Source organism: Micromonospora tulbaghiae (assembly GCF_900091605.1).
GTDB lineage: Bacteria > Actinomycetota > Actinomycetes > Mycobacteriales > Micromonosporaceae > Micromonospora > Micromonospora tulbaghiae.
The window spans coordinates 404283-516458 of sequence record NZ_FMCQ01000003.1; the positions used below are offsets into that span (position 1 = coordinate 404283).

The 112176-nt window shown below is 73.4% G+C and carries 113 protein-coding genes, 3 tRNA genes and 1 pseudogene (2 of these 117 running past the window's edge); 80 read left to right on the forward strand and 37 right to left on the reverse strand.

Annotated elements, in window-relative coordinates:
* The 5 genes from GA0070562_RS10800 to serA form a co-directional block, all read left to right on the forward strand.
* Positions 1-684: the end of a putative bifunctional diguanylate cyclase/phosphodiesterase gene (locus tag GA0070562_RS10800; protein ID WP_091419351.1), read on the forward strand. The gene continues 1764 nt to the left of window position 1, outside the view; the window shows 684 of its 2448 coding nt (coding positions 1765-2448); its start codon lies off the left edge, out of view; its stop codon occupies positions 682-684.
* Between the two features lie 180 nt (positions 685-864).
* Complete coding sequence (locus tag GA0070562_RS10805; protein WP_091419353.1) at positions 865-2760, forward strand: acetolactate synthase large subunit; 1896 nt, start codon at positions 865-867, stop codon at positions 2758-2760.
* A complete protein-coding gene (gene ilvN, locus GA0070562_RS10810) occupies positions 2760-3275 on the forward strand; it encodes an acetolactate synthase small subunit (RefSeq protein WP_013284504.1) in 516 nt (171 codons plus the stop codon). The genes GA0070562_RS10805 and ilvN overlap by 1 nt, the downstream gene beginning before the upstream one ends.
* Before the next feature lie 58 nt (positions 3276-3333).
* Positions 3334-4347 carry a ketol-acid reductoisomerase gene (ilvC, locus tag GA0070562_RS10815; RefSeq protein WP_091419355.1) on the forward strand — a complete coding sequence of 338 codons (1014 nt, stop codon included), beginning with the start codon at positions 3334-3336 and terminating at the stop codon, positions 4345-4347.
* A gap of 315 nt (positions 4348-4662) precedes the next feature.
* Positions 4663-6261, forward strand: a complete 1599-nt coding sequence (gene serA / locus GA0070562_RS10820) for a phosphoglycerate dehydrogenase (RefSeq protein WP_091419358.1) — start codon at positions 4663-4665, stop codon at positions 6259-6261.
* Positions 6262-6322: 61 nt separating this feature from the next.
* Here serA and GA0070562_RS10825 read toward each other — a convergent pair whose 3' ends face one another.
* Both GA0070562_RS10825 and GA0070562_RS10830 read right to left on the reverse strand, forming a co-directional pair.
* The gene (locus GA0070562_RS10825) at positions 6323-6679 is read right to left on the reverse strand and encodes a hypothetical protein (protein WP_175438698.1); all 357 of its coding nucleotides are present in this window, start codon (positions 6677-6679) and stop codon (positions 6323-6325) included.
* Between the two features lie 310 nt (positions 6680-6989).
* Positions 6990-7862 carry an FAD:protein FMN transferase gene (locus tag GA0070562_RS10830; protein WP_091419363.1) on the reverse strand — a complete coding sequence of 291 codons (873 nt, stop codon included), beginning with the start codon at positions 7860-7862 and terminating at the stop codon, positions 6990-6992.
* Between the two features lie 218 nt (positions 7863-8080).
* On the opposite strand from GA0070562_RS10830, the gene GA0070562_RS10835 reads away from it, so the two are divergent.
* Both GA0070562_RS10835 and GA0070562_RS10840 read left to right on the forward strand, forming a co-directional pair.
* Positions 8081-9112: a 3-isopropylmalate dehydrogenase gene (locus GA0070562_RS10835; protein WP_091419366.1), complete on the forward strand. Its 1032-nt coding sequence runs from the start codon at positions 8081-8083 to the stop codon at positions 9110-9112.
* A 188-nt stretch (positions 9113-9300) separates the two neighbouring features.
* Positions 9301-10395 carry a branched-chain amino acid aminotransferase gene (locus GA0070562_RS10840; RefSeq protein ID WP_091419369.1) on the forward strand — a complete coding sequence of 365 codons (1095 nt, stop codon included), beginning with the start codon at positions 9301-9303 and terminating at the stop codon, positions 10393-10395.
* A 37-nt stretch (positions 10396-10432) separates the two neighbouring features.
* Here the strand turns inward: GA0070562_RS10840 and GA0070562_RS10845 are convergent, their stop codons facing one another.
* From GA0070562_RS10845 to GA0070562_RS10860, 4 genes are all read right to left on the reverse strand, one after another.
* Complete coding sequence (locus GA0070562_RS10845) at positions 10433-11188, reverse strand: tyrosine-protein phosphatase (protein ID WP_091419372.1); 756 nt, start codon at positions 11186-11188, stop codon at positions 10433-10435.
* A gap of 51 nt (positions 11189-11239) precedes the next feature.
* Positions 11240-11704: a hypothetical protein gene (locus GA0070562_RS10850; RefSeq protein ID WP_091419374.1), complete on the reverse strand. Its 465-nt coding sequence runs from the start codon at positions 11702-11704 to the stop codon at positions 11240-11242.
* Between the two features lie 195 nt (positions 11705-11899).
* Entirely contained in the window at positions 11900-12430 is a 531-nt protein-coding gene (gene ahpD, locus GA0070562_RS10855; RefSeq protein WP_091419376.1) for an alkylhydroperoxidase, AhpD family, read from the reverse strand.
* Position 12431: 1 nt separating this feature from the next.
* A complete protein-coding gene (locus tag GA0070562_RS10860) occupies positions 12432-12992 on the reverse strand; it encodes a peroxiredoxin (RefSeq protein WP_091419379.1) in 561 nt (186 codons plus the stop codon).
* Positions 12993-13306: 314 nt separating this feature from the next.
* Here GA0070562_RS10860 and cimA point away from each other — a divergent pair, with 314 nt between their 5' ends.
* Positions 13307-14905, forward strand: a complete 1599-nt coding sequence (gene cimA, locus GA0070562_RS10865; protein ID WP_091419382.1) for a citramalate synthase — start codon at positions 13307-13309, stop codon at positions 14903-14905.
* A 1-nt stretch (position 14906) separates the two neighbouring features.
* Here the strand turns inward: cimA and GA0070562_RS10870 are convergent, their stop codons facing one another.
* Complete coding sequence (locus tag GA0070562_RS10870) at positions 14907-15899, reverse strand: endonuclease/exonuclease/phosphatase family protein (protein WP_175438699.1); 993 nt, start codon at positions 15897-15899, stop codon at positions 14907-14909.
* Positions 15900-16177: 278 nt separating this feature from the next.
* Between GA0070562_RS10870 and GA0070562_RS10875 the strand changes: the two genes are divergently transcribed.
* The 9 genes from GA0070562_RS10875 to GA0070562_RS10915 all read left to right on the forward strand — a co-directional run bounded on the left by GA0070562_RS10875 (position 16178) and on the right by GA0070562_RS10915 (position 23555).
* Positions 16178-16699 carry a hypothetical protein gene (locus tag GA0070562_RS10875; RefSeq protein ID WP_091419385.1) on the forward strand — a complete coding sequence of 174 codons (522 nt, stop codon included), beginning with the start codon at positions 16178-16180 and terminating at the stop codon, positions 16697-16699.
* 192 nt (positions 16700-16891) lie between these two features.
* A complete protein-coding gene (locus tag GA0070562_RS10880; protein WP_091419387.1) occupies positions 16892-17941 on the forward strand; it encodes an AAA family ATPase in 1050 nt (349 codons plus the stop codon).
* Positions 17938-18939: a DUF58 domain-containing protein gene (locus GA0070562_RS10885; RefSeq protein ID WP_091419390.1), complete on the forward strand. Its 1002-nt coding sequence runs from the start codon at positions 17938-17940 to the stop codon at positions 18937-18939. Before GA0070562_RS10880 ends, GA0070562_RS10885 begins: the two co-directional genes overlap by 4 nt.
* On the forward strand, positions 18936-19895 hold the full coding sequence (locus GA0070562_RS10890) for a VWA domain-containing protein (RefSeq protein ID WP_091419392.1): 960 nt from the start codon (positions 18936-18938) through the stop codon (positions 19893-19895). The genes GA0070562_RS10885 and GA0070562_RS10890 overlap by 4 nt, the downstream gene beginning before the upstream one ends.
* Before the next feature lie 48 nt (positions 19896-19943).
* Positions 19944-20804: a S1C family serine protease gene (locus GA0070562_RS10895; protein WP_091419395.1), complete on the forward strand. Its 861-nt coding sequence runs from the start codon at positions 19944-19946 to the stop codon at positions 20802-20804.
* Positions 20805-20956: 152 nt separating this feature from the next.
* Entirely contained in the window at positions 20957-21253 is a 297-nt protein-coding gene (locus GA0070562_RS10900) for a hypothetical protein (RefSeq protein WP_091419397.1), read from the forward strand.
* 9 nt (positions 21254-21262) lie between these two features.
* Positions 21263-21688, forward strand: coding sequence for an alternative ribosome rescue aminoacyl-tRNA hydrolase ArfB (gene arfB / locus GA0070562_RS10905; protein WP_091419400.1), 426 nt, complete (start codon positions 21263-21265; stop codon positions 21686-21688).
* Between the two features lie 49 nt (positions 21689-21737).
* Positions 21738-22310 (forward strand): GNAT family N-acetyltransferase, encoded by a 573-nt coding sequence (locus GA0070562_RS10910; RefSeq protein WP_091419402.1) that lies wholly within the window; start codon positions 21738-21740, stop codon positions 22308-22310.
* An 87-nt stretch (positions 22311-22397) separates the two neighbouring features.
* A complete protein-coding gene (locus tag GA0070562_RS10915; protein ID WP_091419406.1) occupies positions 22398-23555 on the forward strand; it encodes a cellulose binding domain-containing protein in 1158 nt (385 codons plus the stop codon).
* 24 nt (positions 23556-23579) lie between these two features.
* On the opposite strand, the gene GA0070562_RS10920 is transcribed toward GA0070562_RS10915, so the two are convergent.
* Positions 23580-24464 carry a 3-methyladenine DNA glycosylase gene (locus GA0070562_RS10920; RefSeq protein WP_091419409.1) on the reverse strand — a complete coding sequence of 295 codons (885 nt, stop codon included), beginning with the start codon at positions 24462-24464 and terminating at the stop codon, positions 23580-23582.
* 34 nt (positions 24465-24498) lie between these two features.
* Positions 24499-25983: a hypothetical protein gene (locus GA0070562_RS10925; protein ID WP_091419412.1), complete on the reverse strand. Its 1485-nt coding sequence runs from the start codon at positions 25981-25983 to the stop codon at positions 24499-24501.
* A 215-nt stretch (positions 25984-26198) separates the two neighbouring features.
* On the opposite strand from GA0070562_RS10925, the gene GA0070562_RS10930 reads away from it, so the two are divergent.
* The 4 genes from GA0070562_RS10930 to GA0070562_RS10945 all read left to right on the forward strand — a co-directional run bounded on the left by GA0070562_RS10930 (position 26199) and on the right by GA0070562_RS10945 (position 27554).
* The gene (locus GA0070562_RS10930; protein ID WP_013284528.1) at positions 26199-27002 is read left to right on the forward strand and encodes a fumarylacetoacetate hydrolase family protein; all 804 of its coding nucleotides are present in this window, start codon (positions 26199-26201) and stop codon (positions 27000-27002) included.
* 107 nt (positions 27003-27109) lie between these two features.
* Positions 27110-27181: transfer RNA gene (locus tag GA0070562_RS10935), tRNA-Gln, on the forward strand.
* Between the two features lie 76 nt (positions 27182-27257).
* A tRNA-Glu gene (locus GA0070562_RS10940) sits at positions 27258-27330 on the forward strand.
* A 151-nt stretch (positions 27331-27481) separates the two neighbouring features.
* Positions 27482-27554, forward strand: a tRNA-Glu gene (locus tag GA0070562_RS10945).
* A 149-nt stretch (positions 27555-27703) separates the two neighbouring features.
* Here GA0070562_RS10945 and GA0070562_RS10950 read toward each other — a convergent pair.
* The gene (locus GA0070562_RS10950) at positions 27704-28390 is read right to left on the reverse strand and encodes an IclR family transcriptional regulator (protein WP_013284529.1); all 687 of its coding nucleotides are present in this window, start codon (positions 28388-28390) and stop codon (positions 27704-27706) included.
* 49 nt (positions 28391-28439) lie between these two features.
* Between GA0070562_RS10950 and leuC the strand changes: the two genes are divergently transcribed.
* The 3 genes from leuC to GA0070562_RS10965 all read left to right on the forward strand — a co-directional run bounded on the left by leuC (position 28440) and on the right by GA0070562_RS10965 (position 31250).
* A complete protein-coding gene (gene leuC, locus GA0070562_RS10955) occupies positions 28440-29882 on the forward strand; it encodes a 3-isopropylmalate dehydratase large subunit (protein WP_091419414.1) in 1443 nt (480 codons plus the stop codon).
* Between the two features lie 15 nt (positions 29883-29897).
* Positions 29898-30485, forward strand: a complete 588-nt coding sequence (gene leuD, locus GA0070562_RS10960) for a 3-isopropylmalate dehydratase small subunit (RefSeq protein ID WP_091419416.1) — start codon at positions 29898-29900, stop codon at positions 30483-30485.
* 159 nt (positions 30486-30644) lie between these two features.
* On the forward strand, positions 30645-31250 hold the full coding sequence (locus tag GA0070562_RS10965; RefSeq protein ID WP_091419419.1) for an HU family DNA-binding protein: 606 nt from the start codon (positions 30645-30647) through the stop codon (positions 31248-31250).
* 115 nt (positions 31251-31365) lie between these two features.
* On the opposite strand, the gene GA0070562_RS30630 is transcribed toward GA0070562_RS10965, so the two are convergent.
* The gene (locus tag GA0070562_RS30630) at positions 31366-31785 is read right to left on the reverse strand and encodes a hypothetical protein (protein WP_254663775.1); all 420 of its coding nucleotides are present in this window, start codon (positions 31783-31785) and stop codon (positions 31366-31368) included.
* Between the two features lie 1024 nt (positions 31786-32809).
* Here GA0070562_RS30630 and GA0070562_RS30635 point away from each other — a divergent pair.
* Entirely contained in the window at positions 32810-33466 is a 657-nt protein-coding gene (locus GA0070562_RS30635; protein WP_244255361.1) for an endonuclease/exonuclease/phosphatase family protein, read from the forward strand.
* A 44-nt stretch (positions 33467-33510) separates the two neighbouring features.
* Here the strand turns inward: GA0070562_RS30635 and GA0070562_RS10975 are convergent, their stop codons facing one another.
* The 3 genes and pseudogenes from GA0070562_RS10975 to cofC all read right to left on the reverse strand — a co-directional run.
* Positions 33511-34428, reverse strand: a complete 918-nt coding sequence (locus GA0070562_RS10975) for an NUDIX hydrolase (protein ID WP_091419422.1) — start codon at positions 34426-34428, stop codon at positions 33511-33513.
* Between the two features lie 7 nt (positions 34429-34435).
* Complete coding sequence (locus GA0070562_RS10980) at positions 34436-36742, reverse strand: RNA degradosome polyphosphate kinase (protein WP_393353063.1); 2307 nt, start codon at positions 36740-36742, stop codon at positions 34436-34438.
* A 276-nt stretch (positions 36743-37018) separates the two neighbouring features.
* Positions 37019-37642 (reverse strand): annotated as a pseudogene (cofC, locus tag GA0070562_RS30645) (2-phospho-L-lactate guanylyltransferase); the annotation flags it as partial.
* A gap of 95 nt (positions 37643-37737) precedes the next feature.
* On the opposite strand from cofC, the gene GA0070562_RS10990 reads away from it, so the two are divergent.
* From GA0070562_RS10990 to GA0070562_RS11010, 5 genes are all read left to right on the forward strand, one after another.
* On the forward strand, positions 37738-38463 hold the full coding sequence (locus GA0070562_RS10990) for a lysophospholipid acyltransferase family protein (RefSeq protein WP_091419428.1): 726 nt from the start codon (positions 37738-37740) through the stop codon (positions 38461-38463).
* Positions 38460-39467 carry an NAD(P)H-dependent glycerol-3-phosphate dehydrogenase gene (locus GA0070562_RS10995; RefSeq protein WP_091419430.1) on the forward strand — a complete coding sequence of 336 codons (1008 nt, stop codon included), beginning with the start codon at positions 38460-38462 and terminating at the stop codon, positions 39465-39467. Before GA0070562_RS10990 ends, GA0070562_RS10995 begins: the two co-directional genes overlap by 4 nt.
* 11 nt (positions 39468-39478) lie before the next feature.
* Positions 39479-40597, forward strand: a complete 1119-nt coding sequence (locus GA0070562_RS11000) for a cystathionine gamma-lyase (RefSeq protein WP_091419432.1) — start codon at positions 39479-39481, stop codon at positions 40595-40597.
* A 172-nt stretch (positions 40598-40769) separates the two neighbouring features.
* Positions 40770-41561 carry a putative protein N(5)-glutamine methyltransferase gene (locus tag GA0070562_RS11005; protein WP_091419435.1) on the forward strand — a complete coding sequence of 264 codons (792 nt, stop codon included), beginning with the start codon at positions 40770-40772 and terminating at the stop codon, positions 41559-41561.
* Between the two features lie 85 nt (positions 41562-41646).
* A complete protein-coding gene (locus GA0070562_RS11010; RefSeq protein ID WP_091420218.1) occupies positions 41647-42696 on the forward strand; it encodes an ROK family protein in 1050 nt (349 codons plus the stop codon).
* A gap of 22 nt (positions 42697-42718) precedes the next feature.
* On the opposite strand, the gene GA0070562_RS11015 is transcribed toward GA0070562_RS11010, so the two are convergent.
* The gene (locus tag GA0070562_RS11015; RefSeq protein WP_091419438.1) at positions 42719-42919 is read right to left on the reverse strand and encodes a DUF397 domain-containing protein; all 201 of its coding nucleotides are present in this window, start codon (positions 42917-42919) and stop codon (positions 42719-42721) included.
* A gap of 4 nt (positions 42920-42923) precedes the next feature.
* Positions 42924-43769, reverse strand: coding sequence for a helix-turn-helix domain-containing protein (locus GA0070562_RS11020; protein WP_091419440.1), 846 nt, complete (start codon positions 43767-43769; stop codon positions 42924-42926).
* 232 nt (positions 43770-44001) lie between these two features.
* Between GA0070562_RS11020 and GA0070562_RS11025 the strand changes: the two genes are divergently transcribed.
* Together GA0070562_RS11025 and GA0070562_RS11030 are read left to right on the forward strand one after the other, a co-directional pair.
* Complete coding sequence (locus tag GA0070562_RS11025) at positions 44002-44226, forward strand: hypothetical protein (RefSeq protein WP_091419443.1); 225 nt, start codon at positions 44002-44004, stop codon at positions 44224-44226.
* Between the two features lie 166 nt (positions 44227-44392).
* Entirely contained in the window at positions 44393-45496 is a 1104-nt protein-coding gene (locus tag GA0070562_RS11030) for a D-alanine--D-alanine ligase family protein (RefSeq protein WP_091420221.1), read from the forward strand.
* An 11-nt stretch (positions 45497-45507) separates the two neighbouring features.
* Here the strand turns inward: GA0070562_RS11030 and GA0070562_RS11035 are convergent, their stop codons facing one another.
* Both GA0070562_RS11035 and GA0070562_RS11040 read right to left on the reverse strand, forming a co-directional pair.
* Positions 45508-46095 carry a DUF3515 domain-containing protein gene (locus GA0070562_RS11035; protein WP_091419446.1) on the reverse strand — a complete coding sequence of 196 codons (588 nt, stop codon included), beginning with the start codon at positions 46093-46095 and terminating at the stop codon, positions 45508-45510.
* Complete coding sequence (locus GA0070562_RS11040; protein WP_088646044.1) at positions 46096-46329, reverse strand: Lrp/AsnC ligand binding domain-containing protein; 234 nt, start codon at positions 46327-46329, stop codon at positions 46096-46098.
* Between the two features lie 163 nt (positions 46330-46492).
* Between GA0070562_RS11040 and GA0070562_RS11045 the strand changes: the two genes are divergently transcribed.
* Together GA0070562_RS11045 and GA0070562_RS11050 are read left to right on the forward strand one after the other, a co-directional pair.
* The gene (locus tag GA0070562_RS11045) at positions 46493-47443 is read left to right on the forward strand and encodes a thiamine-phosphate kinase (RefSeq protein ID WP_091419448.1); all 951 of its coding nucleotides are present in this window, start codon (positions 46493-46495) and stop codon (positions 47441-47443) included.
* 75 nt (positions 47444-47518) lie between these two features.
* Positions 47519-47986: a GNAT family N-acetyltransferase gene (locus tag GA0070562_RS11050; RefSeq protein ID WP_091419451.1), complete on the forward strand. Its 468-nt coding sequence runs from the start codon at positions 47519-47521 to the stop codon at positions 47984-47986.
* On the opposite strand, the gene GA0070562_RS11055 is transcribed toward GA0070562_RS11050, so the two are convergent.
* Together GA0070562_RS11055 and rpmB are read right to left on the reverse strand one after the other, a co-directional pair.
* A complete protein-coding gene (locus GA0070562_RS11055) occupies positions 47983-49239 on the reverse strand; it encodes an ATP-grasp domain-containing protein (RefSeq protein WP_091419453.1) in 1257 nt (418 codons plus the stop codon). The two genes, GA0070562_RS11050 and GA0070562_RS11055, sit on opposite strands and share 4 nt — an antisense overlap.
* A 207-nt stretch (positions 49240-49446) precedes the next feature.
* On the reverse strand, positions 49447-49638 hold the full coding sequence (gene rpmB / locus GA0070562_RS11060) for a 50S ribosomal protein L28 (RefSeq protein ID WP_011905179.1): 192 nt from the start codon (positions 49636-49638) through the stop codon (positions 49447-49449).
* Between the two features lie 210 nt (positions 49639-49848).
* Between rpmB and GA0070562_RS11065 the strand changes: the two genes are divergently transcribed.
* The 3 genes from GA0070562_RS11065 to GA0070562_RS11075 all read left to right on the forward strand — a co-directional run bounded on the left by GA0070562_RS11065 (position 49849) and on the right by GA0070562_RS11075 (position 54688).
* A complete protein-coding gene (locus GA0070562_RS11065) occupies positions 49849-51462 on the forward strand; it encodes a DAK2 domain-containing protein (RefSeq protein WP_091419456.1) in 1614 nt (537 codons plus the stop codon).
* Positions 51459-53660 carry an ATP-dependent DNA helicase RecG gene (gene recG / locus GA0070562_RS11070; RefSeq protein ID WP_091419459.1) on the forward strand — a complete coding sequence of 734 codons (2202 nt, stop codon included), beginning with the start codon at positions 51459-51461 and terminating at the stop codon, positions 53658-53660. The genes GA0070562_RS11065 and recG overlap by 4 nt, the downstream gene beginning before the upstream one ends.
* Before the next feature lie 92 nt (positions 53661-53752).
* Entirely contained in the window at positions 53753-54688 is a 936-nt protein-coding gene (locus tag GA0070562_RS11075) for a serine hydrolase domain-containing protein (RefSeq protein WP_091419461.1), read from the forward strand.
* Positions 54689-54753: 65 nt separating this feature from the next.
* Here GA0070562_RS11075 and GA0070562_RS11080 read toward each other — a convergent pair whose 3' ends face one another.
* Positions 54754-55710, reverse strand: a complete 957-nt coding sequence (locus tag GA0070562_RS11080) for a hypothetical protein (RefSeq protein WP_091419464.1) — start codon at positions 55708-55710, stop codon at positions 54754-54756.
* 246 nt (positions 55711-55956) lie between these two features.
* Here GA0070562_RS11080 and rsmD point away from each other — a divergent pair, with 246 nt between their 5' ends.
* The 10 genes from rsmD to GA0070562_RS11130 all read left to right on the forward strand — a co-directional run bounded on the left by rsmD (position 55957) and on the right by GA0070562_RS11130 (position 65520).
* Positions 55957-56520 carry a 16S rRNA (guanine(966)-N(2))-methyltransferase RsmD gene (gene rsmD / locus GA0070562_RS11085; RefSeq protein WP_091419466.1) on the forward strand — a complete coding sequence of 188 codons (564 nt, stop codon included), beginning with the start codon at positions 55957-55959 and terminating at the stop codon, positions 56518-56520.
* Positions 56517-56993, forward strand: a complete 477-nt coding sequence (coaD, locus tag GA0070562_RS11090) for a pantetheine-phosphate adenylyltransferase (RefSeq protein ID WP_091419469.1) — start codon at positions 56517-56519, stop codon at positions 56991-56993. Before rsmD ends, coaD begins: the two co-directional genes overlap by 4 nt.
* 258 nt (positions 56994-57251) lie before the next feature.
* Entirely contained in the window at positions 57252-57749 is a 498-nt protein-coding gene (locus GA0070562_RS11095; RefSeq protein ID WP_091419472.1) for an SPFH domain-containing protein, read from the forward strand.
* A 123-nt stretch (positions 57750-57872) separates the two neighbouring features.
* Complete coding sequence (locus GA0070562_RS11100; RefSeq protein WP_091419475.1) at positions 57873-58436, forward strand: YceD family protein; 564 nt, start codon at positions 57873-57875, stop codon at positions 58434-58436.
* Between the two features lie 5 nt (positions 58437-58441).
* Positions 58442-58615 carry a 50S ribosomal protein L32 gene (rpmF, locus tag GA0070562_RS11105; protein ID WP_013284559.1) on the forward strand — a complete coding sequence of 58 codons (174 nt, stop codon included), beginning with the start codon at positions 58442-58444 and terminating at the stop codon, positions 58613-58615.
* Positions 58616-58747: 132 nt separating this feature from the next.
* Entirely contained in the window at positions 58748-59707 is a 960-nt protein-coding gene (locus tag GA0070562_RS11110; protein WP_175438719.1) for a phosphate acyltransferase PlsX, read from the forward strand.
* Complete coding sequence (gene rnc, locus GA0070562_RS11115; protein ID WP_091419480.1) at positions 59704-60513, forward strand: ribonuclease III; 810 nt, start codon at positions 59704-59706, stop codon at positions 60511-60513. The genes GA0070562_RS11110 and rnc overlap by 4 nt, the downstream gene beginning before the upstream one ends.
* Positions 60506-61363: a bifunctional DNA-formamidopyrimidine glycosylase/DNA-(apurinic or apyrimidinic site) lyase gene (gene mutM / locus GA0070562_RS11120; protein ID WP_091419483.1), complete on the forward strand. Its 858-nt coding sequence runs from the start codon at positions 60506-60508 to the stop codon at positions 61361-61363. Before rnc ends, mutM begins: the two co-directional genes overlap by 8 nt.
* Positions 61364-61602: 239 nt before the next feature.
* Positions 61603-63825, forward strand: coding sequence for an MMPL family transporter (locus GA0070562_RS11125; protein ID WP_091419486.1), 2223 nt, complete (start codon positions 61603-61605; stop codon positions 63823-63825).
* Positions 63826-64014: 189 nt separating this feature from the next.
* The gene (locus tag GA0070562_RS11130) at positions 64015-65520 is read left to right on the forward strand and encodes an MFS transporter (protein ID WP_254663776.1); all 1506 of its coding nucleotides are present in this window, start codon (positions 64015-64017) and stop codon (positions 65518-65520) included.
* Positions 65521-65569: 49 nt separating this feature from the next.
* Here the strand turns inward: GA0070562_RS11130 and GA0070562_RS11135 are convergent, their stop codons facing one another.
* Both GA0070562_RS11135 and GA0070562_RS11140 read right to left on the reverse strand, forming a co-directional pair.
* Positions 65570-66439 (reverse strand): endo alpha-1,4 polygalactosaminidase, encoded by an 870-nt coding sequence (locus tag GA0070562_RS11135; RefSeq protein ID WP_091419526.1) that lies wholly within the window; start codon positions 66437-66439, stop codon positions 65570-65572.
* Between the two features lie 77 nt (positions 66440-66516).
* Positions 66517-67716, reverse strand: coding sequence for a CAP domain-containing protein (locus GA0070562_RS11140; RefSeq protein ID WP_091419529.1), 1200 nt, complete (start codon positions 67714-67716; stop codon positions 66517-66519).
* 371 nt (positions 67717-68087) lie between these two features.
* On the opposite strand from GA0070562_RS11140, the gene GA0070562_RS11145 reads away from it, so the two are divergent.
* The 3 genes from GA0070562_RS11145 (at position 68088) to GA0070562_RS11155 (ending at position 72811) form a co-directional block, all read left to right on the forward strand.
* On the forward strand, positions 68088-68282 hold the full coding sequence (locus tag GA0070562_RS11145; RefSeq protein ID WP_013284566.1) for a hypothetical protein: 195 nt from the start codon (positions 68088-68090) through the stop codon (positions 68280-68282).
* 315 nt (positions 68283-68597) lie between these two features.
* A complete protein-coding gene (gene smc / locus GA0070562_RS11150; protein ID WP_091419532.1) occupies positions 68598-72197 on the forward strand; it encodes a chromosome segregation protein SMC in 3600 nt (1199 codons plus the stop codon).
* Entirely contained in the window at positions 72194-72811 is a 618-nt protein-coding gene (locus tag GA0070562_RS11155) for an HAD family hydrolase (RefSeq protein WP_091419534.1), read from the forward strand. The genes smc and GA0070562_RS11155 overlap by 4 nt, the downstream gene beginning before the upstream one ends.
* A 6-nt stretch (positions 72812-72817) precedes the next feature.
* On the opposite strand, the gene GA0070562_RS11160 is transcribed toward GA0070562_RS11155, so the two are convergent.
* From GA0070562_RS11160 to GA0070562_RS11180, 5 genes are all read right to left on the reverse strand, one after another.
* Entirely contained in the window at positions 72818-73345 is a 528-nt protein-coding gene (locus GA0070562_RS11160; RefSeq protein WP_091419537.1) for a DinB family protein, read from the reverse strand.
* 52 nt (positions 73346-73397) lie between these two features.
* Positions 73398-73886, reverse strand: a complete 489-nt coding sequence (locus GA0070562_RS11165; RefSeq protein ID WP_091419539.1) for a universal stress protein — start codon at positions 73884-73886, stop codon at positions 73398-73400.
* Positions 73887-73888: 2 nt separating this feature from the next.
* Positions 73889-75481 carry an MDR family MFS transporter gene (locus GA0070562_RS11170; protein ID WP_091419541.1) on the reverse strand — a complete coding sequence of 531 codons (1593 nt, stop codon included), beginning with the start codon at positions 75479-75481 and terminating at the stop codon, positions 73889-73891.
* A 110-nt stretch (positions 75482-75591) separates the two neighbouring features.
* Positions 75592-76017 carry a MarR family winged helix-turn-helix transcriptional regulator gene (locus GA0070562_RS11175; protein WP_091419544.1) on the reverse strand — a complete coding sequence of 142 codons (426 nt, stop codon included), beginning with the start codon at positions 76015-76017 and terminating at the stop codon, positions 75592-75594.
* Between the two features lie 13 nt (positions 76018-76030).
* Entirely contained in the window at positions 76031-77743 is a 1713-nt protein-coding gene (locus GA0070562_RS11180) for an alkaline phosphatase D family protein (protein ID WP_091419546.1), read from the reverse strand.
* A gap of 148 nt (positions 77744-77891) precedes the next feature.
* On the opposite strand from GA0070562_RS11180, the gene ftsY reads away from it, so the two are divergent.
* The 8 genes from ftsY to GA0070562_RS11220 all read left to right on the forward strand — a co-directional run bounded on the left by ftsY (position 77892) and on the right by GA0070562_RS11220 (position 87536).
* Positions 77892-79082: a signal recognition particle-docking protein FtsY gene (gene ftsY / locus GA0070562_RS11185; protein WP_091419549.1), complete on the forward strand. Its 1191-nt coding sequence runs from the start codon at positions 77892-77894 to the stop codon at positions 79080-79082.
* An 8-nt stretch (positions 79083-79090) separates the two neighbouring features.
* A complete protein-coding gene (locus GA0070562_RS11190; RefSeq protein ID WP_175438700.1) occupies positions 79091-79954 on the forward strand; it encodes a phosphotransferase in 864 nt (287 codons plus the stop codon).
* 166 nt (positions 79955-80120) lie between these two features.
* Positions 80121-81476: an ammonium transporter gene (locus GA0070562_RS11195; RefSeq protein ID WP_091419554.1), complete on the forward strand. Its 1356-nt coding sequence runs from the start codon at positions 80121-80123 to the stop codon at positions 81474-81476.
* Between the two features lie 25 nt (positions 81477-81501).
* A complete protein-coding gene (locus GA0070562_RS11200) occupies positions 81502-81840 on the forward strand; it encodes a P-II family nitrogen regulator (protein ID WP_013284578.1) in 339 nt (112 codons plus the stop codon).
* A 17-nt stretch (positions 81841-81857) separates the two neighbouring features.
* Positions 81858-84122, forward strand: a complete 2265-nt coding sequence (locus GA0070562_RS11205; RefSeq protein WP_091419556.1) for a [protein-PII] uridylyltransferase — start codon at positions 81858-81860, stop codon at positions 84120-84122.
* Between the two features lie 114 nt (positions 84123-84236).
* Positions 84237-85790 (forward strand): signal recognition particle protein, encoded by a 1554-nt coding sequence (gene ffh / locus GA0070562_RS11210; protein ID WP_091419559.1) that lies wholly within the window; start codon positions 84237-84239, stop codon positions 85788-85790.
* Between the two features lie 66 nt (positions 85791-85856).
* Positions 85857-86438 (forward strand): Uma2 family endonuclease, encoded by a 582-nt coding sequence (locus tag GA0070562_RS11215; RefSeq protein WP_091419562.1) that lies wholly within the window; start codon positions 85857-85859, stop codon positions 86436-86438.
* Positions 86439-86456: 18 nt separating this feature from the next.
* Complete coding sequence (locus GA0070562_RS11220) at positions 86457-87536, forward strand: amidohydrolase family protein (RefSeq protein ID WP_091419565.1); 1080 nt, start codon at positions 86457-86459, stop codon at positions 87534-87536.
* Between the two features lie 22 nt (positions 87537-87558).
* Here GA0070562_RS11220 and GA0070562_RS11225 read toward each other — a convergent pair whose 3' ends face one another.
* Positions 87559-88152 (reverse strand): TetR/AcrR family transcriptional regulator, encoded by a 594-nt coding sequence (locus tag GA0070562_RS11225; RefSeq protein ID WP_091419567.1) that lies wholly within the window; start codon positions 88150-88152, stop codon positions 87559-87561.
* Between the two features lie 25 nt (positions 88153-88177).
* Positions 88178-88708 carry a hypothetical protein gene (locus GA0070562_RS11230; RefSeq protein ID WP_091419570.1) on the reverse strand — a complete coding sequence of 177 codons (531 nt, stop codon included), beginning with the start codon at positions 88706-88708 and terminating at the stop codon, positions 88178-88180.
* Positions 88709-88777: 69 nt separating this feature from the next.
* Between GA0070562_RS11230 and proS the strand changes: the two genes are divergently transcribed.
* The 12 genes from proS (at position 88778) to GA0070562_RS11290 (ending at position 97083) form a co-directional block, all read left to right on the forward strand.
* On the forward strand, positions 88778-90184 hold the full coding sequence (gene proS, locus GA0070562_RS11235; protein ID WP_091419573.1) for a proline--tRNA ligase: 1407 nt from the start codon (positions 88778-88780) through the stop codon (positions 90182-90184).
* Between the two features lies 1 nt (position 90185).
* Positions 90186-90854 carry a ribonuclease FAU-1 family protein gene (locus tag GA0070562_RS11240; protein WP_091419575.1) on the forward strand — a complete coding sequence of 223 codons (669 nt, stop codon included), beginning with the start codon at positions 90186-90188 and terminating at the stop codon, positions 90852-90854.
* 242 nt (positions 90855-91096) lie between these two features.
* Positions 91097-91558 carry a 30S ribosomal protein S16 gene (gene rpsP, locus GA0070562_RS11245; protein WP_091419578.1) on the forward strand — a complete coding sequence of 154 codons (462 nt, stop codon included), beginning with the start codon at positions 91097-91099 and terminating at the stop codon, positions 91556-91558.
* On the forward strand, positions 91533-91793 hold the full coding sequence (locus GA0070562_RS11250) for an RNA-binding protein (RefSeq protein WP_030500803.1): 261 nt from the start codon (positions 91533-91535) through the stop codon (positions 91791-91793). Before rpsP ends, GA0070562_RS11250 begins: the two co-directional genes overlap by 26 nt.
* On the forward strand, positions 91793-92332 hold the full coding sequence (gene rimM, locus GA0070562_RS11255; RefSeq protein WP_091419580.1) for a ribosome maturation factor RimM: 540 nt from the start codon (positions 91793-91795) through the stop codon (positions 92330-92332). The genes GA0070562_RS11250 and rimM overlap by 1 nt, the downstream gene beginning before the upstream one ends.
* Before the next feature lie 27 nt (positions 92333-92359).
* Positions 92360-93148 (forward strand): tRNA (guanosine(37)-N1)-methyltransferase TrmD, encoded by a 789-nt coding sequence (gene trmD / locus GA0070562_RS11260; protein WP_091419583.1) that lies wholly within the window; start codon positions 92360-92362, stop codon positions 93146-93148.
* 143 nt (positions 93149-93291) lie between these two features.
* Positions 93292-93651: a 50S ribosomal protein L19 gene (gene rplS / locus GA0070562_RS11265; RefSeq protein WP_091419585.1), complete on the forward strand. Its 360-nt coding sequence runs from the start codon at positions 93292-93294 to the stop codon at positions 93649-93651.
* 168 nt (positions 93652-93819) lie between these two features.
* Positions 93820-94701 carry a signal peptidase I gene (gene lepB / locus GA0070562_RS11270; RefSeq protein ID WP_091419588.1) on the forward strand — a complete coding sequence of 294 codons (882 nt, stop codon included), beginning with the start codon at positions 93820-93822 and terminating at the stop codon, positions 94699-94701.
* Positions 94698-95330 (forward strand): signal peptidase I, encoded by a 633-nt coding sequence (gene lepB / locus GA0070562_RS11275; protein ID WP_091419591.1) that lies wholly within the window; start codon positions 94698-94700, stop codon positions 95328-95330. The genes lepB (GA0070562_RS11270) and lepB (GA0070562_RS11275) overlap by 4 nt, the downstream gene beginning before the upstream one ends.
* Positions 95331-95420: 90 nt before the next feature.
* A complete protein-coding gene (locus GA0070562_RS11280) occupies positions 95421-95888 on the forward strand; it encodes an NUDIX hydrolase (protein WP_091419594.1) in 468 nt (155 codons plus the stop codon).
* Positions 95882-96763, forward strand: coding sequence for a ribonuclease HII (locus GA0070562_RS11285; protein ID WP_091419597.1), 882 nt, complete (start codon positions 95882-95884; stop codon positions 96761-96763). Before GA0070562_RS11280 ends, GA0070562_RS11285 begins: the two co-directional genes overlap by 7 nt.
* Positions 96760-97083: a DUF2469 domain-containing protein gene (locus GA0070562_RS11290; protein ID WP_011905215.1), complete on the forward strand. Its 324-nt coding sequence runs from the start codon at positions 96760-96762 to the stop codon at positions 97081-97083. The genes GA0070562_RS11285 and GA0070562_RS11290 overlap by 4 nt, the downstream gene beginning before the upstream one ends.
* A gap of 25 nt (positions 97084-97108) precedes the next feature.
* On the opposite strand, the gene GA0070562_RS11295 is transcribed toward GA0070562_RS11290, so the two are convergent.
* Positions 97109-98215: a sulfite oxidase gene (locus tag GA0070562_RS11295; protein WP_091419599.1), complete on the reverse strand. Its 1107-nt coding sequence runs from the start codon at positions 98213-98215 to the stop codon at positions 97109-97111.
* A complete protein-coding gene (locus GA0070562_RS11300; protein ID WP_091419602.1) occupies positions 98212-98871 on the reverse strand; it encodes a methyltransferase in 660 nt (219 codons plus the stop codon). The genes GA0070562_RS11295 and GA0070562_RS11300 overlap by 4 nt, the downstream gene beginning before the upstream one ends.
* Positions 98872-99002: 131 nt before the next feature.
* Between GA0070562_RS11300 and GA0070562_RS11305 the strand changes: the two genes are divergently transcribed.
* On the forward strand, positions 99003-99680 hold the full coding sequence (locus GA0070562_RS11305; RefSeq protein WP_372443360.1) for a murein hydrolase activator EnvC family protein: 678 nt from the start codon (positions 99003-99005) through the stop codon (positions 99678-99680).
* A 36-nt stretch (positions 99681-99716) separates the two neighbouring features.
* Here the strand turns inward: GA0070562_RS11305 and GA0070562_RS11310 are convergent, their stop codons facing one another.
* Together GA0070562_RS11310 and GA0070562_RS11315 are read right to left on the reverse strand one after the other, a co-directional pair.
* On the reverse strand, positions 99717-100898 hold the full coding sequence (locus GA0070562_RS11310) for an aminotransferase class V-fold PLP-dependent enzyme (RefSeq protein WP_091419603.1): 1182 nt from the start codon (positions 100896-100898) through the stop codon (positions 99717-99719).
* Between the two features lie 88 nt (positions 100899-100986).
* Entirely contained in the window at positions 100987-101967 is a 981-nt protein-coding gene (locus GA0070562_RS11315; RefSeq protein WP_175438721.1) for a tyrosine recombinase XerC, read from the reverse strand.
* Positions 101968-102393: 426 nt separating this feature from the next.
* Here GA0070562_RS11315 and GA0070562_RS11320 point away from each other — a divergent pair, with 426 nt between their 5' ends.
* Positions 102394-102735, forward strand: a complete 342-nt coding sequence (locus GA0070562_RS11320) for a hypothetical protein (RefSeq protein WP_091419607.1) — start codon at positions 102394-102396, stop codon at positions 102733-102735.
* 5 nt (positions 102736-102740) lie between these two features.
* Here GA0070562_RS11320 and GA0070562_RS11325 read toward each other — a convergent pair whose 3' ends face one another.
* The 3 genes from GA0070562_RS11325 to GA0070562_RS11335 are packed head-to-tail and all read right to left on the reverse strand — an operon-like array spanning position 102741 to position 105797.
* Positions 102741-104006, reverse strand: a complete 1266-nt coding sequence (locus GA0070562_RS11325; RefSeq protein ID WP_393353188.1) for a DNA-processing protein DprA — start codon at positions 104004-104006, stop codon at positions 102741-102743.
* A complete protein-coding gene (locus GA0070562_RS11330) occupies positions 103916-105436 on the reverse strand; it encodes a YifB family Mg chelatase-like AAA ATPase (RefSeq protein ID WP_091419610.1) in 1521 nt (506 codons plus the stop codon). Before GA0070562_RS11330 ends, GA0070562_RS11325 begins: the two co-directional genes overlap by 91 nt.
* A 1-nt stretch (position 105437) precedes the next feature.
* Positions 105438-105797 carry a YraN family protein gene (locus tag GA0070562_RS11335; protein ID WP_091420226.1) on the reverse strand — a complete coding sequence of 120 codons (360 nt, stop codon included), beginning with the start codon at positions 105795-105797 and terminating at the stop codon, positions 105438-105440.
* 131 nt (positions 105798-105928) lie between these two features.
* Between GA0070562_RS11335 and GA0070562_RS11340 the strand changes: the two genes are divergently transcribed.
* From GA0070562_RS11340 to GA0070562_RS11375, 8 genes are all read left to right on the forward strand, one after another.
* Positions 105929-106264: a hypothetical protein gene (locus GA0070562_RS11340; RefSeq protein WP_208577178.1), complete on the forward strand. Its 336-nt coding sequence runs from the start codon at positions 105929-105931 to the stop codon at positions 106262-106264.
* The gene (locus GA0070562_RS11345) at positions 106261-106794 is read left to right on the forward strand and encodes a hypothetical protein (protein WP_091419612.1); all 534 of its coding nucleotides are present in this window, start codon (positions 106261-106263) and stop codon (positions 106792-106794) included. The genes GA0070562_RS11340 and GA0070562_RS11345 overlap by 4 nt, the downstream gene beginning before the upstream one ends.
* 100 nt (positions 106795-106894) lie before the next feature.
* Positions 106895-107962: a hypothetical protein gene (locus GA0070562_RS11350; protein ID WP_225853211.1), complete on the forward strand. Its 1068-nt coding sequence runs from the start codon at positions 106895-106897 to the stop codon at positions 107960-107962.
* Positions 107963-108218: 256 nt separating this feature from the next.
* On the forward strand, positions 108219-109136 hold the full coding sequence (gene rpsB / locus GA0070562_RS11355) for a 30S ribosomal protein S2 (protein WP_091419615.1): 918 nt from the start codon (positions 108219-108221) through the stop codon (positions 109134-109136).
* A gap of 127 nt (positions 109137-109263) precedes the next feature.
* Positions 109264-110121: a translation elongation factor Ts gene (gene tsf / locus GA0070562_RS11360; RefSeq protein WP_091419617.1), complete on the forward strand. Its 858-nt coding sequence runs from the start codon at positions 109264-109266 to the stop codon at positions 110119-110121.
* A gap of 157 nt (positions 110122-110278) precedes the next feature.
* Positions 110279-111046, forward strand: a complete 768-nt coding sequence (gene pyrH, locus GA0070562_RS11365; protein ID WP_013284607.1) for a UMP kinase — start codon at positions 110279-110281, stop codon at positions 111044-111046.
* Between the two features lie 86 nt (positions 111047-111132).
* Positions 111133-111690: a ribosome recycling factor gene (gene frr / locus GA0070562_RS11370; protein WP_091419619.1), complete on the forward strand. Its 558-nt coding sequence runs from the start codon at positions 111133-111135 to the stop codon at positions 111688-111690.
* 255 nt (positions 111691-111945) lie between these two features.
* Positions 111946-112176, forward strand: partial view of a phosphatidate cytidylyltransferase gene (locus tag GA0070562_RS11375; protein WP_091419620.1) — the start only. 1095 nt of this gene lie beyond the right edge of the window; 231 of the gene's 1326 nt are visible here — the first part of the coding sequence; the start codon lies at positions 111946-111948; its stop codon lies beyond the right edge, outside the window.

The window sequence follows — 112176 nt, forward strand, 5'->3', positions numbered from 1 at the left end:
CACCACGTGCCGCCGCAGCGGCTGGTGCTGGAGGTGACCGAGCACGCGGTCGCCACCGACCTGGACGAGCTGATCCGGCGGCTCACCGCGCTGCGGCTGACCGGCGTCCGGATCGCGCTTGACGACTTCGGCGCCGGCTACTCGTCCCTCGGCCAGCTCCGGCGGCTGCCGATCGACATTCTCAAGATCGACCACAGTCTGGTCGCCGAGCACGAGCCGGTGCGGCCGGTCGGTCGGGACGGCCCGGCGTTCGCCCCGATGGTCGACATCGTCATGCGCCTGGGTCACCAGCTCGGGCTGGAGGTGATCGCCGAGGGCGTCACCAACCCGACCGAGCTGGCCGCCGTGGTGGCCGCCGGGTGCCGGTTCGGCCAGGGCGCGCTGTTCGGCTGGGGCGTACCGGCCGAGCACCTGGAGGCGATGCTGGAGGCGGCGACGGCGCCCGGCAACCGGCACACCGCGATGCCGCCGGCGCCCCCGCCCGCGCCGACGCGCGCCCCGTCGCCGCTGCTGCCCCGGCTGCGCAACAATCCGCCCGCCGCGGTGCCCGCCCAGCGTCCCCCGATGGAGGGATCTTCGCAGGTGGCGCCGGGTGTGGAGGGGTTGCCGGTGACCGACACGCCCACGTCCGTGAACCAAAATGTGGGATCAGTTGACTCATCGCGTGAGATGCGTCAGGCTTAGCCGCATGTCGTCGAACCGGTCGCCGCGAGTACTTACCTGAGCGCACTCTCCCACCGAGAGTGCGCTGGCCCCGTGCATCCTGCACGTGGGCTTTTTTGTTGCCGTCGGACCATCGCCGGGACCTCCCCGTCCCATCCTGAGAAGCGCGTCACCCACTCACTTCCGAAGGCTTGAACCGCCATGACGAGACCCACGCCAGAGACCCTCGCCCACTCCGCCCGCCGTGCCCGTTCCGGCACCGGCGCGGCCGGTGACTCCGACCCCGCCGCCCGCCCCGGCCGTACCGCCGCGGCGGCCACCACCACCGAGACGCCCGTACGGGAGCCCGCCACCGCGCAGGTCTCGGGCGCCGGTTCGCTCGTGCGGTCGCTCGAGGCGCTCGGCGTCGACGTGGTCTTCGGCATTCCGGGCGGCGCGATCCTGCCCGCCTACGACCCGCTCTACGACTCCACCGTCCGGCACATCCTGGTCCGGCACGAGCAGGGCGCCGGGCACGCGGCCACCGGTTACGCGCAGGCGACCGGCCGGGTCGGCGTCTGCATCGCCACCTCCGGGCCGGGCGCGACGAACCTGGTGACCCCGATCGCGGACGCGTACATGGACTCGGTCCCGATGGTGGCGATCACCGGGCAGGTGGCCCGGCCGTCGATCGGCACCGACGCCTTCCAAGAGGCGGACATCCAGGGCATCACGCTGCCCATCACGAAGCACAACTTCCTGGTGCAGACCGCCGACGAGATCCCGCGCGTGCTGGCCGAGGCGTTCCACCTGGCGGCGACCGGTCGGCCCGGCCCGGTGCTGGTCGACATCCCGAAGGACGTGCTCCAGGCGCCGGCCACCTTCTCCTGGCCGCCCACGCTCGACCTGCCCGGCTACCGGCCCACGCTGCACCCGCACGGCAAGCAGATCCGCGAGGCGGCCCGGCTGATGACCTCGGCCCGCCGTCCGGTCCTCTACGTCGGCGGCGGCGTGCTCAAGGCCGGCGCCACCGAGGGGCTGCGCAAGCTGGCCGAGCAGACCGGCATCCCGGTGGTCACCACGCTGATGGCGCTGGGCGCGTTCCCCGACTCGCACCGCCAGCACCTGGGCATGCCCGGCATGCACGGCACCGTCGCCGCGGTCTACGGCCTGCAGAAGGCCGACCTGATCGTGGCGCTGGGCGCCCGCTTCGACGACCGGGTGACCGGCAAGCTCGACTCGTTCGCGCCCGACGCGACAGTGGTGCACGCCGACATCGACCCGGCCGAGATCGGCAAGAACCGGCACGCCGACGTCCCGATCGTGGGTGACGCGCGGCACGTGATCGACGAGCTGATCGCGGCCGTCACCGCCGAGCAGGCCGCGCACCCGTCGGTGGACCTGACCGACTGGTGGGCCCAGCTCGACGACCTGCGCGAGCGCTACCCGCTCGGCTTCGAGGAGCCGGCCGACGGCACGCTCTCCCCGCAGTACGTGATCAAGCGGCTGGGCGAGATCGCCGGCCCGGACGCGGTCTACGTGGCGGGCGTCGGCCAGCACCAGATGTGGGCCAGCCAGTTCATCTCGTACGAGAAGCCGCACACCTGGCTCAACTCCGGTGGCCTGGGCACCATGGGTTACGCCGTCCCGGCCGCGATGGGCGCCAAGGTCGGCAAGCCGGACACCACGGTGTGGGCGGTCGACGGCGACGGCTGCTTCCAGATGACCAACCAGGAGCTGGCCACCTGCGCGCTGGAGGGTATCCCGATCAAGGTCGCCGTGATCAACAACGGCAACCTCGGCATGGTCCGGCAGTGGCAGACGCTGTTCTACGGGGAGCGCTACTCCAACACCGAGCTGGGCACGCACAAGCACCGCATCCCGGACTTCGTCAAGCTCGCCGAGGCGCTCGGCTGCGTCGGACTGCGCTGCGAGAACGCCGCCGACGTGGACAAGACCATCGAGGCGGCCATGGCGATCAACGACGCGCCGGTGGTCGTCGACTTCGTGGTCGGCAAGGACGCGATGGTCTGGCCGATGGTCGCCGCCGGCACCAGCAACGACGAGATCATGTTCGCCAGGGGTGTGCGCCCCGCGTTCGACGAGGACGAACTCTAATGACTATGCACACGCTGTCCGTGCTGGTGGAGAACAAGCCGGGTGTCCTCGCCCGGGTGTCCGGGCTGTTCTCCCGGCGCGGGTTCAACATCGACAGCCTCGCCGTGGGCGAGACCGAGAACCCGGACGTCTCCCGCATCACCATCGTGGTCAACGCCGAGTCCTCGCCGCTGGAGCAGGTGACCAAGCAGCTCAACAAGCTGGTCAACGTACTCAAGATCGTGGAGCTGGACCCGCAGGTGTCGGTGGCGCGCGAGCTGCTGCTGGTCAAGGTCCGCGCGGACCGCGCGGCCCGCGCCCAGGTGCTGGAGACGGTCGGCCTGTTCCGCGCCCGGGTGGTCGACGTCGCGCCGGACACGCTGACCATCGAGGCCACCGGCACGCCGGACAAGCTCGACGCGCTGCTGCGCGACCTGGAGCCGTTCGGCATCAAGGAGATGGTCCAGTCCGGCACCGTGGCCATCGGGCGTGGTTCGCGGGCCATCACCGCCGGCCCGGCCCTGCGCGCCGCCTGATCCGTACCCACAAGTTTTTCGACGGGCCGACGGGCACCGCCGTACGAAAGGGAAGTCAATGAGCGTTGAGGTGTTCTACGACGACGACGCCGACCTGGGCCTGATCCAGGGCCGCAAGGTCGCCGTGATCGGGTACGGCAGCCAGGGCCACGCGCACGCGCTGTCGCTGCGCGACTCCGGCGTCGACGTGGTGATCGGTCTGCCCGCCGGGTCGAAGAGCCGGCCGAAGGCCGAGGAGCAGGGCCTGCGGGTGCTCACGCCCGCCGAGGCGGCGGCCGAGGCCGACGTGATCATGATCCTGGCGCCGGACACGGCGCAGCGTGGTCTCTACGCCGAGGCCATCGCGCCGAACCTGACCGCGGGCAAGGCGCTGTTCTTCGGGCACGGCTTCAACATCCGGTACGGCCTGATCAAGCCCCCGGCCGACGTGGACGTGGCGATGGTCGCCCCGAAGGGCCCCGGTCACCTGGTCCGGCGCCAGTACGTCGACGGCAAGGGCGTGCCCTGCCTGGTCGCGGTCGAGCAGGACCCCAGCGGCAACGCGTTCGGCCTGGCCCTGGCCTACGCCAAGGCGATCGGCGGCACCCGGGCCGGCGCGATCCGGACCACGTTCACCGAGGAGACCGAGACCGACCTGTTCGGCGAGCAGGCGGTGCTGTGCGGTGGCGCGGCGGCGCTGGTGCAGACCGGTTTCGAGGTGCTCACCGAGGCCGGCTACGCGCCCGAGGTGGCCTACTTCGAGTGCCTGCACGAGCTGAAGCTCATCGTCGACCTGATGTACGAGGGCGGCATCGCCCGGATGCGCTACAGCATCTCCGACACCGCCGAGTACGGCGACCTGTCCCGCGGCCCGCGCGTCATCGACTCGCGGGTCAAGGAGGAGATGCGCAAGATCCTCGGCGAGATCCAGTCCGGCGAGTTCGCCCGCGAGTGGGTGGCCGAGGACGAGGCCGGCCGGCCGAACTTCGCCAAGTGGCGGGCCGAGGGCGCGGCGCACCCGATCGAGGAGACCGGGCAGAAGCTGCGGGCCATGATGAGCTGGGTCGACCGGCCGATCACCGAGACCGCCTGAGCCTCCCCAAGTGCGGCCCGCGACCCGACGCTCTCCCCGGCGTCGGGCCGCGGGCCGCAGTCCGTTCACGTCCTGGGACACGGTGAGTAACGCCTCGTCCCGTACCGCCCCCGGTGAACGGGGGATGACAGGCGTGCGACGGGCCTGTGTGAGGGCCCTCACCCCGCAGTCCGGGACACGCCGGGCGGGCGGCCCCCTACCATCCTTGGTGTGGTGCCCGAGCGCACCCGACGGCCGTGGCACGGATCGGCGCAGGGCGCAGCGCGGCGTCCCGGCGCCCCAGGCCGAACCATTACCGAGCGTCTACGAGGACCGATGAATCCTGTCGTACTGATCGCCGAAGAACTCGCCCCCGCCGCCATTGAGGTGCTCGCGCACGACTTCGACGTGCGCCACGTGGACGGCACCGACCGCCCCGCTCTGCTCTCCGCCCTCTCCGAGGCCGACGCGGTGATCGTACGCAGCGCCACCCAGATCGACGCCGAGGCGATCGCCGCCGCGCCGCGGCTGAAGGTGGTCGCCCGGGCCGGCGTCGGCCTGGACAACGTCGAGGTGCCGGCCGCCACCGCGCGTGGCGTCATGGTCGTCAACGCGCCCACCTCGAACATCGTCTCCGCCGCCGAGCAGGCCGTCGCGCTGCTGCTCGCGGTCGCCCGCAACACCGCCAGCGCCAGCGCCGCGCTCAAGGCGGGGGAGTGGAAGCGGTCCAAGTACACCGGCGTCGAGATCCAGGGCAAGACCGTGGGCGTGGTCGGCCTCGGCCGCATCGGCGTGCTCTTCGCGCAGCGCATCGCCGCGTTCGGCACCCGGCTGATCGCGTACGACCCGTACATCCAGCCGGCCCGCGCCGCGCAGCTCGGCGTCCGCCTGGTCGGGCTGGAGGAGCTGCTGCGGGAGAGCGACTTCATCTCGATCCACCTGCCGAAGACGCCGGAGACGGTCGGCCTGATCGGCGAGAAGGAGCTGGCGATCGTCAAGCCGGGCGTCCGGATCGTCAACGCCGCCCGCGGCGGTCTGGTCGACGAGCAGGCGCTCGCCGACGCGATCGCGGAGGGCAGGGTCGCCGGCGCCGGCGTCGACGTGTACGCCAAGGAGCCGTGCACCTCCTCGCCGCTGTTCGCCTTCGACAACGTGGTGGCCACCCCGCACCTGGGCGCCTCCACCAACGAGGCGCAGGACAAGGCCGGTCTCGCGGTGGCCAAGAGCGTCAAGCTCGCGCTCCAGGGCGAGTTCGTCCCGGACGCGGTGAACGTGCAGGCCGGCGGCGTGGTCGCCGAGGACGTCCGCCCGCTGCTGCCGCTGGCCGAGCGGCTGGGTCGGGCGTTCACCGCCCTGGCCGGCGGGGTGGCCGCCAGCGTCACCGTCGAGGTGCGCGGTGAGATCGCCGCCCACGACGTGTCGGTGCTCAAGCTCGCCGCGACCAAGGGCCTGTTCAGCTCCGTGGTGGAGGAGCAGGTCACCTACGTCAACGCGCCGCACCTGGCCGCCGAGCGGGGCGTCGAGGTCACGCTCGCCACGCCGGGCGAGAGCGTCGACCACCCGAACCTGGTGACCGTGCGCGGGGCGCTGCCGGACGGGCGCACCGTCCGCGTCTCCGGCACCGTGGCGCACACCGGCACCCGGGACGTGTTCAAGCTGACCGAGGTGGACGGTTTCGACGTGGAGATCGGCGCGGAGGGCATCCTGGTCTTCCTGCGCTACGCCGACCGGCCCGGCGTGGTCGGCACCGTCGGCACGCTGCTCGGCGAGGCCGGCGTCAACATCGCCGCCATGCAGGTGGCCCGCCGCGAGGCCGGTGGCGAGACGCTGATGACGCTCACCGTCGACCAGGCGCTCGGCGCCGACCTGCTGACCTCCGCCGCCGACTCGATCGGCGCGGTCGCGGCCAGCGCGGCCGACCTGCGCGACGTGTAGTCCGAACAGGACACATCGGGGCCCGGCCGGATGCGGCCGGGCCCTTCGTCGTCCCGGTGGGTCAGGAACGGACGCGGGCCGGTGGCGGGTAGACCGAGCCGTCCTGCGCGTCGAAGAGCATCAGGTCGTGCTCGCCGGCCAGCCGCTCGATGTCCAGCAGGACCTGGTCCGGGCAGGCCGGATACAGGTTCATCTCGATGTGGTCGGCGGCCGTGTGCAGCGGCGCCACCTCCCACGGCGTACCGGGCCGGGCCGGGCGGTCCGGGTAGCTCGCCGTGATCGCCCGGTAGAAGGCGACGAGTCGCGGGTCGGGGTGCTGCTTGCCGTGCCAGCCGTCGCGGCACTGCTGCACGGCCGCCCGTACCTGCTCCGGTGTCGCCCCGTTCGGCAGGGCCCACACGCTCAGATCGAAACTCACGGCGGACAGCGTGCCATCCCGGGCCCGGCCCGTCACCTCTGCCCCACCGTGCGTTCACCGCTGATTGCCGACATCGTTCACCCGGCGTCCGCTGTGGAGACTCTTGCGTCGAGTTGCGTCGATTCGCTAGCGTACCGGTGCGGTTTCCGCTGAGTCGATCCCCGGCCCGTCTTCGGGTGGCGCGGTCGGGCGCCCGGCCCCTCGGCCCGCACCCCTCGATTGCGCGAGCCACGCGCACTCGTCGCTGACCGGCCCTCACGGTCGTTGCCGAGACCGTGGGGGCCGATCGCGCTCCGCGCCGAGCAGCAGGTCAGCGCCGGTGGTGCGCGAACAGGGGGCGGTAGTCCGCGTCGTGGCGGAACCAGGCCAGCCCCGCCGGTCCGGCGGCGTACAGGGCGGTGGCGTAGGCGTCGGCGACTGCGAGGTTCGGGCCGAGCACGGTGGCGGCCACCAGCCGGTCGGTCGGCTCGCCGGTGTGCGGGTCGACGACGTGTCCCCGCCGGCCGGTGACGCCGGAGGTACCGACCGCGCCCGTCGTCATCTCCAGCACCACCGGTGTCCGGCGGGTTTCGGTGGGATGGTGCACCGCGACGCGCCACGGCCCGCCGTGCGCCGCGTGTCCGCGTACCGTCAGGTCGGCGCCGCTGAGCACGGCGTAGTCGTGGATGCCGGCGGCGCGCAACCGCGCCGCGGCCCGCTCCACCGCCCAGCCACCGAGCAGGCCGCCCGGGTCGAAGCCGCCGGGCACGGCCCAGGCGTCGAACCAGCCGTCGGTGGCCGCACGCATCGCGGCGCAGAGGTCGATCAGGTCGGCCAGCGGGGGGTACGAGTCGGGGCTGATCTCGTCGCGGCGCAGCCGGGAGACGAGGCTGTCCGGCCGGTTCGGGCCGTAGGTGAGGTCGACGGCGCGCAGCTCGGCGACGGCGTCGCGCAGCGCCTCGCTCACGGCCCGGTGGCCGAACCACTCCGGCGCGTTGAGCAGCATGGTGTAGTCGGCGGTCGAGGTGGTGACGGTGTGGCGGACGCTGATCCGGCCGGACGCGGCGGCGCCGGACCGCTCGACGCGGTGGTTCGTGGCACCCAGATGCAGGTCCAGGCGGGCCGGGCGGAACGCGGACTGGTCGACCCAGCGGGTACGTGGCTGTTCGTCCGCCCAGTGGGTCCGCCGGTGCTCGATCCGCATGACACCTGCCCCCTCGATGGTCGCCGCCGCGTCGCGGCGGTGCCGGATTCCGGGCCCCCGTCGGCCCGTGACCCCGACCCTAAGCAGTGGAGATGACCGCACCATGAGTGTCGGCTGGGAGCCTCCTGTGATTCACCGTCCCGGATGTTGGAAGATTCGTACCGGGGGCCGGGACGGCGACGTACGGTTGCGCCTAACGACGAGACGAGGAGCCTCAGGTGGCACACATCGCGGTGGTGGCCGGCGACGGCATCGGACCCGAGGTGGTCGCGCAGGCCCGCAAGGTCCTCGACGCGGTGGTGCCCGGCATCGAGGCCACCGAGTACGACCTGGGCGCGGCGCGCTATCACCGTACCGGTGAGGTGCTGCCCGACTCCGTCCTCGACGAGCTGGCCAATCACGACGCCATCCTGCTCGGCGCGGTGGGCGACCCGACCGTGCCGCCGGGTGTGCTGGAGCGCGGTCTGCTGCTCAAGCTCCGGTTCGCCTTCGACCAGTACGTCAACCTGCGCCCGTCCCGGCTCTGGCCCGGTGTGGCCGGTCCGCTGGCCGCGGTCAAGCCCGGCGAGGTCGACCTCGTGGTGGTCCGTGAGGGCACCGAAGGGCTGTACGCGGGCGCCGGCGGCGCGCTGCACCGGGACACCCCGGCCGAGGTGGCCACCGAGGAGAGCCTGAACACCCGGCACGGCGTCGAGCGGGTGATCCGCGACGCGTTCGCCCGCGCCGCCCGCCGGGAGCGGCGCAAGGTCACGCTCGTGCACAAGACCAACGTGCTCACCCACGCCGGGTCGCTCTGGGCGCGCGCCTTCGCCGCGGTGGCCGCCGAGCACCCGGACGTGACCACGGAATACCAGCACATCGACGCAGCCGCGATGTTCCTGGTGACGAACCCGTCGCGGTACGACGTGGTGGTCACCGACAACCTCTTCGGCGACATCCTCACCGACATCGCCGCCGCCGTGACCGGTGGCATCGGGCTGGCGGCCAGCGGCTGCATCAACCCCGAGGGGCGCTACCCGTCGATGTTCGAGCCGGTGCACGGCTCGGCGCCGGACATCGCCGGCCAGGGCGTCGCCGACCCGGTCGCCGCCGTGCTGTCCGCCGCGCTGCTGCTGGACCAGCTCGGCCACCCCGACGCCGCCGCCCGGGTCACCGCCGCGGTCGGCACCGAGCTGGCCGGGCGTACGCCGGGGGCGCCGCTGCGCACCGAGGAAGTCGGCGACCGGCTCGCCGCGCTCTCCGTAGCCTGACCGGGCCGACCTTCCTGGCGGCCCGGTACCGGGCCGCCAGACCCGTCACCGGGCCCACCCGACCGTCCGGCGCGTCGCATCCGCCGGGGCGGAGCTATCCGCTGAACGACCGTTCGGGGTAAGTTTCTGGCACCAGTGACGTCGGCGTGCGATCCCGCATGCCGTCAACCCGCAGGGAGGTCAGCGCGATGAGCGGTGGTGACATGCTCGATTTCGAGATCCGTCCGAATCCCGCGCCGGTATCCGCCGCCGACCGGGCCGCCCTGCTGGCGAACCCGGGCTTCGGCCGGGTGTTCACCGATCACATGGTCACCATCCGCTACGCCGAGGGCAAGGGCTGGTACGACGCCCGCCTGGAGGCGCGGGCGCCGATCCCGATGGACCCGGCCGCGGCGGTGCTGCACTACGCGCAGGAGATCTTCGAAGGACTGAAGGCGTACCGCACCGGTGACGCGGTGACGATGTTCCGCCCGGAGGCCAACGCGGCCCGGTTCAACGCGTCCGCCCGCCGGCTGGCGATGCCGGAGCTGCCGGAGCAGACGTTCGTGGAGTCGCTGCGCAGCCTGGTCGAGATCGACCAGGCGTGGATCCCCGAGCACGAGGACGCCAGCCTCTACCTGCGTCCGTTCATGTTCGCCAGCGAGGTCTTCCTCGGTGTCCGGCCGGCGAACGAGTACCTCTACTGCGTGATCGCCTCGCCGGCCGGCGCGTACTTCGCCGGTGGCGTGAAGCCGGTGACGGTGTGGGTCTCGCCGGACTACACCCGGGCCGCACCCGGCGGCACCGGCGCGGCCAAGTGCGGCGGCAACTACGCCGCCTCGCTGGCGGCCCAGGCCGAGGCGATCGAGGCCGGGTGCGACCAGGTGGTGTTCCTGGACGCGGTGCAGCGGCGGTACGTCGACGAGCTGGGCGGCATGAACGTCTTCTTCGTCTACGACGACGGCAGCATCGTCACCCCGCCGCTGGGCGGCACGATCCTGCCGGGCATCACCCGCGACGCGATCCTCGCGCTGGCCGCCGAGGCCGGGCACGAGGTGCGGGAGGGGCCGGTCAGCTTCGCCGACTGGCAGGCGGACGCGGCGAGCGGGCGGCTGCGCGAGGTGTTCGCGTGCGGCACCGCCGCCGTGATCACCCCGATCGGCGGCGTGCGCTTCCCGGACGGCGAGTTCCTCATCGGCGGGGGCGAGCCGGGCCGGACCACCATGGCCCTGCGCCAGACGCTGGTGGACATCCAGCGCGGCCGCGCCGCCGACCCCCACGGCTGGGTGACCCGGGTCCTCTGACGGCCCGCACGCGGTGATCAAGGAGTTCGGTCCTTGATCACCGCTGGGCGGGCTCGTCCAGGAGGTGGGTGCGGAGGGACTCCAGCTGCGCCTCGGTGACGCCGGCGTGGGTCAGGTAGCCCTCGACGGAGCCGTAGCCGCCGCGCAGCTCGGCGAGGAACAGTTCCATCGCCTCGGCCGGGGAGGCCAGGAACGGCGGCGGCGGTTCCTCCGCGTCCGGCAGCGTGGCGCGTACCCACTCGGCGAAGCGCTGCGACGCGGCGCTGCTGAGGGCGTAGTCGGCGACCACGTCCTCGTCGGGCACCCCGAGCACCGCCAGCGTGAGCGCGCAGACGATGCCGGTGCGGTCCTTGCCGGCGACGCAGTGCACCACCACCGGGGCGTTGGCGCTGTCCGCGATCAACCCGACCGCCTCGGCGAGCCCGGCCGTGCCGGTCCGCGCCAGGTCGGCGTAGCGGTCGGCCAGGTAGCGGGCCAGGCTGACGCCGGAGGAGTCGAACCGGTTCGCGGCCCAGTCGGCGTGCTCGGGGTGGATGTGCCGGTAGGTCAGGCCGTCGTAGTCGGGCACCCGCCCGTCGCGTTCCACCTCGGACGGCCGGCGCAGGTCGATCACGGTACGGATGCCGAGCGCGGTGAACGCCGTCCGGTCGGTGTCGTCGATGCGGTGCAGCGAGTCGGAGCGGTAGAGCCGGCCGCGGCGGACGGTGCGCCCGTCGCGAGCGGCGTATCCGCCGACGTCGCGGAAGTTGAACAGGGCGGGGAAGGGGCTCTCCGGGGCGTCCACAGCTGACACGGTAACGGCCGGCGGGGCGTCAGCACGTCCCCGCCGGCCGTCGCCGAGGTGTCAGATGCGCGGCGGTACGTCCGGCGGCAGCGCCGAGTGGTTCTCGCCGTAGTAGCCGCCCAGCCGGTCCCGGTAGCCCGGGTCGGCGTGGCTGGACTCGTCGTACTCCGGGGCGGCCTTGATCTGGTCCTTCTCCCGGTCGACGTGCACGGTGCGGGCGTCGTGGTCGACGTGGTTCACGGTCCCGGCCGGGAGCATCACCTTCTTGCCGAAGACCCACGGCCCGGTGTCCACGACCAGGTAGCTGTCGTCCACCTCGTGGCTCGCCCGGTCGATCTTGCCGATGGCGCCGTCGGTGGCCTCGACCTTGTAGCCGGTCAGGTCGGCGCTCGCCACGCCCGCCTCGTCGCGGTAGCGCCACGGGTCGAAGGCGCCCGCCGGAGCGCCGCCGGCGACCGTGCCCCGGCCGTCGTCGAGGATCGGCTCGGTGCCGCCGTGCGTGGCGCGCGGGTCCAGTCCGTCCATGTGCCGCCTCCCGTCCCGAGGGCCGCGGCTGTCGCGGCGCCGTCATCAGTCGGGAGGGTTACCCACGCTGTCCGGGGGCCAACCGCCGAAGGGCCGGCGGACGGCCCGCAGACGCCGAGGCCGGCGCCACGCTGGTGACGCCGGCCCCTCGGGTCGTCGGCCCGCGCGGCGCCGGTCGGGCGCGCGGAGGGTGGATCAGGCCAGTGCGGCCTCCGCGTCCAGGGTCACCGCGGCGGCGTGTACGACGGCGGCGATCCGCAGCCCCTCGTGCACCTGCTCACGACTGAACCCGGCGGCGCGCAGCGTCTTCTCGTGCGACTCCAGGCAGACGCCGCAGCCGGTGATCGCCGAGACGGCGAGGCACCACAGCTCGAAGTCGGTCTTCTCCACGCCGGGGCGGGCGATGATCTGCATCCGCAGGCGGGCCGGCAGCGACGCGTACTGCTCGTCGCCGATCAGGTGCTTGGCCCGGTAGTAGACGTTGTTCATCGCCATGACCGCCGCCGCGCCCTTGGCCGCCTGGACCGCCTCGGGCGTGAGGTGACCGGCCGCCTCGGCGGCGATCTCCCGCAGCACCACCGGGTTGCGGGCCGCCACCGCGCAGGCCAGGGCGGTGCCCCACGCCTGCTCCGGCTTCAGCGTCGAGGTGGTGATGGTGGAGCCGAGGTTGAGCCGGATGTCCTTGGCGTACTCGGGCAGACCTGCCTTGATCACGTCCAGGCCCATGTCAGGCCCCGGCGCCGGCGAGGAGCGCGTTGGCGTCGAGCGTCGCGCCGCCGGAGTTCCAGTTGCACGGGCACAGCTCGTCGGTCTGGAGCGCGTCGAGCACCCGCAGCACCTCGGAGACGTTGCGGCCGACCGAACCGGCGGTCACCATGGCGAACTGGATCTCGTTGTTCGGGTCCACGATGAAGGTGGCCCGCTGCGCGACACCGTCGGAGCCGAGCACGCCGCAGGCGGAGGTCAGCTCACGCTTGATGTCGCTGAGCATCGGGAAGGGCAGCTCGCGCAGGTCCGGGTGGTCCTTGCGCCAGGCGTAGTGGACGAACTCGTTGTCGACGGAGACGCCGAGCACCTGGGCGTCCCGGTCGGCGAACTCGCCGTTGAGGCGGCCGAACTCGGCGATCTCGGTCGGGCAGATGAAGGTGAAGTCCTTCGGCCAGAAGAACACGACGCGCCACTGGCCCTCGTGGGACTTGTGGTTGATCGTCTCGAACGCCTTGTCGGCGTCGAGCGACACGCAGGCGGTGAGTTCGTACTCGGGGAAGTGGTCACCGACAGTGAGCACGGGTCCTCCTTGAGCGTGGCCCGGCAGCACCGCCGGGCCAGTAACTGGATCTGTTCAAGATTCTTCCGTAGGCCCGTTTGCGCTCGTGGCGGGCGTGCCCGGGTGTGAAGACGATCACCGGGCGGGTCGTCGTCCCGGAATATGGGTTACGCCTCCCAAAACCGGGGGCGGGGTGGCAGAGTACGGGTCGTGACCAGCTTCGTCCTGATCATTAGCAGCTAGCGCGCCGGCCCTTCCCTCGCCGAGCGCGCAGACCTCCCGCATCCGCGGGGGGTCTTTTTGTTTGCTCCCCAGGGCACGAGAAGAGGACTCCGATGACGTTCCAGGTGTACGACACGACGCTGCGCGACGGCGCGCAGCGCGAAGGGCTCACGTACTCGGTGGTCGACAAGCTGGCGGTGGCCCGCCTGCTGGACGACCTCGGAGTCGGCTTCATCGAGGGCGGCTGGCCGGGCGCGGTGCCCAAGGACACCGAGTTCTTCCGCCGCGCCCGTACCGAGTTGGAGCTGCGGCACGCGATCCTGGTCGCCTTCGGCGCCACCCGCAAGGCCGGCCTCGCGGTCGAGGACGACCCGCAGGTGCGCGGCCTGCTCGACGCGCAGACCCCGGCCGTGGCCCTGGTCGCCAAGGCGGACCTGCGGCACGTGGAGCGGGCGCTGCGCACCACCGCCGAGGAGAACCTCGCGATGATCCGCGACACCGTCTCGTACCTGGTGGCGCAGGGCCGGCGCGTCTTCGTCGACGGGGAGCACTGCTACGACGGGTTCCGCTTCGACCCGGGCTACACCTCCGCCGTGGCGGAGACCGCACTGGCCGCCGGCGCCGAGCGGTTCGTGCTCTGCGACACCAACGGCGGCATGCTGCCCTCCCAGGTCACCGCCGTGATCGAGGGACTGGTGGCGCGGACCGGGATCGCGCCGGAACGGCTCGGCATGCACGCGCAGAACGACACCGCCTGCGCGGTCGCGAACACGATCGCCGCGGTCGAGGCGGGCGTCCGGCACGTGCAGGGCACCGCCAACGGGTACGGCGAGCGCCCCGGCAACGCCGACATCTTCGCGATCGTCGCCAACCTCCAGCTCAAGCTGGGCATGCCCGTCCTACCGGAGGGCTGCCTGGAACAGATGGTGCGGGTCTCGCACGCCATCGCCGAGATCGCCAACATCGCCCCCGACACCCACCAGGCCTACGTCGGGGCCGCCGCCTTCGCTCACAAGGCCGGGCTGCACGCGAGCGCGATCAAGGTCGACCCGTTGCTCTACAACCACGTGGAACCCACTGTGGTGGGCAACGACATGCGGATCCTGGTGACCGAGATGGCCGGCCGGGCCAGCATCGAGCTCAAGAGCCGTGAGCTCGGTCTGGACCTGGCCGGCCATCCGGACACCCTGTCCCGGGTCACCGGGCGCGTGAAGGAACTGGAGGCCGACGGCTGGTCGTTCGAGGCCGCCGACGCCTCGTTCGAGCTGCTGGTCCGCTCCGAGCTGTCGGGCGCCGCGCCGGTCCGGCCGTTCGCGCTGGAGTCGTACCGGGTGATCGTCGAGCACCGCGAGGACGGCGCCGTGGTCTCCGAGGCCACAGTGAAGATTCGCGTACGAGGCGAGCGGGTGATCGCCACCGCCGAGGGCAACGGCCCGGTCAACGCGCTGGACGAGGCTCTGCGGGTGGGTCTGGCCCGCCACTACCCGGAGCTGCGCGAGTTCGAGCTGGCCGACTACAAGGTGCGCATCCTGGAGGGCAGCCACGGCACCGGCGCGGTCACGCGCGTGCTCGTGGAGACGGCCGGCGTCGGCCGCGACTGGACCACTGTGGGCGTGCACCCGAACGTGGTCGAGGCGAGCTGGCACGCCCTGGTCGACGCGCTCACCTACGGCCTGGACCGGGCCCGGGTGCCGGGCGGGACGGCGGCCTGACTCAGCCGGCGGGCAGGCGCAGCTCGGCCAGCAGCGCGCGGTGGTCGCTGCCCGGCACCGGGTGGGTGCCGGCGGCGTGCACCGCGATGCGCCGGTCCACGAGCACGTGGTCGATGGCGACCGGCGGGATCGGGTCGCCGTCGTACGGGCCCCAGGTGCCGCCGAACCCGGCCCCGGCCGCATCCGCCGCGTCGGTGTAGCCGGTGGCGATCAGGCGGCGCAGCGCCGCGTGGTCGAGCGTGGCGTTGAAGTCACCGGCCAGCACGCTCAGCCCGCCGTCCGGGGTGGCCGGTGGCTGGGCGCGCTGGTCGGTCCACCAGTCCGGCACCACGTCCGGGGCGTACGGCGCGGCCGGGTGCGCCGACTCCACCCGCAGCGGCGGCGCCCCCGGCACCGTCACCGTCGCGTACGCCTGGGTGAAGAAGAAGCCCTGGTTGCGCCGGTGACCGGCATCGCGCAGCGGGTGCCGGGCGTACACGCCGGAGCCGGTCGAGCCGACCTCGGGGCTCAGCGACCGGTGCGGCAGCAGCGTGGCCAGGCCGAGCCGGTCCAGCTCGGCCGCGAGCGCCGGGGTGAGTTCCTGCACCGTGAGCACGTCCACCCGCTGATCGCGGACCAGGCCGACCAGCGCCGCCGGGTCGGCCGAGCCGAGGCGCAGGTTGGCGGTGAGCAGCCGCAGCGTCGGCCCGGCGGCGGCGGGCCGGTCGCCGGGAATCGCGCGGGGCGCCACCGCGACGATCAGCGCCACCGCGGCGAGGGCCGCGACCACCGCCGGGGCGCGGCGCCGCAGGGCGAGCGCCGCCACCGCCACGACCGGGGCCACGGCGGCGACGTACGGCGTGAACGCGAACGCCAGCACCAGCGGACCGCGTTCCAGTCCGGTCAGGCGTACCAGCGCCCACGCGGCGACCGGCGCGACCGCGAGCCAGCACGCGACGGTGGCCGGGCGGCCGCCCCGGGTGCCGGCCCGGGGCAGTGGCGGCAGGGTGATCATGATGGTGAGGCTACCCGGAGCCGGGCGGACGCGACGTCCTCCGAAACAATTTCGCGAATTGTTCCTCGCAATTTTGGGGCAACTTCGAGGATCGGTCGGACACGCAATAACACTATTGACCACCTGCATTTTACGGTGCTAGGTTCCACCTGGTTGAGACGTCGCGACTCTCTGTAGTAAGGCCAGCTCACGAGTGGTGCGCTCCCGGCGGATACCCGATGATCCGCAATTTGACGCGCGCAGTCGCCGTATCACCACGGCCCACAAAGGGAGAACTCATGGCCACATTCTTCAAGCGAAAGGCGACGGTGGTGGCGCTCGCCGCGCTGTCGCTCAGCCTGGCCGGTGGCGGGATCGCCGCGGCCGCCCAGCCGGAGGCGAAGCCACAGCCCGGCGTCCGGCACTCCACGGCGCAGCCGCCGGTGACCGCCGTCGAGCGGCAGGCCGCCCGGACCGCGATGCGGGCCACCCTGGCCCCACCGGCCGCCGGCCAGGTCGCCTGGGCCGTCGTGGCGGCCAACGGGACGCTGTTGCAGCACTCCGGCAACGTGGTGTCCTCGTTCCGGTTCACCCCGGGCACCGGCGTGTCCGCCGGGCAGTACCAGGTGCTGCTGGACTACAACGTGTCCGCCAAGGCGTACGTGGCGACCATCGGCACGAACGACACGGCGAACGTGCCGCCCGCCGGTGAGGTGTCGGTCGCGCCTCGCACGCTGACCCCGAACGCGGTCTTCGTGCAGACCCGCAACTCCACCGGTGGCGCCGCCGACCGGCCGTTCCACCTGGTCATCGCCAACTGACCCGTCCGGCCCCGCACCGGTCCCCGCTCCGGCGGGGACCGGTGTCGTGTTCCGTGCCGGTCCGGCCGGTGCCGCGCCGGTTCGTGCCGTTCCCGCCCGATCGGGGAGATGGTGCCCGTCCGTTGAGGGAACGGCCGCCCAGGGGCCGATAATCCGACGTTTGTCGGCGGTCCGGCACGGGAAGCAAGCACCGTGACGGACATCTCGGACACCCCGGCCAGCGTGCTCAGCCCGGTCGACGCCGACGCGAGCGGCGTCGAGCTGGAACAGACCCTCGCCGAGGTCAGACGCGTGATCGTCGGGCAGGATCGGCTCGTCGACCGCCTGCTCACCGCACTGATCGCCGACGGGCACTGCCTGCTGGAGGGCGTACCGGGAGTGGCCAAGACGCTGGCGGCGCAGACGCTCGCCACAGTGGTCGGCGGCACGTTCTCCCGGATCCAGTTCACCCCCGACCTGGTCCCCTCCGACATCGTCGGCACCCGCATCTACCGCGCCTCGACCGAGCAGTTCGACGTGGAGCTGGGGCCGATCATGGCGAACCTGGTGCTCGCCGACGAGATCAACCGGGCCCCGGCCAAGGTGCAGTCGGCGCTGCTCGAGGCGATGGCCGAGCGGCAGGTCTCCATCGCCGGCCGGAGCTGGCCGGTGCCGGACCCGTTCCTGGTCCTGGCCACCCAGAACCCGATCGAGTCCGAGGGCGTCTACCAGCTCCCCGAGGCGCAGCGCGACCGCTTCCTGATGAAGGTCGTGGTCGACTACCCGAGCGACGCCGACGAACTGGCCATCCTCTACCGGATGAGCGCCGAACGCCCCACCGCGTGTACCGTGCTCGACCCGGCCCGGCTGCGCGAACTCCAGCGCCGCGCCACCGACGTGTTCGTCCACCACGCGCTCGCCGAGTACGTGGTACGCCTCATCCTCGCCACCCGCGACCCGGAACGCTTCGGCCTGCCCGACGTCGCGCCCCTGCTGGCGTACGGGGCCAGCCCCCGGGCCACGCTCGGCCTGGTGGCCGCCGCCCGCGCCCAGGCGCTCGTCCACGGCCGGGACTACGTGCTCCCCGAGGACATCCGGGAACTGGCGGTGGACGTGCTGGCGCACCGGCTCGTGCTCTCCTTCGACGCGATCGCCGACGGGATCTCCGGCGAGGACGTGGTGCGCCGCGTGATCGAGGCGGTACCGCCACCCCGGCTGGTGAACGGGCCCACGGAGACGATGAACGACCTGGCGGCGGCATGACCGGCGCGGCCGAACCCGGGCTCGCCGATCTCGCCCCGGACCAGCGGCTGCGCCGGCTGGAGCTGACAGTGACCCGACGGCTCGACGGCCTGCTGCACGGCCGGTACCGCGGCCTGCTGCCCGGACCCGGCAGCGAGGCGGCCGGCAGCCGCGAGTACCGCCCCGGCGAGGACGAGGTACGCCGGATGGACTGGGCGGTCACCGCCCGGACCACAGTTCCGCACGTACGCGAGGTCGACGCGGACCGGGAACTGACCACCTGGCTGCTCGTCGACGCCAGTCCCAGCATGGAGTACGGGACGTCCACGCTGGACAAGCGGGAACTGGCGGTGGCCGCCGTGGCCGCGATCGGCTTCCTCACCGCCGGGGTCGGCAACCGGCTCGGCGCCCAGGTGCTCACGCCGGACGGGCTGCGCCGGTTCCCGGCCCGCAGCGGGCGTACCCATCTGCTCGGGCTGCTCCGCGCGCTGCTCGGCGCCCCGCGTACCGGAGACGGGCTGGACTCCGACGGCGCGGGACCGCGGGACGCGACGCCGGGCCTTGCCGAAGGGCTGGACGGTCTCCAGCGCGTCGCGACCCGGCGCGGGCTCGTGGTGATCGTCTCCGACTTCCTCGACGAGCTGCCCGACGACCCGGACGCCGCGCCGCCCCCGTGGGCCGCGGCGCTGCGCCGCCTCGCGGTACGGCACCAGGTGCTCGCGGTCGAGGTGACCGACCCGCGCGAGCTGGAACTGCCCGACGTCGGCCTGGTCACGCTCGTCGACCCGGAGAGCGGCCGGCACCGCGAGGTGTGGACCGGCGACCCGGGCCTGCGCGAGCGGTACGCGCGCGCCGCCGCCGAGCAGCGCGACCAGGTGCGCCGCACGCTGCGCCGGGCCGGGGCGACCCATCTGGCGCTGTGCACCGATCGGGACTGGTGCGCGGACGTCGTCCGGTACGTGCACGAGCAGCGCCGGCTGGCCACGGTGCCGGCCGCCGCCCGCGGAGGTGTCGCATGACCTGGCAGTCACCTGCCCGCCTCTGGCTGCTGCTCGCCGTCGTCGCCCTGGTCGCCGGCTATCTGGTGCTGCAACGGCGGCAGAGCAGGTACGCGGTGCGCTTCACCAACCTGCGCCTGCTGGACCGGGTCGCCCCGCGCCGCCCGGCCTGGCGGCGGCACGTCCCGGCGGGTCTGTTCCTCGCCATGCTGGCGCTGCTGGTGGTCGGGTTCGCCCGGCCCGAGGCGGAGGTGCGGGTGCCCCGGGAACGGGCCACCGTGATGGTCGCGGTGGACGTCTCCACCTCGATGCTCGCCGGTGACGTGGACCCGGACCGGTTGAGCGCGGCCAAGGAGGCGGGCCGGCGGTTCGTCGACGGGCTGCCGGACGAGTTCAACGTCGGCCTCGTCGCGTTCGCCGGCAGCGCGGCGGTGCTGGTGCCGCCGAGCACCGACCGGGAGGCGCTGCACGACGGCATCGGGCGGCTCGCCGAGGGCATCACCGGTGTGCAGGGCACCGCCATCGGCGAGGCGATCAGCACGTCGCTCGGCGCGGTCAAGAGCCTGGACGCCACCGCCGCCAAGGATCCGCCGCCGGCCCGGATCATCATCCTCTCCGACGGCGCGAACACCTCCGGCATGGACCCGATGGAGGCCGCCGACCAGGCGGTCGCCGCGAAGGTGCCGGTGCACACCATCTCCTTCGGCACGCCCGGCGGCTCGGTGGACCGGGGCGGCCGGGCGATCCAGGTGCCGGTGGACGGCCAGACGCTGCGGGCGGTCGCCGAGCAGACCGGCGGCGGCTTCCACGAGGCGTCCACCACCGCGGAGCTGAAGGACGTCTACGAGGACATCGGCACCTCGGTCGGCTACCGCACCGAACGGCAGGACATCTCGGCCCGCTTCATCGGCCTCGGGCTGGTCCTGGCGATGGGCGCCGCCGCCGGCTCGCTGCGGTGGTTCTCCCGGCTGCCCTGACCCCGCACACCACGACCGCACGACCGCACGACACGTGAGGAGCCAGGCATGGCAGTGCAGACCGGACTCGGCGAGCCGCGCGGACCGTGGTTCGTCTCGCCGGAGCTGGACCCGGACGGGCGCGGCTACCGGGACGTACCCGGGGGTGGGCCGGAGGCCGGGCGGCGCAGCCTGCGGCACCGGCTGCTGAGCGTGGCGGCGGTGGTGGCGCTGTCCACCGTCTCCGGCGCGGCGGCCGGCACCTGGGCGGCCGACCGGGGCGCGCCGGGACCGACAGCGGCGTCCGCCGCGCCGGTGCCGGCCGAGCTGGTCACCGCCGCAGGCAAGACGGTGCCCGGGGTGGTCTCGGTGATGGTCGGGGGCCGCTCCGGCGCGTCCGCGTCAGGCTCCGGGTTCGCCATCGACAACGAGCAGCACATCGTCACCAACGACCACATCCTGGCCCGGGGCGGTTCCGGCGCGGTCACTGTGGAGACCTCGGACGGACGGCGTTTCCCGGCCGAGGTGGTGGGCCGGGAACCGGCCAGCGACCTGGCGGTTCTGAAGGTGCCCGTGTCGGCCGGGTTGCCGCCGTTGCCGCTGGCCAAGGCGAACTCGACGAGGGTGGGGGAGCCGGTGCTCGCGGTCGGGTCGCCGCTCGGGCTCGCCGGGACGGTCACCGCGGGCATCGTCAGCGCGCTCAACCGGCAGGTACGGATCGGCAACGGCCGGCACACGGCGGTGCAGACCGACGCCTCCATCAACCCGGGCAACTCCGGCGGGCCGCTGGTGAACGCGCGCGGCGAGGTGGTCGGCGTGAACACCGCGATCGCCACCATCGACGGCAACGGCTCCATCGGCATCGGCTTCGCCATCCCGATCGACCAGGTCCAGCAGACCGCCGACACCATCATCGGCCGGGGCGGCTGAGCCGCCGGCGCGGCCACCCGCGCGGGGTTGCTTCGGCGCCCCGCGCGGCGCTGACCTGCACAGGCGTCGCAAGATCGGTGCGAAGTGTCGGATATCCGGCGTGGGATCATTGGGGCATAGAAATATTACGCTGAGTATGGATACTGGCGGAGGTGGAGCAAGCTGTCATTGCGGCCCTCCTCGTGGTGGGCCTGATCATCGGCGCCGGTGTCGGCGCCTCCTACGCGCGGGCGAAACGCGGCTGGACGGACTACCAGACGATCCGGACCAGCGTCCCCGGCGCGCGGCGCAACGCCTGGCTCGCGATCCGGGGCGTGGTCCTCAAGCTCGCGGTGATCGCCCTGCTGCTCGTCGGTGCGGCCGCGTACGCGGCGTCCGGCGGCGGCGAGGAACGGGCCGGTCCCACGCCGAGCGCCACCCCCACCCCGAGTCACCGCGCCGGGCGCTAGCCTCGGGGAGTGGACGACGGACTGCGGGTCACCGATCGGCTCGTGGTTCCCGCCGCCGAGCTGCGGGAGCGGTTCTCCCGCTCGTCCGGCCCGGGCGGGCAGGGAGTGAACACCACCGACTCCCGGGTGGAGCTGAGCTTCGACCTGGGCGGCTCGCCGAGCGTGCCGGAGACGCTGCGGGAACGGGCGCTGGCCCGGCTCGCCGGCCGCCTGGTCGACGGCGTGCTGACCGTGACCGCCAGTGAGCACCGCGCGCAACTGGCCAACCGGGAGGCCGCCCGGGCACGGATGGCCGCGCTGCTGCGCGAGGCGGTCGCGCCGCCGCCGAAGCCACGTCGCCCGACCCGCCCGTCGCGCGGCGCCAAGGAACGCCGCCTGGCCGAGAAGAAGCGCCAGTCCCAGCGCAAACGCGACCGCCGGGTGGACGGCGACTGACCGAAAATATGTTGAGCCGCCACGCGCGCCGCCCGGAGAATTTCGCCACGTGATCGACTTCTCCGTCAAGCCCACGCTCACCGGCGAGCGCGTGGTGCTGCGCCCGTTCCACGACGACGACCTGCCGGCGCTCGCCACGATCCTGGCCGACCCGGAGGCGGTCCGGCTGACCGGCAGCCCGGCCGGCGAGACGTTCGAGCCGTCCCGGCTGCGCGCCTGGTACGGCACCCGCAACAGGCAGGACGACCGGCTCGACCTCGCGGTGGTGGACCGGGCCGGTGGCGCCTGCGTCGGCGAGGTGGTCCTCAACGAGTGGGACCGGGCCAACGCGAGCTGTAACTTCCGCACGCTCATCGGCCCCGGCGGCCGCGACCGCGGCCTCGGCACCGAGGCGGTCCGGCTCATCGTCGGGTACGGCTTCGAGCAGCTCGGCCTGCACCGCATCGGGCTGGAGGTGTTCGCGTTCAACCCCCGTGCCCGGCGCGCCTACGAGAAGGTGGGCTTCGTCGCCGAGGGGACGCTGCGCCAGGTGCTGCGCGACGGCGACGACTGGGTGGACGCCACCGTCATGTCGATCCTCGCCCCGGAGTGGAACCGCCATCGGGGGCACCCGGAGGGTTGAGCCGGAGGCGTCGAAGCGCTTCAATGCGTACGGGAGCTTCAGGGCCGTCACCGACCACCACGTCACCGTGACAGGAGTCCCTTCCGCATGTCCCGAAACCCCCTGCGCGCCGCGCTGACCGCGCTCGCCGCGCTGCTGCCGGCCCTCGCCCTCGGCCTCGCCCTCACCGCCACCACACCCCCGGCCGCCGCGGCGGCCACCCCGGTCCGCGTCATGCCGCTCGGCGACTCCATCACCGGGTCGCCGGGCTGCTGGCGGGCAGTGCTCTGGAACCGCCTCCAGTCCACCGGCCACACCGACGTCGACTTCGTCGGTACGCTCGGGCCGCAGGGCTGCGGTGTGCCGTACGACGGCGACAACGAAGGGCACGGCGGCTACCTCGCGACGAACGTGGCGAACCAGAACCTGCTGCCGGGCTGGCTGGCCGCCACCCGGCCGGACGTCGTGCTCATGCACTTCGGCACCAACGACGTGTGGAGCAACATCGCGCCCGCCACGATCCTGGCCGCCTACTCGAAGCTGGTGGACCAGATGCGGGCCGCCAACCCGGCCATGACCGTGCTGGTCGCGAAGATCATCCCGATGAACCCGGCGAGCTGCCCCGAGTGCGGCCAGCGGACGGTGGCGCTCAACTCGCTCGTCGACGGCTGGGCGGCCGGGAAGACGACAGCCGCGTCGCCGATCGTGGTGGTCGACCAGTGGACCGGGTTCAGCACCGCCACCGACACGTACGACGGCGTGCACCCGAACGCCGCCGGCGACCAGAAGATGTCCGACAGGTGGTACCCGGCGCTGGTCGCCGCGCTGGACCGGACCACGCCCGGCCCGACCGCGTCCCCGACCGGCAGCCCCACACCGTCGCCGACCGTCAGCCCGACGCCCACGACCAGCCCGTCACCGACGACCAGCCCGTCACCCACCGCCAGCCCGACGCCCACGGCGGGCGGCTGCACCGCCACCTGGCGCCTCGCCGGTCAGTGGCCCGGCGGCTTCCAGGGGGAGGTGACGGTCCGCAACGGCGGCGCCGCGTCGATCGCCGGCTGGACCGTGCGCTTCCCGCTCACCGCCGGCCAGCGGATCAGCCAGGCGTGGAGCGCGGACGTGACGCAGAGCGGAACCACGGTGACCGCCCGGAACGCGAGCTGGAACGGCGCCCTGGCCCCGGCCGCCCAGACCACGTTCGGGTTCCTGGCCGACGGTGCCGTCCCGAACCCGGCGCCGGCGCTGACCTGCGCCGCGAACTGATCCCCGCGCCGGCCGGCCCCGCGCTCAGCGTCGGCCGGCCGGCGCGGCCCGGTCCAGCGCGGCCAGCAGCCGGGTACGCAACCCGGCGGCCCGCTCGGCGAACCCGCGCTGGGCGGCGGCGTACTCGGCCCGGCCCTCCGGCGTCTCCACCCGCACCGGCGGGTAACCCAGGTCGGCCAGGTCGTACGGGCTGGCCCGCATGTCCAGCTCCCGGATCTCCCGGGCCAGCGCGAAGCAGTCCGCCACCAGCTCCGACGGCACCAGCGGCGACAGCTTGTACGCCCACTTGTAGAGATCCATGTTGGCGTGCAGGCAGCCCGGCTGCTCCAGCGCGTGCTGACCCTCCCGGGTCGGCTGGAGCACGTTGAGCGGCCGGGCCGGCGCGGTGAAGAACCGGAACGCGTCGAAGTGGCTGCACCGCACGCCGCGCTCCTCGACCACCTCCGCCGTCGCCGCCGGGCTCAGCCGTAACGGCCAGGCGTTGTGCCGTACCTGCTCCTGGGTCTGCCGGTAGACCATCGCCCACTCGTGCATGCCGAAACAGCCGAACTGCGCCGGGCGCCCGGCGGTCGCCGCGAGCAGCGTACGGATCCAGGCGATCGACTCGGCGCGCCGCGCGCGTACCCGATCGGTGTCGAGCGTGAGCCCGGCGGCGCTCGCGGTGTAGTCCGGGCCGAAACCGGCCGGGTCGGCGTCGCGCAGCACCACGCCCGCACCCGGGTGCCAGCGGCGCAACTGCGCCGGGCGGTGCGAGTAGTAGGTGAACAGGAAGTCCTCCACCGGGTGCTTCACCCCGGAACGGCGGCGGGCCAGGTGCGGCGTCAGCCAGGCGTCCACCCGCGCCTCGTGGGCGTGCCGGCGCGCCCGCCAGTCGGCCAGGTCGAGCGCGGGGGCGAGGGCGGCGGTCACACACCCCAGGGTACGACCGCCGCCCGTGCCCGGATCACGCCACGTCCACCCGCACGCCCGCGGAGAAGACGCCGCTGCGCAGCTCCAACCGCTTCGGCGGCTCGTCGCCGCGCATGGTGAACACCAGGGGTAGCAGCACCCGCCGCCCGGCGGCCACCGGCTGGGAGAAGACGTCCCGGCCCAGGTTCGCCACGCGGGTCGCGTCCTCGTCGGCTGCCACCCAGTTGCCGCTCGGCAGGTACGCCCGCTGCAACTGCCCGTGCCAGGTCTGGTCCTCGTTGGTGAGGTTGCGCACCCCGACCGTGGCCAGGCAGGGGCGTCCGCCGCCCGGCGCCGCCGGCAGGACGCCGGCGCCGCAGCTCACCCGGTAGACGGTGAACTCGAACGCGGTCTCGCGCAGCGGCTGGCCCAGCGCGCCGGTGACGCTGCTGCCCACCCACGCGCCGCTCGTCGGCTGCTTGGTGGTGTCCATCGCGGCCACCCGCTGCGTGGCCGACCAGGCGGCCGCGCCGACCACACCGGCGAGCACCGCGGCCGCCACGCCGACCACGAGCCAGACCGGCGGCCGGCGACGGCGGCTCGCGGGCGACGGCACTGCCGTACGCGGATAGACGGTGCCGCGTTCGGGTGGTCCCTGGCCCGGTCCGGCTCCGCCCGGCATGCCTGCGCCGGGCACACCGCTTCCGGGGGTGCCGGTGTGCATGGCGCCGCCCACGGGCGTACCGGTGGGCGTCGCGCCGCCTCCGGGGGCGCCCGTCCCGCCGCGGGCCGTGCTGCCCGGCGCGGCGCTTCCCGCCGCGGTGCGTCGGCGGCGGCGCCACACCGCCCACCACAGCACACCTGCGGTGACCACCAGCAGCGCGGTGAACGCGGCAAGCAGCACCGGGGGCCGCCGCCAGGCCGGGGCGGCGGTGACCTGTGCCGCCGGGGCCGTCGCGGCGCCCACCCAGGTCGCCGTGGCGCAGTCGAAGGGACGGGTGCCGTCCGTGCCGTAGACGCAGGTGGGTGCGGTCACCGAGCGGCCCGGACCGGGGACCGACAGCGCGGTGTGCAGGGTTGTGGTGCTCTTCGCCGGCAGCCGCAGCCGCCAGGTCACCTCACCGGCGCTCATCCCGGCGGGTCGGCTGGCCCGGCCACCGCCGGTCACCGTGGTGGCCCGCGAGCCGTTCGGCAGCTCCTGCCGGACCATCGTGTCGACGGGCGCCGAGCCGGCGTTGCGGACCTCGATCCGGTAGCCCGGCGCCGGGGTGCCCGACGCGCCCACCGCCACGCTGACCGGGGGCATCGACGGCCGGACCGGGGCCGGGCCGGTGGTCGGCACCGCCGGGGGCACCGCCGGTACGCCGGTCGGGATCGGGGTGGCCGCGGCACCGGGGATGACCGCCGGTGGTGGGGCCGGACGGGCGGGGGCGGCGGCCGCGCCTGGCGTCGCCGGGGACAGCGCCGGTACGGCGGCGATGACGCCGAGGCAGTTCACGAACACTGCCAGGGCCCTGTGGTGTCGTCTCGATGCAGGCATACCAACGAACCTCCGGACCCGAAGCTATGGGCCGGGGGCCGCCGGGCGGGTACGAAGCCGCCATTCCCGCCCCGTCCGGCGCGATCGCGCGTACCCTGCTCGGCACTTGGCCGGTCCGGGGCCCGGCGGCGGTCGGCGAGGGCGTGGCGCGGCGGCCGGGCGTGCCGCCTGCCGGTGTCCGCCGGGCGGCACGCGGGCGGGGATAGATTGGCCGGGTGCGTATCGCTCGTTTTGCTCATGCCAAGGGAATGTCGTTCGGGGTCGTCGAGGGCGAGCCGGAGGCCGGGCCGCAGGGCCTGACCATCGCCGAGATCGAGGGCCACCCGTTCGGGCAGATCCAGTTCTCCGGTGCCCGTTGGGCGCTCTCCGACGTCCGGCTGCTGTCGCCGATCCTGCCCAGCAAGGTGGTCTGTGTCGGCCGTAACTACGCCGAGCACGCCGCCGAGCACGGCAGCGAGGTGCCCAAGGAGCCGCTGCTCTTCCTCAAGCCGTCCACCTCGGTGATCGGCCCGCGCGACGCCATCCGGCTGCCGATCTTCTCCAAGCAGGTCGAGCACGAGGCGGAACTCGCCGTGGTGATCGGCGCACCGGGCGCCCGCCGGGCCGACCGGGCCGCCGCCGAGCGGGCCATCTTCGGCTACACCTGCGCCAACGACGTCACCGCGCGGGACCTTCAGCGCTCCGACGGGCAGTGGACCCGCGCCAAGGGCTTCGACTCGTTCTGCCCGATCGGTCCCTGGATCACCACCGGTCTCGACGTCAGCGACCTGGAGATCCGGTGTGAGGTGGGCCGCAACCCGGAGGAGATGGAGGTACGCCAGCTCGGCCGGACCAAGGACATGGTGTTCGACGTTCCCGGCCTGGTGTCGTACATCTCGCACGTGATGACGTTGCTGCCCGGCGACGTGGTCCTGACCGGCACGCCGGCGGGGGTTAGCCCGCTCACCGAGGGGGATACGGTCACCGTGCGGATCCAGGGGATCGGGGAGCTGAGCAACCCGGTGGTCCCCGTCGCCTGATTCGCTCCGATGCCTCGTTTCCGCTGGTCAGGTGGGTTTCGAGGGGTTGGATTTGGCCTGTCGGCACCGGGAGGGTAAAGTTCATTCCCGGCGCCGCAAGGGGCCAATGGGGTATGGGGTAATTGGCAGCCCGACTGATTCTGGTTCAGTTAGTCTAGGTTCGAGTCCTGGTACCCCAGCGCAGCCGCGGGTTCGCGAGAACCCTCGGACGCTGGATTCCGGCAGCTCACGCTGACGGAGTGCAATGAAGGTTCTGGCCCCGTCGTCTAGCGGCCCAGGACGCCGCCCTCTCAAGGCGGTAGCGCCGGTTCGAATCCGGTCGGGGCTACAGCACCGACAGCCCGTCCCGTTTTCCGGGGCGGGCTTTCTGCTGTCCTGGCCACGTGCGCAGGGGGTGGCCCCCCTCGGTGCTGCCGGACGGGATGCCGCTAGACTACTGCCACACCGCCCGGCAGGGTGGTGAAGCACGAAAAGTGCCTGGCCCCGTCGTCTAGCGGCCCAGGACGCCGCCCTCTCAAGGCGGTAGCGCCGGTTCGAATCCGGTCGGGGCTACACCCAGGAACGGCCCGTCTCGCCAAGCGAGGCGGGCCGTTCCGCATCCCCCACCCTCACCCCCCTCACCCCGTTGATCATGAAGTTAGCGGTAGTTGGGGAGATCAAAAATGCCGCTAACTTCATGATCAACGCGATAGGAGGGTGGGTCAGAGGCCGGAGAGGCGCTGGCCGGCTCGGACCACGGCCATGGCGTGGCGTTCCCCGGGGCGGCGGCCGAGGCGCTCGATCGGGCCGGAGATGCTGATCGCGGCGATCACCCGCCCGGTGCGGTCGCGGATCGGCGCCGAGACGCTCGCCACACCCGCCTCCCGCTCCGCGACGCTCTGCGCCCATCCGCGCCGCCGCACCTCGGCCAGCGTGCGGCCGGTGAACTTGGAGCGGGGGAGCAGCGGCATGACCGCCTCCGGCGGCTCCCAGGCGAGCAGGATCTGCGCCGCCGAACCGGCGGTCATCGGCAGCACCGAGCCGACCGGGACGGTGTCCCGAAGGCCGCTGGCACGCTCGGCGGCGGCCACACAGATCCGCTCGTCGGCGCGGCGCAGGTAGAGCTGGGCGCTTTCGCCGGTGGCGTCCCGTAGCGCGGCGAGCAGCGGCTCGGCGGCGGTCAGGAGCACGTCCGGGGCCGCGTTGGCCAGCTCGCCCAGGCGTGGACCCGGGCGCCAGCGCCCCTGGGTGTCCCGGACGAGCATCCGGTGGATCTCCAGCGCCTGTGCCAGCCGGTGCGCAGTGGCCCGGGGCAGCTTGGTGCGTTCAACGAGTTCGGCCAGGCTGGCGCCGTCGACACAGGCGGCCAGGATGACCACCGCCTTGTCGAGAACGCCGACACCGCTCATACTGAGTCCCACAAGCCGAAATTTACCTCCCAGAATTTAGGATGTCCAGATGGTGGGAGTCACTCAACCGAGGACCCTGGCCGAGAAGGTCTGGGACGCACACGTGGTCCGCTCCGCCGACGGCGAGCCGGACCTGCTCTTCATCGACCTGCACCTGCTGCACGAGGTGACCAGCCCGCAGGCGTTCGACGGGCTGCGTCTGGCCGGGCGCGGGGTCCGCCGTACCGACCTGACGATTGCGACCGAGGACCACAACACCCCGACCGGGTACGACGACCCGGCCTTCCGCTCCCGGCGCGGCGACCTGCTCACGATCGCGGACCCCACCTCCCGCACCCAGATCGAGACGCTGCGCCGCAACTGCGCCGAGTTCGGCGTCCGCCTGCACCCGCTGGGCGACGAGAACCAGGGCATCGTGCACGTCATCGGCCCGCAGCTCGGCCTCACCCAGCCCGGCATGACGATCGTGTGCGGCGACTCGCACACCGCCACCCACGGCGCGTTCGGGGCGCTGGCGTTCGGCATCGGCACCAGTGAGGTCGAGCACGTGCTGGCCACGCAGACGCTGCCGCAGGCCCGCCCGAAGACCATGGCCGTGAACGTCGTCGGCGAGCTGGCGCCCGGCGTCACCGCCAAGGACCTGGTGCTCGCGCTGATCGCGCAGGTCGGCACCGGCGGCGGGCGCGGTCACATCGTCGAGTACCGGGGCGAGGCGATCCGCGACCTCTCGATGGAGGGGCGGATGACGATCGCCAACATGTCCATCGAGTGGGGCGCCAAGGCCGGCATGATCGCGCCGGACGAGACCACGTTCGCGTACCTGAAGGGGCGGCCCAACGCGCCCCAGGGCGACGACTGGGACGCGGCGCTGGAGTACTGGCGGACGCTGCCGACCGACGAGGGCGCGACCTTCGACACCGAGGTCACGCTGGACGCGAGCCGGATCACGCCGTTCGTGACCTGGGGCACCAACCCCGGGCAGGGCGTGCCGCTGGGCGCCACCGTGCCGGACCCGGAGGAGTTCGTCACCGAGCCGGAGCGGGTCGCGGCCCGTCGCGCGCTGGAGTACATGGACCTCACCCCGGGCACCCCGATGCGCGACCTCGCCGTGGACGTGGTCTTCGTCGGCTCCTGCACCAACGGCCGCCTGGAGGACCTGCGGGCCGCCGCCGAGGTGCTGCGCGGGCGGCGGGTCGCCGACGGCGTACGCATGCTCGTGGTGCCCGGCTCCGCCGCGGTCCGCGAGGCGGCCGAGATCGAGGGGCTGGACAAGGTGTTCTCCGACGCCGGCGCCGAGTGGCGCTTCGCCGGCTGCTCCATGTGTCTGGGCATGAACCCGGACACGCTGAAGCCGGGCGAGCGCTCCGCCTCGACCTCCAACCGCAACTTCGAGGGCCGCCAGGGCCGGGGCGGGCGTACCCACCTGGTGTCCCCGCCGGTCGCCGCCGCCACCGCCGTGGTCGGCCGGCTGGCCGCCCCCGCCGACCTGTAGAAGGGCAGCCGACAGATGGACAAGTTCACCACCCACACCGGCACGGCCGTGCCGCTGCGCCGATCCAACGTGGACACCGACCAGATCATCCCCGCCGTGTACCTCAAGCGGGTGACCCGGACCGGATTCGCAGATGGTCTGTTCAACGCGTGGCGGGAGGACCCGTCATTCGTCCTCAACGATCCCGTCCATTCGGGTGCGTCGATTCTGATCGCCGGCCCCGAGTTCGGCACCGGATCCTCCCGGGAGCACGCCGTCTGGGCGCTGCGGGACTGGGGCTTCCGGGCTGTCATCTCGCCTCGCTTCGGCGACATCTTCCGTGGCAACGCGCTCAAGGAAGGTCTCCTTCCGGTCGAGCTGGAATTGAAAGCCGTGGAAGAACTGTGGGATCTCGTGGAATCCGAGCCGACCACGCCGATCACTGTCGACCTCGCCTCCCGTCAGGTCCACGCCGGTGACGCCACCTGGGCGTTCCCGCTGGACGACCACAGCCGTTGGCGGCTGATGGAGGGCTTGGACGACATTGGACTCACCCTCCGGCACGAGCCTGAGATCAGCGCGTACGAGGCCGCCCGGCCGGCGTTCCTGCCCTCGATCGCCTGACTTCCAGCGCTATTCGCCCCCACCGGTGCACCCGGTGGGGGCGAATCCGTTGCGACACAAGGGCTTTTTTCCACCGAATGTTTGTGTCCAGGCAGCACAGGGCATACCGTGCGCGCAGAATGGCTCGCGTCGAGTCAGTTGCACAATCGGGAGGAAGTCGTGAACAAGGCCGAGCTCATCGAGGCGCTCGCCGTTCGCCTGGGGGACCGGAAGACGGCGACGGCCGCGCTCGACGCGGTTCTCGCTGAGGTCCAGGCGGCGGTCACCAAGGGCGAGAAGGTGGCGATCACCGGTTTCGGAGCGTTCGAGAAGCGCGTCCGGGGAGCCCGAACAGCGCGCAATCCGCGTACCGGCGAGGCGGTGAAGGTCAAGAAGACCTCCGTCCCGACGTTCCGGGCGGGCGCGGGCTTCAAGGAGATGGTGGCCAGCGGCAAGGTGCCGAAGGACACCGCCGCCGCGAAGAAGACCACCGGCGCCGCGAAGAAGACCACCGCGGCGAAGACCACCGGCGCCGCGAAGAAGACCACGGCGGCGAAGGCCACCAAGACCACCGCGACCAAGAAGGCCGCGCCGGCGAAGAAGGCCGCCGCGACCAAGACCACGGCGGCGAAGAAGACGACCGCGGCGAAGTCCACCGCGGCGAAGAAGACCACCACCGCCAAGAAGACGACCGCGGCGAAGTCCGCCACGGCCAAGAAGACCACGGCGGCGAAGAAGGCGCCCGCGAAGAAGGCGCCGGCCAAGAAGGCCGCCACCCGGCGCTGACCGGACGGCCCACGAAAGGGCGCCCACCGTTCGCGGTGGGCGCCCTTTCGCATGGGTACGCGTTGACCGCCCACCGCCGCGCCCCGCAGAATCGCCGTGCCGAAAACCCCGTCGGTCACGAGAAGAGGCGCCCGTGCGGCACCGTCACCTCTCCACCCTGGCGCTCGCGCTGGGTATCGCGATTCTGCTGGACGTGCTGCGGGTCTGGCTGCCGTCGATCATCACCCTGTTCGGCCAGGCCGCCGAGACGCCGGCCGAACTGCTCGGCGCGTTCGCGCTCGGCTGGTTCCTGCTCGCCCTCGCCGCGCCCACGCTCGTACGCCGCATCGGTGCCGGCCCGGTCGGACTCGTCGCCGCGGGTGTGCTGGCGGTGGCCCGGCTGGCGCTCACCGCGCAACCCGGCGGCCCGGCCCAGCTCTGGCTGGCCTGCGCCGGGCTGCTCGCCGGCCTGGTCTGGCTCGCCGCCGTCGCCGCTTCCGTGCCCCGGCCGGTCGCCGGGCTGGCGCTCGGCCTGGCCGGGAACGCGGTCGGGCACGCCCTGCTCGGCACCGAGGATCTGGTGTGGCGCGGCGGTGTGCTCGCCTGGAGCTTGAGTGCCCTGCTGGTGCCGGCGTTCCTGGCCGCCTCGGTGGCGGTACGGCGGGAGCGGACAGCCGCTCCGGTACGCGGCGACGCGGCGCGGACGGCCGTCCCGGCGGCGGATGTGGCGGACGGCGACGCCGGGCGGCGCATGCCGACCTCGGGCCGGAGAGCCTGGTTGCTGTGTGGGCCGGCGCTGCTGCTGGCCGGGCAGGTGGCGCTCGCCCCGGCGCTCTGGAGCGCCGCCGCCGGCACCGGATCGCCTGATTTCCCCGGCCTCGCCCGCCCCGGCAACGGTGCCCTTCCGGGTGCGCTCGCGGTGCTGCTGTTCCTCGCGGCGGCGTTGTTCCGGGCACCGGCGGGCGTGGCGCGGGTGCTGTGGCCGCTGGCGCTGCTCACCGGGTCGGTGCTGTTCGTGACCGGGCTGCTCGTCCCGGCGTACCTGCTCACCGCCGCCGGTCTCGGCGGCTGCCTGGCCCTCACCGACACGACCTACGACGGGCCCGCGGCTGCCGACGAGCGAGCCGCCGCCGAACCCCGGGCCGCCGCCACGGACGAGCGAGGTGCGGCCGTCGACCGGGCCGGCGACGACGCGGCCGGGCGCGGTGACGACGGACGGGCGGGGGCGCGGCGGGGGTGGGCGGCGGTGCTCGGGATGCTGGTGTTCGCGGTGGCCACGGTGGCTTATTACGCCGCCTACGACCTGGGGTACCCCAACGGCTGGGTGCCGGTCGCCACGGCCGTCCTGGTGGCTCTGGTGGCGTCTACCGCGCCTCTCCGGCCCGCCCCGACGTCGCCCGCCCCGACGTCGCCCGGCGCGGCGTCACCCGGTCCGGTGCTGCCCGCCACGGTCCGGGTCGCGGCCCTGGCGGGGCTCACCGCGCTGGCCGGGCTCGCCGCCGCGCTGCACGTGCCGCCGGCACAGGCCCGGGCCACTACCCCCCCCGGCGGCGGTACGGGTGGCCGCGTACAACATCCGGATGGGGTTCGGCCTGGACGGCCGGCTGGACCTGGACGCGGTGGCCCGGGTGTTGCGCGGCGCGGACGTGGTGCTGCTCAGCGAGGTGGACCGGGGCTGGTGGCTCAACGGCGGCCACGACACGCTGGCGTTGCTGGCCGGGCGGCTGGGGATGCCGTACGTCTTCGCGCCCGCCGCCGACCCGGTCTGGGGCGACGCGGTGCTCAGCCGCTTCCCGATGCGCTCCGGGCAGACCAGGCGGCTGACCGCGCACGGCGCGCCGACCGGGGCGCAGGCCCTCGGCGTCACGCTCGACCTCGGCGGCCGGGAACTGGCGGTGGTGGCCACGCACCTGCAACCGCCGCCCGGCCGGGATCCGGTCGAGCAGGCGGGCGAGGTGGCCGCGTTCGCCGGCCGCTACGCGAACGGCCGTCCACTGGTGCTCGGCGGCGACCTGAACACCGAGCCGGACGACCCTGCGTTCGCCGAGTTCACCCGCGCCGGGCTGGTGGACGCGCTGGCACCGGCCCGGCCGCTGCGGACCAGCCCGGCCGACGATCCGCGCACCCAGATCGACCACGTCTTCGTGTCGCCGGGACTGACTGCGAACGAGGTACGCGCGCCGCGCACCGAGGCCAGCGACCACCTCCCGGTGACGCTCACCGTCACGCTGCCCTGAAGGCGCGTCGGGCGAGGGCACCACCGACAGCGGGAGAGCCGCGACTACAGGCGGTCGGCGACGACCAGCCGGTCACCGGCGAACGGCAGCAGCCAGCCGCCGCCCTTGGCGGTGGTGAAGTCCTCGTCCACGCGGCCGGTGAGCCGTTCCAGCGCGCCCGGGATCACCTTGCCCTGGCTGCACACCGCGACCGTCCCGACGGCCAGCGCCAGCGCGGTCAGCCGCGCCGCGGCGGCGAGTGCGCACTCCTCGACCTGCTGGCCCGGCTCCGGCTCGTCGAAGTCGCCGCAGACCTCGATCGGCAGGTCCAGCCGGGCGGCCGCCGGATCCAGCGTCTGCACGCAGCGCCGGGCCGAGGCGGAGAACAGGCGGGCCGGGCGGACCAGCGCCACCAGCGGGACCAGCAGACGTGCCTGCGCCCACCCCTGCTCGTCCAGCGGCCGGCCGTGGTCCGGGCCGGTCCAGGTGCCGCGCTTGCCGGCGTGCGCATGGCGGACCAGCAGCACCGTCGCGGTGACCGGCGGCAGCGCCGCGAACGCGGCGATCACCTCGGCGTCGTGCGGGTAGCTGACCCGGCGTACCGCGTCGTCGACCGGGAACCAGGCCACGTCGTCGACCTCGGTGCCGGGCTGGAACCCGCCGGTGCCGGCCGCCCGCATGGACCAGTAGTCGACCGCCTTGGCGAGGCCCTCGCTGCGGTAGCGGACCGTGGGCAGGCGTACCTGCGGCACCGCCCGTACGTCGGTCTCCTCGGCCACCTCCCGGACGGCGGCCACGAGCGGATGCTCGCCGCGGTCCAGCTTGCCCTTCGGCAGCGACCAGTCGCCGTACCGGGGACGGTGCACGAGGCAGACCTCGACGCCGGCCGGACCCGGGCGCCACACCACGCCGCCCGCGGCCCGGATCCGCACCGGTTCGTCGTCGCTCACCCGCTCACCGTATGCCCGCCCGGCACGCGCCACGGCCCGGTCAGTCCGCCCGGCCGCCGACCCGGCGCAGCAACAGATCCTGGAGGTGGGTGAGCGGCACGTCGCCGTCGCCGGTACGCCGGTGCCAGGTGCCGTCCGCGGCCAGCTCGAACGCGTCCACGTCGGGATCGAACGCGGCGGTGAGGACGTGGTCCAGTTCGGCCCGGGCCACCGGGTCGCTCACCTGCACCAGCGCCTCCACCCGGCGGTCCAGGTTGCGGTGCATCAGGTCGGCCGAGCCCATCCAGAACTCGGCGTCGCCGTTGTTGCCGAACCGGAAGATCCGGGAGTGTTCCAGGAACCGGCCGAGGATCGAGCGGACCCGGATGTTCTCCGAGAGGCCCGGCACGCCCGGCCGCAGCGTGCACATGCCGCGGATCAGCAGGTCCACGTGCACGCCGGCCCGGGAAGCCCGGTAGAGCGCGTCGGTGATCTCCTCGTCCACCAGGGAGTTCACCTTGAACTGCACGAGCCCCGGCATGCCCAGCCGGACGTGCTCGATCTCCCGGTCGATGCGTTCGATCAGGCCGCTGCGGATGCCCTGCGGCGCCACCAGCAGCCGCCGGTACGCGGTCTGCCGGCTGTAGCCGGTGAGCACGTTGAACAGGTCGGTCAGGTCGGCGCCGATCTCCGGGTCGGCGGTGAGCATGCCGAAGTCCTCGTAGAGCCGGGCGGTCTTCGGGTGGTAGTTGCCGGTGCCGATGTGGCAGTACCGCCGGATCTGGTTGCCCTCCTGGCGTACGACGAGCGCGGTCTTGCAGTGCGTCTTGAGGCCCACCAGGCCGTAGACCACGTGGCAGCCGGCCCGCTCCAGCGTGCGCGCCCAGCCGATGTTCGCCACCTCGTCGAAGCGCGCCTTCAACTCGACCAGCACCACCACCTGCTTGCCGGCGGCGGCAGCGTCGACAAGCGCGTCCACGATCGGGGAGTCGCCGCTGGTGCGGTAGAGCGTCTGCTTGATGGCGAGCACGTTCGGGTCGGCCGCGGCCTGCTCGACGAAGCGCTGCACGCTCGTCGCGAACGAGTGGTACGGGTGGTGCACCAGCACGTCGCCGTCTCGCAGCGTGGCGAAGACGCTGCGCGGCACCTCACCCTCGGCCAGGCGCGGATGGGTGGCCGGCACGAACGGCGGGTCCTTCAGGTCGGGCCGGTCGGCCTCGCCGTAGACCTGCCAGAGCGCGGACAGGTCGAGCAGGCCACGGACCCGCAGCACGTCGTGGTCGTCCACGTCCAGCTCGCGGACGAGCAGCTCCAGCATGTGGTCGGAGATGGAGGCGGCCACCTCCAGGCGTACCGGCGGACCGAACCGGCGGCGGGCCAGTTCCCGCTCCAGCGCCTGGAGCAGGTCCTCGTCGCGGTCCTCGTCCACCTCGACCTCGGCGTTGCGGGTCACCCGGAACAGGTGGCACTCGACCACCTGCATGCCGGAGAACAGCTGGCCGAGGTGCACCGAGATGAGGTCCTCGACCGGCAGGAACCGCACGCCCGGCTGGCCGCGGTGGACCCGGACGAACCGGGGCACGTTGTTCGGCACCTTGACCCGCGCGAACAGCTCCGAGCCGCCGTCCGGGTCGCGTACCGAGACGGCCAGGTTCAGCGACCGGCCGGAGATGTACGGGAACGGGTGCGCCGGGTCGACCGCCAGCGGGGTGAGGACCGGGAAGATGTGCGCCCGGAACCAGGTGCGCAGCCGCTCCCGCTCGGCGTCGTCCAGGTCGCTCCAGCGCAGTATGCGGATGTCCTCGGCGGCGAGCTTCGGCAGCACGTCGTCGACCAGGCAGGTGGCGTGCCGGGCGACCAGGCCGGCGGCCTTCTCGGTGATGAGGTCGAGCTGGGTGCGCAGCGGCAGCCGGTCACCGCCGCGTACCGGCAGGCCGGCGGAGAGCCGCCGCTTCAGCCCGGCGACCCGGACCATGTAGAACTCGTCCAGGTTGCTGGCGAAGATGGCCAGGAACTTCGCCCGTTCCAGCAGCGGGGTGCGCGGGTCCTCGGCGAGCGCCAGCACCCGGGCGTTGAAGTCGAGCCAGGACAGCTCCCGGTTGAGGAAACGGTCCTCCGGCAGCGGCGGCGCGGTCGGCGGGGCGGCGGCCGCGGGGGTCTCGTCGGCCGGGCCGGGGCCCTCCACCGGGTCGAGCGGCTCGTCCAGCCCGGTGGCGCCGGCCGCGTCCGGGTCGGCGCCGAGGCGCTCCTCCGGGGGCCGGGGCTGGCGGAACCGCCCGTCCGGGCCGCGGGTGGGGCGTCCGTTGCGGGGCGTGCCGGGGTCGAGGATCGGCGGCGGGCCGTCAGGGTGCTCGCGAGGGGTGCTCACCACCTCATGATTCCCCGATAAGGGTGAACGGAAAATGAACTCGGGCCAGGTTGTTCACGCCATCGTCGGCAAGGTCACCCGGACCACCTCGCCGTCGGCGTCCCGCTCGATCCGGACACGCTGCCCCAAACGGAGCAGCCGCAACCCGGAGGCGTCGAACGCGCGGGCCGGGAACGCCAGCTCGGTGCCGTCGTCGAGCAGCAGCACACCGCTGCGGGTCGACGCGTCGTAGGTGGCCACCGTCCCCTGCATGCCAGCACCGTACTCCACCGCTGCGGCGACCCGGGCCAGCAGCGCGGCGGTACGCGGCCCCACGCCCAGCCCGGCGGCGTCGGCCAGGTCGGCCGGGGTGTCCACGTCCCGGCGCAGGCTGGGCCACTCCCCGGCGAGCGGCAGCGCCCCGCTCGCCTCGTGCGCCGCGGCCGAACCGGGCCCGAACCGCGGTGCCAGCGGCGCCCCGGCCGGCGCGGCGAGCAGCACCGTGCCTCCGCCCGGGGCGTCCGCCACGAACCCGCGTACCCCCCGGGTGGCCCGCAGCGCGGCGGCCAGCTCGGCCGGTCGCAGCGCCGGCAGGTCGGCGGTCAGGCCGGCCACGGCGGCGCGCGGCCCGGCGACGGCCGCGCCGTGCCGGAACGCGGCGTTCAGCCCGCCGCCGGGGTCGCCGGCGACCCGGGCGCCCGCCGCCTGGACGGACGCGGTCACCCGCGGGTCGTCGGTGACCACGAGCACCCCGGCGACCGCCGGGCACGCCCGCACCGCGCGCAGCGTGTCGGTCGCCAGGGCCAGCGCCAGCTCCTCATGGGGTACGCCGGGCAGCGCGCCCCGCAGACGGCTCTTCGCCGCCGGAAGGCGCTTCACCGGCATCACCACGGTCCAGCGGGCCTCAGACACGCAGACCATCCTGCCAGCGAGGGCGCCGGTACCCGCACTGGCCGCAGCGGGGGCGAACAGGCATGATTCTGTGCCGGGGCGCGAGGGCGGATCGAGGAGGCACTGTGGCACGGCGCAGGCTGGGGTTCTGGCGACGGCTCGCCGTGGTGCTGGTGAAGCCGCTGATGACCGTCTGGAGCCGCCGCACCTGGCGGGGCATGGAGCACCTGGGTCACGACGGCGGCGTCATCATCGTTCCCAACCACATCTCGCACGCCGATCCGCTCGTCGTCGCGCACTTCGTCTACGACGCCGGGCGCTGGCCGCGCTTCCTCGGCAAGGCCAGCGTGTTCCGGGTGCCGGTGGTCGGCGGGATCCTGCACCGGTGCCAGCAGATTCCGGTCGAGCGGGGCACCGTCGAGGCGGTCAAGTCGCTGGACAAGCTGATCGCCGCGCTGGCGGAGGGGGGTGCCGTGGTGATCTACCCGGAGGGCACCACCACCCGGGAGCCGGACCTGTGGCCGATGAAGGGCAAGACCGGCGCGGCCCGCCTGGCGCTCGCCACCGGCGCCCCGGTGATCCCGGTGGCCATGGTCGGCCCGGAGCGGATGTTCGACCCCCGGACGGCCCGGTTCGGGCTGCGCCCGCGTACGCCGGTGACTGTGGTCGCCGGCCCGCCGGTGGACCTGAGCCGCTGGGCGGGCGCCACGCCGACGCGCCCGATCCTGGAGGAGATGACCGACACGATCATGCTGCGGATCCGGGATCTGATGGCGGAGATCCGCGGCGGCACGCCACCGCCGCTCTGGCAGCGGCCCGTCCGGACCGGTACGCAGGAGGTCACCGAATGAGCGGGCACGTCGCGGTGCTGGGCGCCGGTTCCTGGGGGACCGCGTTCGCCAAGATCCTCGCCGACGCCGGGCGGGACGTCACCGTGCTGGCCCGCCGGGCCGCCGTGGCCGAGGCGATCCGCACCGGGCGGCACAACCCCGAGTACCTGCCGGGGATCCGCCTGCCCGAGCGGGTGACCGCCACCGGCGACGCCGCCGAGGCGATCGAGGGGGCCGAGGTGGTGGTGCTCTCGGTGCCCTCGCAGACGCTGCGCGGCAACCTCGCCGACTGGACGCCGTACCTGGCGGCGGACGCCACGCTCGTGTCGCTGATGAAGGGCATCGAGCTGGGCACCACCAAGCGGATGAGTCAGGTGATCACGGAGACCGCCGGGGTGCCCGCCGACCGGGTGGTGGTCGTCTCCGGGCCCAACCTGGCCCCGGAGATCGCCGCCGAGCAGCCGGCCGCCACAGTGGTCGCCGGCACCGACAGCCGGCGTACGGCACTGGTGCAGGCGTCCATCCGGACGCCGTACTTCCGCCCCTACACCAACGACGACGTGATCGGCTGCGAGCTGGGCGGCGCGGTGAAGAACGTGATCGCGCTGGCGTACGGCATCGCCACCGCGATGGGCTTCGGCGACAACACCCGGGCCATGCTGATGACCCGCGGCCTGGCCGAGACCGCCCGGCTGGGCGTGGCGCTCGGCGCCGACCCGATCACGTTCGCCGGGCTGGCCGGCATGGGTGACCTGGTCGCCTCCTGCTCGTCGCCGATGGCCCGCAACCGCACCTTCGGCGAGCACCTGGGCCGGGGGGAGACGCTGGAACAGGCCCAGGCGGCCACCCGGCAGACCGCCGAGGGCGTCAAGAGCTGCCTGGCCATCCGCGACCTGGCCCGGGCGCACGGGGTGGAGATGCCGATCACCGAACAGATCGAGCGGATCTGCCACGAGGGGATGGATCCGCGCCTGGCGGTGGACGCGCTGATGAGCCGTACCGCCAAGCCCGAGTCGTACGAGTGAGCGGAGCCGGGATGACGAACGAGCACTGGGGTGACGGCACGCGCACCGTGCACGCCGGCCTGCCGGACGCGGTCCCCGGCCAGCCGTTCCTGCCCGGCCCGGTCTTCGCCGCGCCGTACCACCTGGACCCGGAGCGCGGCCCGTCAGCGGCTGTGAACGGGTACGGGCGGCCCGACAACCCCACCCGGCGGCTGCTGGAGACCGCGATCGGGGAGCTGGAGGGCGGCGAGTGCCGGGTCTTCGCCAGCGGCCAGGCCGCCGTCACCGGGCTGCTGCTGACAGTGCTGCGCCCCGGCGACACCGTGCTGCTGCCCGCCGACGGCTACTTCTCGGTGCGGGCGTTCGCCTCGGACACGCTGGAACAGCTCGGCGTACGCGTGGTGCTCGTGCCGACGGCCGGGCCGTACCCGTCGTTCGACGGTGTCCGGCTGGTGCTGCTGGAGACCCCGGCGAACCCCGGCCTGGACGTCGCCGACGTGCGGGCGGTGGCCGCCGCCGCGCACGCCGCGGGAACGCTGGTGGCGGTGGACAACACCACCGCCACGCCGCTCGGGCAGCGCCCGCTGGACCTCGGCGTGGACGTGGTGGTCGCCTCCGGCACCAAGGCGCTGACCGGTCACTCGGACCTGCTGCTGGGCTATCTGGCCACCCGGGACGCCGGGCTGCGGGACGCGGCGACCACCTGGCGCAACGCCACCGGCGGGGTGCCGGGCGCGTTCGACTGCTGGCTTGCCCACCGCTCGCTGGCCACGCTCGACCTGCGGCTGGCCCGGCAGACCGCGAACGCGCGGGCGCTGGCCGACCTGCTCGCGGGCCGCCCGGACGTCACCGGGGTGCGCTGGCCCGGACGGCCGGACGACCCGGCGTATCCGGTCGCGTCGGCCCAGATGCGGCGCGTGCCGGGTGTGCTCTCGTTCGACCTGGGCGACGAGCACCGGGTGGCCCGGTTCCTCGGCGCCTCCCGGCTGGTGGCCGCCGCCACCTCGTTCGGCGGCCTGCACACCACAGCCGACCGGCGGGCCCAGTGGGGCGACGACACGTCGCCGGGCTTCGTGCGGTTCTCCTGCGGTATCGAGGACACCGCCGACCTGCTCGCCGACGTGACGGCGGCGCTCGACGCTGCGGGCTGACGGCGTGTCGCCCGCTGGGCTAGGGTGACGGGCAGCCACGGCCCGTGCGGCCCCGACCCGAGGAGGTGAGTCCGATCCACCAGCAGAGGACCGGCGCTCCCTCCGAGTCCGCGTCGCTTCAGGGCTGAGGCGACGCCGGGGGCGCCGACGAGCGCTTCCCGAAAGGCTTGCCATGGCATCCACCCTGTTCACCCCCGACCGTCCCGCCCTCGTCCGGCGGCTGCGCGCCGCCGGTTGCGTCTTCGCCGAGGACGAGGCGGCACTGCTGATCGCCGCCGCCGACTCGGCGCAGTCGCTGACCCGCCTGGTCGACCGTCGCGTCGCCGGCCTGCCGCTGGAGCACCTGCTCGGCTGGGCCGAGTTCTGCGGCCGGCGGATCGCCGTACACCCGGGGGTGTTCGTGCCGCGTGGCCGGAGCGCCCTGCTCGTCGACGCGGCGACGGCGCTGGCCGGGCCGGCGCCGGCGGTGCTCGACCTGTGCTGCGGCTCCGGTGCCGCCGCCGTGGTGCTGCACGAGCGGCTGGCTCCCCGCTGGCTGGCCGCCGCCGACATCGACCCGGTGGCGGTGGCCTGCGCCCGGCGCAACCTCGAACCGCTCGGCGTCCCGGTCTACCAGGGCGACCTGTTCGACGCGCTGCCGGCCGGGCGGCGCGGAGAGCTGGACCTGGTGGTGGCGAACGCGCCGTACGTGCCGACCGGTGCGGTGGCCTCGCTGCCAGCCGAGGCGCGCCTGTACGAGGCGCCGGTGGCGCTGGACGGCGGCACGGACGGCCTGGCCGTGCTGCGCCGGGTCGCCTCGGGCGCGGCGCAGTGGCTCGCACCGGGCGGGCACGTCGTGGTCGAGGCGAGCGCAGCGCAGGCCCCGGAACTGTGCGCCGTGTTCACCGCCGTCGGGCTGGACCCGGCGGTGGTGAGCGACGAGGAGCGGGAGGCGACAGCGGTCACCGCCCGCCGCCCCGGCTGATCGTGGCGGGGAGTCCACGCGGGGGCGTGGCGGGTGGGCCGGGCGGGAACTAGCCTCGGGTCAGGCGCGGCGGGAGGCGGTGGCGGTGGGCAGCTCAGGTGTGCCGGTGGTGGTGGGGCTGGACAACGGGGGCACGAGCGACAACGCCACGGTGCTGACCGTCGACGGCCGGTTCCTGGTGGACGGGCTGCTGGAGATCCCGAGCGACGTCGGCGCCGGGCCGGATGCGGCGGTGGAGGCGCTGGCGCGGGCGTTCGACGGCGTCCTGGCCCACACCGGTGTGCCGCGTGACCTGGTCCGCGCGGTCGGCCTGGACACGCCCGGCCCGGCCAGCGCCACCGGCGTGATCTCGTCGCGCGGCTCGACGAACTTCTCCCAGCCCGCCTGGCGGGGCTTCGACGTGCGCACCGCGCTGGAGCGGCGGCTGGGCCTGCCGGTGGTGTACGCCAACGACGGCAACGCCGCCGCGCTCTACGCCCACCACGTGCACTTCGGCGCCGACGCGATGGCCCGGTCGTCGGTGTCCGCGATCGTCGGCACCGGGCTCGGCGGCGGCGTGGTGGAGTCCGGCCGGGTGGTCGGCGGCGCGGCCGGCATGGCCGGCGAGTTCGGGCACGTGCACATCCCGCTGGACGGCCTGGTCGAGCCGGACCAGGCGGCGCCGGTCTGCGCCTGCGGCTTCACCGGGGACGCGGAGAGCGTCGCCTCGCTCACCGCGATCCGGCGCAACCTGCTGCCGTACTGGCTGGCCCGGCATCCGGAGCATCCGCTCGCGGCGGAGGAGCCGGACCGGGCGGCGAAGCTGCTGCGCGGCTACGGCGAACGCGGCGACCCGCTGGCCCGCCTGGTGTTCACCCAGCAGGCCAAGGCGCTGGGCCGGCTCTTCACCATCGCGGCCAACTTCACCGACCCGCACGCGTACTTCGTGGGCGGGGGTGTGGTGGAGGTGGAGCCGGAGTTCCGGGACTGGTTCCTCGCCACGGTCGCCGAGCACACGGTGCTCCGGGAGGAGCAGCGGGCGGTGGCCACCTTCGCGCTGGTCCCGGACCGGGACATGGCCGGGGCGCGGGGAGTGGCCATCGCGGCGCTGGAGGCGGTACGCGGCACCGTCACCGCCGCCGCCCCACTCGGCTGACGCCGCCCGCCGGACGGGCCGCTCAGCCGCGCGGCGGCGCCGCGGTGAACGCGGCCCAGGCGTGCGGCGGGAACACCAGCACCGGGCCGGCCGGGTCCTTGGAGTCGCGGACCGCCACCGCGCCGGTCAGCGGCGCCATCTCCACGCACGCGCCCTCGTCGCCACTGTGGCTGCTCTTGCGCCAGCGGGCCGGTGCGGGGTTCGTGCGGTTCGTGCCGTTCATCTGGTCACCTCTCGTTCAGCAGGCGGAGGAGCTGGTCCCGACTGGCCGCCGGGCTCAGCGCCACGGTCCGCAGGTGCTCCATGATCTTGGCGCAGGTACGCAGGTCACCCGGCCGGTCGAGGACCATCTGCCCGGCGACGGTCTCCACCGAGGCGATGATCGGATCCTCCGGGTCGGCGAACTCCAGGATGTGCAGCGAGCCCCGGGTGCCGCGGTGGTAGCCGGCGGCGAGCGGGATCACCTGCACCGTGACGTTCGGCAGCTCGGCCATCTTCAGCAGGTGCTGGAGCTGGCCGGACATGACCGAGCGGTCACCGACCGGGCGCAGCAGCGCGCCCTCGTCGATGATGGCGTCGAGGATCGGCGGCTCGGCGCCGGAGAGCCGCTGCTGGCGGTCCAGCCGTAGCTGGACCCGCTGCTCCACCTGCTCGTCGGTGAGCGTGTGCGGCCCGCCGCGCATCACCCCGCGGATGTAGTCGGCGGTCTGGAGCAGACCGGGCACCACCGACGGCTCGAAGTTCGCGATGCCGGTGGCCTCGGCCTCCAGCGCGATGAAGTCGATGGTGCGCTGGTCCAGCAGGTACGAATAGGACACCCACCAGCCCGGCTTGCGGGCGTCCTTCGCCAGTTGTACCGCCGCGGCGATGTCGGCCGGGCCCACGCCGTAGCTGATCAGGAGCGCGCGCACGGTGGCGGGACTGACGAGCGTCTGCGCGTTCTCGTAGCGGGACAACGTGCTCCGGGTGCTGTTGATCTCGTCGGCCGCGGCCTCCAGGGTGAGGCCGGCGGCCTCCCGGTGGGTCCGCAGGGCGATGCCGAGCCGTCGGGCCCGGGCGGTCTTCGGCGCCATGCATCGATGGTCGCACATCCCGCGGGAAAGCGGGCATGAGAGAAAGCCGATGAGAGTTGCATTCACGCCGGTGAACCTGTCAGTGTGTGACGGCGTCCTCACCGCCGGTTGTCGTGGCGACGGTGGTGGTGAGCGACCGGAGGGGATGGGGCGCGCGGTGGTCGGATTTCACTCCCCCACGATCCGACCGCCGCGTGCCCCTGCCGGTCCACGAGACGGGAAGGGATCCGCGGTGACCAGGTTCCTGGTGGTCCTGACCGACGTGCGTCCACCGGACGGCGCCTGCCGTGACGAACGGACCAGCCCGGAACGCCGCCGTCAGGTGGTCGGCGCGAGCAGCCGGGAGGCGGCCGACCGGATCGCCGGCGCATTCATGGCGCTGGGCATGGTTCGGGCCGGCCGGCAACGGGTGAAGGTCATCGCGGTCGGCCGCCGGCCCCGGCACCCGGCCTTCTGAGGCACGCCGTTCCGTTACTCCCTGTAGATGTCACCTTGACCGTTTGCCACGCGACTCCGTGTCTCCCCGGGTAACGACCACCGCTTGCGGCAACGCACAGTAAGGTCAGTCGGGTGAGCGCCACCGGCGAGCACGGCCAGCCGCAGTCGCGAACGATGAGGTGACCATGACCACCCCAGGCAAGACCCGTGTGGCGATCGTCTTCGGCGGCCGCAGCCCCGAGCACGGCATCTCCTGCGTCAGCGCCGGCAGCGTGCTGGCCGCGCTCGACCCGGACGAGTTCGAGGTGGTCCCGGTCGGCATCACCCGGCAGGGCCAGTGGGTGCTCGCCAGCGGTGACCCGAGCGGGCTCGCCATCGCCGACCGCAAGCTCCCCGAGATCACCGCCGGCTCCGGCGCCGAGCTGGTGCTGCGCGCCGACCCCGCCGTCGGCGGCCTGATGGTCCTCGACCCCGCCCAGGGGCCGGTCGCCCTCGCCGACGTGGACGTGGTCTTCCCGGTGCTGCACGGCGCGTACGGCGAGGACGGCACCATCCAGGGCATGCTGGAGATGGCCGACATCCCCTACGTCGGGGCGAACGTCTTCGCCTCCGCCGCGGCCATGGACAAGGAGTTCACCAAGAAGCTCTGCGCCGCCGAGGGCATCCCGGTCGGCCCGTACGCGGTGCTGCGCGCCGGGATGTCGCTGAGCGAGGAGGACAAGGAGCGCCTCGGGCTGCCAGTCTTCGTCAAGCCGTCCCGCGCCGGCTCCTCGTTCGGCATCACCAAGGTCGACGACTGGGCGGACCTGGACGCCGCGCTCGTCACCGCGCGGGAGATCGACAGCAAGGTCCTCGTCGAGGGCGCCGTGGTCGGCCGCGAGATCGAGTGCGGCGTGCTGGAGGGCGAGGCGGGCGGCGCTCCCGAGGCCTCCGTGCTCGCCGAGGTGCGGATGATCGGCGACCGCGACTGGTACGACTTCGAGGCCAAGTACATCTTCGCCGACGAGGTCTGCGAGTACGACGTACCGGCCGACCTGCCCGAGCCGGTGGCCCGGCAGGTGCGCGACTACGCCACCCGGGCCTTCACCGCGCTCGACTGCTCCGGCCTGGCCCGGGTCGACTTCTTCGTCACCCCGCAGATGGACGTCTACCTCAACGAGATCAACACGATGCCGGGCTTCACCCCGACGTCGATGTTCCCGAGGATGTGGTCGGCCAGCGGGCTGGAGTACCCGAAGCTGGTCAACCGGCTGATCCGTACCGCCCTGCACCGCCGCGCCGGCCGCTGAGCCGGCCGGCGTCAGGCGGAGCAGCCCGAGGGGGCCTGCTTCGCCGAGGGGACGGAGCTGACGATGGTGTCGGAGATCGAGATCACCCACTGAAGCGGCGGCTCGTACGACTTCGGCACCCGGACCCGGATCGGGGTCTCCCGGTCGACGGTGGTCAGGACCGTGGCGTCGGCCTCCTCGGCCGCGTGCCAGCAGACCTTGTTGACAGTCCACACCTCGTCGGTGGGCGGGAACTGCGCCGGGCTGCCGCCGCAGGCCACCGTCAGCGCCGGGTCGCCGTACGCGGCGTTCTGCTCCGGGCCCGCGGTGACCGGGCGCTGCGGCAGGTCACGCACGCTGTCGGGGAGCTGCGACATCAGGGCACGGCAGAGGATGGTCGGGCGCTCGGCCAGCGCCGGGGCGGGCATCTCGACCGGCGCGCTGGACTGCACCCGGGGACTCGCCGACGCGCTCGGCTCGGCGTCCGGAGACTCCGGGGCCAGCTTGGCGAACGTGAACCCGGCCACCGCCAGGGTCACCGGCACCGCGACGAGCGTCGCCCAGAGCGCGGCACGGCGGGTGGCGCCGTCCCGGCGGGGGGAGGTGTCCTTCTCGTCCACTTACAGCCGCACCACCGAACACGTGAGGGTGCGGGTGATGCCGGGCACCATCTGCACGTTGCTGACGATGAGTTTGCCGAGCTCGTCGACGGTGTTCGCCTCGGTGAGCACGACCACGTCGTACGGCCCGGTGACGGCGTCGACCCGTACCACGCCGGCCAGATCCGCGATCAGACCGGCCACGTCACGCGCCCGGCCGACCTCGGTCTGGATGAGGATGTACGCCTGTACCACGACTCGACCTCCGTCCGTCGCCTCCGGGCGACCCGAAGGGTGAAACTACCGTACTGAGCGGCCGTGATCCCTATCGGTTGCCGGTCGGACGCGGTGAGCGAGCACACGCCGGTACGGACAGGGGTGGGACGTGCGGAACGACGCAGCGGAGCGAGGGGACGGAATGACGGTCACTGATGTCGGTGAGTTCGGCCTGATCGACCGGGTGACCGCCCGGCTGGCGCAGGGACAGAGCTGCCTGCTCGGCCCCGGCGACGACGGCGCGGTGGTGGCGGCGCCGGACCGGCGGGTGGTCGCCTCGACCGATGTGCTGGTGGAGGGCCGGCACTTCCGCCGGGACTGGTCGTCGGCACGGGACGTGGGCCACCGGGCGGCGGCGGCGAACCTCGCCGACATCGCCGCCATGGGCGCCACCCCGACCGCCCTGCTCGTCGCGCTCTGCATGCCGGCCGAGCTGGACCCGGCCTGGGCCGAGGAACTGGCCGACGGGCTGGGCGCGGAGGCGGCGCTCGTCGGCGCGAGCGTGGTCGGCGGGGACATGTCCGGCAGCCCGACGCTCACCGTCGCGGTGACAGCGCTCGGCAACCTGGCCGGCCGTGCCCCGGTGGTCCGCTCCGGCGCCCGGCCGGGGGACGTGGTGGCGCTTGCCGGGCGCACCGGCTGGTCGGCGGCGGGCTACACCGTGCTCTCCCGGGGCTTCCGCACGCCCCGGCTGCTGGTCGAGGCGTTCCGCCGCCCCGAGGTGCCGTACGCCGCCGGACCCGCTGCAGCCGCGGCCGGGGCCACCGCCATGATCGACGTGTCGGACGGGCTGCTGGCCGACCTCGGGCACGTGGCGACCGCCAGCGGTGTGGCGATCGACCTGAGCCGCGACGCGTTCGAGGTGCCCCGGCAGATGCGGGACGCGGCGCAGGCGCTCGGCGTCGACCCGTACACCTGGATCCTGGCCGGCGGCGAGGACCACGCGCTGGCGGCGACCTTCCCGGGGGACGCCGCGCTCCCGGAGGGCTGGCGGCCGGTCGGGCGGGTGGCGGCCGGCGCCGGGGTCACCGTCGACGGCGCCGCCTACAGCGGCCCGCGCGGCTGGGACCACTTCCGCCGGACGGCGGAATAGCGGCCCGGAGTGATCTGCGTCCGACCCCGGGCCGCCGGGCCGGGACGGGGCCGGCGGCGGTCGTAACCTGGCACGGTGAGCGAGATCGAGATCCGGGAGCGGCGCTTCGACGCGCCCGAGTCGCAGGCGCTGATCCGGGCGGCGCTGGCCGACCTCGGCGCCCGGTACGGCGGCAGCGGCGACGAGACCCCTGTCGACGCGGCCGAGTTCACCCCGCCGGACGGCGCGTTCCTCGTCGCCTACCTGGACGGGCGGCCGGTGGGCTGCGGCGGGTGGCGCAGCCACGGCGGGGACGGCGACACGGCCGAGCTGAAGCGGATGTACACCGACCCGGCGGCCCGGGGCCGGGGCGTGGCCCGCTCGGTGCTCGCCGCGGTCGAGCGGTCCGCCCGCGACCACGGCCGCAAGCGGATCGTGCTGGAGTGCGGCGACAAGCAGCCCGAGGCGATCGCCATGTACACCTCGGCCGGCTACGAGCGGATCCCGAACTTCGGCTTCTACAAGGACGCCCCGGGCTGCCTGTCGTACGCCCGCACGCTCTAGCCGACGGAGATGCGGATCTCCCCGGCGGCGCGGCGCGCGGCGTTCGCGGCCTCGTCCGGGGTCGCGCCCCAGGCCATCAGGTGCCCGCTGCGGTGCGCCGAGGAGAGCAGCTCCGGCACGGTCTGCCCGACCTTCGTCTCCACCTGCACGTCGAGCACGCCCGGCACGCGCAGCGCGTCGCGCCGGCCGTCCACGGCGGTGACCCGGCCGGGCGGCGCGATCAGGAACTCGATCGCCGCCGCGCCGGTTGCCCGCGCCGGCAGCGCCGGCCGTTCGCCGCGCAGGATCCGCAGGTACGCCTCGATGACGTCCCGCTCGTAGGCGATCGAGATGAGCGCGGTGATCATGTCGCCGGGCATCCGGGCCGCGCACTCCACCAGCGTCGGCACGCCGTCGGCGAGGATCCACTCGCTGTGCAGCATGCCGCTGCGGAAGCCGGCCGCCTCGGCGAGGCGTACCGCGGCGGCGCGCAGCGCGTCGTGCGCGGCGGCGGGCAGCGCGGACGGCACGGTGTGGCCGGTCTCGACCGGGTAGCGGCCACCGGCGACCCGCTTGTCGGTGACGTTGGCGAAGATCACCTCGCCGTCGGCGACGAGCAGCTCGACGCTGTGCTCGGAGCCGACGAGCAGTTCCTCGACCAGCACGCCGGTGGGCAGGCCGCGCTCGGTGGCCTCGGCCGGGTCGGGCGGGGCGGCGCTCGCCGCCCAGCGGGCCGGCACCTCGGCCGGGTCGGTGATCAGCTGTACGCCCAGGCTGCCCGAGCGGCGGGTGGGCTTGAGCACGCACCGGCCGCCGTGCGCCTGCGCGAACTCCACCGCCCGCGCCGGGTCGTCGACCAGCTCGTAGGCCGGATTGGCCAGCCCGATCCGGTCGGCGAGCAGCCGCATCCGGTGCTTGTCGGAGAAGACGTCGGCGGCCTCCACCCCGGCACCCGGCAGACCGAGGCGGTCGGCGAGCCGGGCGGTGGCGCCGACCGCGTACTCCAGGCCGGGCAGGACCAGCCGGGCGTCGGCGAGGCCGGGCTCGCGGGCGAGCAGGGCGTCCGGGTCGAAGCCGGTCTGGTACTCGGCCTCGACGAGGCGTCCGATCATCGGCAGCCGCTCGGCGAACCGGGCCAGGTCGCGGCGGGCGATCACGTCGGGCTCCTCGACCAGCACCACGCTGCCGGGCGGCAGTTCCTGGTCGAACCAGCTCAGCGAGCCGAAGGACGCGCCCACCACCACCAGTTGCTCGCGACCCAGATCGAGGTCCACCGGTCACCCTCCCCACGGCTCGCGCCGGAACCGGACGGCCGGCGCAGCAGCACCCTAACCGGCCGGTACCAGCCGGTCGCCGTACGGTCGGTCAGGGGTGCGGGGCGGGTCGGTGGATACGGCGCCGCGGGTCGCCGGACACGACAGAAGCCGGCGGACCCCGAGGGATCCGCCGGCGACCGACGATGTTCCGGTGGCGCTACCGCGTCAGGCGCGGGTGACCTTGCCGGCCTTGATGCACGAGGTGCAGACCTTCAACTTCTTGGTGTTGCCGCCACCGGCCGGGGTGCGCACCGACTGGATGTTCGGGTTCCAGCGGCGGTTGGTCCGCCGGTGCGAGTGGGACACGTTGTGGCCGAAGCCCGGCCCCTTGCCACAGACGTCGCACACGCTAGCCACGGGATACTCCTGGGATTGAAACGTTCATGAGGTCGCCGCCAGGCGCTGCCCGGGCAACCTGGTCAGGTTACCCGATGACAGTCGGTACGCCCAACCGGCCCTTTCGCGAGCCCACCCAGCGTACCGGCGTCCCCGCCGTGCCGTCGGCCGGGGCGGACACGCGGCGGACGACCCCGGCGCGTGTCGGTGTGCGCCAGTAGGCTTCCCGACGTGCTGGAGACCCTCGACGCCGCAGCGGTACGCCGCTGGTGCGCGAGCGGGCTGACCGCCCTCCGGGCCCACCAGGGCGAGATCGACGACCTGAACGTCTACCCCGTGCCCGACGGCGACACCGGCACCAACCTGGTGCTCACGCTCACCTCGGCCCAGCAGGCCCTGGCCATGGACCTCGGCACGCTCCCCGACGACGGGCACACCCCGCACGGGCACGCGCTGCGGCTGATGGCCCGGGGCGCGCTGCTCGGGGCGCGCGGCAACTCCGGCGTGATCCTCTCGCAGATCCTGCGCGGTCTCGCCGACACGCTCGCCGCCGTGCCCGCGGTGCGCGGGCGGCAGTTCGCCGACGCCCTGGCCGACGCCACCACCGCCGCCTATGCCGCGGTGGCCCGGCCGGTCGAGGGCACGCTGCTGAGCGTGGTCGCCGCTGCGGCGCACGCGGCCCGCCGGGCGGACAGTGACGACCTGCGCGCCGTGGCCCGGGCCGCGGCCGAGGCGGCGGCGCACGCGCTGGCGCGTACCCCCGAGCAGTTGCCGGAGCTGGCCCGCGCGGGCGTGGTCGACGCCGGCGGGCGCGGCCTGTGCCTGCTGCTGGACGCGCTGGTCGAGGTGGTCACGGGGGAGAGCCCGGCCCAGCCGGCGCCCGCGCCGCCCGCCCGCCGCGCGCCGGTGACCGCCGTGCGGGAGAGCGGCTCCGACGCGTACGCCTACGAGGTGCAATACCTGCTCGACGCCACCGACGAGGCGGTGACCCGGCTGCGCGCCGAGCTGGACGCGCTCGGTGACTCCCTGGCGGTCGTCGGCGACGGCGCGGGCACCTGGAACGTGCACGTGCACGTCAACGACATCGGGGCGGCGGTCGAGGCGGGTGTGGTCGCCGGCCGCCCGCACCGGATCAGCGTGACCCGCTTCGCCGACCAGGGCGCCCCGGCGCCGGGGCCGCAGGTGCCGCTGCCCGAAGGACGGGCCGCCGTGGTGGTGGCCACCGGCGCGGGCATCGCGGAGCTGTTCGCCGCCGAGGGCGCCGTGGTGGTGCCCGCCAACCCGTCCACCGGTGAGCTGCTCGACGCGATCCGGGCCACCGGCGCCGCCCGGGTGGTGGTGCTGCCGAACGACCCGAACACCCAGTCGGTGGCGAGCGCGGCGGCCAAGGAGGCGCACGGCCTCGGCATCAAGGTGAGCGTGGTGCCGACCCGCTCGCCGGTGCAGGCGCTCGCGGCGCTCGCCGTACGCGATCCGAAGCGGCGGTTCGAGGACGACGTGATCGCGATGGCCGAGGCAGCAGGCGCCTGCCGGTACGCCGAGGTCTGCCACGCCGCCCGCGAGGCGCTCACCGTCGCCGGCCCGGCCCGCCCGGGTGACGTGCTGGCCCTGGTCGAGGGCGAGGTACACCTGATCGGGCAGGATCTGGTCGACACCTGCACCGCAATGGTGGACCGGATGCTCGGCGGCGGCGGCGAGCTGGTCACGCTGCTGTGCGGCGCGGACGCCCCGGCCGGGCTGGCCGACCGGGTCCGCGAGCACGTCGAGCGGGCCTGGCCGTTCGTCGAGGTGCAGGCGTACGAGGGCGGGCAGCCGCACTATCCGCTCCTGGTGGGGGTCGAATGACGGGCGAGGCGGCCACTGTGGACACGCCGCTGAAGAAGCTGGTCGGCGAGCGCACCGCGAAGGCGCTGGCCGGGCACCTCGACCTGCACACCGCAGGTGACCTGATCTACCACTTCCCGCGCCGGTACGACGAGCGCGGCGAGCACACCGACATCCGCTCGCTCGACGTGGGGGAGCAGGTCACCGTGCTGGCCCAGGTGCAGCGCACCGCTGTGCGCCCGATGCGCCAGCGGCGCGGCAACCTGCTGGAGGTGACCGTCGGCGACGGCTCCGGCGGCGTACTCACCTGCACCTTCTTCGGCAACCAGGCGTGGCGCGAGCGGGAGCTGCGGCCCGGCCGGTGGGGTCTGTTCGCCGGCAAGGTGACCGAGTTCCGCGGCAAGCGCCAGCTCAACGGCCCGGAGTACGTCCTGCTCGGCGAGGGCGGCGAGGGCGAGGCGGCGGCCAACGAGGAGGTCGAGGAGTTCGCCGGTGCGCTGATCCCGGTCTACCCTGCCGCGGCGGCGGTGCCGACCTGGGTGATCGCCCGCTGCGTCCGCGTCGTGCTCGACACGTTCACCCCGCCGGAGGACCCGCTGCCGGCCACCGTGCGGGCCACCCGCAATCTGATCGACATCGGCACCGCGCTGCGCGAGATCCACCGCCCGACCAGCAAGGAGGCGCTCTACCGGGCCCGCCGCCGGTTGAAGTGGGACGAGGCGTTCGCCGTGCAGCTCACGCTGGTGCAGCGCAAGCACCGGGCGGCGGCGTCGCCGGGGCGGGCCCGGCCGGCGAAGGCGGGCGGCCTGCTGGACGCGTTCGACGCCCGGCTGCCGTACGAGCTGACCTCCGGCCAGCAGGTCGTCGGACGGGAGATCGCCGCCGACCTGGCCCGGGCGCATCCGATGCACCGGCTGCTCCAGGGCGAGGTGGGTTCCGGCAAGACGGTGGTGGCGCTGCGCGCCATGCTCCAGGTGGTCGACGCCGGTGGGCAGGCCGCGCTGCTGGCCCCGACCGAGGTGCTCGCCGCCCAGCACCACCGGGGCATCCTCGACCTGCTCGGCCCGCTCGGCCGGGCCGGTGAGCTGGGCGCCGCCGACGACGCCACCCGGGTGGAGCTGGTCACCGGCTCGCTCGGCGCGGCGGCCCGGCGCCGGGCACTGGCCGAGGTGGCCGAGGGCCGCGCCGGCATCGTGCTCGGCACGCACGCCCTGCTCTACGAGGGCGTCGACTTCCACGACCTCGGCCTGGTGGTGGTGGACGAGCAGCACCGCTTCGGCGTGGAGCAGCGCGACGCGCTGCGCGCCAAGGCCGAGCAGCCGCCGCACGTGCTGGTGATGACCGCCACCCCGATCCCGCGCACCGTGGCCATGACCGTCTACGGCGACCTGGAGACCTCCACGCTGTCCCAGCTTCCGCAGGGCCGCTCGCCGATCGCGTCGCACGTGGTCCCGGCCGCCGAGAAGCCGGCGTTCCTCGACCGGGCCTGGCGCCGGTTGCGCGAGGAGGTCGCGAAGGGCCACCAGGCGTACGTGGTGTGCCCGCGCATCGGTGAAGGACCGGTGTCCGACGAGGAGGCGCCGCGGGAGGACGACAACGGGCGCCGGCCGCCGCTGGCGGTGACCGAGGTGGCCCCGCTGCTGGCCGAGGGGCCGCTGCACGGGCTGCGGATCGGGGTGCTGCACGGGCGGCTGCCGGCCGACGAGAAGGACGCGGTGATGCGCGCGTTCGCCGACGGCGAGCTGGACGTGCTGGTCGCGACCACAGTGGTCGAGGTCGGCGTGAACGTGCCGAACGCGACGGTGATGATCGTGCTGGACGCCGACCGGTTCGGCGTCTCCCAGCTGCACCAGTTGCGCGGCCGGGTGGGCCGGGGCTCGGCCGCCGGTCTGTGCCTGCTGGTCACCGAGGCGGCCGAGGGCTCGTCCGCGCGGGAGCGGCTGGACGCGGTCGCCTCCACCACCGATGGTTTCAAGCTCGCCGAACTCGACCTGGAACAGCGCCGTGAGGGCGACGTGCTCGGCGCGACCCAGTCCGGCCGGCGCTCCCACCTGCGGCTGCTCTCGCTGCTGCGCGACACCGACCTGATCCGCGACGCGCGGGCCGAGGCGATCGAACTGGTCGAGGAGGATCCGGAGCTGGCCCGGCACCCGGCGCTGGCGGCGTCGGTCGCCGCTCTGGTCGACGAGGAGCGGGCCGAATACCTGGAGAAGGGCTGACGCACGAGGGCGGCGGCCGGCGTGCCCGGTGACCCCGCCGGTGCGGGTCCGCGGGACTGCGGCATTCGCGTCGCGTGCCTAGGCTCGCGCAGATGTCGACACCATTCCTCGAACGCGGTGTGCTGCTGCTGGCCCGGGGCGACGAACTCCTTGTGGACCGGGTCGTCGGGGCGGCCGACGAGACGTCCGGCCGACCGTGCACCCCGGCCACGCGGTTCCAGATCGCCTCGATCAGCAAGCAGATGGCGGCCGTGGCGGTGCTGCTGCTCGCCGAGCGCGGCGCGCTGCGCCTGACCGACCCCGTCACCCGGTGGCTGCCCGGCACCCCGCCGCCGGAGTGGTCCGGCATCACGCTGCACCACCTGCTCACCCACACCTCCGGCCTGGGCCACTGGGAGGAGTACCCGGCTGTCGACCTGCACGGGCCGGCCGAGCCGGACGAGCTGCTCGGCCGGTTCGCCGCGCTGCCGCCGCTGTTCCCGCCCGGGACGGGGTGGCACTACAGCAGCCCCGGCTACGTGCTGCTGGCCCGGACCGTGGAACGGGCGTCCGGGCGGCCGTACGCGGGGTTCCTGGCCGAGGAGGTCTTCGCTCCGCTGGGCATGACGGGCAGCTTCGCCGGTGCGGGCGACGATCGGCCGGACGTGGCGGTCGGGCACGAGGACGGCCGTCCGGTGCCGTCCTGGGACCTGGCGACGGTCAGCATGGGCGCGGGTGACGTCTGGTGCACCGCTGCGGACCTGCTGACCTGGCTGGACGTACCGCGCCGGGGCCGGCTGCTCACCCCGGCCTCGGTGACGGCGCTGACCACCCCGCACGCGCCGACCGGCCGGCCCGGCGAGGCGTACGGCTACGGGTTCTTCGTCGGCCCGCTGGCCGGCCGGCGGGCGGTGCACCACTCGGGGGACAACGGCGGCTACAAGGCGTTTGCGGCCTGGCTGCCCGACTCCGACGAGCGGCTCGTCCTGCTGGCCAACCAGGCCGAGGTGAACCCGGCCGCTGTCACGTCGGTGCTCGACGCCGTCTGAGCCGTCGGTGGCCCGCAAACGGCGAGGGCGCGCCGACCGGGTGGTCGGCGCGCCCTCGGTGGGGATCAGGCGGTGAAGCGGATCCGGCGGCGGCGGGCCAGCACGAACAGCACCGCGCCGGCGGCCAGCAGCAGCGTCGCGCCACCGGCGACGGCACCCGCGGCCGGGCCGGTCACCGGCAGGCCGCCACCCTGGCCGGAGCAGTCGTCCGGCTGGGCGTACGGGATGGTCTCCGCGTCCTCGACCACGTCGTACTTCACCGTGACCTTGAGGCCCGGGTAGGCGTCGAACCCGACCGAGCTGGTCCTGCCCGGCTCGGAGACGAGCTTCCTGGTGACGCCCTTCTCCGTGGTGAGCGTGGCGGTGAAGGGCACGCCGTCGGCCGGGTTCTCCACGACGAAGGTCATCGAGTCGCAGTCCTGGTCCAGCTTGAAGATCGGCTCCGCGGGCTGGGCGGGAGAGCTGGGCGGGGCGGACGGGCTCGGCGGGACGGACGGGCTCGGCGGGACGGACGCCGAGGGCGTCGGGGTCGGCGAGACGGGCGTGCTCGGCGAAGGGCCGGCGCTCGGCGGCGTGCTGGGCGAGGGCGACGGGCTCTGCGTCGCGCAGTTCCGTCCCGGGCGGGCCGTCACGGTCCGCTCGCCGTCGTGCGACTTGCGACCTCGCTCCCAGTGCGCCCCGACGGTCAGCTTCAGTTCCGGGACCGGGCCGGCGAACGTGTGGGTCTGGGTGCCGGTCAGCGGGCCCTGGCCGGCCGGCTTCAGCTCCGCGCCGACCGCGAGGCCGCCGCTGATCGCGCCGGGCACCGTGGATTCGATCTTGATGATCCGGCCGGAGATGTCGGTCTCGCTGCTGATCACCGACCAGGTCACGGTCACCGTGCCGTTCTCGGTGGCGCAATAGCTGCCGGACGGCTCGGGGTGGTGGGCGGCGGCCGGGCCGGCGACGGTGGCGACGCCCGCGAGGCCGAGCAGCGTGCCGGCGGTGAGGACGGCGGCACGCCGGAGGTGGAGACGGTTCACGCCTACTCCTGACGAGGGGAGGATGGGAGAGGCCGGGCGGAGGGGCCGAAGCCACGCGTCCGCTCGGCAATCGGGCCAGACCCTAGCGAGATCGACAGTGCGGGCGTCACCATGATCGAAGGGTCGTAAAGGGTCCGTTATGCATTCGAGATCATTGATGCACGTCGAGTCACGGATCGTCGCGCCGGGTACGTCGTCCACGCCTCGCGGCGTCGCGTAGCGTCGGGGCATGCGCAGGGAGCGACGTTGACCCGGATCGTGGCCGGCACGCTCGGCGGCCGGCGGATCGCCGCGCCGCCCGGCGCCGGCACCCGGCCCACCTCCGACCGGGTCCGCGAGGCGCTGTTCAGCGCCGTGCACTCCCACGCCGACCTGGACGGGGCGCGCTTCGCCGACCTGTACGCCGGTTCCGGCGCGGTCGGTCTGGAGGCGCTGTCCCGGGGCGCGGCCCACGTCCTGCTCGTCGAGTCCGACGCCCGGGCCGCCCGGGTGATCCGGGAGAACATCGCCGCGCTCCGGGCCGCTCCCGCCGCGCGCCTTGTCACCGGCAAGGTCGCCACCGTGCTCGCGGCCGGGCCCACCGACGGGCCGTACGACGTGGTCTTCGCCGATCCGCCGTACGCGGTGCCGGACGCCGAGATCACCGCGATGCTGACGGCGCTGGTCGACGGTGACTGGCTCGCACCGGACGCCCTGGTGGTCGTGGAACGGTCCAGCCGTACCGGACCGGTCACGTGGGTGGAAGGTGTCACTCCGGAGCGCAGCAGACGTTACGGCGAGACCACTCTTTGGTACGGTCGCCGATCATGAGACGTGCGGTCTGCCCGGGCTCGTTCGACCCGGTCACCAACGGACACCTCGACATCATCGGCCGGGCCAGCCGGCTCTTCGACGAGGTGATCGTCGGAGTGCTGGTCAACCAGTCCAAGCAGGGCCTGTTCACCGTCGAGGAGCGGATCGCCATGCTCCGCGAGGTGACCGCCTCGTACGACAACGTCCGGGTGGAGTCGTTCCGCGGCCTGCTCGTCGACTTCTGCCGCGCGCAGCAGGCGAGTGTGCTGATCAAGGGCCTGCGTGCGGTGAGCGACTTCGACTACGAGCTGCAGATGGCCCAGATGAACATCGGCCTGGCCGGCGTGGAGACGTTGTTCATGCCGACCAACCCGCTCTACTCGTTCATCTCGTCCAGCCTGATCAAGGACGTGGCGAAGTGGGGCGGCGACATCTCCGCCCACGTCCCCGACATGGTCCGCGAGCAGCTCTCCGCCCGCCTCCGCCCCTGACCCCCCGCCCCCGCCCCCCGCCCCCGCCCGGCCCTCGCGATCTTGCACTTTCGGCCCGGACATTCCTCCCGCAAGGGACGAGTGCCGGGCCGCAAGTGCAAGATCGCCGGGGTGGGGGCGGGGGAGGGAGGACGACGCGCGGGTGGGGCGGGTGGGGTGGGTGCTTGTGGCTCCGGCGCGACATGATGTCTGCAGCGCCGAGACGGGGCGCAGGCCGCATGATGGAGGGCGGCCGACGAAGACAGGAGTGAGGTACCGGTGGACCCGCTCGATCGCATCGACGAACTGATCACCATGGTGGAGCAGGCCCGCTCCGTCCCGATGTCGCGCAACAACTGCATGGTCGACCGGGGCGAGATGATCGCCGTGCTCGACGAGCTGCGCGCGGAGCTTCCCGCGGACCTGCGGCGGGCCGCCGCGCTGCTGGAGGAGCGGGACAAGATCATGGAGGCCGGCAAGCGTGAGGCCGACCGGATCATCAGCGAGGGTGAGGCGGAACACGCCCGGCTGGTCTCGGTCAACGAGATCACCGTCTCGGCCGAGCACGAGGGAGCGCGGATCATCGCCGAGGCGCGGGCCGAGGCGCAGCGCCTCCGCGAGGAGGTGGACGACTACGTCGACACCGCGCTGGCGAACTTCGAGCAGTTCCTCACCCGGGCGCTGGCCTCGATAGAGCGCGGCCGGGACAAGATGCACGCGCTGCGCGAGATCGGCACCTTCGCCGGGGACGAGGCGGACCGCCCGCTACCCTTCTGAGCGGCGCGCGAGCCGGTCGCCGACAGCCGGCTGCCGTCGAGCCGGAGGTGAGCCCCGGTTCGACGGTCCGCCCACCTGGCAGGTAACCTTCTTTGTCGGCCTCTCAACGGCCGGAGTCTGACTATGCCCAAACACTCGCCAAGCACACTCAACCCCAGGTCGCCGCTGGTCCTCGACACGAGGGAACTGCCGCGCCGACCTGGCGCGTTGCGTACGCACAAGCGGGTCGTGCCGGCACCGGCGGACCTCGGCGTGGAGTTGATCGGCGTGCCGGAGGGCGCGGACCTCGACCTCGACCTGAGGTTGGAGTCGGTGTCCGAGGGCGTGCTCGTCTCCGGGACCGTCACCGGTCCCGTCAAGGGCGAGTGCGGGCGCTGCCTGCGCGAGATCGACGACTCGTTGGCCGTGACGATCCAGGAGCTGTACGCGTACGAGAACAGCACCACGGACGACACGACCGAAGAGGACGAGGTGGGCCGGATGCAGGGCGATCTGATCGACCTGGAGCCGGCGTTGCGGGACGCGGTGGTGCTGGCGCTGCCGACGAACCCGCTCTGCCGGGAGGACTGCCCAGGCCTGTGCCCCGACTGCGGGGTGCACTGGGACGATCTGCCGGCCGACCACAGCCATCAGCAGGTCGACCCGCGTTGGGCGAGCCTGACGCAAATGACCCGTACAGAGGAGTAAGAACCGTGGCCGTCCCCAAGCGCAAGATGTCGCGCAGCAACACCCGCGCCCGCCGGGCGAACTGGAAGGCCTCGGCGGTGGCGACCGTGGCCTGCCCGCAGTGCAAGTCGGCCAAGCTGCCGCACACCGCCTGCTCCGTCTGCGGCACCTACAACGGCCGTCAGGTCCTCGAGGTCTGACCCGGCCGCCGAGTGACGTCCCCGACCCCCGGTCGGGTGACGCGCGCACCAAGGCTCACGCCCGGTGCCCCGGCTCCCGCCACCGCCGACCGGCTTCCGGCCGGCGGAGCGTCGGAGCCGGGCACCGCGCGGATCGCCGTCGACCTCCTCGGCGGGGACGATGCTCCCGCCGTCGTGGTTGACGGCGCTCTGCGAGCGGTACGCACGGATCCCGCCCTGCACCTGCTGCTCGTCGGCCCGATCGAGGTGGCCGACGAGCTGATCGGTGCGCTCGACCCGGCCCAGCGCGCCCGGGTCACGGTCCGCCCGGTGCGGACCGCCGTCGGTATGGCCGACCATCCCACCGCCGCCCGCGGCGAGAGCACGGTACGCACCGCCGTGCAGGCCGTCCGCGACGGACTCGCCGACGCCGTCGTCTCCGCCGGCTCGACCGGCGCCACAGTCACCGCCGCCGCGCTCGGCCTCGGCCGCTGGACCGGGATACGCCGGCCCGCGCTCGCCGCCACGCTGCCCGCCGTCGAGGGGCCGGTGGTGCTGCTCGACGTCGGCGGCACGCTCGAACCCGGACCGGCCACGCTGGCGCGGCACGCCCTCCTCGGCGCCGCCTACGCGTCGGTGGCCCACGCCGTCACCGCACCCCGCGTCGGGTTGCTCTCCGTCGGCCTCGAGACGGGCAAGGGCGACCGCCTGCGCCGGACCGCCGCGCCCGCGCTCGCCGCCGCGCCGCTGCCCTGCGACGGCCGCTACGTCGGCCTGGTCGAGGGGTACGACATCTCGCTCGGCGCCCGCGCCGACGTCGTGGTGACCGACGGTTTCACCGGAAACGTCCTGCTGAAGGCCATCGAGGGCGCGTACGCCATGGCCGGCGGCCCACCGTCACGCGGCGGCGCCCCGCGTGCCGCGGCGCTGCTCGGGGTGGGCGGCACCGTGGTCGTGTGCCACGGCGCGGCCGGCTCCGAGGACCTCGCCTCCGGTATCGCGCTGGCCGCCCACCTGTGGCGTCGTGACGCCGCCGGGACGGTCCGCGCCCTGCTCGACGACATCCCGCACGATTTCGCACCTGACCGACACGACACCGAGGTAGCACCATGACCAACGACAAGCGGCGGCGTGCTCCCGTCGGCCACCTGGAGGCGGCCTTCGGGGTGTCGCTCGACCCGGAGCTGCTGGAGCGGGCGCTGACCCACCGCTCGTACGCGTACGAGAACGGCGGCCTGCCCACGAACGAGCGGCTGGAGTTCCTGGGCGACTCGGTGCTCGGCGTGGTGATCACCACAGCGCTGTTCCACAACCACCCCGACCTGCCCGAGGGGCAGCTGGCGAAGCTGCGCGCCAGCGTGGTCAACATGCGGGCGCTCGCCGACGTGGCGCGTGGTCTGGGCCCGGACGGGCTGGGCGCGTACCTGCTGCTCGGCAAGGGCGAGGAGGCCACCGGCGGACGGGACAAGGCGAGCATCCTGGCCGACACGCTGGAGGCGCTGCTGGGCGCGATCTACCTCCAGTACGGCCTGGACACCGCGGCCATCGTCATCCACCGGCTGTTCGACCCGCTGATGGCCGAGTCGGCGGGCCGGGGCGCGGCGCTGGACTGGAAGACCAGCCTCCAGGAGCTGACCGCCGCGCTCGGGCTCGGCGTGCCCGAGTACCGGATCGAGGGCACCGGGCCGGACCACCTCAAGACGTTCACCGCCTGGGTGGTGGTGGCCGGCAACCGTTACGGCGGCGCGGAGGGGCGCAGCAAGAAGGAGGCCGAGCAGCGCGCGGCCGAGTCGGCCTGGCGCACGCTCACCGAGCAGGCCGAGGCGGCGGCGCAGGCGGAGGCGGCGGCGCAGGCCCAGGACGGGACGAGCCCGCAGGACGACACGACGGACGTCGAGGCGGGCGCCGGCCGTGCCTGAGCTGCCCGAGGTCGAGACCGTCCGGCTCGGACTCGCCCAGTGGGTGATCGGCCGGCGGATCGCCGCCGTCGAGGTGCGCCACCCCCGGGCGGTACGCCGGCACGCGCCTGGTGGCGCGCACTTCGCCGACGTGCTCGCCGGCCGGACCGTCACCGGCGTACGCCGCCGGGGCAAGTACCTCTGGCTGCCGCTGGACAGCGGCGACGCGGTGATCGGCCACCTCGGCATGTCCGGCCAGCTGCTGTTGCAGCCGGTCGGCGCGGCCGACGAACTGCACCTGCGCGTCCGGTTCCGGTTCGCCGACGACGGGCCGGAGCTGCGCTTCGTCGACCAGCGCACGTTCGGCGGGCTGTCCGTGTCGGCCGGTGGGGCGGAGTTGCCCGCCGAGATCGCCCACATCGCCCGCGATCCGATGGACCCGGAGTTCTCCGACGAGGCGTTCGTGGCGGCGCTGCGGCGCAAGCGTACGGAGATCAAACGGGCGCTGCTCGACCAGACGCTGATCTCCGGGGTGGGCAACATCTACGCCGACGAGGCACTGTGGCGGGCGAAGCTGCACGGTACCCGCCCCGCCGACGCGCTCACCCGTCCGGCCGCGCTGCGGCTGCTCGGGCACGTCCGGGACGTGCTCGCCGAGGCGATCAAGCAGGGCGGCACCAGCTTCGACGAGCTGTACGTCAACGTCAACGGCGAGAGCGGCTACTTCGACCGGTCGCTCAACGCGTACGGCCGGGAGGGGGAGCCCTGCCCGCGCTGCGGCGCCCCGATCCGGCGCGAGGCGTTCATGAACCGGTCCTCCTACAGTTGCCCGCGATGCCAGCCGCGGCCCCGGGGCACCCTCCGGGGATGACCCCGAGCCGGTTCGGGGTTGTGCCGGTGTGCATCGCCGGACGGTCCCCGGAGACGCGCCGGAGCGTACCCGGAGATGCCCTTTTCCGCCCGGTCCGCGCGGCCGGAACCGGCCGCGCGGACCTCGTCGCCCGGATCGGGGACGAGCGGGGGCCGTTCCCCGATGTCGGGGCCCCGCCGGCTGCCTAGCGTCATCTTGGGTCGGCGCAGGGCCGGCATCAGGAGGGTGGAACCCGGGACATGGGCAGGCGACCGGTTACCGTGCGGCTGGCACGGTGGAGTGCGGAGCATCCGTGGCGCGCGATCGCGTTGTGGGTGGTCTTCGTGGCGGTGTGTTTCGTCGGCGGCAGCGCCGCCGGGCTGAACGAGGCCACCGACGAGGATCAGGCGATCGGCGAGTTCGGACGGGCACAGCTGATCGTCGACAGTGGCGGGTTCGACCAGCCGGCGACCGAGAACGTGCTGATCACCGCCCGGTCGGGCTCGCTCGACCAGGCGGCCGCGAAGGCCGCCGCGCAGGACGCGGCGGACCGGCTGCGGCAGGTCGACGGCGTGGCCTCGATCGGTACGCCGATGCCGTCGCGCGACGGCAGCGCGCTGCTGGTGCCGATCACCATGTCGGGCGACCCGGGCACCGCGGGGGACCGGGTGCAGCCGCTGCGGGACACCACCGCGAAGGTGCAGGTCGCGCACCCGCAACTGCGGGTGGAGCAGGTCGGCGGCCCGTCGATCGACAAGGCGCTCGACGACACGCTCGGCAAGGACTTCAAGCGCGCCGAGCTGCTCAGCCTGCCGGTGACGCTGGCCATCCTGATCATCGCGTTCGGCGCGCTGATCGCCGCCGGGGTGCCGGTGCTGCTGGCACTCTCCTCGGTGGCCGCCGCGATGGGTCTCTCCACACTCGCCTCCCACCTGGTGCCGGCCACCGACACCACCGCGAGCGTCATCCTGCTGATCGGCATGGCGGTCGGCGTGGACTACTCGCTGTTCTACGTGCGGCGGGAACGGGAGGAACGGGCCAAGGGCCGGTCCGGCCTCGACGCGGTGGAGATCGCGGCGGAGACCTCCGGGCACGCCGTGGTGGTCTCCGGCACCGCCGTGATCATCTCGATGGGCGGTCTGCTGCTCGCCCAGGACGCGATCTTCTCCTCGCTGGCGGTCGGCTCGATCCTGGTGGTGGCGGTCGCCGTGATCGGCTCGCTGACCGTGCTGCCGGCGCTGCTGGCGAAGCTGGGCCGCTGGGTCGACCGGCCGCGGGTGCCGCTGCTGTGGCGCCTCACCGCCCCGCGCACCGGGCGGGACGGGCAGCCGGCCCGGCCCCGGTTCTGGCCGACGGTGCTCAAGCCGGCGCTGCGCGCGCCGGTGGCCACGCTGCTGATCTCGGTCGCGCTGCTGCTCGCGCTCGCCGCGCCGGCGCTCGGCATGAAGCTGAAGTTCCCCGCCGCCGAGGACGTGCCGCGCAACACCGCGGCCATGCAGGCGTACGACCGGCTCACCGCGGCCTACCCGAGCAACGGCACCAGCCACACGGTCGCCGTGCGGGCGCCCGCCGAGCAGGCCGAACAGGTGCGGGCCGCGCTCACCGACCTGGCCGGCCGTACCGCCGTCGACCCGCTCTTCGCGCCGGCCGAGGGGGACGGCCCGGAGATCCGGGTGTCGGCGGACCGGCGGGTGTCGGTGCTGGAGGTGGCCACGCCGCACGCCAGCCGCTCCGACGAGGCGTCCCGGTCGCTGCACGAGCTGCGCCAGGACCTGGTCCCGGCCACGCTCGGCGGCATCCCGGGCGTGGAGTACGCGGTCGGCGGCGGCGTGGCCGCCAGCGAGGACTACGCCGCCCACATCTGGGCGAAGCTGCCGATCGTCGCGGCGTTCGTGCTGGCGCTCACGTTCCTGGTGATGGCGTGGACGTTCCGGTCGGTGGTGGTGGCGCTGACCTCGATCGTGCTGAACCTGCTCTCCGCCGGCGCCGCGTACGGGCTGCTGGTGCTGGTCTTCCAGAGCGACTGGGCGGAAGGGCTGCTCGGTTTCACCTCGATGGACGCGATCGTCACCTGGCTCCCGCTGTTCCTGTTCGTGGTGCTGTTCGGACTGTCCATGGACTACCACGTCTTCGTGGTGAGCCGGATCCGCGAGGCGGTCGACCGGGGCATGCCCAACCGGGAGGCGGTGGCGCACGGCATCACCTCCTCGGCCGGGGTGGTGACCAGCGCGGCGGTGGTGATGGTGGCGGTGTTCTCCATCTTCGCCACGCTCAGCATGATCGATTTCAAGCAGCTCGGCATCGGCCTGGCGGCGGCGATCCTGCTGGACGCCACGATCATCCGCGCGGTCGTGCTGCCCTCGGTGATGACGCTGCTCGGTGACGCGAACTGGTGGGCGCCGCGCTTCATGCGCCGCCGTACGGCCGCCCCGGCGGTCGAGCCGCCGCCCGCCCCGGCGCCGGAGCTGGTCGGCGCCCGCTGACCAGGGTCGGCCGGGCGGCGTCCGGCCTGCACGACACGCCCCGGGAGTCACGGCTCCCGGGGCATGTCGGTTCCGGTTCTTCGCCGTGGATTAGGGCCCCTACCTGCGGGGCATGTGGGCCGCCATGGACGAACAGCTATCGCCGGCGGTCCGTCGCGCCCCGGCCTCCGCATCCCGGCGGCGGGCGTCGTGAGCACCGACGCCGCGAGCGGCACCGTACGGACCAACGTCCCGGCCCGCCTCGACCGGCTGCCGTGGTCCCGCTGGCACTGGATGATCGTCATCGGTCTGGGCACGGTCTGGATCCTCGACGGGCTCGAGGTGACGATCGTCGGCAACCTCTCCGGCAAGCTCGCCGAGCCGGGCAGCGGCCTGGACATCACCCAGAGCCAGGTCACCGGCCTGGCCGCCGCGCTCTACGTCGCGGGCGCCTGCACCGGCGCGCTCCTGTTCGGGTGGCTCACCGACCGGTTCGGCCGCAAGAAGCTGTTCCTGCTGACGCTCGGGCTGTACCTGGTCGCCACCGCGCTCACCGCGCTGTCGTTCGACACCTGGTGGTTCTTCCTGTTCCGGTTCCTCACCGGCATGGGCATCGGCGGTGAGTACGCCGCCATCAACTCGGCGATCGACGAGCTGATCCCGGCCCGCCACCGCGGCCGCATCGACATCATCATCAACGGCACGTTCTGGCTCGGCGCGGCGCTCGGCGCGCTGCTGACCGTACCGCTGCTCAACGGCCTGCCGACCAATCTCGGCTGGCGGGTGGCGTTCGGGCTGGGCGCGGTGCTCGGCGTGGTGATCCTGCTGGTGCGCCGGCACGTACCGGAGAGCCCACGGTGGCTGTTCATCCACGGGCACGCCGACGAGGCCAACCAGCTCGTGGACTCGGTCGAGGCCGAGGTGAGACGGGAGACCGGCAAGGACCTCGCCGAGGCGGACAACTACATCGAGATCCGGCAGCGCAGGAGCACGAACTTCCTGGAGATCGCCCGGACCCTGTTCCGCCGCTATCCCAAACGGGCCACGCTGGGCTTCGCGCTCTTCATCGGCCAGGCGTTCCTCTACAACGCGATCACGTTCGGGTTCGCCCAGATCCTGGAGACGTTCTTCGACGTGCCGCCCGGCAACAGCGGCTACTACTTCGCGGTGATCGCGGTCGGCAACCTGCTCGGCCCGCTGCTGCTGGGCCGGCTGTTCGACACAGTGGGCCGGGTGCCGATGATCGCCGGGTCGTACATCGGCTCGGGGGTGCTGCTGCTCGGCACCGCCTGGCTGTTCCACTCCGGCGTGCTGAGCGCGGTGACCATGACCGCCTGCTGGTGCGTGGTGCTGTTCTTCGCCTCGGCCGGCGCGAGCGCGGCGTACCTGACGGTCAGTGAGATCTTCCCGATGGAGACCCGGGCCATGGCGATCGCGTTCTTCTACGCGATCGGCACCGCCGCCGGTGGCATCACCGGCCCGCTGCTCTTCGCCAAGCTGGTCGGCAGCGGCGAGGTCGGGCAGACCGTGCTGGCGTTCGTCATCGGTGCCACCATCATGATCATCGGTGGGCTGGTGGAGCTGGCGCTCGGCGTCAAGGCCGAGGGCAGGTCCCTGGAGGACCTGGCCACCCCGCTGAGCGCGGAACACGCGGGGGTGCCGTCGCAGCGCGGCGGTGAGACCACCACCCCGGCCACCGGCGCGACCACCGGCTGAGCGCGCACGCCGGCGCCCCCGCTCCCCGACGGGCGGGGGCGCCGCGGCGTCACGGCAGCACGCACGGCTCCCGCCCGGCGTCCAACTGCCGGTCCTTGCGGATCGAGGCGAAGCCGTAGCCGACCGAGGTGACGCAGAAGTCCGCCGGGTCGCCGGTGTACTCGACGTGGAAGACCGGCTTCCCGGCGTCGACGAACGGCAGCAGCTTCGCGCACTCGCGGCGGCGTACGCACTCCTGGTTGACCGCGAAGTCGAAGTCGGGGGCGAGCGCGGCCACCTGCGCCACGTCGTCGACCAGACCGGGGGAGAGGCCGATCTTGCGGGCCAGCCCGGCCAGCCGGCGGTTGAACAGCAACTGGTCGTCGAAGTCCAGTGGGAAGCCGGAGCGGTGCCGGTAGCCGTCCGCGTCGGCGAACGCCACCGCGCCGAAGCCCTTGCCCCGGCACAGGCGGAACCGGTCGGCCAGCACCGGCGCGAGCGCGTCCCAGTTCCGTACGTCCAGGAAGCGGCTTGCCGGCCGCCCCGCCGCCGCCGTGCCGCGTACGGCGGCGGGGAAGCGGGTGGCGTCCGGGTCGTCGGCGGCGTACGTGCCGACCCGCACGTGGCAGACCAGCCGGCGGCCCTGCTCGCGCAGCGCGGCGGTCTCGGCCGAGGTGGTCGTCACCGGGTCGAGGAGGAAGACGTCGGCGTCTACCGTGACGTCCACCGGGGTGGTGAGCTGCCACTGCCACCGCCAGCTTTCGGCCTGGGCGGCCGGCCAGGGCGTGGGCGCGCCGGGCGGTGTGATCGGCCGGCGGCAGGCCGGCACCGGGGCGAGCAGCAGCGCGGTCAGCGCGAGCGCCGGGCCCCGGCGCGGGCCACGTCGGCGGACGTGGGCCGGCCGGGAGCGCGGCACGGCCCACACCGGCCGGATCCGCATCGACAGCTCCCCGGACGCGGGCGGCCCGACGCCGCCCCCGACCGGTCAACGAGCGCCGGGCCGGTCACGACGCGCGGTCAGCTCGGGGTGGCGAAGACCTGCGTCCAGTACGGCCCGTTGCTGCGCGCCACACCCACCCCGATCTGGGTGTACGAGCAGTTGAGGATGTTCTTCCGGTGGCCTTCGGAGTTCATCCAGCCCTCCATGACCGCCGCCGGCGTCTGGTAGTTCCAGGCCACGTTCTCGCCCACCATGCGGTAGCTGTAGCCGGCGGCCTTGACCCGGTCCCAGGGCTGGCTGCCGTCGCTGCCCGTGTGGTCCATCTTCTGGTGGTCGGCCTGGTCCTGGCTGTGCCGCTGGGCGGCCAGGTTCAGCTTGGCGTTGACGGTGAGCGCCTTGCAGCCGGCCTTCGCCCGCTCCTGATTGACGATCGTGACGACCTTCTGGAGTTCGGCGCTGAGCCCGGTCGTGGCGGTGGCCTTGGTGCTCGTGGAGCCGCCGCTCGATCCACCACTGCTCGACCCGCCGCTCGGGGCGCTGCTGCGCTCCTGCTGCCGCGACGGGGCGGTGCTGCGGTTCGGCTTCGGGGTGGCCTTCTTCGTCGGGCTCGGCGCGGCGGTGGTCGGTACGGCGGACGGGCTCGCCGACTCGGGGGCGAGCGCGTCGGCGGGCGCCTCCTCCGACCCCTCGGGCGCCTGCGGCGCGGCGGCCACCGGCGCGTCGGCGGAGGTGCGCTTGGTGCCCTGGTCGTCGCGGGGCAGCAGGACGGCGCCCACGCCGAGGCTCACCACAAGCGTCGCCGCGGCGGCGGCACCGCCGATCACGAACGGCCGGGACAGGCGCCGCTTCGGGCTCCGCCGGTCGTCGGCCGGGGTGTCGGTCGCCGGCCGCCAGGTCGCGGCGGGCTGCTCCCAGCCGCCGGCCGGCTGCTCATGCCCCTGCCAGGCAGCGGGCTGTTCCCGGCCCTGCCAGGTGGCCGGCTGTTCCTGCCCCTGCCAGGCGGTGGGCTGTTCCTGCCCCTGCCACGCCGCGGGCTGCTCGTGGCCCCGCCACGCGGGCTCCTGGCTCTGCCACGCGGCGGTCGGCTGCTCCTCGCCGTTCCACCGGTCCCGGGCCGGCGGGTAGGAGTCGGCGGGCGGCTGCTGCGCTCCGTCCCCGAACAGGTACGACGACCGCGGCTCGGGCCGGTCGCTGAGCCACGCCGGACCCTCGTCGGTCGGCGGCTCGGGACGCCGGCGGGCGCCCTCCGGTTCGATCGGGTCGTTCCAGCGGTACACGCCTGTCCCCTCCACGGGTCGGTTGCGGGCCCGGGTGACGCTACGGGCGCGCTCCAAGCTGCGGCAACGTGGCTAAGAAAGAGTTAAGGCGAAGCCGGCGGCAAGGATGAGTCCTTCGCACATTTCCGGCGTACAGTAAAGGCGTCCGGACAGAGCGTGTCCGCGCCTTGTGGCAGCCCCCGGCGAGTGGACCGGCCGACGTGGAGATGATCTACGGCCTTGGTCAACTTGACGAAGGAGGGGGTTTCGGCTCAATATGTAGGTGTCGCCAGTCGCGCCCAGCCATGCCCCGATGCAGTGGGAATGGCAGCCGCGAACATCATGGGCGCGCGTTGGCCGGCCTTTCCGGCAGCGCACATCAAGGAGTCAGCATGGCGAAGGCCCTCTACGGCCACGTAAGTGCAGCGCCCGACCGGCGTCTGCTCGACGAGGTCACCCGACTGCGTGCCAGGGTTCAGGCACTGGAGTTCGAGATCACGCGTCTGCGCGCCGACAACGATCGGCTTGCGGCGGCAGCGGCGGAGGCAGATGACCTCCTCCGTCTGGCCGAGCCCGCGCTGACCTGATCTCCAGTTGTCGGAAAACTGAATCGCACCACACCGAAAAGCGCGCCGACACTCAAGTGCCGGCGCGCAGCCATGTGCGTACCCCTTTTCGTCGCCGCCGTCGCAATTCTCGATCTTGCGGAACCGCCCGGAATTGCGCCCGGTAATTGTGATCATGCATTTCCGTTCCGTCCGTGACCTCCGGGCGGAAAGCGGACAGCCGGTCCGGCGGGTGGGTCGCGTGGCGGCGCCGCCCCGGTCCCGGGTTAGTCTGCGGGTTCACCAGGTCCGCGCAGCCGGCGACGGTACGGCGGCCACCGGACGAGGATCGAGAAGGTGCATCTCAAGAGCCTGACGGTGAAGGGCTTCAAATCCTTCGCCTCCGCCACGACGTTGAAGCTGGAGCCCGGGATCACCTGCGTGGTGGGCCCGAACGGCTCCGGCAAGTCCAACGTCGTCGACGCCATCGCCTGGGTGCTCGGCGAGCAGGGCGCCAAGGCGCTGCGTGGCGGCAAGATGGAGGACGTCATCTTCGCCGGCACCGCCGGGCGGGCGCCGCTGGGCCGGGCCGAGGTCACCCTCACCATCGACAACACCGACGGCGCGCTGCCGATCGAGTACACCGAGGTCTCCATCACCCGCCGGATGTTCCGCTCCGGCGAGAGCGAGTACGAGATCAACGGCGACTCCTGCCGTCTGCTGGACATCCAGGAGCTGCTGTCCGACTCGGGCATCGGCCGGGAGATGCACATCATCGTCGGCCAGGGCCGCCTCGACGGCATGCTGCACGCCAAGCCGGAGGACCGGCGGGCGTTCATCGAGGAGGCGGCGGGCGTCCTCAAGCACCGCAAGCGCAAGGAGAAGGCGCTGCGGAAGCTCGACGCGATGCAGACCAACCTCAACCGCCTGACCGACCTCACCGCCGAGCTGCGCCGCCAGCTCAAGCCGCTGGGCCGGCAGGCCGAGGTGGCCCGCCGCGCCGCCGGGATCCAGGCCAACCTGCGTGACGCCCGGCTGCGGCTGCTCGCCGACGACCTGCACACGCTGCGGACCACACTGGACAAGGAGATCGCCGACGAGACCGCGCTGCGCGAGCGGCGCGAGCTGATCGAGGCCGAGCACGGCGAGGTGCAGGGCCGCCTCGGCGAGCTGGAGGCGGCGCTGGCCGAGGACGCACCGCTGCTCGCGGCGGCGCAGGACACCTGGTACCGCCTCTCCGCGCTCCAGGAGCGGTTCCGCTCGATCGAGCAACTGGCCCGGGAGCGGCTGCGTCACCTCAGCGCCCCCGGCGACGACGAGCGCCCCGGCCGCGACCCGGAACAGCTGGAGGCGGAGTCGCGGCGCGTCCGCGAGCAGGAGGAGGAGCTGCGCGCCGCGCTCACCGAGGACCAGATCCGGCTGGCCGAGGCGGTCGAGCACCGCCAGGAGCTGGAACGGCAGCTCGCCGCCGCCGAGCGGGAGCTGGTCGCCGCCGCCAAGGCCATCGCCGACCGGCGGGAGGGGCTGGCCCGCCTGACCGGCCAGGTCAACTCCGCCCGGGCACGGACCACGAGCGCCGGCGAGGAGATCGAACGGCTCGCCGCCGCGCACACCGACGCGATGGGCCGGGCCGAGAAGGCGCAGGCCGACCTGGACGCGGTCGCCGAACAGTCGACCGAGGCCGACCGGGACAACGCCGACCTGGACGCCCGGCACGACGAGGCGGTGGCCGTGCACGAGCGGGCCCAGGCTGCGGTGCGCAGCCTCGCCGACGGTGAGCGCGCCGCCGAGAAGGACGCCGCCACCTGGAAGGCCCGCGAGGAGGCGCTCGCCATGGGCCTGCGCCGCAAGGACGGCGCCGGGGAACTGCTCGCCCGCGCCGACCAGGTGCCAGGGCTGCTCGGCAGCCTCGCCGGGCTGCTCACCGTCGCACCCGGTGACGAGGCGGCGCTCGCCGCCGCGCTGGGCGGCCTGGCCGACGCGGTGGCGGTCAGCGGCGTGGACGAAGCGGTCGAGGCGATGCGGCTGCTCAAGATTTCCGACGCCGGCCGGGCCGGACTGCTCGTCGGCAGCCCCGCCGGACCGGGCATGGACGGCTCCGCCGACGCGCTGCGCCCGAAGCTGCCCGAGGGCGCCCGCTGGGCCCCCGACCTGGTGGAGTGCTCGGCCTCGATCCGCCCGGCCGTGCACCGGGCGCTGCGCGACGTGGCGCTCGTCGACGACCTGGCCGCCGCGTCCGCGCTCGTCGCGGCGAACCCGGAGCTGCGCGCGGTCACCCCCGACGGTGACGTTGTCGGTGCGTACGTGGCGGCGGGCGGGTCGGCCAAGGCGCCGAGCTTCATCGAGGTGCAGGCCGCCGTCGAGGAGGCGCGGGCCAACCGGGCCACCGCCGAGCGCACCGCCACCGAGCTGCGGGAACAGCTGGCCGAGGCGCGCGCCGAGGTGGCCGCCGCCAAGGAGGCGGTGCAGCACGCCGCCGCCGCCAAGCGGGAGGCGGAGAGCCACCGCAACGCCGCCGCGCGCCGCCTCGCCGAACTGGGCGCCGCGGCCCGCTCGGCGAAGGCGGAGACCGACCGGCTCGGCGAGTCCCGTTCCCGCGCCGAGGCGGCCCGGGAACGGGACCTGGCGGCGCTCGCCGAACTGGAGGAACGGCTCCGGCTGGCCGAGGCCACCCCGATCGACGCCGAGCCGTCCACCGAGGAGCGGGACCAGCTCGCCGCCATGGTGCCGCAGGCACGGCAGAACGAGATGGAGGTCCGGCTCGCTGTGCGTACCGCCGAGGAGCGGGTGGCCTCGATCGCCGGGCGGGCCGACTCGCTGGCCCGGCAGGCCACCGCCGAACGCGCGGCGCGGGAGCGCGCCGCGGCCCGGCGCGCGGCCCGTACCCGGGGCGCCCAGATCGCCCGGGCCGTGGTCGGCGGCGCCCGCGAGGCGCTCACCCGGCTCACCGTCTCCATCGCCCGGGCCGAGGAGCACCGCGACGCCGTCGCCCGCGAGCGCGCCGCGCGCGAGGCCGAGCTGTCCGAGGTACGCGGCGCGGCCAAGCGCCTCGCCGCCGAGCTGGAACGGCTCACCAGCCAGGTGCACCGCGACGAGGTGGCCCGCGCCGAACAGCGGATGCGCATCGAGCAGCTGGAGGCCAAGGCCGCCGAGGACTTCGGGCTGGACGTGGCCACGCTCGTCGCCGAGTACGGCCCGGACCGGCTGGTGCCGCCCACCGACGCGGACGTGGCGCTCGCCGAGAAGGACGGCCGGCCGGTGCCGGAGCCGGTCCGCTACGAGCGGCCGGTGCAGGAGAAGCGGGCCGCCAAGGCGGAGCGGGAGCTGGCCCTGCTGGGCAAGGTGAACCCGCTCGCGCTGGAGGAGTTCGCGGCGCTGGAGGAGCGTTTCAAGTTTCTCTCCGAGCAGCTGGAGGACCTCAAGGCCACCCGCCGGGACCTGCTCACAGTGGTCAAGGACGTGGACGACCGCATCCTTGAGGTCTTCGCCAGCGCGTTCGCCGACACCGCCCGGGAGTTCGAGCAGGTCTTCACGGTGCTGTTCCCCGGCGGCGAGGGCCGGCTGATCCTCACCGACCCCGAGGACATGCTCACCACCGGTGTCGAGGTCGAGGCCCGCCCGCCGGGCAAGAAGATCAAGCGGCTCTCGCTGCTCTCCGGCGGGGAGCGGTCGCTGACCGCGGTGGCCATGCTCGTGGCGATCTTCCGCGCCCGGCCCAGCCCGTTCTACATCATGGACGAGGTGGAGGCGGCGCTCGACGACGTGAACCTGGGCCGCCTGATCACGCTGCTGGCACAGTTGCGGGAGAAGAGCCAGCTGATCGTGATCACACACCAGAAGCGGACCATGGAGATCGCCGACGCGCTCTACGGGGTGACCATGCGCGCCGGTGTGACCCAGGTGATCAGCCAGCGGCTCAACCGGGCCGACGACGAGGAACAGGTGACAGACGAGTGAGTCGGGAACGCGCCACGGCGCTCCTGGTGGACTTCGACGGCGTGCTGCGCCGCTGGGACCCGGCGGTGGCCGTCGGCGTCGAGCGGGAGTACGGGCTGACCGAGGGCGTCCTCGGTGAGATCGCGATGTCCTGGGGACTGCTCCAGCCGGTGCTGACCGGGCAGGTCAGCCACGCCCAGTGGATGACGAGCGTGGCCGACGCGCTGACCCCCGCAGTCGGCGTGGACCGGGCCCGTGCGGCGGTCCAGGAGTGGCAGAGCTACCGCGGCGAGGTCGATCCGGACGTGCTGGCGTTCGTCCGTGAGGTGCGGGCGGCGGGCATCCGGGTGGGGCTGGGCACCAACGCCACCGACCTGCTCGACGCCGACCTGGCCGCGCTGGGCCTGACCGAGGAGCTGGACGTGATCGTCAACTCCTCGGTCATCGGGGTGCACAAGCCGGCGAAGGAGTACTTCCAGGCCGCCTGCGAGGCACTGGAGACGCCGCCGGGGCGGGTGCTGTTCGTCGACGACGAGGACCGCGCGGTGGCCGGCGCCCGGGTGGCGGGCCTGTCCGCGCACCGCTGGAGCGGCCCGGCCGACCTGCGGTACCTGCGGGCGGCGCTGGCGTACTGAGCCGGGTCAGCTCCCGGTCACGCCGTCGACACGTTCCCGGATCAGGTCGGCGTGGCCGTTGTGCCGGGCGTACTCCTCGATCATGTGCACGTACACCCAGCGCAGGCTGATCTCGTTGACGGTGTCGCCCCGGCGTAGGCGGAAGGTGTGGTCCAGCGGCAGGTCGGCCACGGCCCGGTCGGCCGCCTCGATCTCGGCCCGCAGCGTGGCGAACGCCTCGGCCGGGTCGACGTCGGCGATGTCGTTGAGGTCGGCGTCCGGGTCGGTGCTGTAGTCGTAGAGGTCCGGCAGGTCCAGGGCGGCGGCGCGGTGGCGGAACCACCACCGCTCGACGTCGGCCATGTGCCGGACCAGGCCGAGCAGGGTCAGCCCGGAGGGCTCCACGCTCGGTGTGCGCAGTTGCTCGGCGGTCAGCCCGGCGCACTTGTGTTGCAGGGTGTCACGGTGGAGGTCGAGCCAGCCTTGCAGCATGGAGCGCTCGTCGGCGACGTAGGGCTCGTGGCGGCGGTCGATCTCAGGTACGGTCCAGGTCATCCGAGGGATGCTAGGTGAGCGCCGGGCACGCCGCGATGCGTTAATCGCCGGCCTACGGCACCACGACGACCGGCCAGCGGCCGGTGCGGACCAGCCGGGTGGCGACCGAGCCGACCAGCTTGTGCCCGGCCTGCTCGGAGGACCCGACCACCACCATGTCGGCCCGGTGCTCGTCGGCGGCCCGGCACAGCTCGGTGTAGGCGTCGCCGCGCCGGCACAGGAACGTCACCGGCAGGTCCAGTTCCTCGGCCCCACGCCGGCACTCGGCGCGCAGCTCGTCGGCCAGCTCGTCGTGGGTCTGCTGGACCGCGCCGGCCACCACGCCGGAGAGCATCGCGCTGTACGAGGTCGGCGAGCTGACGAACACCGCCACCAGCGTGGCGCCCTGCCGCCGGGCCAGCCCGGCGGCGTACGCGGCGGCGCGCATCGAGGTGCGGCTGCCGTCCACGCCGACCAGTACCACCCGTGGCCCGTCCGTACCCCGTTCGTAGGGCAGCGGACGGGTCCGCGGGCCGTACCGCTCACGTTCCGCGGCGTCCATCGTCAGTCCCCCGCTCCGGCCGGGATCACGTCGGCCTTCTCCCGCCCGGCGGGGATGACCGGCTCGGCGTTGGAGCGGCGCAGCGGCACCTCCCGGATGAGGACCACCGCGACGAGGGCGAGCAGCCCGAACGGGGCGGCGGCCAGGAAGATGTCACCGGCGGCGTGCCCGTACGCGGACTCGACCACCGTGCGGATCGGGCCGGGCAGCGTGTGCACGTCCGGCAGGCCGCCGCCACCCGACCCGGAGGCCGGGATGCCGAGGCGGCTCAGACCGTCGGCCGTGTAGCCGGTGACCCGGTGCCCGAGCACCGCGCCGAGCGCGCTCACGCCGATCGCGCCGCCGAGGCTGCGGAAGAACGCCACCACCGAGCTGGCCGCGCCCAGTTCGTCCGGGCGGACCGTGTTCTGCACGGCCAGCACCAGGTTCTGCATGGACATGCCGACGCCGAGGCCGATCAGGGCCATGAAGACGGCCAGGTGCCAGTACGGGGTGTCCGCGCGCATGGTGCCCATCAGCGCGAAGCCGGCGGTGAGCAGTACCGAGCCGATGACGAGCCAGCTCTTCCAGCGGCCGGTGGCGGTGATGATCCGGCCGACCACCGTGGAGGAGACCAGCAGGCCGCCGATCATCGGGAGCGTCATCAGGCCGGACATCGTCGGGCTGGCGCCGCGGCTGATCTGGAAGTACTGCCCGAGGAACACCGAGGCGCCGAACATGCCGACGCCGACCGCGATGCTGGCGATGACGGCGAGCGTGATGGTGCGGTTGCGGAACAGCCGCGGCGGGATCATGGGGTCCGCGGCACGCTTCTCGACCCGGGTGGCGAGCACGCCGAGCAGCGCCGCGCCGGCCACCATCGCACCGCTCTGCCAGGAGACCCAGTCGTACCTGTCACCGGCCAGAGTGATCCAGACGAGCAGCAGCGAGACGGCGGCGGTGATGAGCGTGGCGCCCCACCAGTCGATCTTCACATCGCGCTTGACCACCGGCAGCCGCAGCGTCCGCTGGAGCACGATCAGGGCGAGCACGGCGAACGGCACGCCCACGTAGAAGCACCAGCGCCAGCCGAGCCAGGAGGTGTCCACGATCACGCCGCCGATGAGCGGCCCGCCGATGGTGCCGACGGCCATCACCGCGCCGAGGTAGCCGCTGTACCGGCCGCGCTCGCGCGGGGCGATCATCGTCGCCATGATCACCTGGGCGAGGGCGGTGAGGCCGCCCGCGCCGACGCCCTGCACGACCCGGCAGGCGATCAGCTCACCGGTGGTCTGTGCCTGCCCGGCGAGCACCGAGCCCAGCACGAAGACCACCAGGGAGAGCTGGACCAGCAGCTTCTTGCTGAACAGGTCGGAGAGCTTGCCCCAGATGGGCGTGGTCGCGGTGGTCGCCAGCAGCGTCGAGGTGACCACCCAGGTGTACGCGGACTGACCGCCGCGCAGGTCGGTGATGATCCGCGGCAGCGCGTTGGAGACGACCGTGGAGGAGAGGATCGCGACGAACATGCCCAGCAGCAGGCCGGAGAGGGCCTCCAGGATCTGCCGGTGGGACATGTCGACGGCGGTCGCCCGTGCGGGCGCAGTCGCCTGAGTCATCGTGGGTGGCCTCCGAGACGGGGGAGAAGGGTTGCCTCGGGCAACCGTAGGATGTGGTTGCCTAAAGCAACAACTTCACCCGGCCGGGCTTTGTTCCAGGTGGGGCCGGGTCAGAACGACTCGTTGAAGCGGTGCATCAGCCGGGCGAGGTCCGCGACGTCCTCTTGTGGCCAGCTTTCGAGCGAACGCCTGATCTGTCCGAGTCGGGCCGCCCGGGCCGCGTCGAACCGCCGGGTGCCCTCTTCGGTGAGGCTGAGCTGGGCCGCCCGCCGGTCCGTCGGGTCCGGGTCGCGGCGGACCAGGCCCAGCGCCTCCAGTCCGCCGATCTGGCGGCTCAGCGTGCCCTTGCCGATGCCCAGCTTCGCGGCCAGGTCGGTGAGCCGGGTCGACCCCGACCGCCGCAGCCAGAGCAGCAGGCCGTAAGCGTTGGGCTCCAGGTTCGGGTGGACCTCGCGGGCGATCTCCCAGGACAGCGCCCGGCCGCGGCGCAGCAGCGCGGTCAACTCGTGCTCCACGGCGCGCAGCGTCTCGTCCACGCTCAGAGGGTACTCAGTCGCCCTCGCTGAGTTGCTGTTGCGCCACCGGTCGCAGTTCGCCGTCGCTGGTCGTGCCCTCGATCACCACGGCGGCCTTACGGCCCTGGTGGGTGAGCGTGGCCACGGCGTTGCCGAAATAGGGCCCGGCCAGCTTCCGCCAGCGCACCGGCGGGCGGCGTACCCCGGCCGAACGCGCCAGCGCCCGGGTCGCCCCGGCCGGCCCCGGATTCCAGCCCAGCGTCATCAGCGGGCGCATGCCGGCCGGCACCTGGTTGTGGATCGGCGAACAGGTGAGCTGGTGCACCGGCGTGCGGACGTCACGGTCGGCGAACCGGGCCCGCGCCACGTACGAGTGGTGCACGTCGCCGGAGAGCACGCTGATCGACGCCGGTCGCGCGTACGCCGGCCCGGCGCCCACCCGCGCGCCGGTGCGTGGCGCGGTGCCGCTGCCCAGCCGCGCGAACAGCTCGCCCAGCGCCTCGAACGAGCGCCGGAACGCCGCCCAGTGCTCCAGGTCCAGGGCCCGCCGGATCTGCTCGGAGAGCCGGGCCACCCAGGGGCGGTCCGAGTCGGCCAGGCGCTCGTTCCACGCCTCGACGTGGTGGATGCCCGGCGGCAGCAGCCACGGCAGCGAGCTGCCCACCACCAGATGGTCGTAGGTGCCGTGCGCCTGGTCGAGGAACCACGACCACTCGCCCGGCGGCAGCATCGCCCGGTTGCGCGGCAGGAGCACCCGGCTGGACCGGTTGTCCAGCATGACCAGGCGGGTGCGGCCCAGGTCCAGCGCGTAGCTCCACTGGTACTGCACGGCCCGCCAGCGCTCGGTGTCGTGCGCCAGGTCGGCCTCCTTGTCGACCCGCTCGCCGAACTCGTGCAGGACGCTCGTGGCGTCCTCGGCGGCGATCACCTTCGCGTACACCGGGTCGGCGGCGATCTCGTCCGGGCTCAGGTTGCCCAGGTGCTGGTAGACCCAGTAGGAGGCGAGGCCGCTGCGGATCCGCTCGGCCCACCACGGCTGCTCGCGCATGTCCGCGCGCCACGACTGCGAGGTGTTCCAGTCGTCGATCACCTCGTGGTCGTCGAAGATCATCACGCTCGGCACGGTGGAGAACAGCCAGCGGATCTCCGGGTCGCGCCACGACTCCAGGTAGAGCTTGGTGTACTCGTCGAAGCTGACCACCTGCGTCGCCGGGGCGTCCTTCGGCCGGCGCCGGCGCCGCTTGAGCAGCCGCCGCACCGTCGGCGAGGTCTCGTCCGCGTACACCTGGTCGCCGAGCAGCACCAGCAGGTCGGGCAGCACGGCCTCATCGGGCGCGGCCATCACCCGCCGGGCGTACGCGTCCAGCGCGTCCGGCGGCAGCTTCCGGGCGGTGGAGTGCTGGGTGGTCTCCCGGCAGGAGCCGAACAGCAGCCGCACCGGCTGGTCGGCGTCGTCGAGCGCGCGGGTCCGGATCACGCTCGGCGGGAACGACGAGTCGGGCAGCGGCCACGCGACCTCGTCGTCGACCAGCACCTCGTAGGTCGTGGCGCTGTCCGGGGTGAGCCCGGTCACCACGACGATCGCGTAGTGGTGGTCGTACGCGGAGAAGGTGGGCGCGCTGCCGGTGGCGCCGTCGGCCGTGCGGACGGTGACCACCGCGGGCGCGCTCGTCTCGACCCAGACGGTCGCCCGCGTGTCGACGACCCGGCGCAGCAACGGGCCGATGAGCAGGCGGGAACCGAGCACGACACACACCTCCGACAAGATCGTTTCGGCTGTTCCCTACCCGGCCGGCGGTTGCGGTACGCCTTCCGGTGCGAGCGTACCCGCAGGTTGTGCGCGTGCCGAGGCGGTGAGTGGGACGCCGTCGCCGGCATCTGACAGGATTTCGGGCATGACGGAATACCTCCTCGTCGCTCTCGCCCTGCTCGGCGTGCTGATCATCGGCGGCCTGAGCCTCGTGGTGCCCCGGCTGCGCCGGCGCCCGCAGCCGCCGCTGCCGCGCACGGAGGTCGACACCCGGACGGAGGAGGACCTGGCCGGCCCGCCGGTCGAGGCCCCGGAGGCGGAACTCACCACCGGCGTGGTGGTCGAGGCGCCGCCGGCCCCTCCGGTCGAGGTGCCGCAGGTCGAGGTGCCGGAGCCCACCGCCGGCCGGCTGGTCCGGCTGCGCTCCCGGCTGTCCCGCTCGCAGAACGTCTTCGGCAAGGGCCTGCTCGGCCTGCTCAGCCGCGACCGGCTGGACGAGGACACCTGGGAGGAGATCGAGGACAGCCTGATCACCGCCGACGTCGGCATCGACGCCACCCGGGAGATCGTCGACCGGCTGCGCGAGCGGACCCGGGTGCTCGGCACCCGCACCGGGGACGAGCTGCGGGCGCTGCTCGCCGCCGAGCTGGTCAACGCGCTCGACCCGAGCCTGGACCGCTCGCTGCGCACCGCGCCGAAGGAGGGCGTCCCGGCGGTGGTGCTCGTGGTCGGCGTCAACGGCGCCGGCAAGACCACCACCTGCGGCAAGATCGCCCGGGTGCTCGTCGCGGACGGCCGCAGCGTGCTGCTCGGCGCGGCCGACACGTTCCGGGCCGCCGCCGCCGACCAGCTGGAGACCTGGGGCGGCCGGGTGGGCGCCGAGACGGTCCGCGGGCCCGAGGCGGCCGACCCGGCGAGCGTCGCGTTCGACGCGGTCAAGCGAGGCATCGACACCGGCGTCGACACCGTGCTCATCGACACCGCCGGCCGGCTGCAGAACAAGGTCGGCCTGATGGACGAGCTGGGCAAGGTCAAGCGGGTGGTGGAGAAGCACGGCCCGATCGACGAGACGCTGCTGATCCTCGACGCCACCACCGGCCAGAACGGGCTGGAGCAGGCGCGGGTCTTCACCGAGGCGGTGAACGTCACCGGCGTGGTGCTGACCAAGCTCGACGGGACGGCCAAGGGCGGCATCGTGATCGCCGTGCAGCGCAAGCTCGGCATCCCGGTCAAGCTCGTCGGCCTCGGCGAGGGCAAGGACGACCTGGCCCCGTTCGACCCGGCACAGTTCGTCGACGCGTTGCTCGGCACCGAGCCGCTCGCCCGGGACGCGTAGCCTCTCCCGTGACGACTGACGATCGCGCCTACGCGGGGTGGCGCGACCCCAGCCACCCGTCGCCACGCCTCGGGAGACCGTACGTGACTTCGCAGGAGATCCCGCTGCACGGCGGGAACGTGAGCACAGTGGTCCGTGTGGGAGACACGGTCCGGCGCAACGCCGGCCCGTGGACGCCCTCCGTGCACGCGCTGCTGCGCCACCTGGAGTACGTCGGATTCACCGGCGCGCCCCGGGCGCTCGGCATGGACGAGCGCAACCGGGAGGTCCTGTCGTACCTGGAGGGGGAGTGCGGGGAGTACCCGCTGGCCCCGCACTGGGTCACCGACGAGGCCCTGGTGACGGTGGCCACCATGCTGCGGATGTTCCACGACGCGCAGTACGGCTTCACCCCGCCGCCCGGCGCGGTCTGGCGCTCGTTCGGGCCGCCCCCGCCGGACACCGAGGTCATCTGCCACCACGACGCCGCGCCGCACAACGTGATCTGGCGGCCGGACGGCACGCTCGGGCTGATCGACTTCGACCTCGCCTCGCCCGGCGCCCGCATCTACGACGTGGCGTACGCGGCCTGGACCTGGGTGCCGATCTTCTCCGACCGCGACTCGGTCACGCTCGGCTGGAAGCACCCCGACCGGCCGCGCCGGCTGCGGCTGTTCGCCGACGCGTACGGGCTGATCCCGCGCGACCGGCACCGCCTCATCCGGACCATCCGCAAGCGCATCGTCGACCACGTCGAGGGCATCCGGCGGATGGCCGCGGCTGGTGAGCCGGCGTTCGTCCGGATCGTCCACAAGGGTCACCTGCGTCGTCCTATGCGTGACCTGCGGCTGCTCGACTACGAGCGGCACCAGCTGGAGTACGCGCTCCGCTGACCAAGATCGGCGTTCTTCACACGCCGGAAACAACCCGTCACGCGTCGGAAATCGTGCGGTGTCGCTGAAGGAAACAGCCGGCGACAAAGCTTCCGCGCAACCGGCTGACGGGCGATGCTGCCAGGTCTCAGTCGGAGGGAGGAATACGACAACGAGAGGAGGCAGCGTGGAGATCGACACCGGGAACACTGCCTGGTTGCTTGTCTCGACTGCCCTCGTGCTGCTCATGACCCCCGGTCTCGCGCTGTTCTACGGCGGCCTGAACCGGTCCAAGGGCGTTCTGAACATGATGATGATGAGCTTCTCGTCCATCGGGCTCGTCAGCATCCTGTGGCTTTTCTACGGCTTCACCGTCGCCTTCGGCGAGGGCGGCAAGTTCTGGGGTGACCTGGGCCAGTACCTGGGCACCAAGACCTTCGTCGGCGAGAACGACCTGTGGGGCGAGACGGGTATCCCGATCTACGTCTTCATCGCCTTCCAGATGATGTTCGCGGTCATCACCGTGGCGCTGATCAGCGGCGCGCTGTCCGACCGGGTGAAGTTCGCCGGCTGGCTGCTGTTCGCGTTCGGCTGGGCCACCCTGGTCTACTTCCCGGTCGCCCACATGGTCTGGGGCGGCGGGCTGATCGGCGGCGACATCGGCGCGCTGGACTTCGCCGGCGGAACCGCTGTGCACATCAACGCCGGTGCTGCGGCGCTCGCGCTGGTGCTGGTGCTCGGCAAGCGGGTCGGCTGGCCGCGCGAGAGCATGAAGCCGCACAACGTCCCGATGGTCGCCCTCGGCGCCGCGCTGCTGTGGTTCGGCTGGTTCGGCTTCAACGCCGGCTCCGAGCTGACCGCCGACGGGGTCACCGCGCTGGCGTTCATCAACACCCAGGTCGCCACCGCCGCCGCGCTGCTCGGCTGGATCGTGGTGGAGTGGCTGCGCGACGGCAAGCCGACCTTGGTCGGCGCCTCGTCCGGTGCCATCGCCGGCCTGGTCGCGATCACCCCGGCCTGTGCGTTCATCACCCCGGCCGCAGCGGTGCTGCTGGGCGTGGTGGCCGGTGCGGTCTGCGCCCTCGCGGTCGGTCTGAAGTACCGGCTCGGCTACGACGACTCCCTCGACGTGGTGGGCGTGCACTTCGTCGGCGGCTGGATCGGCTGCCTCTGGATCGGCCTGTTCGGCACCGCCTCGGTCAGCTCGCTGGTGGAGACCGACGGCCTGTTCGTCGGCGGCGACGCCACGCTGCTCGGCAAGCAGGCGATCAGCGCGCTGATCGTCAGCGTCTACTCCTTCGTGATCGCCTTCGCCCTGGGCTTCGTGATCGACAAGACGATCGGCCTGCGGGTCTCCGCCGAGGCCGAGGTCGACGGCATCGACATCGCCGAGCACGCGGAGAGCGGCTACGACCTGTCGCCCACCACGGGCAGCAGCGGTGGCGCGTTCGCGATGGCCGGGATCGGCGCCGGCAAGTCGACCGCGGAGCCCGCCGTCGAGTCCGACGATTCCGCGCCGGTCAGCGAGAAGGTCGCCGGTTAACGTTCCTGGGATGGAGGGGTTGGACATGAAGCTGGTGACCGCGGTCATCAAGCCGTACCAGCTGGACGCGGTGAAGGAGGCCCTGCACGCACTCGGCGTGGCCGGGCTGACCGTCAGCGAGGTCCAGGGCTACGGCCGGCAGAAGGGGCACACCGAGGTCTACCGGGGTGCCGAGTACACGGTCGAGTTCCTGCCCAAGATCCGGGTCGAGGTGCTCACCGACGAGATGGACGTCGACAAGATCGTGGACGCGATCGTCGGCGCCGCCCGGACCGGCAAGATCGGCGACGGCAAGGTCTGGGTGACCGGCGTCGAGGAGGTCGTCCGGGTGCGTACCGGCGAGCGCGGGCTCGACGCCCTCTGATCGCCGGATCCGCCGACATGACCTCGTTGACCACTGCCACCGGCCCTTCCGAGGGTCAGGCGGCGGTGGTCAACGGGGTCGTCGGCGTACCCGGGGGCATCGGCGTGGCGGCCCGGTCCGCGCGAGCCGACGCGCTCGACGCCTGGCTGTGCCGGGCCTTCCCGGAGCGGGACGGGGTCGCGCTCGTCGCGGTGGGCGGGCTGGGCCGCCGCCAGTGCGCCCCCTACGGCGACCTCGACCTGGTGCTGCTGCACGCGGGGGTGCCCGGCATCGACGAGCTGGCCGCGTCGCTCTGGTATCCGATCTGGGACGCCGGGCTGCGGCTGGACCACTCGGTGCGCACCGTCGCCGAGGCGCTGTCGGTGGCCCAGGACGACGTCAAGGTCGCCCTCGGCCTGCTCGACGCCCGGCACGTGGCGGGCGACCCGGCGCTCACCGACCAGCTCTCCCGTACCGCCACCGACCACTGGCGGCGGACCGCGATCCGCCAGCTCCCCGGCCTGCGCGAGATCACCGCCGCCCGCTGGGAGGCGCACGGCGAACTGGCCTTCCTGCTCGAAGGCGACCTCAAGGAGGCGGCCGGCGGGCTGCGCGACGTGGGCATCCTGCGCGCCATCGCCACCGCCGGGGTCACCGACGCGCTCCGCCCGGCCGTGCACGCGGCACACCGGCGGCTGCTGGACACCCGCGACGCGCTGCACCAGCAGGTGGGCCGACGGGTCGACCGCCTGGTCGCCCAGGAACGCGACGGCGTGGCGCGCCTGCTCGGCGCCGAGGACGGCGATGCGCTGCTGCGGCTGGTGGCCGGCGACGCCCGCACGGTGAGCCACGCCCTCGACGACGCCTGGCGGGCCGCCGACCGGCTCCGCTCCGGCCGGCACCGCGCCGCACCCGGCCGTCCGCTGCGCCGCCCGGTCGCCCGGGACGTGGTGGAGCAGGACGGGGAGCTGGTGCTCGCCCGCACCGCCATCGGGGCCCGCCCCGACCCGAGCCTGTCGCTGCGCGTGGCCGCCGCTGCCGCCGCCACCCGGCTGCCGATCGCGCGGGCCACCTGCGAGTGGCTTGCCGCGTACTGCCCGCCGCTGCCCGCGCCCTGGCCGCCGGCGGCCCGCGCCGCGCTGATCACCCTGCTCGGCGCCGGTTCCGGCCTGGTGCCCGCCTGGGAGACCTGCGACAGGTACGGGCTGATCGACCGCTGGCTGCCCGAGTGGACGCGGATGCGCAGCCTGCCCCAGCACAACCCGGTGCACCGGTTCACGCTCGACCGGCATCTGGTGCAGACCGCGTACGAGGCGAGCCGGCACACCCGCGACGTGGAACGGCCGGACCTGCTGCTGCTCGGCGCGTTCCTGCACGACATCGGCAAAGGGCTACCCGGCGACCATTCGACAGTGGGCGCGCCGCTGGCCGAGGCGGTCGCCGCCCGGATCGGGCTACCGCCGGCCGAGGCGGCGCTCATCGGCACACTGGTCCGGCTGCACCTGCTGCTGCCCGACGTGGCCACCCGGCGCGACCTGTCCGACCCGAAGACCATCGCCGGGGTCGCCGAGCGCGTCGGTGACACCGGCACGCTGGAACTGCTGCACGCCCTGGTCCGCGCCGACGCCGCCGCCACCGGTCCGGCCGCCTGGTCCGGCTGGAAGGGCCGGCTGATCGCCGAGCTGGTGAGCCGGGTGCGTACCACGCTGGACACGGGCGTGGTGCCCGCCCCGCCGGCTCCGGACCCGGCGCTCGTGGCCGGGCCGCTGCCGGTCGTACACCTGGGTGAGGACCGGGTGTCGGTGGCCGCGGCGGACCGGCGAGGGCTGCTCGCCACTGTCGCCGGCTGCCTGGCGCTGCACCGCCTGGAGGTGATCTCCGCGGACGCCGCCACCGTCGACGGCCGGGCCCTGGTCGAGTGCCGGGTGCAGCCGCGCTACGGGCTGGCCCCGGAGCCGATCGCGCTCAGCGCCGACCTGCGCCGCGCGGTCGGCGGCGACGTCTCGGTCATCCAGCGGCTGCGCGGGCGGGCCCTGGCCGCGCGCAGCCAGGGCGCCGCGCCGCGGGTGGTCTGGCACCGGGAGGCGGCCACCGACGCGGTTCTGCTGGAGCTGCGGGCGGCCGACGCGGCCGGGCTGCTGTACCGGGTCACCTGCGCGCTGGACGACGCGGGCGCCCAGGTGCGGGCGGCCCGGATCTCGACGCTCGGCGGTGACGTGGTGGACGCGTTCTACCTGGTCGGCGGCTGGCCCTCGGACGAGGAACGGGCCCGGATCGAGGCCGCCGTGCTCGCCGCCGTGTAGCGGAACGAGCCGCCGGGCCGGAGCGGGCGGGTGGGCGGCGGGCTACCCTAACGGTGGGCTGGACCACCGGCCCGGCAGCATGTGCCCGCCGAAAACGACAAACGGGATGTTCGCGTGTTTGACACCTTGAGTGACCGCCTGTCCGGGATCTTCACCAAGCTCCGCGGCAAGGGCCGGCTCACCGACGCCGACATCGACGCCACCGCGCGCGAGATCCGGATGGCGTTGCTGGAGGCCGACGTCGCCCTGCCGGTGGTCAAGGGCTTCATCGCGAACGTCAAGGAGCGGGCGCGGAGCGCCGAGGTCTCCCAGGCGCTCAACCCGGCGCAGCAGATCGTCAAGATCGTCAACGAGGAGCTGATCAACGTCCTCGGCGGCGAGGGGCGGCGGCTCCAGTTCGCCAAGAACCCGCCGACGGTGATCATGCTGGCCGGCCTCCAGGGCTCCGGCAAGACGACGCTCGCCGGCAAGCTGGCCCGCTGGCTCAAGAGCCAGGGCCACCAGCCGCTGCTCGTCGCCGCCGACCTCCAGCGTCCCAACGCCGTCGGGCAGCTCCAGGTGCTCGGTGGCCGGGCCGGCGTCGAGGTGTACGCCCCGGCGCCCGGCAACGGCGTCGGCGACCCGGTGCAGGTGGCCCGCGACTCGATCGAGCACGCCCGCCGCGCCGCCCGGGACATCGTCATCGTCGACACCGCCGGCCGGCTCGGTATCGACACCGAGATGATGCAGCAGGCCGCGAACATCCGCGACGCGGTCCAGCCCGACGAGGTCATCTTCGTCATCGACGCGATGGTCGGTCAGGACGCCGTGCGCACCGCCGAGGCGTTCCGCGACGGCGTGGGCATCACCGGCGTGGTGCTGTCCAAGCTCGACGGCGACGCCCGCGGTGGCGCCGCGCTCTCCGTCCGCCAGGTCACCGGCCAGCCGATCCTGTTCGCCTCCACCGGCGAGAAGCTGGAGGACTTCGACGTCTTCCACCCCGACCGGATGGCCAGCCGGATCCTCGGCATGGGCGACGTCCTCACCCTGATCGAGCAGGCCGAGGCGGCCTTCGACTCCGATCAGAAGGAGAAGATGACCGCCAAGCTGATGGGCGGGGAGACCTTCACGCTGGAGGACTTCCTCGATCAGCTCATCGCGGTCCGGCGGATGGGTCCGATCGCCAACGTGCTGGCCATGATGCCGGGCATGGGGCAGATGAAGGACCAGCTCGCCGAGCTGGACGACAAGCACTTCGACCGGGTCACCGCGATCATCCGGTCGATGACCCCGGCCGAGCGCACCAACCCGAAGATCATCAACGGCTCCCGCCGGGCCCGGATCGCGGGCGGCTCCGGCGTCACCGTCATGGACGTCAACCAGCTGCTCAACCGCTTCGCCGACGCGCAGAAGATGATGAAGCAGATGGGCGGCATGATGGGCCTGCCCGGCGGCGGCCGGCGCAAGGCGACCAAGTCGCCGAAGAACAAGCGCAAGGGCACCAAGGGTGGCGGGCGGCCGCGTACCGGCGCCGGGATGCCGGGCGGCTTCCCGGGCGGCATGCCGCAGCTCCCGCCGGGCCTGGACCCGGGTGACCTGGCCGGTGGGCAGGGCCTGCCGCCGGGCTTCAAGCTCCCGAAGATCGACTTCAACAAGCTGGGCAAGGGCGGCGACAAGGGCCCGCGCTAGCGTGTCGGTGACGGTGGGCGACATCGCTGTCTCTCAGGGTGATGTCGCCCCTGGAAGGAGATGTCAATGACCGCGGCCCCGATCCTGCCGGAGCGGCAGGAGTGGACGGTGGACGACCTGGGCGAGCTGCCCAAGGACCTTCCGTACGAACTGATCAACGGAAGGTTGATCGTGCCGTCGCCTACCGCCCTGCACCAGGATCTGTGTGTCCGTCTCCTGCTCGCGCTTGAGGTCAACTGCCCGCCGGAGTTCCTGGTGAGCATCGACCTGTCCATGCGGGTCGACCGCCGCAACGAGCCGCGCCCGGACGTGGTGGTGATCCGGCGCAAGCACGCCGCCCGGTCGCCGGTCCCGGTCGAGGACGCGCTGCTCGCCGTCGAGGTCGTCTCGCCGACGTCGCACTTCCGCGACCTGTACGACAAGGCGAAGGTCTACGCCCGCTCCGGGGTCCGCTCCTACTGGGTGGTGGATCCGCAGCACGAGCGGATCGCACTCACCGAGTACACGCTCGACGGCGCCGCCCGCGAGTACGAGCAACTGGCACACACCGAGGACCTGTTCGTCACCGAGCGGCCCTGGAAGGTCTCGGTCGATCTGCCGGCGCTGACCGCGCGCCGCAACGACCTGCTCGCCGGCGAGGAGGACTGATCGGGTAGGACTGTGCACATGGCTCTGCACGTGCGCGGTGTGTTCCTTCCCGACGACGAGGTCCGGGACGTCTGGCTGGTCGGCGACCGGGTCACCTTCGAACCGGTGCCCGGCGCCGAGACGGTGGCCGACGGCGGCTTCGTCCTTCCCGGCCTGACCGACGCGCACTGCCACATCGGCATCGCCCGCGGCGGCAGCCCGATCACCTCGCTCGACCAGGCCCGGGAGCTGGCCCGGATCGACCGGGACGCGGGCGTGCTGGCGATCCGCGACGCCGGTTCGCCGTACCCGTACCCCGAACTGGAGGACGAGCCGGACCTGCCGCGACTGGCCCGCGCGGGCCGGCACGTCGCGCCGCCCAAGCGCTACCTGCGCGACATCGGCGTGGAGGTCGGGGCGGCGGAGGTGGCTGAGACCGTCGCCGCGCAGGCCGCGGCCGGCAACGGCTGGGTCAAGCTGGTCGGCGACTGGATCGATCGCGGTGTGGGCGACCTGGCACCGGCCTGGGACGAGGACACCATGACCGCGGCGGTCGCCGCAGCGCACGCGGCCGGGGTACGCGCGGCGGTGCACACGTTCTCCGAGTCGGCCGTGGAGATCATGGTGCGGGCCGGGGTGGACTCGGTGGAGCACGGCACCGGGCTGAGCCTCGACCTGATCGACCTGATGGCCCGGCAGGGCACCGCGCTCGTCCCTACGATGATCAACATCAAGACCTTCGGCCACATCGCGGAGCAGGCCCGGCCCAAGTTTCCCGGGTACGCCGACCACATGCTCGCGCTGCGCGACCGCTTCCCCGAGGTGGTGCGCGCCGCGCACGAGGCGGGCGTGCCGATCTACGTCGGCACCGACGCCGGTGGCGGCATCGACCACGGGCTCGCGGCCGAGGAGATGCTCCTGCTGCACGAGCAGGCCGGGATGTCCGCGTTCGACGTGCTCGCCGCCGCCTCCTGGCGGGCCCGCGAGTGGCTCGGCTTCCCCGGCCTGGTCGAGGGCGGCCTCGCCGACCTGGTGGTCTACCCCGAGGATCCGCGCCGTGACCTGCGCGTGGTCCGGGCGCCCAGCCGGATCGTGCTGCGCGGCCGGGTCGTCCGCTGACCGGCCGTCGTCGGCAGCCGGCCTAGCGCGTCGTCGCCGCCGTCAGGAACAGGCGCACGGCCAGGGCGGCCAGCCGGTCGGCGGTCTCGTCGACCGGGCCGCCCGGCAGCACGATGTGGCTCACCACCAGGCGTACGACGCTGTCCGCCGCGAACGCCAGCGCCGCCGGATCGGCGTCGGGCAGGCGTTCACCGGTCCACTCCAGCAGCGCCGCCGCGGCCTCGGCGAGCACCAGCTCGGACCGGGTGGTCAGGTACGGCAGCAACTCCTCCGAGCCGCCCCGGGTGCTGGTCAGCACCGCCCGGACCAGCGGGTTCTCGGCCGCCGAGGCGAGGGTGCGGTGGATCGCGGCGTACGCGGCCGCGCGTACGTCCGAGTCGTGTTCGTCGAGCGCGGACCGGACCTGGCCGACGAACCGGTCCACCTCGTGCCGGGCCAGCGCCTCGCCCAGGCCCGCCTTGGTGCCGAACTCGTTGTAGACCGTCTGCCGGCTCACTCCGGCCGCGCTCGCGACGGCGCCCATCCGGAGCCGGGCCCAGCCGGTCGTGACGGTCAGCGAGCGGGCGGCGTCGACGATCGACTCGCGCACCGGTGTGACGTTCCTCGGCTTAGGCATGGTGATCGAAGTCTACGGGCGCTCGTCAGCGCACCTCGAGTTCGTACTCCGCCTCGACCCGGAACGTTCCGCCGTCGTGGCCGCCGAAGGTCAGGTGGTGCGTCCCCCGCGCGGGTGGCGGCACCAGACCCCACAGGCCCCAGCAGGAGACGTGCACCGGCCACGGCCACGCGGTGACGACGTTGTTGAAGAACCCCCGTACCGGGAACGAGGCGGGGGAGCCCGCCGGCCGTACCGGCACCGTGACCCCGTCCAGTTCGGCGTGCCCGCCGGCGTCGGACATCGGCGCGACCGGGCCGTCCCGGCGGCCGACCCGCCAGCAGCAGATCGCCGGGAAGAACAGGGGGCGACCCGCCGGTACCACGCAACGCCGGGCGACCCCGCCGCCCTGCGTGCCGGCGAGGAACCACACGTCGTCGGGCTGGTGGCGCCCGCCGTGCCGGCCGGTCGTGTCCTTGAGCGGGTTGACCGGCTGGCGGTGGGCGGCCACCCAGGCCACCCATCGGGCGGCGAGCGGGGCCAGCGCCGGCGCCGGGTCGGGGCTGGGGGAGAGCATGACGGCAGATGGTAGTGCGGGCGCGCCCGGCTGCGGCGACCCGTCACGGGACGCATAGGATGTGCGGTCATGGCACGCGTGCTCACTCCCCGTGCGGAGGACTTTCCCCGCTGGTACCAGGACCTGATCGCCAAGGCGAAGCTGGCCGACAACGGCCCGGTCCGGGGGACCATGGTGATCCGACCGGCCGGCTACGCCATCTGGGAGCGGATGCAGGCCGAGATGGACGCCCGGATCAAGGCGGCCGGCGCGGAGAACGCGTACTTCCCGCTGTTCATCCCGGAGAGCTACCTCAAGCGGGAGGCCGAGCACGTCGAGGGCTTCTCGCCCGAGCTGGCAGTGGTCACCCACGGTGGCGGCAAGCAGCTCGCCGAGCCGGTGGTGGTCCGCCCCACGAGCGAGACGGTCATCGGCGAGTTCATGGCCAAGTGGATCGACTCGTACCGCGACCTGCCGCTGCTGCTCAACCAGTGGGCCAACGTGGTCCGGTGGGAGCTGCGCCCGCGGATCTTCCTGCGGACCAGCGAGTTCCTCTGGCAGGAGGGGCACACCGCGCACGCCACCCGGTCCGACGCCCGGGCCTACGCCCGGCGGATCCTGCACGAGGCGTACGAGGACCTGATGGTCAACGTGCTCGGCATCCCGGTGGTGGTCGGCCTGAAGACCGCCCGGGAGCGCTTCGCCGGCGCCACCGCCACGTACACGTGCGAGGGCATGATGGGCGACGGCAAGGCGCTCCAGCTGGGCACCAGCCACGAGCTGGGCCAGAACTTCGCCAAGGCGTTCGACATCAGCTACTCCTCGGCCGAGGGCGGCCGGGAGCACGCGTGGACCACCTCCTGGGGCACCTCCACCCGGATGCTCGGCGGCCTGATCATGTGCCACGGCGACGACAACGGGCTGCGGGTGCCGCCGAAGCTGGCGCCCGTCCAGGCGTACGTGATGATCGTCAAGGACGGCGAGGGTGTCGGCGAGGCGGCACAGAAGCTCTGTGACGCGCTGCGCGACGCCGGGGTCCGGGTGGCGCTGGACGACCGGACCGACACCGCGTTCGGTCGCCGTGCCGTCGACGCCGAGCTGCGCGGCTACCCGGTGCGCGTCGAGGTCGGCCCGCGTGACCTGGCCGCCGGCAACGCCGTGGTGGTCCGGCGTACGGACGGCTCGAAGGCCCCGACGCCCGTCGCCGACGTGGTCGGCGCGGTACTGGCCGCGCTGGAGGCAGACCAGCGGGCGCTGCACGACCAGGCGCTGGAGTTCCGCCGGTCCCGCACCGTCGAGGTGTCGACGCTGGCCGAGGCGATCGAGGCGTCCGCCACCGGCTGGGCGCGGGTGCCCTGGTCGGCGGTCGGCGTCGAGGGCGAGGCCGAGGCGAACGGCCAGGGCGTGACGGTCCGCTGCCTGGTGCGCGCCGACGGCTCGGTGCCGGACTCGGAGGACGAGCCCGAACTGGTGGCGATCCTCGCCCGCGCGTACTGAGGTGCGGCCCGGCGATCCTTCCGGCCGGTTCGCGCCGGGCCGGCTGATCCTGCACCGGAACGTGCGGCACGGCCGGATCGGCTGGGTCCGGTCGGCCCGCGTGGTCTCCGACGACGAGCGCGGCCTGCTGCTCTGGGTGGCGCGGACAGCGCCCGTCGCCCATGAGGTGACGGCCGCCGGCCTGGGCATGCGGGCCGTGCCGTTCGCCGAGTGGGTGACGTCGTCCTACCGGCTCGCGCAGGGGCTGTGGAACGGGCCGCCGGTGCTGAAGTTCCTGCCCACGGGCGCGGCCCACTCGGTCTGGTGGTTCCGCGACGCGGCGGGCCGCTTCAAGAACTGGTACGTCAACCTGGAGGAGCCCGGCGTCCGCTGGGACGACGGCGCGGTGGCCGGCGTCGACATGGTCGACCAGGATCTCGACGTGGTGGTGTACCCGGACCTGAGCTGGGAGTGGAAGGACGAGGACGAGTTCGCCGAGCGGCTGGCGTTCCCGGAGCACTACTGGGTGGCCGACGAGAAGGCGGTACGCGCCGAGGGCGAGCGGGTGATCCGGATCGCCGAGGCGGGCGAGTTCCCGTTCGACGGCACCTGGTGCGACTTCGTCCCACCTGCGGAATGGGACGTACCGGACGAACTCCCCCCGGGCTGGGACCGCCCGCCGGTGCGCTGAACCGGTGTCCTCCGTCACGGCCCGACCCGCCCCGGGCGTGATGTCCGGGTCCGGTGTGAGAGTTCCGGGCCGCATCTGGCAGAATGGACCGCTGGTATCCGGCGCGCGTCCGGCGCCCTCTAACCCGGGCGCGTCGCCAGTTCACCGAGCAGTCTCCGGCCCAAACCCCACTGTGCCGGTCGGCGCTCACCCGCCACACCGCCCGTACGGGCCGGTGAGATCGCAACAGGAGCGAAACAACTGTGGCCGTAAAGATCCGGCTCCTGCGGATGGGCAAGATCCGCAACCCGCAGTACCGCATCGTCATCGCCGACTCGCGCACCAAGCGTGACGGTCGCGCGATCGAGTTCGTCGGTGTGTACCAGCCGAAGGAAGACCCTTCGGTGATCGAGGTCAAGTCGGAGCGGGTCCAGTACTGGCTGTCGGTCGGCGCTCAGCCGAGCGAGGCCGTGCAGCGCCTGCTGGAGCTGACCGGTGACTGGCAGAAGTTCAAGGGCCTGCCGGCCCCGCCGCCGCTGAAGGTCGCCCCCGAGCGGGCCGACCGCAAGGCGGCGTACGAGGCCGAGGCGAAGGCCGCCGCCGGCGTGGCGGACACCCCGGCCAAGCCGGCCAAGAAGGCCGCGAAGCCGGAGGCCGCCAAGCCGGAGGCCGAGGCGCCGAAGGCCGAGGAGCAGACCGGTGCCGAGTCCGGCGAGCAGGCCTGACATGGCGCTGCGTCCCGCCCTGGAGCACCTGGTCAAGGGGATCGTCGACCACCCGGACGACGTCCGGGTGCGCATGGTCGACTCGCGTCGGGGCAAGCGCCTCGAAGTCCGCGTGCACCCCGAGGACCTCGGCACGGTGATCGGGCGGTCCGGCCGGACCGCCAAGGCGCTGCGCCAGGTGATCGGCTCCATCGGCGGGCGTGGGGTACGCGTCGACATCGTCGACTCGTACTGATGCTTCTCGTCGTAGGCCGGATCGGTAAGCCGCACGGCATCCGCGGTGAGGTCACCGTGGAGGTGCGTACCGACGAGCCCGAAGCACGGTTCGCCCCCGGTTCGGTGTTGACCACCGAGCCGGGGGTCACCCCGTCGGAGCCCGGCGCCTGGCGGGTGCCGCCGACGCTCACCGTCGAGTCGGCCCGCTGGCACCAGGGGCGCCTGCTCGTCGTCTTCGAGGGCGTACTGGGCCGGGACGTCGCCGAGGCGCTGCGCAACACGCTGCTCGGCGTGGACAGCGCCGACGTCGCCCCGCCGGAGGACCCGGAGGAGTTCCACGACCACCAGCTGGTCGGGCTCACCGTGGTCACCCGGGACGGGGAGCACGTGGGCGAGGTCACCCGCATCGACCACGCGCCCGCGTCCGACATGCTGGTGCTGCGGCGCCCCGAGGGGCGTGCCGCGCTGGTCCCGTTCGTCAAGGCGATCGTGCCCGAGGTGGATCTGGCCGGCGGTCGCGTCGTCGTCGACCTGCCCGGCGGCCTGCTCGACCTCTAGCTCTCGACCTCCGGCTGGAGCCACCGCATGCGCGTCGACATCGTGTCGATCTTCCCCGAGTACTTCGCCCCGCTCGACCTGTCGCTCATCGGCAAGGCCCGGGCGAACGGCACGCTGCGGCTGGCCGTACACGATCTGCGGACCTGGACCCACGACGTGCACCGCACCGTCGACGACACGCCCTACGGCGGCGGTCCGGGCATGGTCATGCGTCCGGAGCCGTGGGGTGAGGCGCTGGACGCGCTGGCGCCCGGTGAGCTGAGCCCGGACGGGCACACGCTGCCCCGGCTGCTCGTGCCGTCGCCCGCGGGCGTCCCGTTCACCCAGGCCCTGGCGCACGAGCTGGCCGCCGAGTCGCACCTGCTGTTCGCCTGCGGCCGGTACGAGGGCATCGACCAGCGGGTGCTGGACCACGCCGCGACCCGGATGCCGGTGACCGAGGTCTCCCTCGGCGACTACGTGCTGTTCGGCGGCGAGGTGGCCGTGCTGGTGATCCTCGAGGCGGTCACCCGGCTGCTGCCCGGTGTGCTCGGCAACGCCGGGTCGCTGGACGAGGAGTCGCACGCGCACGGGCTGCTGGAGGCCCCCCTCTACACCAAGCCGGCGAGCTGGCGCGGGCTGGACGTGCCCGAGGTGCTGCGCTCCGGCGACCACGCCCGGATCGACCGCTGGCGGCGGGACGAGTCGCTGCTGCGGACCGCCGCCCGGCGCCCCGACATGATCGGCGCGCTGAACCCGGAGACGCTCGACAAGCGGGACCGGGCGACGCTGGACCGGGGCGGATTTTCCTCGCCACCGGGGCATGTGGCAAAGTAGAGGGGTTGCCGCATCCGTCCACGCCGTGGGCGGTTGCGAGGACCCTCGACCGGGGCCGGCCTCGCCGGTCACCACCCGGGGGTCAGAATCACCCGTTCGCGCATCGACTGACGATGCGCCGTGAGCCTCACGAGGACGCAGCGATGAACATCCTGGACGCCCTTGACGCCCAGTCGAAGCGTACCGACCTGCCCGACTTCCGTGCCGGTGACACCGTCAAGGTGCACGCGCGAGTCGTCGAGGGCGCCCGGTCCCGGGTCCAGATCTTCCAGGGCGTCGTCATCCGCCGCCAGGGTGACGGTCTGCGCGAGACCTTCTCGGTCCGCAAGGTCAGCTTCGGCGTCGGCGTGGAGCGGACCTACCCGCTCAACGGCCCCGGCATCGACCGGATCGAGGTCGTGACCCGCGGTGACGTGCGTCGCGCCAAGCTCTACTACCTGCGCGAGCTGCGGGGCAAGAAGGCCAAGATCAAGGAGCTGCGGGAGAAGCAGCCGGCGAACTGATTCTCGTTCGCCACGCCGCCCGAGCTGCGCGGATGTCGTATCGACCAGATCGCACTACCCTGGTCGGTACGGGCGCAGCCGGACGGTGCGAAACGGTCCACTACCGCCCGTGGGGTCTCCGAGGGGACTCCCGGGCGGTAGTGTCGTTTCCGCGGACCGGAGAGTGGCATGGTGCAGATGGTTGACGAGGACGGTGCCGTCGATCCCTGGCGCCGGCGGGCCCGCCGTGGCCGCCGCCAGATGCCGCTCTGGCAGGAGTTGCCGCTGCTGCTGATCGTGGCGTTCTGCCTCGCCGTGCTGATCCGTACGTTCCTGCTCCAGGCGTTCTTCATCCCCTCCGGGTCGATGGAGAACACGCTGCTCGTCGGCGACCGGGTGCTCGTCAACAAGGTCGTCTACGACGTCCGCGACCCGGTCCGCGGCGAGGTCGTGGTGTTCCGGGGCACCGACCGTTGGGTCGCCCAGGAGGCGCCCGCGCCGCCGGCCAACTTCGCCGGCCGGGTCGGCCGTACGCTCGGCGACCTGGTGGGCGTCAGCCGCCCCGGCGAGAAGGACTTCATCAAGCGCGTCATCGGCGTGCCCGGCGACAAGATCTGGTGCTGCGACGACGGCCGGGTGGTGGTCAACGGGGTGCCGCTGGACGAGCAGGCGTACGTTTCCGAGGACTCCCCGGTCGAGCTGCCGCCCAATCCCAAGGAGTGCCGGTCCCGGCAGTTCACCGAGGTGGTGGTGCCGCCGGGGCAGATCTTCGTGATGGGTGACCACCGGCTGGTCTCGCAGGACGCCCGATGTCAGGGGCCGGTGCCGATCGAGAACGTGGTCGGCCGCGCCTTCATGATCGTCTGGCCGTCGCAGCGGTGGACCAGTCTGCCCGTACCGGAGACGTTCACCAGCGTGCCCCGCGCGGATGCCGCGCCCGCGGGGCCGGTGCCGGTGGATCCCGACCCGGTCGGCGGCGTCGTCCTGATCCTCCCGGTCGCGGCGACGCTCACCGTTCTGGCGGGTTCGGGGCGACCGCGCCGTACCCGGCGACGTAGGCTCCTCCCGTGATCGACGAGCAGACCGAGAAGCCCCGCAGCTCCTTCTGGAAGGAGCTGCCCATCCTCCTGGGCGTGGCGATCCTGGTCGCGGTGCTGGTGCGTGCCTTCGTGCTGCAGACCTTCTTCATCCCGTCGCCGTCCATGGAGAACACCCTCAAGATCGACGATCGGGTGCTTGTCAACAAGCTGGTCTACGACTTCCGCTCGCCGCACCGGGGCGAGGTGATCGTCTTCAAGGCGCCCACCGAGTGGAGCGGCAACCCCGACGGCGAGGACTTCATCAAGCGGGTGATCGGCGTCGGCGGCGATCACGTGGTCTGCTGCGACCGCACCGGTGGTCAGGAGCGGCTGGTCATCAACGGCAAGCCGATCGACGAGCCGTTCATCTTCCCCGGCAACAAGCCCGCCGACCAGGACTTCGACGTCACGGTGCCGAAGGGGCGCCTGTGGGTCATGGGTGACCACCGGGAGGCGTCCGGCGACTCGCTGGAGCACTGGCAGCAGTCGGGCGAGGACATCGACGTCGCCACCATCCCCGAGGGCGAGGTCGTCGGCCGGGCCTTCACCATCTTCTGGCCGGTCAGCCGCGCGACCTGGCTCAGCGTCCCCGAGCAGTTCGACGGGATCCCCAATCCCTGAGCAGGCCCGCGCCACGCGCCGGCACGCCGGTCCCGCCTCGGCGGCGGGACGGCGTGGTCGTTCGTCGCAGGCGTCTGGCAGGCTGGTGCGGTGACCGTCTACACCCCTCGTCGCGCGGCCCGGGTGCTGCTGGTCGACGCGTCCGACCGGGTGCTGCTCTTCCAGGGCAGTGATCCGGCCCGGCCGGGTCACCGCTACTGGTTCACCCCCGGCGGCGGGCTCGACCCGGGGGAGTCCCCGGCCGACGGCGCCGCCCGGGAGCTGGCCGAGGAGACCGGCCTGCGGCTGGCTCCGGCCGAGCTGGGCGCGCCGGTCTGGTCGGAGACCGTCGAGTTCCCGTTCGACGGCGTCTGGTACCGCCAGGATCAGCAGTTCTACCTGGTCCGGGTGACGGGCTGGGAGGTCGACACGGCCGGCTTCAACGACGTCGAACGGGCGAGCGTGCACGGGCACCGCTGGTGGCCGGTCGCCGAGCTGGCCGCCTCCGCGGAGCGCTACTACCCGCCGGACCTGCCCGGCCGGCTCGGCGCCGTGCTGACGGGAGGCGGCGCATGCTGACCCCGCCGCGCACCGTGGTGCGCCGCGACGGGGGCCTCTACGCGCTGGAGCGGGCCCTGCAACGGCGCGGCTTCCGGCACGTGGCGGGCGCCGACGAGGCCGGTCGAGGCGCCTGCGCCGGGCCGCTCGTGGCCGCCGCCGCGATCCTGCCCGAGGGCCGGCGCGGCGAGATCGACGAGCTGGCCGACTCGAAGCTGCTCACCCCCGCAGCCCGCGAGCGTGTCTACGACGAGGTGGTGGCACGGGCGCTGGCGTACGCCGTGGTGGTCATCCCGGCCGAGGAGGTGGACGCCCGCGGGCTGCACGTGTGCAACCTCGCCGCGATGCGCCGGGCGCTCGCCTCGCTCACCACCCGCCCGGAGTACGTGCTGACCGACGGCTTCGGCGTCGACGGGCTGGACGTGCCGGGCCTGGCGGTCTGGAAGGGCGACCGGGTGGCCGCATGTGTGGCGGCGGCGAGCGTGCTGGCCAAGGTCACCCGGGACCGGATCATGGTGGAACTGGACGGGCGGTTCCCCGGCTACGGCTTCGCCGAGCACAAGGGCTACATCACCGCCGAGCACAGCGCCGCCCTGCGCACGCTCGGGCCCTGCCGGGAACACCGCTTCTCGTACGTGAACGTGGCCACCGTCTCCGGACGGGACGGTCGGCCTCCCCGCGCCCGCCGCCCGGCGGGCGACGGCGCCGGTACGGCGCCACCCGAGCCCGCGGCCGGGCTGCCGGGTCTCGGGCCCGGCGCGTTCGCCGGCCGCCCGGACGAGCCGATGGGGCACTGCGGCGCGTCAGGGGGTACCGTCGGCGTGGCGTTGGGCGAGCAGCCGCGACCTCCGGCGCCGGTGGGGGAAGATGTGGTCATGGAAGGCGGAGTGCGATGAGCGCGGAAGATCTCGAAAAGTACGAGACCGAGATGGAGCTGCAGCTCTACCGGGAGTACCGGGACATCGTCCGCCAGTTCTCCTACGTGGTGGAGACCGAGCGCCGTTTCTACCTGGCCAACCAGGTCGACCTGCACGTGCGCAACTCCGACGGCGAGGTCTACTTCGAGGTCGAGATGCACGACGCCTGGGTGTGGGACATGTACCGCCCTGCCCGTTTCGTCAAGAATGTTCGAGTGATGACGTTCAAGGACGTCAATGTGGAAGAGCTCGAAAAGCCCGACATCTCGCTTCCTGCAGATTCCGGATTCGGGAGCTGACCACAGGCGGCTGACCGCCCCCGGATCACTCCGCCGGCACGACCACCTCGACCCGCTGCACCAGGTTGTTCGCGAACCCGCCCCGGTTCCACGGCTGCTCGACCGGCTGGGTACGCCCCGACGCGTCGGTCGCCCGGGCGCCGAGCACGTGCCGCCCCGGCGTCGCCGTCCAGCTCACCGACCATCCGCGCCACGCCCACTCGCCCCCGGCCGGCTCGTCCAGGACCGCGGGCGTCCACGTCCCGCCGCCGTCCACCGTCACCTCGACCGAGGTCACCGGCGCGTGGCCGGACCAGGCGCGGCCGTCCAGAGTGCACGGTCCCGGACGCAGCACCCGGGTGCGGGACATGAAGTCCGGGAACCCGGGCGGACGCACCAGCGCACGCGGCTCGATCCGGGTCACCGGTACGCCCGGGTCGTCGGCGTCGCGCCGCAGCCGGTAAGCCACCGCGTTCTGGTAGCCGTCGAACGGCTCGGTCGTCACAGTGATGTCGCGCAGCCACTTCACGTGCGCCATGCCGTACCAGCCGGGCACGATCAGGCGCAGCGGCGCGCCGTGCTGCGGCAGCAGCGGAGCGCCGTTCATCTCGTACGCCAGGAGCACCTCCTCGCGCAGCGCGTCGGCAATCGGCAGCGCCCGCTGGTAGTCCTGCTCGACGCCGCGCTCCACCCCGTGGTCCGCGCCGGTGAACACCACGTCCACCGCGTCGCCGGACAGGCCGGCCTCGCGCAGCAGCGGGGCCAGCGGCGTACCGGTCCACTCGGCGTTGCCCACGGCCTCCACCAGCCAGGGCTGGCTGACCGGACGGGGGTGCAGCAGCGCCCGGCCGTTACCAGCGCACTCCAACGTGACCCGGTGGGTCACCCGGGGCCGGTCGCGCAGCGCCGCCAGGTCCAGCCGCAGTGGACGCTCGACCGCGCCGGACACGTTCAGTGCGTACGCGGCCGGGTCGACGTCCGGGATGTCGTAGTGGATGAGCAGGTAGTGCAGGCCCGCCGGGGTCACGTCGTACCGCAACGCCTCCAGCGGGATGCCGTGGTTGCGCGCGGCGAGCTGAAGCTCCTCGGCGCTGATCGCCTCGTCCGGCCCGGCCACCCGGGAGGGCCGGCTGACGTCGTCCACAGTGGTCATGGCTGCTCCGTCCGCTCCAGCACGTCGTAGCCCACGAACTCGAACATCCGCGCGCCCGGTGCCAGCGGGCGGGGCGTGCCGGTGAAGCGGTGCGCGCCGACGCCCACACCGTCGGCCGGGCTGTTCACCGCGACCGGCTCGAAGCCCTCCTCGGCGAACCACTCGCAGATGACCGGCACCAGGTCCGGCTCGCGCCGGTGCCGCGTCCACAGCACCGTGCCGCCGGTGGCGCAGAGCGAGGCACAGTGCCGCACCGTGGCCCGGATGTCGTCGTCGCCGATGTTGCCGAAGACGCCGCACACCAGCACCAGATCCGCCGGGGCCAGGTCGGCGTACCGGTCGGTCAGCGAGGCGTCCCCGGTCACCACCTCCACGCCGGTGAGCCCCGCGTCGGCGGCGGCGCGGCGTGCCAGGTCGGCGTTGCGCGGATCCAGTTCGACCAGGCGGGCGGTCACGTCGCCGCCCCGGGCATGGGCGGCCAGCACCGGGATCAGGTCGCGGCCCTGACCCGCGCAGAGACTCAGCGCGCGCAGCGGACCGGGCGGCGCCGCGTCCAGCGCGTCGGCGACGCGCTGCCGCACCTCGGCGAGTCGCCGGGCCAGTGCGGACTCGGGCTGGTCGTAGTCGCTGTGCCAGGCGTACCAGTCCTTCGTCACCCGGCCAGCATAGGCGTCCGGGCCGTAGCAGATCGGCCCCGATTTCGGCGCTCGTCCACAGCCGGTGCGTTGTCCACAGCGGGGTCGTGCGGGGTTCGCGGGACGGTGCTCGGGTCGGCAGGGTGTCCGGCGTGCGTTCCTCCATCTCTCACGCCGGCCGGGCCGTGCTGCCGGTGTTGGTCCTCGTCGCCTGCCTGCCGGGCGCCTCCGCGCCGCCCCGGGCGGCGCTGTCGTCCTCGGCCGGGCCGCTGTCGTCCTGGGCCGGCGCCTCTTCGTTCGTGGTCGGGCCGTTCTCCGGTTCTGCGGCGGGTGTCCCGGCAGCCGGTGACCCGATGGCGGGTGTCTCGGGGGCGGGACTTCGGGCTGCGCCCCGTGGGCGGTTCCGGTGGCCGCTGCCGGGTGCGCCCCGGGTGGTGCGGCGGTTCGACCCGCCGCCGCAGCCCTGGCTGTCCGGGCACCGGGGCGTCGACCTCGCCGCCGAGCGCGGTGCGCCGGTGCTGGCGGCCGGCGCCGGGATCATCCTGTTCGCCGGCACCGTCGCCGGCCGGCCGGTGCTGACCCTCGGCCACTCCGACGGGCTGCGCACCACCTACGAACCGGTCCGCGCCCGGCTCCCCGCCGGTACCCCTGTGGACGCCGGCACGCCGGTCGGCGACCTGCTCGCCGGGCATCCCGGCTGTGCCGGGGTGGCCTGCCTGCACTGGGGGCTGCGACGCGACGCGGAATACCTCGATCCGCTGGCCCTGCTCGGTCTCGGCCGCGTGCGGTTGCTGCCGCTGCACCCCGTCTCCGCCGACCTCACCGGGTGACCGGCGACGGCACCGGTGAGCGGCGGGCGCGCGGGCTCAGCCCTGGGCGAGCAGCGTGGGCAGCCGGACGGCCAGCCGGTCGTACTCGTCGGGGGTGTTGTAGACCTGGCCGCACAGCCGCAGATAACCGCGCCCGTTCCAGCCTGCGATCGAGACCTCGGCAGAGAGCCGGTCGGCGATCCGGGCCCGAAGCTCCCGGGCCGCGTCCAGCGTCGTCGCGACACCGGGCGGCAGCGGCACGAGCCGCATGGCGACCGCCGGCCCGCCGGGCTCCGGCAGCCGCTCGGGCGCCACACCGAGCGCGTCCCCGACGACCCGTTGCCCGTACGCCGCCAGCGCCGCGTTGTGCGCGCGTACCCGGTCCACTCCGAGGCTGCGCAACGTGAACAGGCCCACCGGGGCGGCCAGCCAGCCGGTGTAGTCGAGTGTCGCCTGCCACTCCACCCGGACCGGGAAGCCGCTGTCCTGTTCCCATGAGACGACGAGCGGCTGGATGCGCTCCCGCCACGGCGGCGCGACCACGAGCGCGGCGGTGCCGCGCGGCGCGTACGCCCACTTGTGCAGGTTGCCGACCCAGAAGTCGGCGCCGACGGACGCGACGGTGGCCGGCAGCATCCCCGGCGCGTGGGCGGCGTCCACCAGCACCGGCACGCCCCGCTCCCGGGCCACCGCGACGATCGCCGCGGTGGGGAACAGCCGGGCGGTCGGCGAGGTGAGCTGGTCGACGATCAGCAGCTTGGTACGCCCGGGGCGCAGCCCGTCGCGGACGATCTCGACCACCTCCTCGTCGGTGGCGGTCAGCGGCACCGGCAGGGTGCGGGACACCGCTCCGGTGCGGGCGCACTCCCGGGCGACCGACAGCGCCACCGCGCCGTATCCGTGGTCGGTGGTCACGATCTCGTCGCCGGGGCGCAGCGCCAGCGACTGCAACACCACGGCCGCCCCCGCGGTGGCGTTGCCGACGAGCGTGGTGCCGTCCGGGTCGGCGCCGAGGAACGCGGCCAGGTGCCGCCGGGCGTGGGCGATCCGGTCGACCAGGCCCTGCGTGAAGAACCGCAGCGGGTTGGCCTCCATCTCGTCGCGCAGGCGCTGCTGGGCGCGTTGCACGGCGATCGGTACGGCGCCGAACGAGCCGTGGTTGAGATGACTGACGGAGGGATCGAGGGAGAAGAGCAGCCGAGCCCCGGGAATCGGCTCGGGTGGCTGCGGCACCGTCATCCGTCGATCCTAGCCCGAGATGGATCATGCGCTGGCCGGATTCCGCACGCTGACCGTTCCACCGACGCTGCCTGTGCGCTCCCGGCGGTCAGGCGCGGGGGTGCGCCTGCCGGTACGCGGCCCGGAGCCGCTCCACCGAGACGTGCGTGTAGATCTGGGTGCTGGCGAGCGACGAGTGCCCCAGCAACTCCTGCACGGCGCGCAGGTCGGCGCCTCCTTCGAGCAGGTGTGTCGCGGCCGAGTGGCGCAGTCCGTGCGGCGTCACCCGCGGCACCCCGGCGGCCTCGGTCCAGCCGGCCACGATCCGTCGCGCGGTGGTCGGGTTGAGCCGCCGGCCCCGCGCCCCGAGCAGCAGCGCCCGTTCCGAGCCCGGGGTCAGCAGGGCGGGCCGGCCGTCGCGCAGCCAGGCGTCCAGCGCCCGCTGGGCCGGCACTCCGTAGGGCACCGACCGCTCCCGCCCGCCCTTACCCAGCACGCGTACCACCCGGCGGTCCTGGTCGACGTCGGTGACGTCCAGGCCGCACGCCTCGCTGATGCGTACCCCGGTGCCGTAGAGCAGTTCCAGCAGCAGCCGGTCGCGCAGCAGCACCGCGTCGGGCGGGCCGTCGCCGGCCGGCTCGGCGGCCGTTCCGCGGTCGCGTCCGAGCCCGGCGCCGCCGGGGTGGACCGTCGAGCGGTCGGCCTCGGGTGGACCTGGCGACGGGGCCTCCATCAGGGCAGCGGCCTGGTCGGCGCGCAGCACGGTGGGCAGGTCCCGCCGGGCCCGAGGGCTGGCCAGCGGCGCGGCCACGTCGTCGGCGAGCAGGCCGGTCCGGTGCGCCCAGGCGCTGAACGTCCGGGCCGCGGCGGCGCGCCGTGCCATCGTCGTCCGGGCCGCCCCCATGGTCCGCTGCTTCGCCAGCCAGCTACGCACCACGGCGAGGTCCAGCTCCGACAGTTCGGCGCAGCCCATCCGGACGGCGTGGTCCAGGAGCGACACGAGATCCGTGACGTACGCCCGGACGGTGTGGACGGAGCGGTTGCGGACCCGCGACAGGTGGTCGGCGAAGTCGTCGACCGCCTCGCGCATGGACGCGGGCAGTTCCTCGTGCGCGTCCCGGGTGCCGCGCCGCCGCTGACTCACCGCGGCACCCGGTCCGGGCGCACGCGGTCGCGGCGGCGGATGCGGACGGCGATCACCGCCCCAGCGTAAGGCTGGAGCACCGCCGTTCGCCGTGCCGGCGCGGCCGTCGCTCCGTCGTCGCGGTGTCGGCCGTCGCCCGTCGGGTGTGCCATCCGGCACGTCGCCCGCCTCCTTCCGGCGTGGGATGCGTGCCGACGCGCTGATCGGGGGGTGGCAGAAGCCGGTCTGGACAGGGGAAACTCATGCTGCGGCACGCTCCGGTGCGGCGACCGGCGGGCAGCGTGGCCGAGCCGGCCCTGACGGAGGGTCGATCCGGCCGCGATCAGGCGAACGCGTCCCGTGACGGTGACGCCGGTACGAGGAGGGCCGAGAGTGGGAGTGGACGCCGTCCTCTACCGGCAGATTTCGGCGGGCAATGGCCGTCACCGGCCCGCGTACGTCTCGATCGAGGTCGTGGCGGACCCCCAGGACGTGTTGCTCGACCTGCTCAAGCGTGTCCGTGGCGGTGGCCGGACCCCGCTGCTGGACCGTGTCGATCCGCTCGGCGAGCTGACCGTGGGCACCGAACGGATGCCGCAGCTCCTCGGCGAGCTGCGATGCCTGGCCGAGGTGGTCGGGGCGCCGGTCGAGATCGACCACGTCCACCGGCTGGCCCGGCTCGCCCGCCGGTGTGCGGAGCGCAGCGACGCCGAGATCCGGTTCGAGGGCGACTGACGCGCTCACGTGCGTGCGGCCGGCTGCGGCGCGAGCGCGTAGCCAGCGTCGCCGCGTACCACCATCCCCAGTTCCTCCAGCATGGACAGCTTGCGCATGGCGGTCCGCAGGTCCACGCCCGCGCGCGCCGCGACGCTCTCCAGGTCGAGCGCTCGGCGGCGGGGCAGCGCCTCCAGCACCTGCGTCGCCTCCTCGTCGAGCCGGTCCCGGGGGCGCTCGGGCGCCCGGGCGGGCGGGGCCAGGTCGTACCCGATGCGCCCCACCTCCTCCAGCACATGTGCGACGTTCGTGACCAACCGTGCCTCCGGCCGCTCCCGCAGCACCTCGTGCCCACCGACGGACATGGCGGAGGTCACCGGCCCGGGGACCACCATCGCCGGGCGGCGCAGGCCGAGCGCCCGGTTGAGCGTCTGGGTGGCGCCGCTGCGGGCGGCGGCCTCGACGAGCACCGTGCCGCTCGTCGCCGCCGCGATCACCCGGTTGCGGATGAGGAACCGTGGCCGCAGCGGCTCCGCGCCCGGAATCCATTCGCTCACCAGCAGACCGGTCTCGGCGATCCGGTCGAACAGCGCGGCGTTGCCCATCGGGTACGGGCGGTCCACCCCGCAGGCCAGCACGGCCACGGTGCGCCCGCCCGCCGTCAACGCCCCGCGATGTGCGGCGGCGTCGATGCCGAACGCTCCACCGGACACCACTGTCCACTCCCGGTCGGCCAGGCCGTACCCCAACTCGGTGGCGATGTGCGCGCCGTAGGGGGTGGCCGCCCGGGCGCCGACGACCGCCACCGAGCGCGCCAGCGCCTCGCCGAGCGGCCACGCTCCGCGTACCCAGAAGCAGAGCGGCGGGTCGGTCTCCACGTCGACCCGCCGGGTGGCCCCGGACAGCGCCAGCCGGCGCAGGTCGCCGACCTGAGTGGGCCATTCGTCGTCCTCGGGGGTGACCAGCCGGGCCCCGAGCCGTTCGCCGCGGGCCAGCGCCTCCGCGGCGATCGCCCGGGCGTCGCCGGAGACGCCGCGCGCCGCGACGGCCGACCGGAGTGTCCGTTCCGGGGCCTCGCCGGACAGCAACAGGTCGAGCGTGGCGACCGGGCCGATCCGCTCGACCAGGGCGTACACCGACCGGGTGCCGGGCTCGGCGAGCCAGGTGAGCGCGACCCGCGCCAGCCGGCGATCGTCGGCGCTCACGCGACCTCCCCGGTCCTGAGCTGGATGGCCTCCGCAACGTCGTCGTGGCCGGGCCGGTCCCGCCCGTCCAGGTCGGCGATGGTCCAGGCGAGACGGAGTACGCGGTCGTAGCCGCGCGCGGACAGCGAACCGGTGTCGAGTCGGCGGCGCAGATCCGTGGTGACCCGGGCGGACAGGTGCCACGGCGGCCGGCGCAGGTACGGGCCGGGTACGTCGGCGTTCACCCGGTGCCCGGTGGCCGCCCAGCGATCGGCGGCGGCGTGCCGCGCGGCGACGACCCGGGCGGCGACGGTGGCCGAGGACTCGTGGGCGGCGTCGGTGCTCAGCAGCTCCGCCGCGCGTACCGCCTTCAGCTGGACCTGCACGTCCACCCGGTCGAGCAGCGGGCCCGACAACCGTCCCAGGTAGCGTCGCCGGGCCAGCGGCGGGCACTCGCAGTCGACGTCACCGGAGGGTTTCGCGCACGGGCAGGGATTGGCTGCCAGCACCAGTTGGGTGCGGGCCGGGTACTCGGTGGCGCCCCGGGTGCGCGCCACCCGCACCCGGCCGCTCTCCAGCGGCTGCCGCAACGCCTCCAGCGCGCCCTTGCCGAACTCGGGCGCCTCGTCCAGGAACAGGACCCCGCGGTGGGCGAGCGACACCGCGCCGGGCCGGGCCAGCCCGGAGCCGCCTCCGACGAGCGCGGGCACCGTGGCCGTGTGGTGCGGCGCCTGGAACGGGGGACGGCGCAGCAGCCCGCCGCCGGGCGGCAGCAGGCCGGCGATCGAGTGCAGCGCGGTGACCTCCAGGGCGGCCTCGTCGTCCAGTGCGGGCAGGATCGACGGCAGTCGCTCGGCGAGCATGGTCTTGCCGGCGCCGGGCGGACCGAACAGGGCGAGGTGGTGGCCCCCGGCGGCGGCGATCTCCAGGGCGCGCCGCCCGAGCGGTTGCCCTGCCACGTCGACGAGGTCGGGCCCGGCCGGGCCGTCGGCCGGGACGTGGGCGGGTGGGGCGAGCAGTGGACTGCCGTCGCGGACGTGGGCGACGAGCCGGTGCAGCGTGTCGACCGCGTGCACCCGTACGCCGGGGATGACTGCGGCCTCGGCGGCGTTGCCGGCGGGCACGACGACGCGGGTGTGCCCGGCGCGGGCGGCGGCGGCGACCATGGGCAGCGTGCCGCGGACGGGGCGTACCGCGCCGTCGAGGCCGAGTTCGCCGAGCACGACCGTGGCGTCCAGGGCGACCGGCGGCAGCTCACCCGAGCCGGCCAGGACGGCGAGCGCGATGGCGAGGTCGAACGCCGAGCCGTACTTGGGCAGGGTGGCGGGGAGCAGGTTGAGCGTGATGCGGCGGTTGGGCCATTTCTGGCCGGAGTTGACGATCGCGGCGCGGACCCGGTCGCGCGCCTCGTGCAGCGCGGTGTCCGGCAGGCCGGAGATGATCACGGCGGGCAGGCCGGGAGCCAGGTCGGCCTCGACCTCGACGAGATGCCCGGCGACTCCGGCCAGGCCGACGCTCAGCACTTTCGCGTACCCCATGTCAGAACGCGCCGCGGAGGTGCTCGACGCGGGCGGGGCCGGTGACCGGGAGCCGGACGGAGAGCACGTCGAAGCGGACCTCGGCGGCGGTGGTGCCGGTCTCGGCGAGCCAGCGCGCGGCCAGGCCGCGCAGCCGGCGGGCCTTGGCGTGCACGACGGCCTCGGCGGGGGAGCCGAACTGCTCGCCACGGCGGGTCTTGACCTCGCAGATGGCGAGGACCGGACCCTCCCAGGCGATGATGTCGATCTCGCCCTCGGGGCAGCGCCAGTTGCGGGCGACCGGGCGCAGGCCCGTCTCGATCAGGTGCCGTAGCGCGCACCGCTCGCCGTACGCTCCGACGGCTCGGTTCCGGTTCGTCATGCCGGCCAGGATGCGACCGGCGGCCGCGATCAGGGGCGCCGTGAAGGGCCGCCCTGTGGACAAGGTGCCGCCTGTGGACGGAACGACGATCATGAGCCCGATCGGCTACGGAGCGGCCATGCGGAGGCATGATGAGCCGACGCGACCGCGAAGGGAACGCCGTGACGGCTCGGAACACGTCCATCGACGCTTCGACCTGCGGCATCTGTGGGCAGCTGCAGGATGCCCGCCATGACCGCGACGGACACGGCGCCGGCCGGAGAGTCGAATACGTCGTGGTCGGTACGCGGGGCGGGATCGCGGAGTTCCGCGAGGCGGACGCCGGATCCAGGCTTCGGAAGACGGATGCGGCCGTGCTCGCCCTGAATCTGGGTGTCGAGGAGTCCGGCCTCCCGGGCCGGCGATTCAGCTGCCTGGTGGTGCCCGACGAGTACGGGGTCACCAGAAGTGACTTCAGACTCGCATGAATCAGTACGTCGAGCGGCTCGCGCGGATGGTGCCGCCTCCCGCCCGGCTGAGCGCGCCGCCGAACTGGCCGGCGGTGGAGCGCTCGCTCGGCTTCGCGCTCCCCGGCGACTACAAGGATCTCGTCGACCGGTACGGCCCGGGTAGGTTCGACGACTTCCTGGCGGTGCTCGCGCCCGGTCATCCGGTGCCGCGGCTGGACCTCTCGCGCGGTGTCGCCGAGGCCGCCGACACGGTGCGCGCGTACGCGTCGAGCGGTGAGGCGCTACCCGCGCCGGTCGACAATCTGACGGCGGTCGCACTGACCGACAACGGGGACACGGTCTACTGGCTGCGCGAGCCGGGCAGCGCGCCGGACCGGTGGCGGGTGACCGTGAACGGGGCCAGGGACTTCGGCGAGTGGCACCTGTTCGACGGTTGCCTGGCTCACTTCCTGGTCGCCGTGCTGAACCGCGAGTGGGTGGTGCCCGCTTTCGCCGACGACTTCCCGTACCCGGACGTCGCACCGACGTTCACGCCGTACGGCTACTGACCGTGTCCCGTCGGCGACCCGGCGATATCGGCGCTGACCTGGGCCGATCCCCGGGTGACCCGAATGGCGCGGCTGGTGCGTGTCGCATACCGTGCCGGTCGTGGACGGACGACGGAGCTATTCCGAGGATGAGCAGGGGTCGCGATGGGGCGACCGGGGATACGAGTCGGACTGGCGCGCCGCGGGCGAGCCCCGCTACCGCGACGACGACTACGGCACGCCCGAGCAGCGCGCCGGTGAGAACCGGTACGCCGAGCCGGGCCGGTACTCTTCCGCCGATCCGCTGGTGGACGACACGAGCAGCTGGCGGTCGCAGCGGCCGGATGACCCGGAGGTCTCCGGTGAGCTGCCCGGGTCGCGCGCCGGCCGTCGCGCGGCTCGCGAGTCGGCGGCCCGTGGTGCGGACGACCCGCTCGGCGCGGTGTCCCGCAGCGGCGTCGACGCGCTCGGCACCGCCGCGCACGGGAACCCGCTGTCGAGTTCGCTCGGTACGCCGGCGACCGCCCCGCTGACCGGCGCGGCCCCGGCCGGCACCGACCCGTACGGCCTCATCGCCCACGGCAGCGACCCGGCCGGCGGCCCTGGCGTCGACGCCCGGAGCGCTGTCGGCGGCGTCGACAAGCCACGGCTCAGCCCGATCGGCGGCTACCCGGTCGTCGAGGCGGCACCGGGAACCACGGGCCCGGACGGAGGAGCCGAACCGACCGCCGCGGCGCGGCTGAACCCCGGTGAGGCCACCCCGCTGCGGATCGGTGAGCGTCCGGGTGGCCCGGCCCAGCCGATGGCGACCCCGAACCCGCTGGAGATGCCGACCGGTCCGATGCCCGCGGTGCTGCCGCGTCCGGACGGGCCGCCGCCCGGTGACGGCGTCTACCGGACCCGGCGTCCCGCGCTGGCGGTGCTGCTGGCGGTGATGGTGCTGGTGCTGGAGGTGCCGGCGGTGCGGGTGTTGCTGCACGGCCTGTTCGGCGACCCGGTGTCGACGTCGCACGTCGTGGTGGGCATTTTCCTGGTGGTCGGGCTGCCGATCTTCGGCACCGGCCTGTACGGGCTGCGTACCGGCGGGCTGGCGCTCGCCGACGGCAGCCGGGGCTGGCTGCGCCCGCCGACGGCGTACCTGACCGTCGGCCTGGTGCTCTTCCTCGCCGCCGCCCTCGCCGCCGGCTGACCGCGGGCCGCAGTCCGCACACCACGGGCGTGCTCCGCACCCGGGGGTCGTGCAGCGGAGAGGGCGCGTACACTGGTCGACTGGCGACCGCCTCGCGCGGTCGACCTCGCGTGCCCTCTCCACGGTCTCCTCCGTGGGGCGACGGCCTCCCTGGTCCCGGTCTGACTTACCGGGCCCACCCTGGCCGGCGACCGGGCGCCAGGCGTCCGGCCGCCGGCCGGACGGACAACCAGGGACAACGTAGGAGTAACCCACCATGGCCGTCGTGACCATGCGTCAGCTGCTGGAAAGCGGTGTGCACTTCGGGCACCAGACCCGGCGCTGGAACCCGAAGATGAAGCGCTTCATCTTCACCGAGCGCAACGGTATCTACATCATCGACCTGCGCCAGACGCTCGACTACATCGAGAAGGCGTACGAGTTCGTGCGCACCACCGTCGCGGGCGGCGGCAGCATCCTGTTCGTCGGCACCAAGAAGCAGGCCCAGGAGGCCATCGCCGAGCAGGCGACCCGGGTCGGCCAGCCGTACGTCAACCACCGCTGGCTCGGTGGCATGCTGACCAACTTCCAGACCGTGTACAAGCGGCTGCAGCGGATGAAGGAGCTGGAGGCCCTGGGTGACCTGAGCGGCACCGCCGCCGGTTACACCAAGAAGGAGACGCTCCAGCTCTCCCGCGAGAAGATCAAGCTCACCAAGACCCTCGGTGGTCTGCGGGACATGCAGAAGCTCCCCGCCGCGGTGTGGATCGTCGACACCAAGAAGGAGCACATCGCCGTCGACGAGGCTCGCAAGCTGGGCATCCCGGTGATCGCGGTGCTCGACACCAACTGCGACCCGGACGAGGTCGACTTCCCGATCCCGGGCAACGACGACGCCATCCGCTCGGCCGAGCTGCTGACCAGGGTCGTCGCCGCCGCCGTCGCCGACGGTCTGATCGCCCGCTCCGGCCGTAACCGGGGCGCGGACGAGAAGCCCGAGGCCGGCCAGGTCGGCGCCGACGAGCCGCTGGCCGAGTGGGAGCGCGAGCTGCTCGAGGAGCCGAAGAAGGCCGACGAGCAGCCGGCGACCGCCGCTGCCGAGCAGCCGGCGACCGCCGCCACGGAGCAGCCCGCGCCCGCCGCCGAGCAGCCCGCGCCCGCCGCCGAGCAGCCGGCGACCGCCGCCGCGGAGTGATCTCGCCGTCGCGTCCCCACCGTCGGCGATTCCCGGCGGTGGGGCGCGACGGGTACGCCGGGCAGAACCGGCCCGGAATCGGGTAACCAGCACCCCAGACCACCTCACTGACACCGAAGAGAGAGTCATGTCCAACTTCACCGCCGCGGACGTCAAGAAGCTCCGCGACCTCACCGGCGCCGGCATGATGGACTCCAAGAAGGCGCTGACCGAGGCCGAGGGCGACTTCGACAAGGCCGTCGAGATCCTGCGCGTCAAGGGCGCCAAGGACGTCGGCAAGCGGGCCGGGCGCACCGCCGCCAACGGCCTCATCGCCCACTCCGGTCAGGCGCTGCTCGAGCTCAACTGCGAGACCGACTTCGTCGCCAAGAACGACGCCTTCATCGCGCTGGCCCAGCAGCTCGTCGAGCACGGCGTGGCCAGCGGCGCCACCAACGCCGAGGAGCTGCTCGCCAGCAGCATCGACGGCAAGAGCGTGGCCGACCTGATCCAGGAGCAGTCCGCCAAGATCGGCGAGAAGCTGGTGCTCAACCGCTTCGCCAAGCTGGACGGCACCACCGCGGTCTACATGCACCGCAAGAGCCAGGACCTGCCCCCGGCGGTCGGCGTGCTGGTCGAGTTCACCGGCACCGCCGGCGCGAGCGCCGGCCAGTCGGTGGCGGACGACGAGGCCGCTGCCTCGGATGCGCGCGCCGTGGCGATGCAGATCGCCGCGATGCGGCCGAAGTACCTGACCCGTGACGAGGTGCCGGCCGAGACCGTCGAGTCCGAGCGGCGCATCGCCGAGCAGACCGCCCGCGAGGAGAACAAGCCCGCGGCGGCGCTGCCGAAGATCGTCGAGGGCCGGGTCAACGCCTTCTTCAAGGACTTCGTCCTGCTGGAGCAGGCGTCGGTCGCCGACAACAAGAAGACCGTCAAGCAGGTGCTGGCCGACGCCGGCATCGAGGTGACCCGCTTCCTGCGGTTCGAGGTCGGCCAGGCCTGAGCCGCCGCACCGGGCCGTCCGGCCCGGGCACAGGGGAGAACGTCGACGAGGAGGCCGCCGGTGTACGCGACAGGCACCGCGGCCTCCTCGTCACATAGGGTCGGCAGGGGCACGTACGCGACGCTCGCGCGATGCGCGGGGAGAAGGGGCGGGGCGGATGACGCAGGTTGTGAGTGACCGGAGCCTGGCGGCGGAGGACCCGACCGCCCCTCCGCCCGGTCGGTCCCGCCGGGTGGTGCTGAAGCTCTCCGGTGAGGTCTTCGGCGGCGGCGCGATCGGCGTCGACCCCGACGTCGTGCAGGGCATCGCCCGCCAGATCGCCACCGTGGTACGCCGCGGCGTGCAGGTCTCCGTGGTGGTCGGCGGCGGCAACTTCTTCCGCGGCGCCGAACTGCAGAAGCGCGGCATGGACCGCGCCCGCGCCGACTACATGGGCATGCTCGGCACGGTCATGAACTGCCTGGCCCTCCAGGACTTCCTGGAGAAGGAGGGCATCGAGACCCGGGTGCAGAGCGCGATCACCATGGCCCAGGTCGCCGAGCCGTACATCCCGCTGCGCGCGATCCGGCACCTGGAGAAGGGCCGCGTGGTCATCTTCGGCGCCGGCGCCGGCATGCCGTACTTCTCCACCGACACGGTGGCCGCCCAGCGGGCGCTGGAGATCCGCGCGGACGTGGTGCTGATGAGCAAGAACGGCGTGGACGCCGTCTACACCGCCGACCCCCGGATCGACCCGACCGCGAGCAAGCTCGACTCGATCACCTTCTCCGAGGTGCTGCGCCGTAACCTGCGGGTGGCCGACGCCGCCGCGTTCAGCCTCTGCATGGAGAACGGCCTGCCGATGCTGGTCTTCGGCGCCCAGGGCGACGACACCATCGTCCGGGCCGTCGGCGGCGAGAAGATCGGCACCCTGATCACCGCCTGACCGGCCCGCCGGACCGGCAGCGGTCCCTCTGCCACGGCAGCACCCGCACCACACACGACGAGCGACAGAAGGAGGCGAGGAGACCGGTGATCGACGACACCCTCCTCGAGGCGGAGGAGAAGATGGAGCGTGCCATCGAGCACGCCAAGGAGGAGTTCGGCGGCATCCGTACCGGACGCGCCAACGCCGCCATGTTCTCCCGGATCGTCATCGACTACTACGGCAGCCCGACCCCGCTGCCGCAGATGGCGTCCATCGCGGTGCCCGAGCCGCGCATGGTGATCATCAAGCCGTACGACAACTCGCAGCTGGGCGCCATGGAGAAGGCGATCCGTGACTCGGACCTCGGGGCCAACCCGAACAACGAGGGCAACCAGCTCCGCATCGTCCTGCCGCAGATGACCGAGGAGCGGCGCCGCGACATGATCAAGGTCGCCCGGCAGAAGGGCGAGGAGGCCAAGGTCGCCGTCCGCAACATCCGCCGCAAGGCCAAGGAAGAGCTGGACCGCCTGGTCAAGGACGGCGAGGTCGGCGAGGACGAGGGCCGGCGCGCGGAGAAGGAGCTGGACGACCTGACCCAGCGCTTCGTCGCCAACGTCGACGAGCTGGTCAAGCACAAGGAGAGCGAGCTGCTCGAGGTCTGAGCACCCGCGTACCTCGCACGGCACCGCGCCGCCGTCGCCCGCCCGGGCGGCGGCCCGGTGCCGTCGTCGTGCCCGGCGGCGCACACCCTCGGCGCTGCGGCGGGTGCAGTAGGCTCGGCACGATTCCCGACCACCACGGGGTGAACGGCGGGAGTCGCCCGGCCGTCGGTCGGTAAAACAGGAAGTCTCACGCCGGTAGGGGATGGTCTTGGTCTTGCGTCATGTGGTGGCTCTCGTACCGGCTGCCGGTGCGTGATGTCCCACCCCGACCCCTACGGCAACACCGAGTCGCGTGGCTGGGACCGCCCGGCCGCCCCGGCCCTGCCCTGGCCGGACACCGATCTGGAGCCCGGCCCGTGGCGACCCGGCCCGGCCGCCCACACCCACCCCGCCGAGCCGGACACCTACGCCCGCCCCGGGGCAGGCGCGGACGCGTACGCCGGTCCGGAGACGTATACCGCTCCCGACACGCACGCCGGGCCGTAT

Excerpts from the sequence above, each read along its gene's own strand:
- GA0070562_RS10805 (WP_091419353.1), top strand. The coding sequence starts at position 865 with ATGACGAGACCCACGCCAGAGACCCTCGCCCACTCCGCCCGCCGTGCC.
- ilvN (WP_013284504.1), top strand. The coding sequence starts at position 2,760 with ATGACTATGCACACGCTGTCCGTGCTGGTGGAGAACAAGCCGGGTGTC.
- ilvC (WP_091419355.1), top strand. The coding sequence starts at position 3,334 with ATGAGCGTTGAGGTGTTCTACGACGACGACGCCGACCTGGGCCTGATC.
- serA (WP_091419358.1), top strand. The coding sequence starts at position 4,663 with ATGAATCCTGTCGTACTGATCGCCGAAGAACTCGCCCCCGCCGCCATT.
- GA0070562_RS10830 (WP_091419363.1), bottom strand. The coding sequence starts at position 7,862 with ATGCGGATCGAGCACCGGCGGACCCACTGGGCGGACGAACAGCCACGT.
- GA0070562_RS10840 (WP_091419369.1), top strand. The coding sequence starts at position 9,301 with ATGAGCGGTGGTGACATGCTCGATTTCGAGATCCGTCCGAATCCCGCG.
- GA0070562_RS10850 (WP_091419374.1), bottom strand. The coding sequence starts at position 11,704 with ATGGACGGACTGGACCCGCGCGCCACGCACGGCGGCACCGAGCCGATC.
- ahpD (WP_091419376.1), bottom strand. The coding sequence starts at position 12,430 with ATGGGCCTGGACGTGATCAAGGCAGGTCTGCCCGAGTACGCCAAGGAC.
- cimA (WP_091419382.1), top strand. The coding sequence starts at position 13,307 with ATGACGTTCCAGGTGTACGACACGACGCTGCGCGACGGCGCGCAGCGC.
- GA0070562_RS10870 (WP_175438699.1), bottom strand. The coding sequence starts at position 15,899 with ATGATCACCCTGCCGCCACTGCCCCGGGCCGGCACCCGGGGCGGCCGC.
- GA0070562_RS10875 (WP_091419385.1), top strand. The coding sequence starts at position 16,178 with ATGGCCACATTCTTCAAGCGAAAGGCGACGGTGGTGGCGCTCGCCGCG.
- GA0070562_RS10885 (WP_091419390.1), top strand. The coding sequence starts at position 17,938 with ATGACCGGCGCGGCCGAACCCGGGCTCGCCGATCTCGCCCCGGACCAG.
- GA0070562_RS10890 (WP_091419392.1), top strand. The coding sequence starts at position 18,936 with ATGACCTGGCAGTCACCTGCCCGCCTCTGGCTGCTGCTCGCCGTCGTC.
- GA0070562_RS10895 (WP_091419395.1), top strand. The coding sequence starts at position 19,944 with ATGGCAGTGCAGACCGGACTCGGCGAGCCGCGCGGACCGTGGTTCGTC.
- GA0070562_RS10915 (WP_091419406.1), top strand. The coding sequence starts at position 22,398 with ATGTCCCGAAACCCCCTGCGCGCCGCGCTGACCGCGCTCGCCGCGCTG.
- GA0070562_RS10925 (WP_091419412.1), bottom strand. The coding sequence starts at position 25,983 with ATGCCTGCATCGAGACGACACCACAGGGCCCTGGCAGTGTTCGTGAAC.
- GA0070562_RS10950 (WP_013284529.1), bottom strand. The coding sequence starts at position 28,390 with ATGAGCGGTGTCGGCGTTCTCGACAAGGCGGTGGTCATCCTGGCCGCC.
- leuC (WP_091419414.1), top strand. The coding sequence starts at position 28,440 with ATGGTGGGAGTCACTCAACCGAGGACCCTGGCCGAGAAGGTCTGGGAC.
- leuD (WP_091419416.1), top strand. The coding sequence starts at position 29,898 with ATGGACAAGTTCACCACCCACACCGGCACGGCCGTGCCGCTGCGCCGA.
- GA0070562_RS30635 (WP_244255361.1), top strand. The coding sequence starts at position 32,810 with ATGGGGTTCGGCCTGGACGGCCGGCTGGACCTGGACGCGGTGGCCCGG.
- GA0070562_RS10995 (WP_091419430.1), top strand. The coding sequence starts at position 38,460 with ATGAGCGGGCACGTCGCGGTGCTGGGCGCCGGTTCCTGGGGGACCGCG.
- GA0070562_RS11000 (WP_091419432.1), top strand. The coding sequence starts at position 39,479 with ATGACGAACGAGCACTGGGGTGACGGCACGCGCACCGTGCACGCCGGC.
- GA0070562_RS11005 (WP_091419435.1), top strand. The coding sequence starts at position 40,770 with ATGGCATCCACCCTGTTCACCCCCGACCGTCCCGCCCTCGTCCGGCGG.
- GA0070562_RS11015 (WP_091419438.1), bottom strand. The coding sequence starts at position 42,919 with ATGAACGGCACGAACCGCACGAACCCCGCACCGGCCCGCTGGCGCAAG.
- GA0070562_RS11020 (WP_091419440.1), bottom strand. The coding sequence starts at position 43,769 with ATGGCGCCGAAGACCGCCCGGGCCCGACGGCTCGGCATCGCCCTGCGG.
- GA0070562_RS11030 (WP_091420221.1), top strand. The coding sequence starts at position 44,393 with ATGACCACCCCAGGCAAGACCCGTGTGGCGATCGTCTTCGGCGGCCGC.
- GA0070562_RS11045 (WP_091419448.1), top strand. The coding sequence starts at position 46,493 with ATGACGGTCACTGATGTCGGTGAGTTCGGCCTGATCGACCGGGTGACC.
- recG (WP_091419459.1), top strand. The coding sequence starts at position 51,459 with ATGACGGGCGAGGCGGCCACTGTGGACACGCCGCTGAAGAAGCTGGTC.
- GA0070562_RS11075 (WP_091419461.1), top strand. The coding sequence starts at position 53,753 with ATGTCGACACCATTCCTCGAACGCGGTGTGCTGCTGCTGGCCCGGGGC.
- coaD (WP_091419469.1), top strand. The coding sequence starts at position 56,517 with ATGAGACGTGCGGTCTGCCCGGGCTCGTTCGACCCGGTCACCAACGGA.
- GA0070562_RS11100 (WP_091419475.1), top strand. The coding sequence starts at position 57,873 with ATGCCCAAACACTCGCCAAGCACACTCAACCCCAGGTCGCCGCTGGTC.
- rnc (WP_091419480.1), top strand. The coding sequence starts at position 59,704 with ATGACCAACGACAAGCGGCGGCGTGCTCCCGTCGGCCACCTGGAGGCG.
- GA0070562_RS11125 (WP_091419486.1), top strand. The coding sequence starts at position 61,603 with ATGGGCAGGCGACCGGTTACCGTGCGGCTGGCACGGTGGAGTGCGGAG.
- GA0070562_RS11135 (WP_091419526.1), bottom strand. The coding sequence starts at position 66,439 with ATGCGGATCCGGCCGGTGTGGGCCGTGCCGCGCTCCCGGCCGGCCCAC.
- GA0070562_RS11145 (WP_013284566.1), top strand. The coding sequence starts at position 68,088 with ATGGCGAAGGCCCTCTACGGCCACGTAAGTGCAGCGCCCGACCGGCGT.
- GA0070562_RS11160 (WP_091419537.1), bottom strand. The coding sequence starts at position 73,345 with ATGACCTGGACCGTACCTGAGATCGACCGCCGCCACGAGCCCTACGTC.
- GA0070562_RS11165 (WP_091419539.1), bottom strand. The coding sequence starts at position 73,886 with ATGGACGCCGCGGAACGTGAGCGGTACGGCCCGCGGACCCGTCCGCTG.
- GA0070562_RS11170 (WP_091419541.1), bottom strand. The coding sequence starts at position 75,481 with ATGACTCAGGCGACTGCGCCCGCACGGGCGACCGCCGTCGACATGTCC.
- ftsY (WP_091419549.1), top strand. The coding sequence starts at position 77,892 with ATGACGGAATACCTCCTCGTCGCTCTCGCCCTGCTCGGCGTGCTGATC.
- GA0070562_RS11200 (WP_013284578.1), top strand. The coding sequence starts at position 81,502 with ATGAAGCTGGTGACCGCGGTCATCAAGCCGTACCAGCTGGACGCGGTG.
- GA0070562_RS11205 (WP_091419556.1), top strand. The coding sequence starts at position 81,858 with ATGACCTCGTTGACCACTGCCACCGGCCCTTCCGAGGGTCAGGCGGCG.
- GA0070562_RS11215 (WP_091419562.1), top strand. The coding sequence starts at position 85,857 with ATGACCGCGGCCCCGATCCTGCCGGAGCGGCAGGAGTGGACGGTGGAC.
- GA0070562_RS11220 (WP_091419565.1), top strand. The coding sequence starts at position 86,457 with ATGGCTCTGCACGTGCGCGGTGTGTTCCTTCCCGACGACGAGGTCCGG.
- GA0070562_RS11225 (WP_091419567.1), bottom strand. The coding sequence starts at position 88,152 with ATGCCTAAGCCGAGGAACGTCACACCGGTGCGCGAGTCGATCGTCGAC.
- GA0070562_RS11230 (WP_091419570.1), bottom strand. The coding sequence starts at position 88,708 with ATGCTCTCCCCCAGCCCCGACCCGGCGCCGGCGCTGGCCCCGCTCGCC.
- proS (WP_091419573.1), top strand. The coding sequence starts at position 88,778 with ATGGCACGCGTGCTCACTCCCCGTGCGGAGGACTTTCCCCGCTGGTAC.
- rimM (WP_091419580.1), top strand. The coding sequence starts at position 91,793 with ATGCTTCTCGTCGTAGGCCGGATCGGTAAGCCGCACGGCATCCGCGGT.
- trmD (WP_091419583.1), top strand. The coding sequence starts at position 92,360 with ATGCGCGTCGACATCGTGTCGATCTTCCCCGAGTACTTCGCCCCGCTC.
- rplS (WP_091419585.1), top strand. The coding sequence starts at position 93,292 with ATGAACATCCTGGACGCCCTTGACGCCCAGTCGAAGCGTACCGACCTG.
- lepB (WP_091419588.1), top strand. The coding sequence starts at position 93,820 with ATGGTGCAGATGGTTGACGAGGACGGTGCCGTCGATCCCTGGCGCCGG.
- GA0070562_RS11285 (WP_091419597.1), top strand. The coding sequence starts at position 95,882 with ATGCTGACCCCGCCGCGCACCGTGGTGCGCCGCGACGGGGGCCTCTAC.
- GA0070562_RS11290 (WP_011905215.1), top strand. The coding sequence starts at position 96,760 with ATGAGCGCGGAAGATCTCGAAAAGTACGAGACCGAGATGGAGCTGCAG.
- GA0070562_RS11295 (WP_091419599.1), bottom strand. The coding sequence starts at position 98,215 with ATGACCACTGTGGACGACGTCAGCCGGCCCTCCCGGGTGGCCGGGCCG.
- GA0070562_RS11310 (WP_091419603.1), bottom strand. The coding sequence starts at position 100,898 with ATGACGGTGCCGCAGCCACCCGAGCCGATTCCCGGGGCTCGGCTGCTC.
- GA0070562_RS11315 (WP_175438721.1), bottom strand. The coding sequence starts at position 101,967 with ATGCGCGAGGCGGTCGACGACTTCGCCGACCACCTGTCGCGGGTCCGC.
- GA0070562_RS11330 (WP_091419610.1), bottom strand. The coding sequence starts at position 105,436 with ATGGGGTACGCGAAAGTGCTGAGCGTCGGCCTGGCCGGAGTCGCCGGG.
- GA0070562_RS11335 (WP_091420226.1), bottom strand. The coding sequence starts at position 105,797 with ATGACGAACCGGAACCGAGCCGTCGGAGCGTACGGCGAGCGGTGCGCG.
- GA0070562_RS11340 (WP_208577178.1), top strand. The coding sequence starts at position 105,929 with ATGAGCCGACGCGACCGCGAAGGGAACGCCGTGACGGCTCGGAACACG.
- GA0070562_RS11345 (WP_091419612.1), top strand. The coding sequence starts at position 106,261 with ATGAATCAGTACGTCGAGCGGCTCGCGCGGATGGTGCCGCCTCCCGCC.
- rpsB (WP_091419615.1), top strand. The coding sequence starts at position 108,219 with ATGGCCGTCGTGACCATGCGTCAGCTGCTGGAAAGCGGTGTGCACTTC.
- tsf (WP_091419617.1), top strand. The coding sequence starts at position 109,264 with ATGTCCAACTTCACCGCCGCGGACGTCAAGAAGCTCCGCGACCTCACC.
- pyrH (WP_013284607.1), top strand. The coding sequence starts at position 110,279 with ATGACGCAGGTTGTGAGTGACCGGAGCCTGGCGGCGGAGGACCCGACC.